The organism is Celeribacter baekdonensis, assembly GCF_900102315.1.
GTDB lineage: Bacteria > Pseudomonadota > Alphaproteobacteria > Rhodobacterales > Rhodobacteraceae > Celeribacter > Celeribacter baekdonensis.
The window spans coordinates 55,554-167,093 of sequence record NZ_FNBL01000007.1 but is presented as its reverse complement, the minus strand read 5'-3'; the positions used below and the strand labels follow the sequence as shown (position 1 = coordinate 167,093).

Annotated in this window: 115 protein-coding genes (1 of these 115 cut by a window edge); 50 read left to right on the top strand and 65 right to left on the bottom strand. The window is 57.6% G+C overall.

The annotated features are described in order from the left end of the window. The 5 genes from BLT54_RS13260 to BLT54_RS13240 all read right to left on the bottom strand — a co-directional run. Position 1, bottom strand: a 1-nt sliver of a protein-coding gene (locus tag BLT54_RS13260) for a MaoC family dehydratase (protein WP_074645770.1). The gene continues 443 nt to the left of window position 1, outside the view; just 1 of its 444 coding nucleotides falls inside the window; only part of the start codon is in view: it crosses the left edge, with 1 base visible at position 1; its stop codon lies beyond the left edge, outside the window. A 230-nt stretch (positions 2–231) separates the two neighbouring features. Beyond that, positions 232–1,107 (bottom strand): TIGR01459 family HAD-type hydrolase, encoded by an 876-nt coding sequence (locus BLT54_RS13255; RefSeq protein WP_074645768.1) that lies wholly within the window; start codon positions 1,105–1,107, stop codon positions 232–234. 96 nt (positions 1,108–1,203) lie between these two features. Beyond that, entirely contained in the window at positions 1,204–1,683 is a 480-nt protein-coding gene (locus BLT54_RS13250) for a GNAT family N-acetyltransferase (RefSeq protein ID WP_074645766.1), read from the bottom strand. Between the two features lie 62 nt (positions 1,684–1,745). Next, positions 1,746–2,666: a manganese-dependent inorganic pyrophosphatase gene (locus tag BLT54_RS13245; protein WP_074645764.1), complete on the bottom strand. Its 921-nt coding sequence runs from the start codon at positions 2,664–2,666 to the stop codon at positions 1,746–1,748. 123 nt (positions 2,667–2,789) lie between these two features. After that, on the bottom strand, positions 2,790–3,689 hold the full coding sequence (locus BLT54_RS13240; RefSeq protein WP_074645762.1) for a hypothetical protein: 900 nt from the start codon (positions 3,687–3,689) through the stop codon (positions 2,790–2,792). A 120-nt stretch (positions 3,690–3,809) separates the two neighbouring features. Here BLT54_RS13240 and BLT54_RS13235 point away from each other — a divergent pair, with 120 nt between their 5' ends. The 4 genes from BLT54_RS13235 (at position 3,810) to BLT54_RS13220 (ending at position 7,490) form a co-directional block, all read left to right on the top strand. Next, on the top strand, positions 3,810–4,472 hold the full coding sequence (locus BLT54_RS13235; RefSeq protein ID WP_074645760.1) for a DUF2161 domain-containing phosphodiesterase: 663 nt from the start codon (positions 3,810–3,812) through the stop codon (positions 4,470–4,472). Between the two features lie 244 nt (positions 4,473–4,716). Next, positions 4,717–5,004 carry a co-chaperone GroES gene (locus BLT54_RS13230; RefSeq protein WP_074645758.1) on the top strand — a complete coding sequence of 96 codons (288 nt, stop codon included), beginning with the start codon at positions 4,717–4,719 and terminating at the stop codon, positions 5,002–5,004. A 42-nt stretch (positions 5,005–5,046) separates the two neighbouring features. Next, positions 5,047–6,690, top strand: coding sequence for a chaperonin GroEL (gene groL, locus BLT54_RS13225; RefSeq protein WP_074645756.1), 1,644 nt, complete (start codon positions 5,047–5,049; stop codon positions 6,688–6,690). A gap of 299 nt (positions 6,691–6,989) precedes the next feature. Further along, positions 6,990–7,490, top strand: coding sequence for a GNAT family N-acetyltransferase (locus BLT54_RS13220; protein ID WP_074645754.1), 501 nt, complete (start codon positions 6,990–6,992; stop codon positions 7,488–7,490). A gap of 6 nt (positions 7,491–7,496) precedes the next feature. Here the strand turns inward: BLT54_RS13220 and BLT54_RS13215 are convergent, their stop codons facing one another. From BLT54_RS13215 to BLT54_RS13205, 3 genes are all read right to left on the bottom strand, one after another. After that, positions 7,497–8,579, bottom strand: a complete 1,083-nt coding sequence (locus tag BLT54_RS13215; RefSeq protein WP_074645752.1) for a 5-(carboxyamino)imidazole ribonucleotide synthase — start codon at positions 8,577–8,579, stop codon at positions 7,497–7,499. After that, positions 8,572–9,057 (bottom strand): 5-(carboxyamino)imidazole ribonucleotide mutase, encoded by a 486-nt coding sequence (gene purE / locus BLT54_RS13210; protein ID WP_074645751.1) that lies wholly within the window; start codon positions 9,055–9,057, stop codon positions 8,572–8,574. Before purE ends, BLT54_RS13215 begins: the two co-directional genes overlap by 8 nt. A 211-nt stretch (positions 9,058–9,268) precedes the next feature. Further along, positions 9,269–9,487 (bottom strand): YdcH family protein, encoded by a 219-nt coding sequence (locus tag BLT54_RS13205; RefSeq protein ID WP_074645749.1) that lies wholly within the window; start codon positions 9,485–9,487, stop codon positions 9,269–9,271. Between the two features lie 210 nt (positions 9,488–9,697). Here BLT54_RS13205 and BLT54_RS13200 point away from each other — a divergent pair, with 210 nt between their 5' ends. The 3 genes from BLT54_RS13200 (at position 9,698) to BLT54_RS13190 (ending at position 11,063) form a co-directional block, all read left to right on the top strand. Then, complete coding sequence (locus tag BLT54_RS13200; protein WP_074645747.1) at positions 9,698–10,111, top strand: Hsp20 family protein; 414 nt, start codon at positions 9,698–9,700, stop codon at positions 10,109–10,111. 4 nt (positions 10,112–10,115) lie between these two features. Then, entirely contained in the window at positions 10,116–10,355 is a 240-nt protein-coding gene (locus tag BLT54_RS13195; RefSeq protein WP_074645745.1) for a DUF1150 family protein, read from the top strand. A gap of 225 nt (positions 10,356–10,580) precedes the next feature. Continuing rightward, positions 10,581–11,063 carry a cytochrome b gene (locus BLT54_RS13190; RefSeq protein ID WP_074645743.1) on the top strand — a complete coding sequence of 161 codons (483 nt, stop codon included), beginning with the start codon at positions 10,581–10,583 and terminating at the stop codon, positions 11,061–11,063. Between the two features lie 76 nt (positions 11,064–11,139). On the opposite strand, the gene BLT54_RS13185 is transcribed toward BLT54_RS13190, so the two are convergent. After that, positions 11,140–12,852, bottom strand: coding sequence for a bifunctional sulfate adenylyltransferase/adenylylsulfate kinase (locus tag BLT54_RS13185; RefSeq protein WP_074645741.1), 1,713 nt, complete (start codon positions 12,850–12,852; stop codon positions 11,140–11,142). A 305-nt stretch (positions 12,853–13,157) separates the two neighbouring features. Further along, complete coding sequence (trxB, locus tag BLT54_RS13180) at positions 13,158–14,102, bottom strand: thioredoxin-disulfide reductase (protein ID WP_074645740.1); 945 nt, start codon at positions 14,100–14,102, stop codon at positions 13,158–13,160. 332 nt (positions 14,103–14,434) lie between these two features. On the opposite strand from trxB, the gene BLT54_RS13175 reads away from it, so the two are divergent. Further along, on the top strand, positions 14,435–14,935 hold the full coding sequence (locus tag BLT54_RS13175; protein ID WP_009573000.1) for an Lrp/AsnC family transcriptional regulator: 501 nt from the start codon (positions 14,435–14,437) through the stop codon (positions 14,933–14,935). Between the two features lie 111 nt (positions 14,936–15,046). Here the strand turns inward: BLT54_RS13175 and BLT54_RS13170 are convergent, their stop codons facing one another. The 5 genes from BLT54_RS13170 to lgt all read right to left on the bottom strand — a co-directional run bounded on the left by BLT54_RS13170 (position 15,047) and on the right by lgt (position 19,275). Further along, positions 15,047–15,889: a Hint domain-containing protein gene (locus tag BLT54_RS13170; RefSeq protein ID WP_083351817.1), complete on the bottom strand. Its 843-nt coding sequence runs from the start codon at positions 15,887–15,889 to the stop codon at positions 15,047–15,049. A gap of 209 nt (positions 15,890–16,098) precedes the next feature. Further along, positions 16,099–16,245, bottom strand: a complete 147-nt coding sequence (locus BLT54_RS22570; protein ID WP_176832885.1) for a hypothetical protein — start codon at positions 16,243–16,245, stop codon at positions 16,099–16,101. Between the two features lie 317 nt (positions 16,246–16,562). After that, positions 16,563–17,321, bottom strand: coding sequence for a peptidoglycan editing factor PgeF (gene pgeF, locus BLT54_RS13165; protein ID WP_074645738.1), 759 nt, complete (start codon positions 17,319–17,321; stop codon positions 16,563–16,565). After that, positions 17,318–18,388 (bottom strand): class I SAM-dependent methyltransferase, encoded by a 1,071-nt coding sequence (locus BLT54_RS13160; protein ID WP_074645840.1) that lies wholly within the window; start codon positions 18,386–18,388, stop codon positions 17,318–17,320. The genes pgeF and BLT54_RS13160 overlap by 4 nt, the downstream gene beginning before the upstream one ends. Positions 18,389–18,393: 5 nt before the next feature. Continuing rightward, positions 18,394–19,275, bottom strand: a complete 882-nt coding sequence (gene lgt / locus BLT54_RS13155) for a prolipoprotein diacylglyceryl transferase (RefSeq protein ID WP_074645839.1) — start codon at positions 19,273–19,275, stop codon at positions 18,394–18,396. A gap of 115 nt (positions 19,276–19,390) precedes the next feature. On the opposite strand from lgt, the gene BLT54_RS13150 reads away from it, so the two are divergent. The 4 genes from BLT54_RS13150 (at position 19,391) to BLT54_RS13135 (ending at position 21,768) form a co-directional block, all read left to right on the top strand. Continuing rightward, positions 19,391–19,639: an accessory factor UbiK family protein gene (locus BLT54_RS13150; protein WP_009573005.1), complete on the top strand. Its 249-nt coding sequence runs from the start codon at positions 19,391–19,393 to the stop codon at positions 19,637–19,639. A gap of 318 nt (positions 19,640–19,957) precedes the next feature. Beyond that, positions 19,958–20,458: a type III secretion system chaperone family protein gene (locus tag BLT54_RS13145; protein ID WP_074645736.1), complete on the top strand. Its 501-nt coding sequence runs from the start codon at positions 19,958–19,960 to the stop codon at positions 20,456–20,458. Between the two features lie 165 nt (positions 20,459–20,623). Next, the gene (gene proC, locus BLT54_RS13140) at positions 20,624–21,427 is read left to right on the top strand and encodes a pyrroline-5-carboxylate reductase (RefSeq protein ID WP_074645838.1); all 804 of its coding nucleotides are present in this window, start codon (positions 20,624–20,626) and stop codon (positions 21,425–21,427) included. Then, positions 21,427–21,768, top strand: coding sequence for a tRNA-binding protein (locus BLT54_RS13135; RefSeq protein WP_074645733.1), 342 nt, complete (start codon positions 21,427–21,429; stop codon positions 21,766–21,768). Before proC ends, BLT54_RS13135 begins: the two co-directional genes overlap by 1 nt. A 44-nt stretch (positions 21,769–21,812) precedes the next feature. Here the strand turns inward: BLT54_RS13135 and BLT54_RS13130 are convergent, their stop codons facing one another. Beyond that, positions 21,813–22,400, bottom strand: a complete 588-nt coding sequence (locus BLT54_RS13130; RefSeq protein ID WP_074645732.1) for a thymidine kinase — start codon at positions 22,398–22,400, stop codon at positions 21,813–21,815. Positions 22,401–22,809: 409 nt separating this feature from the next. Here BLT54_RS13130 and BLT54_RS13125 point away from each other — a divergent pair, with 409 nt between their 5' ends. After that, entirely contained in the window at positions 22,810–23,274 is a 465-nt protein-coding gene (locus BLT54_RS13125) for a hypothetical protein (protein WP_074645730.1), read from the top strand. Positions 23,275–23,390: 116 nt separating this feature from the next. Here BLT54_RS13125 and BLT54_RS13120 read toward each other — a convergent pair whose 3' ends face one another. The 3 genes from BLT54_RS13120 to BLT54_RS13110 all read right to left on the bottom strand — a co-directional run bounded on the left by BLT54_RS13120 (position 23,391) and on the right by BLT54_RS13110 (position 29,845). Then, a complete protein-coding gene (locus tag BLT54_RS13120; RefSeq protein ID WP_074645729.1) occupies positions 23,391–24,725 on the bottom strand; it encodes a DEAD/DEAH box helicase in 1,335 nt (444 codons plus the stop codon). 348 nt (positions 24,726–25,073) lie between these two features. Further along, the gene (gene carB / locus BLT54_RS13115) at positions 25,074–28,433 is read right to left on the bottom strand and encodes a carbamoyl-phosphate synthase large subunit (protein WP_074645727.1); all 3,360 of its coding nucleotides are present in this window, start codon (positions 28,431–28,433) and stop codon (positions 25,074–25,076) included. 98 nt (positions 28,434–28,531) lie between these two features. Then, on the bottom strand, positions 28,532–29,845 hold the full coding sequence (locus tag BLT54_RS13110) for a glycosyltransferase family 87 protein (protein WP_074645725.1): 1,314 nt from the start codon (positions 29,843–29,845) through the stop codon (positions 28,532–28,534). A gap of 204 nt (positions 29,846–30,049) precedes the next feature. Here BLT54_RS13110 and aspS point away from each other — a divergent pair, with 204 nt between their 5' ends. After that, entirely contained in the window at positions 30,050–31,840 is a 1,791-nt protein-coding gene (aspS, locus tag BLT54_RS13105; RefSeq protein WP_074645724.1) for an aspartate--tRNA ligase, read from the top strand. 199 nt (positions 31,841–32,039) lie between these two features. Here aspS and BLT54_RS13100 read toward each other — a convergent pair whose 3' ends face one another. Then, the gene (locus BLT54_RS13100; RefSeq protein WP_074645722.1) at positions 32,040–32,759 is read right to left on the bottom strand and encodes a response regulator; all 720 of its coding nucleotides are present in this window, start codon (positions 32,757–32,759) and stop codon (positions 32,040–32,042) included. Positions 32,760–32,935: 176 nt separating this feature from the next. On the opposite strand from BLT54_RS13100, the gene mce reads away from it, so the two are divergent. Both mce and BLT54_RS13090 read left to right on the top strand, forming a co-directional pair. Then, positions 32,936–33,340 carry a methylmalonyl-CoA epimerase gene (gene mce / locus BLT54_RS13095; protein ID WP_009573016.1) on the top strand — a complete coding sequence of 135 codons (405 nt, stop codon included), beginning with the start codon at positions 32,936–32,938 and terminating at the stop codon, positions 33,338–33,340. Positions 33,341–33,367: 27 nt separating this feature from the next. After that, the gene (locus BLT54_RS13090; RefSeq protein WP_009573017.1) at positions 33,368–33,649 is read left to right on the top strand and encodes a DUF1467 family protein; all 282 of its coding nucleotides are present in this window, start codon (positions 33,368–33,370) and stop codon (positions 33,647–33,649) included. Between the two features lie 44 nt (positions 33,650–33,693). On the opposite strand, the gene BLT54_RS13085 is transcribed toward BLT54_RS13090, so the two are convergent. Further along, positions 33,694–34,389, bottom strand: coding sequence for an EI24 domain-containing protein (locus BLT54_RS13085; protein ID WP_074645720.1), 696 nt, complete (start codon positions 34,387–34,389; stop codon positions 33,694–33,696). Further along, positions 34,389–34,967 (bottom strand): nitroreductase family protein, encoded by a 579-nt coding sequence (locus BLT54_RS13080; RefSeq protein WP_074645718.1) that lies wholly within the window; start codon positions 34,965–34,967, stop codon positions 34,389–34,391. Before BLT54_RS13080 ends, BLT54_RS13085 begins: the two co-directional genes overlap by 1 nt. A gap of 109 nt (positions 34,968–35,076) precedes the next feature. On the opposite strand from BLT54_RS13080, the gene BLT54_RS13075 reads away from it, so the two are divergent. Then, positions 35,077–35,340, top strand: a complete 264-nt coding sequence (locus tag BLT54_RS13075) for a DUF167 domain-containing protein (protein WP_083351815.1) — start codon at positions 35,077–35,079, stop codon at positions 35,338–35,340. 9 nt (positions 35,341–35,349) lie between these two features. On the opposite strand, the gene BLT54_RS13070 is transcribed toward BLT54_RS13075, so the two are convergent. Continuing rightward, positions 35,350–35,589, bottom strand: coding sequence for a hypothetical protein (locus BLT54_RS13070; RefSeq protein WP_074645717.1), 240 nt, complete (start codon positions 35,587–35,589; stop codon positions 35,350–35,352). A 149-nt stretch (positions 35,590–35,738) separates the two neighbouring features. Between BLT54_RS13070 and BLT54_RS13065 the strand changes: the two genes are divergently transcribed. Beyond that, complete coding sequence (locus BLT54_RS13065) at positions 35,739–36,446, top strand: M48 family metallopeptidase (protein WP_074645836.1); 708 nt, start codon at positions 35,739–35,741, stop codon at positions 36,444–36,446. A 159-nt stretch (positions 36,447–36,605) separates the two neighbouring features. On the opposite strand, the gene BLT54_RS13060 is transcribed toward BLT54_RS13065, so the two are convergent. The 7 genes from BLT54_RS13060 to BLT54_RS13030 form a co-directional block, all read right to left on the bottom strand. Next, positions 36,606–38,030 (bottom strand): FAD/NAD(P)-dependent oxidoreductase, encoded by a 1,425-nt coding sequence (locus tag BLT54_RS13060; protein WP_074645714.1) that lies wholly within the window; start codon positions 38,028–38,030, stop codon positions 36,606–36,608. Beyond that, positions 38,030–38,314, bottom strand: a complete 285-nt coding sequence (locus BLT54_RS13055) for a (2Fe-2S)-binding protein (protein ID WP_074645712.1) — start codon at positions 38,312–38,314, stop codon at positions 38,030–38,032. Before BLT54_RS13055 ends, BLT54_RS13060 begins: the two co-directional genes overlap by 1 nt. A 3-nt stretch (positions 38,315–38,317) precedes the next feature. Next, positions 38,318–39,499 (bottom strand): NAD(P)/FAD-dependent oxidoreductase, encoded by a 1,182-nt coding sequence (locus BLT54_RS13050; RefSeq protein WP_074645709.1) that lies wholly within the window; start codon positions 39,497–39,499, stop codon positions 38,318–38,320. Between the two features lie 4 nt (positions 39,500–39,503). Next, positions 39,504–40,436 (bottom strand): dihydrodipicolinate synthase family protein, encoded by a 933-nt coding sequence (locus BLT54_RS13045; RefSeq protein ID WP_074645706.1) that lies wholly within the window; start codon positions 40,434–40,436, stop codon positions 39,504–39,506. Between the two features lie 34 nt (positions 40,437–40,470). Next, on the bottom strand, positions 40,471–41,895 hold the full coding sequence (locus BLT54_RS13040) for a Na+/H+ antiporter NhaC family protein (protein WP_074645704.1): 1,425 nt from the start codon (positions 41,893–41,895) through the stop codon (positions 40,471–40,473). A gap of 93 nt (positions 41,896–41,988) precedes the next feature. Then, entirely contained in the window at positions 41,989–42,456 is a 468-nt protein-coding gene (locus tag BLT54_RS13035) for a VOC family protein (protein ID WP_074645703.1), read from the bottom strand. A gap of 12 nt (positions 42,457–42,468) precedes the next feature. After that, positions 42,469–42,864 carry a RidA family protein gene (locus tag BLT54_RS13030; protein WP_074645701.1) on the bottom strand — a complete coding sequence of 132 codons (396 nt, stop codon included), beginning with the start codon at positions 42,862–42,864 and terminating at the stop codon, positions 42,469–42,471. A gap of 221 nt (positions 42,865–43,085) precedes the next feature. Here BLT54_RS13030 and BLT54_RS13025 point away from each other — a divergent pair, with 221 nt between their 5' ends. Continuing rightward, positions 43,086–44,018, top strand: coding sequence for a LysR family transcriptional regulator (locus BLT54_RS13025; RefSeq protein ID WP_083351814.1), 933 nt, complete (start codon positions 43,086–43,088; stop codon positions 44,016–44,018). Between the two features lie 295 nt (positions 44,019–44,313). Here the strand turns inward: BLT54_RS13025 and BLT54_RS13020 are convergent, their stop codons facing one another. Next, entirely contained in the window at positions 44,314–45,264 is a 951-nt protein-coding gene (locus tag BLT54_RS13020; protein WP_176832884.1) for an alpha/beta hydrolase family protein, read from the bottom strand. A gap of 303 nt (positions 45,265–45,567) precedes the next feature. Between BLT54_RS13020 and BLT54_RS13010 the strand changes: the two genes are divergently transcribed. Together BLT54_RS13010 and BLT54_RS13005 are read left to right on the top strand one after the other, a co-directional pair. After that, entirely contained in the window at positions 45,568–45,837 is a 270-nt protein-coding gene (locus BLT54_RS13010; protein WP_074645835.1) for a DUF6455 family protein, read from the top strand. 34 nt (positions 45,838–45,871) lie between these two features. Continuing rightward, on the top strand, positions 45,872–46,171 hold the full coding sequence (locus BLT54_RS13005; RefSeq protein ID WP_143026813.1) for a DUF6455 family protein: 300 nt from the start codon (positions 45,872–45,874) through the stop codon (positions 46,169–46,171). 92 nt (positions 46,172–46,263) lie between these two features. Here BLT54_RS13005 and BLT54_RS13000 read toward each other — a convergent pair whose 3' ends face one another. Beyond that, the gene (locus BLT54_RS13000; RefSeq protein ID WP_074645693.1) at positions 46,264–46,803 is read right to left on the bottom strand and encodes a DUF4405 domain-containing protein; all 540 of its coding nucleotides are present in this window, start codon (positions 46,801–46,803) and stop codon (positions 46,264–46,266) included. Between the two features lie 165 nt (positions 46,804–46,968). Here BLT54_RS13000 and BLT54_RS12995 point away from each other — a divergent pair, with 165 nt between their 5' ends. Further along, positions 46,969–47,319, top strand: coding sequence for a YigZ family protein (locus BLT54_RS12995; protein WP_074645834.1), 351 nt, complete (start codon positions 46,969–46,971; stop codon positions 47,317–47,319). Positions 47,320–47,325: 6 nt separating this feature from the next. Here the strand turns inward: BLT54_RS12995 and BLT54_RS12990 are convergent, their stop codons facing one another. The 4 genes from BLT54_RS12990 to rimO all read right to left on the bottom strand — a co-directional run bounded on the left by BLT54_RS12990 (position 47,326) and on the right by rimO (position 50,442). Beyond that, positions 47,326–47,694: a thiol-disulfide oxidoreductase DCC family protein gene (locus BLT54_RS12990; RefSeq protein WP_074645690.1), complete on the bottom strand. Its 369-nt coding sequence runs from the start codon at positions 47,692–47,694 to the stop codon at positions 47,326–47,328. A 9-nt stretch (positions 47,695–47,703) separates the two neighbouring features. Then, positions 47,704–48,096: a rhodanese-like domain-containing protein gene (locus tag BLT54_RS12985; protein ID WP_074645688.1), complete on the bottom strand. Its 393-nt coding sequence runs from the start codon at positions 48,094–48,096 to the stop codon at positions 47,704–47,706. A gap of 116 nt (positions 48,097–48,212) precedes the next feature. Further along, entirely contained in the window at positions 48,213–49,016 is an 804-nt protein-coding gene (locus tag BLT54_RS12980; RefSeq protein ID WP_074645686.1) for a trypsin-like peptidase domain-containing protein, read from the bottom strand. A gap of 4 nt (positions 49,017–49,020) precedes the next feature. Continuing rightward, entirely contained in the window at positions 49,021–50,442 is a 1,422-nt protein-coding gene (gene rimO, locus BLT54_RS12975) for a 30S ribosomal protein S12 methylthiotransferase RimO (RefSeq protein ID WP_074645684.1), read from the bottom strand. 249 nt (positions 50,443–50,691) lie between these two features. On the opposite strand from rimO, the gene BLT54_RS12970 reads away from it, so the two are divergent. Continuing rightward, positions 50,692–51,960 carry an OmpP1/FadL family transporter gene (locus BLT54_RS12970; RefSeq protein WP_074645682.1) on the top strand — a complete coding sequence of 423 codons (1,269 nt, stop codon included), beginning with the start codon at positions 50,692–50,694 and terminating at the stop codon, positions 51,958–51,960. A 184-nt stretch (positions 51,961–52,144) separates the two neighbouring features. Next, positions 52,145–53,368, top strand: a complete 1,224-nt coding sequence (locus BLT54_RS12965; RefSeq protein WP_074645680.1) for a cytochrome b/b6 domain-containing protein — start codon at positions 52,145–52,147, stop codon at positions 53,366–53,368. A gap of 83 nt (positions 53,369–53,451) precedes the next feature. On the opposite strand, the gene BLT54_RS12960 is transcribed toward BLT54_RS12965, so the two are convergent. From BLT54_RS12960 to BLT54_RS12945, 4 genes are all read right to left on the bottom strand, one after another. Further along, positions 53,452–54,027: a YceI family protein gene (locus tag BLT54_RS12960; RefSeq protein WP_074645678.1), complete on the bottom strand. Its 576-nt coding sequence runs from the start codon at positions 54,025–54,027 to the stop codon at positions 53,452–53,454. Between the two features lie 167 nt (positions 54,028–54,194). Continuing rightward, positions 54,195–54,956, bottom strand: a complete 762-nt coding sequence (locus tag BLT54_RS12955; protein WP_074645675.1) for an ABC transporter permease — start codon at positions 54,954–54,956, stop codon at positions 54,195–54,197. Continuing rightward, the gene (locus tag BLT54_RS12950) at positions 54,953–55,879 is read right to left on the bottom strand and encodes an ABC transporter ATP-binding protein (RefSeq protein ID WP_074645673.1); all 927 of its coding nucleotides are present in this window, start codon (positions 55,877–55,879) and stop codon (positions 54,953–54,955) included. The genes BLT54_RS12955 and BLT54_RS12950 overlap by 4 nt, the downstream gene beginning before the upstream one ends. A 329-nt stretch (positions 55,880–56,208) precedes the next feature. Further along, positions 56,209–56,799 (bottom strand): GcrA family cell cycle regulator, encoded by a 591-nt coding sequence (locus BLT54_RS12945; protein WP_074645671.1) that lies wholly within the window; start codon positions 56,797–56,799, stop codon positions 56,209–56,211. A gap of 231 nt (positions 56,800–57,030) precedes the next feature. On the opposite strand from BLT54_RS12945, the gene BLT54_RS12940 reads away from it, so the two are divergent. The 4 genes from BLT54_RS12940 (at position 57,031) to argF (ending at position 61,099) form a co-directional block, all read left to right on the top strand. Beyond that, entirely contained in the window at positions 57,031–57,843 is an 813-nt protein-coding gene (locus BLT54_RS12940) for an ABC transporter permease (protein WP_083351812.1), read from the top strand. A gap of 62 nt (positions 57,844–57,905) precedes the next feature. Next, positions 57,906–58,733 carry a trypsin-like serine peptidase gene (locus BLT54_RS12935; RefSeq protein ID WP_074645669.1) on the top strand — a complete coding sequence of 276 codons (828 nt, stop codon included), beginning with the start codon at positions 57,906–57,908 and terminating at the stop codon, positions 58,731–58,733. Between the two features lie 254 nt (positions 58,734–58,987). Next, positions 58,988–60,154, top strand: a complete 1,167-nt coding sequence (locus BLT54_RS12930) for an aspartate aminotransferase family protein (RefSeq protein ID WP_074645666.1) — start codon at positions 58,988–58,990, stop codon at positions 60,152–60,154. An 18-nt stretch (positions 60,155–60,172) separates the two neighbouring features. Then, positions 60,173–61,099 carry an ornithine carbamoyltransferase gene (gene argF, locus BLT54_RS12925; RefSeq protein ID WP_074645664.1) on the top strand — a complete coding sequence of 309 codons (927 nt, stop codon included), beginning with the start codon at positions 60,173–60,175 and terminating at the stop codon, positions 61,097–61,099. An 85-nt stretch (positions 61,100–61,184) separates the two neighbouring features. On the opposite strand, the gene BLT54_RS12920 is transcribed toward argF, so the two are convergent. Both BLT54_RS12920 and BLT54_RS12915 read right to left on the bottom strand, forming a co-directional pair. Beyond that, positions 61,185–62,657 carry an inorganic phosphate transporter gene (locus BLT54_RS12920; RefSeq protein ID WP_074645663.1) on the bottom strand — a complete coding sequence of 491 codons (1,473 nt, stop codon included), beginning with the start codon at positions 62,655–62,657 and terminating at the stop codon, positions 61,185–61,187. Positions 62,658–62,835: 178 nt separating this feature from the next. Beyond that, positions 62,836–63,294 (bottom strand): NUDIX hydrolase, encoded by a 459-nt coding sequence (locus tag BLT54_RS12915; protein ID WP_074645660.1) that lies wholly within the window; start codon positions 63,292–63,294, stop codon positions 62,836–62,838. A gap of 196 nt (positions 63,295–63,490) precedes the next feature. Here BLT54_RS12915 and gndA point away from each other — a divergent pair, with 196 nt between their 5' ends. Next, entirely contained in the window at positions 63,491–64,912 is a 1,422-nt protein-coding gene (gene gndA, locus BLT54_RS12910; protein WP_074645659.1) for an NADP-dependent phosphogluconate dehydrogenase, read from the top strand. Positions 64,913–65,113: 201 nt separating this feature from the next. Further along, on the top strand, positions 65,114–66,541 hold the full coding sequence (locus BLT54_RS12905; protein ID WP_074645657.1) for a TrkH family potassium uptake protein: 1,428 nt from the start codon (positions 65,114–65,116) through the stop codon (positions 66,539–66,541). Positions 66,542–66,563: 22 nt separating this feature from the next. Here BLT54_RS12905 and nirD read toward each other — a convergent pair whose 3' ends face one another. From nirD to BLT54_RS12880, 4 genes are all read right to left on the bottom strand, one after another. Further along, positions 66,564–66,884, bottom strand: a complete 321-nt coding sequence (gene nirD, locus BLT54_RS12900; protein ID WP_074645655.1) for a nitrite reductase small subunit NirD — start codon at positions 66,882–66,884, stop codon at positions 66,564–66,566. After that, a complete protein-coding gene (gene nirB / locus BLT54_RS12895; RefSeq protein ID WP_074645653.1) occupies positions 66,881–69,328 on the bottom strand; it encodes a nitrite reductase large subunit NirB in 2,448 nt (815 codons plus the stop codon). Before nirB ends, nirD begins: the two co-directional genes overlap by 4 nt. 305 nt (positions 69,329–69,633) lie before the next feature. Next, positions 69,634–72,063, bottom strand: coding sequence for an ATP-dependent helicase HrpB (hrpB, locus tag BLT54_RS12885; protein WP_074645649.1), 2,430 nt, complete (start codon positions 72,061–72,063; stop codon positions 69,634–69,636). 60 nt (positions 72,064–72,123) lie between these two features. Further along, on the bottom strand, positions 72,124–72,840 hold the full coding sequence (locus BLT54_RS12880) for a DUF3108 domain-containing protein (RefSeq protein WP_074645647.1): 717 nt from the start codon (positions 72,838–72,840) through the stop codon (positions 72,124–72,126). 111 nt (positions 72,841–72,951) lie between these two features. Here BLT54_RS12880 and meaB point away from each other — a divergent pair, with 111 nt between their 5' ends. The 6 genes from meaB (at position 72,952) to BLT54_RS12850 (ending at position 77,589) form a co-directional block, all read left to right on the top strand. Further along, positions 72,952–73,929, top strand: a complete 978-nt coding sequence (gene meaB, locus BLT54_RS12875; protein WP_074645645.1) for a methylmalonyl Co-A mutase-associated GTPase MeaB — start codon at positions 72,952–72,954, stop codon at positions 73,927–73,929. Positions 73,930–74,189: 260 nt separating this feature from the next. After that, the gene (gene rpmB / locus BLT54_RS12870) at positions 74,190–74,477 is read left to right on the top strand and encodes a 50S ribosomal protein L28 (protein WP_009573053.1); all 288 of its coding nucleotides are present in this window, start codon (positions 74,190–74,192) and stop codon (positions 74,475–74,477) included. 114 nt (positions 74,478–74,591) lie between these two features. Next, complete coding sequence (locus BLT54_RS12865) at positions 74,592–75,899, top strand: hypothetical protein (protein ID WP_143026812.1); 1,308 nt, start codon at positions 74,592–74,594, stop codon at positions 75,897–75,899. 114 nt (positions 75,900–76,013) lie between these two features. Next, positions 76,014–76,361 carry a hypothetical protein gene (locus BLT54_RS12860; RefSeq protein ID WP_074645832.1) on the top strand — a complete coding sequence of 116 codons (348 nt, stop codon included), beginning with the start codon at positions 76,014–76,016 and terminating at the stop codon, positions 76,359–76,361. A 39-nt stretch (positions 76,362–76,400) separates the two neighbouring features. Then, positions 76,401–76,904 (top strand): copper chaperone PCu(A)C, encoded by a 504-nt coding sequence (locus BLT54_RS12855; protein WP_074645642.1) that lies wholly within the window; start codon positions 76,401–76,403, stop codon positions 76,902–76,904. Between the two features lie 67 nt (positions 76,905–76,971). Further along, entirely contained in the window at positions 76,972–77,589 is a 618-nt protein-coding gene (locus BLT54_RS12850) for a 2OG-Fe(II) oxygenase (protein WP_083351808.1), read from the top strand. 34 nt (positions 77,590–77,623) lie between these two features. On the opposite strand, the gene BLT54_RS12845 is transcribed toward BLT54_RS12850, so the two are convergent. Next, positions 77,624–78,322: an NAD-dependent deacylase gene (locus BLT54_RS12845; RefSeq protein ID WP_074645640.1), complete on the bottom strand. Its 699-nt coding sequence runs from the start codon at positions 78,320–78,322 to the stop codon at positions 77,624–77,626. 79 nt (positions 78,323–78,401) lie between these two features. Between BLT54_RS12845 and BLT54_RS12840 the strand changes: the two genes are divergently transcribed. Beyond that, on the top strand, positions 78,402–78,854 hold the full coding sequence (locus BLT54_RS12840) for a low molecular weight protein-tyrosine-phosphatase (protein WP_074645639.1): 453 nt from the start codon (positions 78,402–78,404) through the stop codon (positions 78,852–78,854). Here BLT54_RS12840 and BLT54_RS12835 read toward each other — a convergent pair. Beyond that, entirely contained in the window at positions 78,831–79,574 is a 744-nt protein-coding gene (locus BLT54_RS12835; RefSeq protein ID WP_074645637.1) for a DUF4336 domain-containing protein, read from the bottom strand. The genes BLT54_RS12840 and BLT54_RS12835 overlap by 24 nt on opposite strands. Continuing rightward, a complete protein-coding gene (locus BLT54_RS12830) occupies positions 79,567–79,884 on the bottom strand; it encodes a hypothetical protein (RefSeq protein WP_074645635.1) in 318 nt (105 codons plus the stop codon). Before BLT54_RS12830 ends, BLT54_RS12835 begins: the two co-directional genes overlap by 8 nt. A gap of 308 nt (positions 79,885–80,192) precedes the next feature. Between BLT54_RS12830 and BLT54_RS12825 the strand changes: the two genes are divergently transcribed. Beyond that, positions 80,193–81,038: an HAD family hydrolase gene (locus BLT54_RS12825; protein WP_074645633.1), complete on the top strand. Its 846-nt coding sequence runs from the start codon at positions 80,193–80,195 to the stop codon at positions 81,036–81,038. 118 nt (positions 81,039–81,156) lie between these two features. Further along, a complete protein-coding gene (gene lepA / locus BLT54_RS12820) occupies positions 81,157–82,956 on the top strand; it encodes a translation elongation factor 4 (RefSeq protein WP_009573063.1) in 1,800 nt (599 codons plus the stop codon). A gap of 153 nt (positions 82,957–83,109) precedes the next feature. Here the strand turns inward: lepA and BLT54_RS12815 are convergent, their stop codons facing one another. From BLT54_RS12815 to BLT54_RS12810, 3 genes are all read right to left on the bottom strand, one after another. Next, positions 83,110–83,346: a hypothetical protein gene (locus tag BLT54_RS12815; RefSeq protein WP_143026811.1), complete on the bottom strand. Its 237-nt coding sequence runs from the start codon at positions 83,344–83,346 to the stop codon at positions 83,110–83,112. Beyond that, on the bottom strand, positions 83,343–83,864 hold the full coding sequence (locus tag BLT54_RS22180) for a hypothetical protein (RefSeq protein WP_143026810.1): 522 nt from the start codon (positions 83,862–83,864) through the stop codon (positions 83,343–83,345). Before BLT54_RS22180 ends, BLT54_RS12815 begins: the two co-directional genes overlap by 4 nt. 255 nt (positions 83,865–84,119) lie before the next feature. Beyond that, positions 84,120–84,257: an entericidin A/B family lipoprotein gene (locus tag BLT54_RS12810; protein ID WP_074645630.1), complete on the bottom strand. Its 138-nt coding sequence runs from the start codon at positions 84,255–84,257 to the stop codon at positions 84,120–84,122. 168 nt (positions 84,258–84,425) lie between these two features. Here BLT54_RS12810 and BLT54_RS12805 point away from each other — a divergent pair, with 168 nt between their 5' ends. After that, positions 84,426–84,611 (top strand): hypothetical protein, encoded by a 186-nt coding sequence (locus BLT54_RS12805; protein ID WP_009573065.1) that lies wholly within the window; start codon positions 84,426–84,428, stop codon positions 84,609–84,611. Between the two features lie 49 nt (positions 84,612–84,660). Here the strand turns inward: BLT54_RS12805 and BLT54_RS12800 are convergent, their stop codons facing one another. After that, positions 84,661–85,440, bottom strand: coding sequence for an alpha/beta fold hydrolase (locus BLT54_RS12800; RefSeq protein ID WP_074645628.1), 780 nt, complete (start codon positions 85,438–85,440; stop codon positions 84,661–84,663). 52 nt (positions 85,441–85,492) lie between these two features. On the opposite strand from BLT54_RS12800, the gene BLT54_RS12795 reads away from it, so the two are divergent. Next, on the top strand, positions 85,493–85,864 hold the full coding sequence (locus tag BLT54_RS12795; protein WP_143026809.1) for a hypothetical protein: 372 nt from the start codon (positions 85,493–85,495) through the stop codon (positions 85,862–85,864). On the opposite strand, the gene BLT54_RS12790 is transcribed toward BLT54_RS12795, so the two are convergent. Both BLT54_RS12790 and glyA read right to left on the bottom strand, forming a co-directional pair. Next, the gene (locus BLT54_RS12790) at positions 85,839–86,711 is read right to left on the bottom strand and encodes a DUF817 domain-containing protein (protein ID WP_074645624.1); all 873 of its coding nucleotides are present in this window, start codon (positions 86,709–86,711) and stop codon (positions 85,839–85,841) included. The two genes, BLT54_RS12795 and BLT54_RS12790, sit on opposite strands and share 26 nt — an antisense overlap. A gap of 80 nt (positions 86,712–86,791) precedes the next feature. Next, a complete protein-coding gene (glyA, locus tag BLT54_RS12785; RefSeq protein WP_074645622.1) occupies positions 86,792–88,087 on the bottom strand; it encodes a serine hydroxymethyltransferase in 1,296 nt (431 codons plus the stop codon). Between the two features lie 289 nt (positions 88,088–88,376). Here glyA and BLT54_RS12780 point away from each other — a divergent pair, with 289 nt between their 5' ends. Next, complete coding sequence (locus tag BLT54_RS12780; RefSeq protein WP_009573070.1) at positions 88,377–89,135, top strand: NAD kinase; 759 nt, start codon at positions 88,377–88,379, stop codon at positions 89,133–89,135. A 120-nt stretch (positions 89,136–89,255) separates the two neighbouring features. Here BLT54_RS12780 and BLT54_RS12775 read toward each other — a convergent pair whose 3' ends face one another. From BLT54_RS12775 to BLT54_RS12760, 4 genes are all read right to left on the bottom strand, one after another. After that, positions 89,256–90,641, bottom strand: a complete 1,386-nt coding sequence (locus tag BLT54_RS12775) for a sigma-54-dependent transcriptional regulator (protein ID WP_074645620.1) — start codon at positions 90,639–90,641, stop codon at positions 89,256–89,258. Next, a complete protein-coding gene (locus tag BLT54_RS12770; protein WP_143026808.1) occupies positions 90,613–92,148 on the bottom strand; it encodes a hybrid sensor histidine kinase/response regulator in 1,536 nt (511 codons plus the stop codon). The genes BLT54_RS12775 and BLT54_RS12770 overlap by 29 nt, the downstream gene beginning before the upstream one ends. Before the next feature lie 166 nt (positions 92,149–92,314). Further along, a complete protein-coding gene (locus BLT54_RS12765) occupies positions 92,315–94,207 on the bottom strand; it encodes a propionyl-CoA synthetase (protein ID WP_074645615.1) in 1,893 nt (630 codons plus the stop codon). Between the two features lie 339 nt (positions 94,208–94,546). After that, on the bottom strand, positions 94,547–96,841 hold the full coding sequence (locus BLT54_RS12760; protein WP_074645612.1) for an NADP-dependent malic enzyme: 2,295 nt from the start codon (positions 96,839–96,841) through the stop codon (positions 94,547–94,549). Positions 96,842–97,191: 350 nt separating this feature from the next. On the opposite strand from BLT54_RS12760, the gene cdd reads away from it, so the two are divergent. The 6 genes from cdd (at position 97,192) to BLT54_RS12730 (ending at position 103,362) form a co-directional block, all read left to right on the top strand. Beyond that, positions 97,192–97,578: a cytidine deaminase gene (cdd, locus tag BLT54_RS12755; protein WP_074645610.1), complete on the top strand. Its 387-nt coding sequence runs from the start codon at positions 97,192–97,194 to the stop codon at positions 97,576–97,578. Positions 97,579–97,583: 5 nt separating this feature from the next. Beyond that, a complete protein-coding gene (locus BLT54_RS12750) occupies positions 97,584–98,894 on the top strand; it encodes a thymidine phosphorylase (RefSeq protein ID WP_074645830.1) in 1,311 nt (436 codons plus the stop codon). Then, on the top strand, positions 98,891–100,102 hold the full coding sequence (locus BLT54_RS12745) for a phosphopentomutase (protein WP_074645608.1): 1,212 nt from the start codon (positions 98,891–98,893) through the stop codon (positions 100,100–100,102). Before BLT54_RS12750 ends, BLT54_RS12745 begins: the two co-directional genes overlap by 4 nt. Continuing rightward, on the top strand, positions 100,099–101,091 hold the full coding sequence (locus tag BLT54_RS12740) for an adenosine deaminase (protein WP_074645606.1): 993 nt from the start codon (positions 100,099–100,101) through the stop codon (positions 101,089–101,091). The genes BLT54_RS12745 and BLT54_RS12740 overlap by 4 nt, the downstream gene beginning before the upstream one ends. After that, positions 101,084–101,716, top strand: a complete 633-nt coding sequence (gene upp, locus BLT54_RS12735) for a uracil phosphoribosyltransferase (protein ID WP_074645829.1) — start codon at positions 101,084–101,086, stop codon at positions 101,714–101,716. Before BLT54_RS12740 ends, upp begins: the two co-directional genes overlap by 8 nt. 71 nt (positions 101,717–101,787) lie before the next feature. Further along, positions 101,788–103,362 (top strand): SPOR domain-containing protein, encoded by a 1,575-nt coding sequence (locus BLT54_RS12730; protein ID WP_074645603.1) that lies wholly within the window; start codon positions 101,788–101,790, stop codon positions 103,360–103,362. 145 nt (positions 103,363–103,507) lie between these two features. On the opposite strand, the gene BLT54_RS12725 is transcribed toward BLT54_RS12730, so the two are convergent. Further along, positions 103,508–104,527 carry a hypothetical protein gene (locus BLT54_RS12725; protein ID WP_074645600.1) on the bottom strand — a complete coding sequence of 340 codons (1,020 nt, stop codon included), beginning with the start codon at positions 104,525–104,527 and terminating at the stop codon, positions 103,508–103,510. Positions 104,528–104,699: 172 nt separating this feature from the next. Between BLT54_RS12725 and BLT54_RS12720 the strand changes: the two genes are divergently transcribed. After that, positions 104,700–105,365: a sulfotransferase family 2 domain-containing protein gene (locus tag BLT54_RS12720; protein ID WP_074645598.1), complete on the top strand. Its 666-nt coding sequence runs from the start codon at positions 104,700–104,702 to the stop codon at positions 105,363–105,365. Positions 105,366–105,724: 359 nt separating this feature from the next. Beyond that, entirely contained in the window at positions 105,725–106,423 is a 699-nt protein-coding gene (locus BLT54_RS12715) for a Hint domain-containing protein (RefSeq protein WP_074645596.1), read from the top strand. Between the two features lie 207 nt (positions 106,424–106,630). On the opposite strand, the gene BLT54_RS12710 is transcribed toward BLT54_RS12715, so the two are convergent. The 5 genes from BLT54_RS12710 to BLT54_RS12690 form a co-directional block, all read right to left on the bottom strand. Then, positions 106,631–108,838: a 3-hydroxyacyl-CoA dehydrogenase NAD-binding domain-containing protein gene (locus BLT54_RS12710; protein WP_074645594.1), complete on the bottom strand. Its 2,208-nt coding sequence runs from the start codon at positions 108,836–108,838 to the stop codon at positions 106,631–106,633. A gap of 11 nt (positions 108,839–108,849) precedes the next feature. Continuing rightward, entirely contained in the window at positions 108,850–109,260 is a 411-nt protein-coding gene (locus tag BLT54_RS12705) for a hypothetical protein (RefSeq protein ID WP_074645592.1), read from the bottom strand. Between the two features lie 2 nt (positions 109,261–109,262). Beyond that, a complete protein-coding gene (locus BLT54_RS12700; RefSeq protein WP_074645590.1) occupies positions 109,263–110,474 on the bottom strand; it encodes an acetyl-CoA C-acetyltransferase in 1,212 nt (403 codons plus the stop codon). A 20-nt stretch (positions 110,475–110,494) separates the two neighbouring features. Beyond that, on the bottom strand, positions 110,495–111,136 hold the full coding sequence (locus BLT54_RS12695) for a glutathione S-transferase family protein (RefSeq protein WP_074645588.1): 642 nt from the start codon (positions 111,134–111,136) through the stop codon (positions 110,495–110,497). Positions 111,137–111,290: 154 nt separating this feature from the next. Next, on the bottom strand, positions 111,291–111,503 hold the full coding sequence (locus tag BLT54_RS12690) for a hypothetical protein (protein WP_074645585.1): 213 nt from the start codon (positions 111,501–111,503) through the stop codon (positions 111,291–111,293). Positions 111,504–111,540 lie beyond the last annotated feature (37 nt).

The following is a 111,540-nucleotide window of genomic DNA, read 5'->3' as shown; positions in this document are numbered from 1 at the left end:
TGATCTCCGAATCCTTCGCTGTGTTGCAGTGCAGCATAGACCTAAATCATAAGCGAAACAATATTGCGCGAAAGAAAAAAACTAAAATGTGATGTTGTGCGTAAATATATTTCTCACGACATGTCTCTTATTTGAGGCACTTTGGCAATGGCGCGGCATATCCGCCGTGCCATTGCCGTTTAACGCATCTCGCATTTGATCAGATACAAAGCATCCGCATCATCGAAGGCTTTAGCGTAGAAGGGAAATGGCCGCCGTCGGAGCCAGGTTTTGCTCGGAGAGCCACATTTTAAGTCGCGCTGGATCGGGGTTGACCGGATCGGGGCCGAATTCTTTCGCCGCCAAGCCGCCGGTGATGAACAACACGTCCAAGCCCTCACCAATGCCGCCCATCACGTCGGTGCCAATGCCATCGCCAATGCACAGAATGCGCGCGTCCTCGATGTCGGCGAGGCGCGACAGGCGACGCCGGGCCAGATCATAAATCGGCGGGTGCGGTTTGCCGAAATAGAGGCTCTCACCGCCCATCTCGGTATAAAGCGCGGCCAAAGCCCCGGCGCACCATTCCCGAACCTCGCCACGATCCACAACAATGTCAGGGTTGGCACAGAGCAGTTTCATGCCCTTTTGCTTGGCGTAGAGGAAGGTGCCGCGATACTCTTCGGGATCGGCCAGAGGGTCTTCTGGACCGGAGCAGACAATGCCCTCCGCGTCTTTCAGCGGCACTTCGGTGATCTCAAGCGCTTCTTCCATAATGATGTCCATCGGCTGCATGAAATCGTCTTTGAACATGTCGCCGATGTGGTGCACCTTTTGCCCCACCACGCCCAGATACATTGCCAAACGCGCCGAATCGCCAGAGGTGGCAATGGCGTCATAGGCGTCATCCGGCACACCAAATTCTTTGATTTGGGTCGCAACCGAGCGCCAAGGCCGCGGGGAGTTGGTCACCAACACCACCTTGCCGCCGGTTTTGCGATAGTCTTGCAGGGCGGCACAGGCCTCGGGGTAGGCGGTTACGCCGTTGTGGACACAGCCCCACAGATCGACGAACAGCGCGTCGTAATTGGTGGAAATTTCGGAGAGCGATTGGATCAGGCGGGTCATGGGGGCCTCTGAATTTAGGGTCGCCTTTGATATAGGCTATTTGGGCGAAAAGGGGAGGGGCGGCATCAAGCGCGACTGATCGGGACCCTCAGCATGTTAGACTCCAAAAGCTTTGGGGTAGATCAGCGCGGGAGTTTTCGTCTTTGCCGGGCCTGCGATCAAGGTGTGGTCCAGCGCGTAAGGAGTGGTGAAACCCTCCGGGATCGGGGCAAAGCCACAGCGCGTGTAAAACGCCGGATCGCCCAAAACGACCAAGCTGTTGCCGCTCATCTCCGCCCATTGCGAAATCATGCCAACAAGGCGCCGACCATGACCGTGACGTTGCATGTCGGGGCGGATGGCGACCGGGGCGAGGCAGAGCCAGCCTTTGGGCGAGATCATGGTCGAGAGCGCAGCATAGCCGACAAGTCCCTCGGAGGAGGGCAAGACCATTTCACCGGCAATCGCGCGGGTTTTGCGCAGATCCTCGACCAGTCTGGCCTCGTCTTTTTGACCAAAGGCAGCGGTCAAAAGGGCGGAGACCTCGTCTTCTTCGCCGCGTTTCAGTTCGCGCATGAAATCCGGGCGTGTCGCCATGAACGGCTCCTCAAACGAAAAAGGCCCGCCGGATTGGGCGGGCCTTTGGACTATAGCTTAGATTACAGCTTCAGGTTCGGAATGATCTGTTTTTTGCGGGACATGATGCCCGGCAACACAACGGAGTCGCCGGTGACCGTTGCGCCAAATGATTTCTCAGCCACGGTTTTGACCACATCGTTTTGCACAAACATTGTGGCTTCCTCATTGAGGATGTCGACCACGAACAACAACACATGATCTACGCCGTCTTCCTTGGCGACATCAATCATGGAGGCCAACAGGCTGGCCTTGCGGTCCAGCACGATTTTCGGCGCGGTGGTTTCCAACACGGAGACGCGGAATTTGGTGCCTTCGACGGCATATTCTTTCGAATCCATCCGCAACAATTCGGCGTCAGAAAAGGCGGAGACATCGGATTTGGCTTCGAACATTTCAGAGGCATATTGGCCCAGATTGATGTTCAACTCGGCGGCCAGTTTCACGGCCAGTTCTTTGTCCACATCCGTGGTGGTCGGGGAGCGGAATTCCAACGTGTCGGAGAGGATGCAAGACAGCATCGCGCCTTTGATATTGTCGGGCATTTTGGCGGCGTCATCGCCCATCAGGTCATACATGATGGTCGCGGTGCAGGCGAGCGGGCGGATGGTGATGTCGATCGGACCTTTGGTCTCAAGACCGCCCACAAGTTTGTGGTGGTCAATGATGGCGATGACATTGGCGTCGTTGATTGCGTCCGGCAATTCGGCCGGGTTGTTGGTGTCGACGATGACAACGTCTTGGCCTTCAGCAACTTCAGAAATGATCTCGGGCGTCTCGAACCCCCATTTCTCAACCACAAAAGCGGCTTCTGTGTTCGGCGCGCCCAAAAGCACGGGTTTGGCGTCAACGCCTTTCACTTCGTTGAGGTACCATGCCCAGATGAGCGGGGAACCGGTGGAATCTGTGTCAGGGGATTTGTGGCCGAAAACGAGCGTGGTCATATGTCTGTCCCATAGATAGCGTGAGGATATTGGTATTTCGCGGCCCTTATAGGCGGTGCAGCATGGCTTGTCACCTGTTGAGCGCGGGGCTGTTTCGGTGGGCCGCGTGCAGGGCATGTGGCGCTAAAACGCCCCCATATATCGGGGGGCGAGGCGAATGATATATTCTTCCTCATCGCGCGGTTCGACCCGCCAGCCCTCATAAATCAATTCCAGTCGGTTGTTTAAAAAACTGGCCGCATCGCCGGGAGCTGCTTGGAGGTCAAAGGGGCGATCCATCCCCGTCTCGATCAACGCGCGGACCTGATCGGCGCCGCGACCAAAACCACGGATGCCGCGCGGAATGCGTTCGTCCCTTGTCCGTGCGCGCCGTGTTGCGATGCGCGCGTCATGGGCCAGCGTGTCGTAATGCGATTGCCACAGCGCGCTGTCCAACAGTTTCAAATGCGCCAACATCAACGCGCTATCCACTTTGAATTTTGTGTGCTTGAGGGAATGGCCGCCGGGCATCATTTCGACCGGCGCTGTGATGATGCAGGGTTTACAAAACCGCGCGCGCAAAACGGCATAGGGTGCCTGTTCTGACAGAGGCTTGCTCCAATCCAGTCCCGCAAGATTGTTTTGGTCGCCATTCAGGGGCAGGACGTCATAGCCGACAGGGGCAAAATGGCCCTGATCCGCCAAAGACAGCAAATACTCCTTGCGGTCCGTGCCCACCTCAGGGTCCATGATGATCAGCTCATCGACGTCGTTGACCTGAACAACCTTGTAATATTCCAACAGGCCGGAGGCGTAGTTGGACAGGAACCGCCACCGGATCGCATCGAATTCCGCGTTGAATTCGCGCGGCAGGGTGATGTAATTTGTGCCCTCTGCGACGGCGGCTTGTGCCGGATCATTGCCGTGAGAAATGACAAACAGGTTTTCGCGGCCATAAGCGGCGGCGTTATGCTCGACCCATTTTTTGAGGAGTACGGGAGAATTCCATGCCATCGTGACTGCAGCAACTTTATTCGGTTTCACGTCAATCCCTTCTGTTCTCAAATGCGAGGCGATATCTTTATGAGCGCAGATATAGCAGAAGTTCCCAATGAGGAATTCGTTAGTTGCCGGAATGGGGCGTGAATTGGAGGGGATACCGTCATGACCCTGAAAGAAACCGATCTTTATTCGCCCGTCAAAGCCCATTTCGAAAGGCTTGGCTATGAGGTGAAAGCCGAGGTCAGGGGCGCCGATGTGATGGCGGTGAAACCAGATGAGGCCCCGGTGATCATCGAGTTGAAAACCGGGTTTTCGCTGATTCTGTTGCAACAGGGCATAGCCCGTCAGGCGTTGACCGATCAGGTCTACCTTGCCGTGCCACGGTGGAAGGGCAAGGCGGGTTGGCGGATGTTCAAGGGGAACCTTGGGCTGTGCAAACGCTTGGGGCTTGGGGTGATTTCGGTGAATGTTGCGGAGGGTACGGTGCAAGTGCATCACGATCCCCGGCCCTTTGTACCGCGTAAGAACAAGGTCAAGTCTGCCAAACTGGTCAAAGAATTTGCGACCCGCGAGGGCGATCCGAATCTTGGGGGCACCCCGGCAGGTGGGCGGGTGACGAGTTATCGCCAAAACGCCGTACGCTGTCGGGCGCATCTTTTGGAACATGGGCCGAGCAAAGGTCATGTGGTGGCAAAAGCCACAGGGGTGGTTCAGGCCACTCGGATCATGGCCGACAATCACTATGGCTGGTTTGTGCGTGCCTCTCTCGGCGTTTATACGCTCACAGATGCGGGCTTGAATGCGGAAATACCTTTGAAATCCTAGAGTTTCTTGCAAAATTGCACCTTGGGGGCACCAATGGTTTCGCAATGGTTTTGCCAAGGGCCCCCAAGCAATTTGAGCGCAGGCTTTGGCATAAATTTTTCAAATCACGACTGTTGACAGCTCTCCTTGTCCTCCCTAACTATGCAGCGTTGTCACTCACAGGCAGTGAGTGCTAACGCAAGATTTACGCCCACCCAAAGAGGTGGTGCTGACAACTGAAACTTTGAGCAAGGGAGCCTCGAAGATGGCATTTAAACCGCTGCATGACCGCGTTGTAGTTCGTCGCGTTGAAGGCGATGACAAAACCAAGGGCGGCCTGATCATCCCCGATAGCGCAAAAGAAAAACCGGCCGAAGGCGAAATCGTCTCCGTTGGTGAAGGCGCACGTAAAGACAGTGGCGAATTGATCGCGCCCTCCGTCAAAGCAGGTGACATCGTTCTGTTCGGCAAATGGTCCGGCACCGAAATCACCGTTGAGGGCGAAGAACTGCTCATCATGAAAGAGTCGGACATTCTCGGCATCATCGCCTGAGATCGTCCCCCTTTTCCTTTCACCTGAATTCAGGAGCTTACCATGGCTAAAGAAGTCAAATTCGACGTCGATGCACGCAACCGCATGCTGCGCGGCGTGAACATCCTCGCAGATGCTGTTAAAGTGACCCTCGGCCCGAAAGGCCGCAACGTTGTCATCGAAAAATCCTTCGGGTCCCCGCGTATCACCAAAGACGGTGTGTCGGTTGCCAAAGAGATTGATCTCGAAGACAAGTTCGAAAACATGGGCGCGCAGATGGTCAAAGAAGTGGCCTCGCGTACCAATGACGAAGCTGGCGACGGCACCACCACCGCCACCGTTCTCGCTCAGGCGATCATCAAAGAAGGCCTCAAGCAGGTTGCTGCTGGTCTGAACCCGATGGACCTGAAGCGCGGTATCGACCTTGCGACCCTCAAAGTCGTTCAGGCGATCAAAGACGCGGCACGCCCCGTCAACGACACCGCCGAAGTGGCTCAGGTTGGCACCATCTCCGCCAACGGCGAAGCTGAAATCGGTCGTCAAATCGCCGATGCGATGCAGAAAGTCGGCAACGACGGCGTGATCACCGTCGAAGAGAACAAAGGCATGGAAACCGAGACCACCGTGGTCGAAGGCATGCAGTTCGACCGTGGCTACCTGTCCCCGTATTTTGTCACCAACCCGGACAAAATGATCGCAGAACTCGAAGATTGCATCGTGCTCTTGCACGAGAAAAAACTCTCTTCGCTGCAGCCGATGGTGCCGCTCTTGGAGCAGGTCATCCAGTCGCAAAAACCGCTCCTCATCATCGCTGAAGATGTGGAAGGCGAAGCGCTTGCGACCCTCGTGGTCAACAAACTGCGCGGCGGTTTGAAAATCGCGGCTGTCAAAGCACCGGGTTTCGGCGATCGCCGCAAAGCCATGTTGCAAGACATCGCGATCCTCACCGGCGGTCAGGTGATCTCCGAAGATCTCGGCATGAAACTCGAAAATGTCACCATGGACATGCTCGGTTCCGCCAAGAAAATCACCATCACCAAAGATGAAACCACCATCATCGACGGCGCAGGTGCCAAGGCTGAGATCGAAGCACGCGTGGCTCAGATCCGCACCCAGATCGAAGAAACCACCTCTGACTACGATCGCGAAAAACTCCAGGAGCGTGTTGCGAAACTCGCCGGTGGTGTGGCCGTGATCCGCGTTGGCGGCATGACCGAAGTTGAAGTCAAAGAGCGCAAAGACCGTGTGGACGATGCTCTCAACGCAACCCGCGCCGCTGTCCAGGAAGGCATCGTCGTTGGCGGTGGTGTGGCTCTGGTTCAGGCTGGTAAAGTGCTCGAAGGTCTGACAGGCGAAAACTCTGATCAGAACGCCGGTATCGCCATCGTGCGCCGTGCGCTCGAAGCTCCGCTGCGTCAGATTGCCGAAAACGCTGGCGTCGATGGCGCTGTTGTGGCTGGCAAAGTGCGCGAATCCACCGACCTTACCTTTGGCTTCAATGCTCAAACCGAAGAATATGGCGACATGTTCGCGTTTGGTGTGATCGACCCGGCCAAAGTGACCCGCACCGCTCTGGAAGATGCGTCTTCCATCGCTGGTTTGCTGATCACCACCGAAGCCATGATCGCCGACAAGCCGTCGAAAGACGGCGGCAATGGCGGCATGCCCGACATGGGTGGCATGGGCGGTATGGGCGGCATGATGTAAGGGATTTCCACTCGGAAATCGCTTGGCATCAGCCCAATCGCTAAATCATTTAAGGGTCGCTTTCGGGCGGCCCTTATCTTTTGATCTGGGTGGTTCTTGGGCGAGTGCCAAAGATGTGGGGTGCGTTAAGTGCGGCAGGGCTGAAAAAACTTTTGGAATGCCATATGTCGCGCCCTGCCTGCCCAGAAAAACAACATATTCGCCTCAGTCCTATGATTTTACAAAGATAAGCCAGTTGCCGCTTGCATGCCCCATGCTCGCCCTGCAAAGTTTTAACAGCCCTTTTTAGAGATATAGACATGTTCTTGCGCCCCCTGACCACTGACGATGATCTGCCGCTGTCCATTTTGCTGGATGGCACATTTGGTGGTCCGGAGATGTACCGATTTGCTCTGGCTCTGCGTCAGGAAGAGGCGGTAGCCATGGAACGCGTGGCGGTCGAAGATGGGCGGATCATCGGTTATATTTGTTGTGCGCGCATGATCGTGCCGCAAGATTGGTGGGCGCTGTCGATTTTGGCGGTTTCTCCCAACCGACACAAACGTGGGATGGGGCGTGAATTGGTGACGCGTGGCATGAACCATGCCAAGCGCGAAGGCGCCAAAGCTGTGGTCGTTGTCGGTGATCCGGCCTATTTCCACCGGGTTGGGTTTTCAACGCTGGCGGCATCGCGTTTGGAGACGCCTTTTGCCTCCGAATACACCTCGCTCTATCCGATTGCGCCGGGCACCGGGATGCAATCTGAGCGCTTGATCTACCCCAAGGCCTACACGCGTCTCAATGAGAACCTTGTCACCTAAAGCGGTTTAGCTCGCTGGCCCCAAAACCGTATTCACATGGCCCATTTTACGGCCCGGTTTCGCATCCGCTTTGCCATAAAGATGGATCGCCATGGTGGCGTTCTTGGCAAACTCGGGGATGCGATCCACATCGTCGCCGATGAGGTTGAGCATCTCCACATTGGAGTGGCGCGCGCCATCCCCCAAAGGCCAGCCGACAACAGCACGAATGTGTTGTTCGAACTGATCAATCACACAGCCGTTTTGGGTCCAGTGGCCCGAATTGTGCACGCGCGGCGCGACTTCATTGACCACAAGCCCTTGCGGTGTGACAAAGAGTTCGACCCCCATGACACCGACATAATCCAGCGCATTCAATATTTTAGCGGCCAAAAGAACGGCATCGGTGCGCTGGGCGGGGGAGAGGCGCGCGGGCACGGTGGTGGTGTGCAAAATGCCGTTGATGTGGACGTTTTCACCCGGATCGAAACAGGAAATATCCCCCGCCTGACCGCGTGCGGCAATCACCGACACCTCATGGGTGAAGCTGACAAAGCCTTCCAAAACCGCCGCAGCGCCCGCCATATCGGCCAGCGCTTGTGGGGCATCGTCGGGCGACATGATCCGAGCCTGACCTTTGCCGTCATAGCCAAAGCGGCGGGTTTTCAAGATGGCATGGGTGCCAATTTCGGCCATGGCTTCGGCCAAATCGACAGCGTCATCGACGGCGGCAAAGGGGGCAACCGTCAGGCCCAGACCCGACAAAAACGCCTTTTCCGCCAAGCGGTCTTGCGACACGGCCAAGGCTTTGCGGTTTGGACGGATCGGCACGATGGATTCGATCAGATCAAGCGCAGACGTCGGCACGTTTTCGAACTCATAGGTCACCACATCGACGGAGTGCGCGAATGTTTTCAACGCCTCGACGTCGTCATAGCCAGCCTGGACATGAGCGTTGGCGACATGGGCCGCAGGGCAATCGCCGCCGGGTTCAAACACGCAGGTTTTGAACCCCAGACGGGAGGCCGCGACCGACAACATGCGGCCCAGTTGACCACCGCCAAGAATGCCGATGGTTGCGCCAGAGGGAAGAGGGGTCACATCAGTCATCGGCGGGTTCATCCGGGATGGAGGCAGAGAGGGCTTCGCGCCACGCATCCAGGCGTGCGGCCAGATCGGCATCGGTGATCGCCAAAATGCCAGCCGCCATCAGGCCGGCATTGGCTGCGCCCGCTTCACCAATTGCCATGGTGGCAACCGGGAAACCCTTGGGCATTTGCACGATGGAATAGAGGCTATCAACGCCGGACAAGGCGCGGGTTTGCACCGGCACGCCGACCACGGGGATGCGGGTTTTCGACGCCATCATGCCGGGCAAATGTGCGGCCCCGCCGGCCCCTGCGATGATCACTTTGAGACCCCGCCCCGCGGCCTCTTTGCCATAGCTCCAAAGCCGGTCCGGCGTGCGGTGGGCGGAGACGATTTTTGCCTCATAAGAGATGCCCAATTCGTCCAGAATTTCCGCTGCGCGTTTCATGGTCGGCCAATCGGATTGGCTGCCCATAATGATGCCGACGTCGACGCTCATATGATTGATCCCTCAGAAGATAGGTTCGCGATGTGTTGCACTCGCCCGCCTTATAACGCGCAGCCGATTTTACGCAACGGGACGTTTGGAAAAGCCGCTTTAAAGCGTTCCGCCATAAACCTGTCTCACGGGTTTATGGCGGAACGCCCACACCATTGATATGTCTGGCAGCGTCACGCCTTTCCCTGTCTCAGGTGAAAGGCGTGACGCTTTAGGCGATGATATCCGGAGTGATTTCATCTTCGATGACCGCGATCCGGTCCTTGAGCGACAGCTTTTGCTTTTTCATTCGCTGAAGCCGCAGGGCATCCAAATGGCCGGTTTGCTGCATCGCTTCAATGGCGACATCAAGATCACGATGTTCGCGTTTGAGCACTTCAAGTTTGACCCGAAGCACGTCGTTATGATCCATTCGGTTGGACACGTTCATCGCGTTGTCTCTATCTGTTTTTCTGGTCTGTTGTCGCCGCCAATATTGCGGGCGCGCGGTCTGTTTCAACTCTACTCCTAAACTTTCAAAACTCAAAGCACTCTGCTGGCCTCTCTTGAAGCCCGCGTTGCAACTCCCATATCTTAACCAAAGGGCTGCCGCTTTTGGGGTTCTTGATGGAACACAGTCGCTTCTGGGAGAGGACGTGTAATGACGAAAGTAAGTTTTGGTGCCCATCCGTTTCTGTTGGGATTCGACCAATTGGAACGTTTGGTGGAACGCACCGCAAAATCGGACGCGGGGGCTTACCCGCCTTATAATATCGAGCAATCCTCCGATCACACCTATCGGATCACCCTTGCCGTGGCTGGGTTTTCGGATGCGGACCTGTCGATCACTTTGGAGGACCGGCAGTTGGTTGTGCGCGGACGCCAAGCCGAGGATGCGGAGGCGCGGGTTTTCCTACATCGCGGCATCGCGGGCCGTCAGTTTCAGCGTGCTTTCGTGTTGGCCGATGGGGTCGAAGTCACCGGTGCGTCAACGGAAAACGGGCTATTGCACATAGATCTCAATCGCGCTGTGGCCGAAAGCGTTGTTCAAACCATTCAAATACGGAAGGGATAAGCCCATGAATGCTTCATACCCACATGTCCCGGCGGCAGGCGTCGGATCAGAGGAAAAAATTGTCTATGTACGTCCCGTTGCCGTGTCTGATTTGCCCAAAGAGGTGCAAAGTCAGGCCGAGGGCCTCGACCATATCTATTCGGTGAATGACGCTGACGGCACGCGGCTTGCGCTTGTTGCCAATCTTCCTTTGGCTTTCGCTTTGGCGCGTGAACATGACTACGCGCCGGTGAATGTGCACTAAAGCGTTTTGCTTTTGATCTGATTAAGATCAGGAGCAAAGCGCCCGCAACATCGAAGGCTTTAAAGACCCGTATCCTGCGCCAAACCGGGTAAACTCAAGGTATAGCCCCCTAAAAAGGCCAAATCAGTATTTGCGCTTGGGGGGCTTTCATCCCTATCTCTAGGTCAGGCACCACCGAGCCGGCACGCTCGGTCTTTCCCCAACTGACCTGAGAGTGAGCGTCATATGAAAACCTCCCAATCTTATTCCCTGCTGCAAAAGCTGTTGCACTGGGCCGTCGTTTTGACCTTTGCCTTTAACTATATCGTCTCTGATGGCATGGGGCGCGCGCTTGATGCGTTTTTGAAGACGGGGGTGAATGACACTCTCACCGCCAAATTCCATGTGATCGTTGGTGTTGTCACGCTTGCCTTGATGACCCTGCGCGTCCTTGTTCGTCTGATCCAAGGCGCGCCTGCGATGCCGCCTGCGCCGCACCCTTTGATGGAAAAAGCCGCGCAACTCGTGCATGTCGGTCTGTATGCGACCATGATCCTGACGCCAATGGCGGGGGCGTCTGCTTGGTTCCTTGGGGTCAAGATTGCGGGCGACGCCCATGAGGTTTTGGTCAACCTGACCGTCTTGCTCATCCTCGTTCACGTCGTGGCGGCGCTCTATCATCAGTTTATTTTGAAAGACAATCTGCTCAAACGGATGTCACTGCGCTGAGATCTCTCGCGCTGATTGCGCAAAAAAGCCCCGATCCTAAGGACCGGGGCTTTTTGATGACAAAGGTGTTGGGTCGTTATTGAGCGGCAATCAGACCCATGGCTTCGAGTTTCAAAATCACCTGATGCGCACAGTTGTCGACATCGGCGCCAACCGTATCCACGCGCAGTTCGGGTTTTTCCGGGACATCGTAAGGATCGGAAATCCCGGTGAATTCTTTGATCTTGCCTTCGCGTGCCAGTTTGTAGAGTCCCTTGCGATCACGTTTTTCACATTCTTCGATCGTGGTCGCGACATGGACTTCGACAAAGGCGCCAAAGGCTTCGACATCTTCGCGCACGGCGCGGCGGGTCGTTGCATAAGGTGCGATCGGCGCACAGATGGCGATACCGCCGTTTTTGGTGATCTCAGAGGCAACATAGCCGATGCGGCGGATGTTCAGGTCACGGTGCTCTTTCGAGAAACCCAGTTCGGAGGACAGGTTTTTACGCACGATGTCGCCATCGAGAAGCGTGACCGGGCGACCGCCCATTTCCATCAGTTTAACCATCAAAGCGTTGGCGATGGTGGATTTTCCAGAGCCAGAGAAACCGGTGAAGAACACGGTGAACCCCTGTTTGGAGCGCGGCGGTTTGGTGCGGCGCAGCTCTTTCACAACTTCCGGGAAAGAGAACCATTCCGGGATCTCAAGACCTTCGGCCAAGCGACGACGCAGTTCGGTGCCGGAGATGTTCAGGATGGTGATTTTATCCTTGTCTTCGATCTCGTCGATGGCTTCGTACTGAGCGCGCTCCTGGACCCAAACCATGTGTTTGAAGTCGACCATTTCGATGCCCATTTCCTCTTGATGCTCGCGGAACAGGTCCTGCGCCTCATAGGGGCCATAGAAATCTTCGCCTTTGGAATTGTTGCCGGGGCCTGCGTGGTCGCGACCGACGATGAAATGGGTACAGCCGTAGTTGGCGCGGATCAGGCCGTGCCACACAGCTTCGCGTGGACCCGCCATACGCATGGCCAGCGGCAAAAGAGACATCGCAGTGGTCGAGGCCGGGTATTTGTCCAAAACTGCCTCATAGCAGCGCACACGGGTAAAGTGGTCGACGTCGCCCGGTTTGGTCATGCCAACGACCGGATGAATCAAAAGGTTGGCCTGGGCTTCTTTCGCGGCGCGGAAGGTCAGTTCCTGGTGCGCGCGGTGCAACGGGTTGCGGGTTTGGAAGGCCACAACTTTGCGCCAGCCCATTTTGCGGAAATAGGCGCGCAGTTCGTTCGGCGTGTCGCGACGGCCACGAAAATCGTAATGCACCGGCTGTTGAATGCCGGTGATCGGACCGCCGAGGTACACTTTGCCGGCGGTGTTATGAAGATAATTCACGGCCGGGTGGGCGTCATCATCCGCACCAAAGACACTCGCGGCCTCTTTCGCTTTGTTCGGCACCCAATTGTCGGTGACCGTCATCGTTGCAAGAATCACGCCCTCTTGGTCGCGCAGCGCGATGTCTTGGCCGTCTTCGAGTGCTTCTGCGAAGGCTTCGGACACATCCAGTGTGATCGGCATCGGCCAAAGTGTTCCGTCCGCCAGGCGCAGGTTGTCCACGACACCGTCATAATCGGCCTCGCTCAGAAACCCTTTGAGCGGGTTAAACCCACCGTTCATCAGCAACTCAAGGTCGCAAATCTGGCGCGGGGTCAAGTCCCAGCTTACGAGATTGGCGGCCTCAACTTTCAGCTTTTGTGCGCTCTCATAAGAGACGTAAAGCTCAGGGATCGGTGCAAGGTTTTGGGACATACGGAAGGCCTTTTTTGGCTGGACAGTTCGACAATGTACAATAATCGACTCTGGTCGGGTCAATCTCGTCCGATTAGCCTGAGCTCGGCATGAAAATCAACATGCTGCAGGTGCAGAAAGATGAAATGAGGCCCAAAGGCCTCATTCTTTGGTCTATTCCGACCAATTTTCCGACAAATGTTGATCTTGAGAGATCAATATCCCGGTCTCATCATTTTCATAGGCACCGCATACTGCCCGCCAGAGACCGGGGCACCCGTGGGGGCGACTCAGTTTCGGGCGGGTAGTATGCGGCGTGCCGGATCTTACTCTTGGGCCGCAAGCCAATGTTCGGCGTCAAGGGCGGCCATACAGCCCATGCCTGCGCTCGTCACCGCTTGGCGATATTTGTGGTCGGTCAAATCACCCGCCGCAAACACACCGGGGATTGAGGTTTCGGTCGATCCCGGTTTCACCTTCACATAGCCGCCGTTGTGCAGTTCCAATTTACCTTTGACCAACTCCGTCGCGGGGGCGTGCCCAATGGCGACAAACACGCCTTTGGCCGGAATTTCGGTGATCTCGCCGGTTTTGACATTGCGCGCGCGCACGCCGTTGACGCCTTTGAGCGGGGCTTCGTCGCCAAAGACTTCAACCAATTCGTGATCCCAGAGCGGATGAATTTTCTCATTCTTCATCAACCGATCAATCAGGATTTTTTCCGCCCGCAAGCTGTCGCGGCGATGGATCAGTGTCACTTTCGAGGCGAAATTGGTCAAAAACAGCGCTTCTTCGACGGCCGTATTGCCGCCGCCGATCACAACGATCTCCATGCCGCGGTAAAAGAACCCGTCACAGGTGGCGCAGGCCGAGACGCCAAAGCCTTTGAACGCGTCTTCTGAGGCGAGCCCGAGCCATTTTGCCCGCGCACCCGTTGCCAAAATCACCGCATCCGCCGTGTAGATCGTGCCGCTGTCGCTTTTGGCCACGAAAGGACGTACATCCGTGTCGAGTTCGGTGATCAGGTCGGAAATGATCTCCGTGCCCATGGCTTTCGCGTGCTCTTGCATCTTGACCATCAACTCGGGGCCTTGAATTTCGCTTTCGCCCGGCCAGTTTTCGACCTCGGTCGTGGTGGTCAATTGCCCGCCCGGCTCCATTCCCTGCACAAGGATCGGAGACAACATTGCGCGGGAGGCATAAACGCCCGCCGTGTAACCCGCCGGACCTGACCCGATGATCAGAACTTTGGTGTGTTTCGTGTCCGCCATTTTGGGGCCTCTTTCTTGGTATCTGTCGTGTTGGCTCCGATATAGGCATGACTGCGGTGTAGCGCAAACCCCGTTGGCTGTTCCTTTCTGCGCGGATGGGCGTTCAAAACGGCGCAGCGGATGCGAGAGAACGCGGCTTTAACCCCGCATTTGCGGCTGATACTGGAGATTTTAGCCGAAAACTTGGGCGTGTGCTGTGATCTTGATCGCCGTTGTGGCGAAATCCTCTTGAAATGATCTTGCTGAAATGAGAAAGAAAGTTGCGCGTGGAGCCGCCTGCGCACATGTTTCGAAAAACATGCCCGATTTGGCCAAGAAGACCGGAGAAAAACATGCCCCCTCACAAGCTCGACGACATCGACCGCAAAATCCTTGCTGAACTACAGGCTGACGGTCGGATGACCAACGTTGAGTTGGCCAAACGTGTGGGGATTTCCGCGCCGCCCTGCCTGCGCCGGGTGCGCACATTGGAAGAGAGCGGCTACATCAAAGGCTATCACGCCGTCGTCGACGCGCGGGCGCTGAATTTTGAGGTTCAGGTGTTTGCCATGGTCGGTCTGCAAAGTCAGGCCGAGGTGGACCTGTCGAAATTTGAGGCAAAATGCCGCGAATGGCCCTTGGTCCGTGAATGTCACATGTTGAACGGCGAGGTGGATTTTATCCTCAAATGCGTGGCACCTGATCTGTCGACCTTTCAAAGCTTTCTCACCGGAGAGTTGTTGTCGACCGAGAATGTCGCCAGCGTCAAAACCTCCTTGGTGATCCGCTGTGCCAAGGATGAGCCGGGCGTGCCCTTTGAAGTGCTCGAAGCCCGTTTGGCGCAAAACGCCTAAAGCCGCTATTGGGTGGGAGACGCAGAAAACGGCCCGTGCCATTTGGCCGGGCCGTTTCTGTGATCGCCACCTGGAGGGACTGGGATCAGTGAACGTGGATTTTTGCCGGGATCAGGCGTTGTCTAACATGATCAAATCGGTTGGAGACAGGCGCGGATAGGACATCGCCCCAAAGGCCCCCAGCCCGTCCAAATGCGGAAACAGCGCCATGAACTGTGCCCGCAACGCGTTTGGCAATTGGCCGGACGCCGTGGTGCCCGGATGGTAGCTTTCAAGAGCGACGCCGTTCACGCGGATCAACCGATGTTGGCTTAGGCCAATATGGTAGCTGCGTACGGAGGACATTGGCGTCACTTCGATCACTGAAACGCCATCTACCAGACTGGGCACAGGTGCGAGCGCTTGGGCCGTGCCAAGATAGGATTTGAGCGCATGGGCACGGTACAAATAGCGTGCGCCTGCCCCCAGTATCAAATCCGGTGCGGGGCGGCCAAGACCAAAGGTATCGGCGGTGATCCGGTACAGGCGTTCAGGTTTTGCGTCCTGCGCGCGTGTGCCACCTGTGTCGATCTGCATCGAACCGATCCAATCCACCGTCTGCACATCGCCTTCGACGGTCTCGACCTGATCGCCGGGCAACAGATCCTCGATCGCGACGAGACCCATGGTCGTTGGGATCAGCGCGCCACGGGCGAAGGCATTAAAGGCGGCTTCAAAGACGGGCAGGGCCGGAGCCGACAACGCTGCATCGCGAATGTCGCCGTTTGCGGCCAGCCATTGAATGTCATAGCTGCGCCGCATGACGACGGGCTGATCGGCGGGGCGTTCATAGGGACGGGCGCGGCGCACGGTCCACGCGGGTTGAACGGATCTGTCATGATGAGAGAGGCCCAAGTCGGCAACGGTGTTGGATTGGCGCACCGATGGGAGCGCACCTCTTAGGGGCTGCGACATACGTCACCTCGTCACTGTGTCGGCCCCCACCGGAACAGTGTGTCAACGATCACCCGGTTTTGAGGGGATTGTCAAAAATTTTATCTAATTATGGTTAACGGCGGACCCAGTCCGCTGGTCCGCCGTTTCATTGTTTCTCAAATCTGATGCAATCCTGCGGTGACCCTACCCGCCGCGCCCCTGTCCGAAGGAAAAGGCGGCGAATCGCTTTAGGCCGAAGCGACGAGTTTCATCGGGCGTACGCCGGTCTTTTTGGCAATGAACGCATCGCGGCGCAGGCCGCGGGTCCAGGGCATTTGCACGTCGGTCTTTTTGGCTTCGGCGATCATTGATTTCATCCAGCGGCGGTTTTTCATCTCTGCTCTCACTTTATGTCATCGGGGCGCTCGGCCCGGTTTTCGGTTTTGTTGCTGCCAATATGCAGGGAGGCTTCGGCAAAAATGCGGCGTGTGGGGCAGAAAATTTGGCGAGAGGAGTGGAGGAGAATGTTGAGGGTGCGCAGAGCCGAGATGTCGCGTTAACCATAAGAAATATCACGTTAATCTTTTGTGTTTGGAAACAATAATTGCGAGTTCGATGGATTGTTTCGGGTGGAAATGAGGCACTACTGCGCCGCATTCGTGCCACAATGCCCCCGGTTCTCACGCACCATTGGTCAGAAAGTCCGGTCGGCTTAAAGTCGGATCACCGATATGAGTCGCCCGTAATCCGCCTCTTTGCGATGCACCGAGCGGCGGTAGGAATAAAACCGGGACGGGTCGAAATAGGTGCAATGGCGGGTCCATTCGGCATGGCCAACCCCCGCTTCGCGCAGGCGATATAACCCAAAAGCCGGAAGGTCAAAGAGGTAGCGGTCGCCCGTGCCATTGGTGAAAAACCGCGCGTAGATCGGGTTCTCGGCATAGAAATCTTCAAAGAATTCAGGACCAACCTCATAGGCGCGTTGAGAAATGGACGGGCCGATGACGGCGGTGATCGCCTCCCGTTTTGCCCCCAATGTTTCCATCGCTTCAATCGTGGCCTCCAACACTCCGGCCGCCGCGCCCTTCCACCCGGCATGGGCCGCGCCAATGACGCCAGTGTCACGATCCGCAAACAGCACCGGCTGACAATCGGCGGTCAGGATCACCAAGGCGAGGCCCGGTTGATCGGTGACCAAAGCATCGGCTTTTGGGGCATCGCCACTTTGTGGCCCGGTGACAATCGCCACATCGGCGGAGTGGATTTGATGCGCGGCGCAGAGCTGATCCGGGGTCAGATCCATGGCCTTGGCCACCCGCGCGCGGTTGATTTTAACGATGTCGGATTGATCGGTGGAGCCAAGCCCGCAGTTCAGCCCCTCAAACACCCCCGAAGAGGCCCCGCCTTTGCGGGTGAAAAACCCGTGTGTCACGCCATTGAGCGCGTCGGAGGTGATGATTTCAAGGCTCATGCGTCAAATCCTGGAGGCAGTAATTTGGCTGTGGGGGCGAGGGCGAGTGCTTTGAAAAGCGTTCCCATTTCTGCGGGTGAGGTCAACCTGTCAAATGCGGCGATGTGAGATTTAAGGGCGTCACCGCTCAACTTTGTGGCAAGCGCTTCGGCGCGGGCAGAGATCCCGAGCCGTCCCAAGAGCATCCCTTGCGGGATCATCTGAGACGCCACGGCTCCCGCGCTCTGTGCGGCGCGCGCCAAGGCGTCGAAATCCACATGGGCGGTGAGATCGGCGCAACCGGGGCGCGCGAGGGGATCGACCATCTGATGCGCCTCAAGCGCCTGAAACGTATCGCCCAGCGAGCGCCAATCGCCATAATCGACAAAAAGGGCCGCGCCGCCATGCTGTGCAATGCGCGTGGCGATCTCGGTCACAATCGGCGTGCTTGCGGGACAGATCTCGACAATGTCGCCGTCTTTGGTGTCTGTCAGCCGATGCGCCAGTTCCGGCATGGGGGTGGCGGCGGAGAGGCCAAGGGTCAAAGCCCCATTGAGCAACCCCACCTGCGCCTCGCGCCATCCCGCGCCATCGCGGGTGAATTGGCGGATCGGCAGGGCGTCGAAGAACTCGTTGGCGACCAGCCATAAAGGCGCTTGAGGCAGGTCCGCCACACTCTCAAGCCATGTGATCTCATAGGCGGCCAGCGTCTTGGCCTGTGTGGCCTGCAAGGTCGGAGAGGCCTCGATCAAATGCACTTTCATTGCGGCGTGCAACTCCGGAACGGCTTTGGTCACGCGCAAGATATCGGCCATCAAGGTGCCGCGTCCGGGGCCAATCTCGGCGAGGGTAAAGGGCGAGGGCGCGCCTTGGTCCAACCAGTTTTGCGCCAGACACAGCCCGATCATCTCGCCAAACATCTGGCTGATTTCCGGTGCGGTGGTGAAATCGCCGCCTGCGCCCAAAGGGTCGCGTGTGGTGTAATAGCCATGCTCGGGATGCAGCAGGCAATCGCTCATGAATTCCGCCAAAGACATCGGACCCGCATGCCGGATGCGGCGGGTCAGAAGGTCAGCGAGCGGCGTCATCTGGGTCATGCGGGGCGCGGTCCACGCAGGGCTCGGGCGGCAAAAAACACGCCGATCAGGATCATCGGCAGAGACAGAAGTTGCCCCATTTGCATCCCGGCAAACACGGCACCGTTGGGGTTGATTGCGGTGATGAATTGGTCGTCCGCTTGGCGGAAAAACTCAACGATAAAGCGCGATAGGCCATAGCCCGCAAAAAACACGCCCGCGACAAGGCCCGGACGTTTGAAGGCGCGAAATCCCCAAACCATCACCAACAACACGCTGCCCAGAATCAGCCCCTCCATCCCCGCCTCATAGAGTTGCGAGGGGTGGCGGGCGCAGGGGGCGCTCAGCGTGGCACAGGCCTGTGCCGCATCGCCCGGAAAAATCACCGCCCAAGGGCCGTCCCACGGTTTGCCCCACAATTCCGCATTCACGAAATTGGCGATCCGTCCCAACATCAGGCCCGGAGGCGTGGCCATCGCCAACATATCGGCGAGCGAGCCAAGCGGCACTTTGTGTGTGCGACCCCAAAGGGCTGCGGCAATCACCACGCCGATAAAACCGCCATGAAAGGCCATGCCGCCCTGCCACACCATCGGGATTTCAATCGGATGGGCGAAGTAATAGCCCGGTTTGTAAAACAACACATATCCCAGCCGCCCCCCAACGATGACGCCCAAAATCAGCCATGTCAGCAGGTCTTCAAACGCGGTGCGTCCCATCGGTGGCGTGTCTGAGGGCCAAAGTCGCGGCGTTTTGAGCGCGCGCATGATCAGCAGCCAGCCGATCAGAAATCCACCGATATAAGCCAGCGCATACCAATGCAGCGCAAAGTGAATCGGTCCAAGGTCCAGCTCAAACAAGATGGGCGACAGGTCGGGGAATTGTATCACGGCGGGGATCATTTGAAACATGGCGCAACTGTCTCAAGAGCGGCGGGGAAGTCAACCTTGTGATTTGCCCTTTTGCCCCCCATATAGGGGAGAGATATTCACGAATGCGTTTCGGAGACAGCCCATGCAAACCCGCAACAAGATCCTTGATGACATCTCCCAATTGATGACCAACGCCATGGGCGTGGCTCAGGGAGCAAAAGAAGAGGCGGACACCGCGCTCAAAGGCTTGGTGGACCGCTGGTTGGCCGACCGCGATTTCGTCACCCGCGATGAATTCGACGCGGTGCGCGCCATGGCGCAAAAAGCCCGCGAAGAGAATGAAGAGCTGAAAAAACGGCTCGATATGATGGAACGCAAGAAAAAGGTCTGATGGTCCAGGGTCAAACCGACCGTCGTTTCTGAGATCATGTCCGGCCCTGTGTCTGGCGATCAGGCTCCCGTTTCGGGGGCCTTTTTTCTTGTCCACAGGCGGGTTTATGGCCCTGTGGAAAAAATGGGCAAGCTGTGGATGAGCGTCGATTGCTGGGGATAACATAAATATTTCGCTTTACAGGCCCGATGCTTTGCGCACACCATATCTGGTAAGGGAACGTGGTAAACCCGCCGCCCCTAGAGCAGGCACCAAGTCTTAGTGGTCGCTACGGGGATGTCGCGCAGGCCACAGGACGCAAAACAGACGAGGCCGCGTATGTCGTTTATTGAGCAAAACTTTTCCACCGAGATCCATCCCATCGACCTGTGCGAGCATTTGGCCGAACACAATGATTGGGAATTTGACCGCGTCACCGAGGATCAGATCGCTATGGCGGTCGAGGGGCAATGGCGCACCTATTCGCTCACGCTCGCATGGTCCGATTTCGACGAGACCCTGCGCCTGATCTGCACCTTTGAAATGGAGCCGCCCGAAGACAAGCTGCCGCAGATTTATGAGGTGCTCAATCGTGCCAATGATCAGATTTGGACCGGCGCTTTCACCTATTGGCCTGAACAACATCTGATGGTCTATCGCTATGGTTTGGTGCTTTCGGGCGGTCAAATCGCCGGGCCGGAACAGGTCGACCGTCTGATCGGTTCTGCCGTGGGTGCGTCTGAGCGGTTTTACCCGGCGTTTCAATTGGCCGCTTGGTCGGATCGGACGCCCGCCGAAGCGATGGAAGTCGCCATTTGCGAGGCCTATGGTCGGGCGTAAGCTGCGTGCAGAAAGCCCGCGCAGAAATGCAAGGCTCCTGAGAGCGTCGGGCAAGGTGCCCGCGCAGAACCAACGCGTCAGTGCGTTGCACTCGCAATGAGGATTGATAAAGTGCCCCCTGACCCCTCAGGGGGTCTTTTTTTGGCCAAAGCGAAGGATGCGATCATGGATGATTTGAAAACACGAGGGCTCGTGCTTTTGGGCTGCGGGAAAATGGGCTCGGCTATGCTCAAGGGCTGGCTCGCGGGTGGTCTGCCGCCCAGCTCGGTCACCGTGCTCGATCCGCATCCCTCTGAGTGGCTGCAATCGACCGGCGTGGCACTCAACACCGATTTACCAGACAATCCCGCCATCGTTTTGGTCGCGGTCAAACCACAAATGATGGGCGATGCCTTGCCCGCGCTGCAAAAGCTTGGCAATGGCGACACTGTGTTCCTCACTGTGGCCGCCGGGATTTCGATCGCGACCTATGAGGCCATGTTGGGCGCGGACACGCCGATCATTCGCGCCATGCCAAACACCCCCGCCGCCATCGGGCGCGGCATCACCGGGATCGTTGGCAATGCCAAGGTCTCGGGCGCAGCCCTTGATATGGCCGAAGGCTTGCTCAAAGCTGTAGGGCAGGTGGTGCGGCTCGACACAGAGGCGCAAATCCGGCCTTTGACCGCCATTTCCGGCTGTGGTCCGGCCTATGTGTTCCACCTCATCGAAGCCATGGCTTTGGCCGGTGAAAAGGCGGGGCTTTCCGCAGAGATGGCGATGCAATTGGCCAAAGCGACCGTGGGCGGCGCTGGGCAATTGGCCGAAGACTCCGACGAGGACCCGGCGCAATTGCGCATCAACGTGACCTCTCCGGGCGGGGTGACTGCCGAGGCGCTGCGGGTCTTGATGAGTGAGCAGGACGGGTTTGTCCCCTTGATGGAGCGCGCCGTTGCCGCCGCGATCACACGCGACGAGGAACTGGCCTGATGAGCGACCCCATCAGTTTTGACGATTTTCTCGCCGTCGACATCCGCGTCGGCACCGTCTTGCGCGCCGAACCCTTCCCCGAGGCGCGCAAGCCCGCGATCAAGCTGTGGATCGACTTCGGGCCTGAGGTGGGCGAGAAGAAAACATCGGCCCAGATCACGGTGCATTACACACCCGAAGCGCTGATCGGCCAACAGGTCATGGCGGTGGTGAATTTTCCACCCCGCCAAATCGGCCCCTTCATGTCGGAAGTCTTGGTGCTGGGCTTTCCCGATGAAAACGGCGCGGTTGTTTTGGCCCAACCCAACCTTCCCGTGCCCAATGGCGGTCGAATGCACTAGCCTTTGCCGCTGTCTTTACCGTGACCTAAATACTCAGATCGGGCTCAATCGGCCCGGTCGCCCACGGCTTCGCGCCAATGGCGGCGGCACAGCGATACATAGCGCTCGTTGCCGCCAATCTCGACCTGTGCACCTTTGGTCAACACCATGCCATTTTCCGACATGCGCACCACCATCGTCGCTTTTTTCCCACAATGACAAATCGTGCGCACTTCGCGCATCTCATCGGCCAAGGCCAAAAGGGCGGCAGAGCCGGGAAACAAATTGCCCTGAAAATCAACGCGCAACCCGTAGGCCATGACTGGCACGTTCAAATCATCAACGACGCGGGCCAATTGCCAGACCTGATCTTTGGTTAAAAACTGTGCTTCGTCGATAAAGACACAGGCGACGGAGCCGTGCGCCAGACGATCGTTGATCTTGGCAAACAGATCATCACCCTCGTCAAACGTATCCGCCTCTTCGCCAATACCGATCCGGCTGGCGATATGTCCCTCTCCGGCGCGATGGTCGAACCGTGCTGTGATCAAATAGGTCTCCATACCACGTTCGCGGTAATTGTAAGACGCCTGAAGCAGCAGGGTCGATTTGCCTGCGTTCATCGTTGAGTATTGAAAATAGAGCTTTGCCATGGCCGGGGGTGTGCCAGAAATGCCGCGTTGGGATCAAGATGCCTCAGGCGGCAAACCTAAAAAATATGTCAGTCTTCACGGTCAGGGAAAGGTGGACAGGCCAAGTCGGAACACGAACGGGTGGAAGCCGGAATAAGGGGGACACATCCAAGTAAGAACCGGCGATTGCCCAGGCGGGCAGGGGATGAGGGTGCCGAGATCTGACAGTGTTGACGTAACGTCCTTCCCAAACTGGCTTCCACCCGACCCGATGTTTTAAGGCATCGGATACTGATGAATTCCCTGCAACGGCAGGTAGACACTTGTATGTCATGTGATATTTAGGAATTTAATGGGAAAGGGTGGGGTGAATTCCCCATCGGGGGAATGTCCCGAAGAATGGGTCGTGGTTCGTGTTAGGACGGTGTTTATGGACGCAGCAGGAAATTATCTGAAAAAGCACACCGAGGCTTTGGTCAAAGACGTTGGGCTTGAGGCCGCATGTGCTTTGACTGGAAAATCCAAGGCCACTTTAGGTCGGTATTATTCAACGTCTGAGGAACATGCTGATCGTTTTATGCCCGTGGACGCCGTGGCCCAGCTTGAATCGGCGGCCAGCTACCCACATGTCACGTCCGCCTTGGCAGAACTGAAAGGTGTGGCCCTCTCCTATGATGCGGCGCGCAACGAGGGCGCGCGCGCGGGCAGCGGTGGAGTCAACACCGATGTCGTGGCCCTGTCGCAGCGTTTTGCCATGTTGATGGCCGAATATTCCGGTGCCATCGAGGATGGGATCATCACCATCAACGAAGCAAAACGGCTTTTGCGCGAGACGCTTGAACTGCAACATGTGCTGATTTCGATGAAATTGCATTTGGAGCATGAGGTGACCTAAAGGGTCGCTTTGCCTTGTTCGCGAGGCCATCTAAGAGATCAGGCCTCTGATCCAAACGCAAAAGAAGCGGCCAAAGCCGCTTCTTTTTTCAATTCTATCAGGTTCTTAATGCCGATTTACGCCTCAGCGCTACGACCACGGTTGCGCTGGGGGCGTCCGCCATTGGCCGCTTTCGGCGCGCCGCCGGGCTTGCCAAAACCGCCGCCGCCGCGACGCTGACCGCCACCATTGCCGCCGCCAAAGCCGCCACCGCCACCGGGGCCACCCCGACGACGACCGCCGCCCTGTTTGGCCTTTGCCGGGGCTTTCGCGTCGGCATGGGCCCAAGAGGCCGCCGTTGCAATCGGGATCGACAGTTTCATCACTTTTTCAATCGCGCGGAAATCGCCAAGCTCGTCAGGCGCACAAAACGCAATCGCTTTGCCGGCACGGCCCGCCCGCGCGGTCCGACCAATCCGGTGCACAAAATTCTCCGGCACGTTCGGCAGCTCGTAGTTGTAGACGTGGCGCACTTCGGGGATGTCGATGCCACGCGCGGCCACATCGGTCGCGACCAACACTTGGATCTTGCCGGTGCGTGCCTCTTTCAAAGTGCGCTCGCGTTGACCTTGGGATTTGTTGCCGTGGATTGACCCGGCGACAAAGCCAGCGGCGGTCAATTGTTTGCTCATCCGTTCCGCGCCATGTTTGGTGCGCGAAAACACCAAGGCCAGTTCGTCTTTATGCTCGCCCAGAAGTTTCTTGAGCAGGTCAAGTTTTTCGGGCTGCGGGATAAAGTGAACCTCTTGGTCGATCTTGTCGGCCACTTTGCCCGCGGGCGAAACTTCGATGCGGATCGGGGAGGTGAGGTAGCTTTGGGCGATCTCGTTCATCTGTTTCGACATGGTCGCCGAAAACAGCATGGTCTGGCGTTCTTTGGCCAACATCGGCACCAGTTTGCGCAACGCATGGATAAAGCCCATGTCGAGCATCTGGTCGGCCTCATCGAGCACCAAGAAATTGGTCTCATTCAGGCGCACCGCTTTGCGGTCGATCAGGTCCATCAAACGACCGGGGGTGGCGATCAAAATGTCCGTGCCACGTTGCAAACGGTTGATTTGGGTGTTGATCGACACGCCACCGACAACGCGGTTGAGCTTGAGGTGGGTGCCCTTCATAAAGGGGAACAGGCTGTCGGCGATTTGGTTCACCAACTCACGCGTCGGCGCCAAAACCAGAGCGCGCACGGTGCGGTCCGCAGGCTTGTCGCCCGAACTCAGCGCCATATCCAAAAGTGGCAGGCCAAAGGCCAATGTTTTGCCGGTCCCGGTCTGGGCCAGACCCATCACGTCGCGGCCATTCATCACTTCGGGGATGGCGCGGGATTGGATCGGGGTGGCTTCAGTCAGGCCCATTTCGGCCAAGGTCGTCAGAAGGCGCGGCTTGAGGCCGAGCGTGGAAAAATCAGTCATGTATATCCTTTGGGTGGGCGGTAACCCACACGCGAAACGCGCCCCAGAATGGGACGGCTTGAATGGTCGCGGAAAAGGTCTCCGGTGAGGGCCACATGCCCGCCCCGTCTTTCCGCCGGACCCCTGCGTGATTTGGGAACCTTGTGGGCGTGTTCCGCCCGTCATCGACCACCTGAGGCGTTTCACATGAACGCGGCTGCTCACGCGGCAGCATTGGGTGTCGATGGACGACAGATGCGGTAGATTGGGGGATAAGTCAAGGTTTATCGCTGCACTGCAAAAATCACCCTAAAAAAACGCCCCGCGCAAAGCAGGGCGTTTTGAGATGTGTTCGAGCGTTTGAGTCGCTTACATATTCTGCAAGCTACAGACTTCGATCTCCCCTTCGGTGCGCGATTTGATCGCCATGGCGGCGGCGTGGCTTGCGGCGGCCGTGGTGAAGTAGGGGATTTTGTCGTAGAGCGCGACTTTGCGAATTTCGCGAGAGTCATCAACGGCTTGTGTGCCTTCGGTCGTGTTGAGGACCAAAGCGATCTCGCCGTTTTTCATCATGTCGACGATGTTCGGGCGGCCCTCATAGACCTTGTTCACCACGGTGGAGGTCACGCCGTTTTCTTGCAAAAACTTCGCCGTGCCGCGGGTTGCGATGATCTCGAAACCAAGCTCGACCAAGGTCTGAGCGGCTTCCACCATCTTCGGTTTCTTGTCGTAGTTTTTCACCGACATGAACACTTTGCCCTCAGATGGTAAATCGGTGCCCGCGCCCATTTGCGCCTTGAGGAAGGCGCGTGCAAAGGTCGCGTCGCTGCCCATGACTTCGCCGGTGGAGCGCATTTCTGGCCCCAAGATCGTGTCGACGCCGGGGAAGCGGGCAAAGGGCAGCACGGCTTCTTTCACTGCAAAACGCCCGGTTTTGCTTGGATCAACCAGAGTGAAATCGCTTAGTTTCTCACCCGCCATAAGGCGCGCGGCGATAGAGGCGATGGGGCTGTTCACGGCCTTGGCCACGAAAGGCACGGTACGTGAGGCGCGCGGGTTGACCTCGATGAGGAAAATCTCATCGTCTTTGACCGCAAACTGAATGTTCATCAGGCCAACCACGTTGAGCGCCAGCGCCAGAGCCTTGGTCTGGACCTTCAACTCCTCGATGATCTCGGGTTTGAGCGAGTAGGGCGGCAGCGAACAGGCGGAGTCACCGGAGTGAACACCGGCTTCTTCGATGTGCTGCATGATGCCCGCAACATGCACCTCTTTGCCGTCGCACAGCGCATCAACGTCAATCTCGGTGGCACCCGACAGGTAGTGATCCAACAACACCGGGCTGTCGCCTGACACCACCACGGCGGAGGAGATGTAGCGGTTCAATTGGTCCATATCGCGCACGATTTCCATCGCGCGACCGCCCAAAACGTAAGACGGGCGAATGACCAGCGGAAAGCCAATATCTTCTGCAATCGCAAGGGCTTGCGCGTCGGTTGAGGCGATCCCATTGTGCGGCTGTTTCAGGCCCAGACGGGTCACGAGGTCCTGGAACCGCTCGCGGTCCTCGGCCAGATCAATCGCGTCCGGCGAGGTGCCGAGGATCGGAATGCCCTCCGCCTCAAGCGCTTTCGCGAGTTTCAAAGGCGTCTGACCGCCGAACTGAACAATCACACCATGCAATGTGCCGTTGTCTTGCTCGACGCGCAGGATTTCCATCACATGCTCAAAGGTCAGCGGTTCAAAATACAACCGATCCGAAGTGTCGTAATCGGTCGACACGGTCTCGGGGTTGCAGTTGATCATGATCGTCTCATAGCCCTGCTCGGTGAGCGAATAACAGGCGTGACAGCAGCAATAATCGAACTCGATGCCTTGGCCGATCCGGTTCGGACCACCGCCCAAAATGACCACTTTCTTGCGATCAGAGGGCCGCGCTTCGCATTCGACTTCGCCCATCATCGGGGATTCGTAGGTCGAATACATATAGGGGGTCTGCGCTTCGAATTCGGCGGCACAGGTGTCGATGCGTTTGAACACGGCGTTGACACCCAGATTGCGGCGGGCGCGGCGCACATTGCCCTCATCTCGCCCGGTCAATGTCGCCAATCGCGCGTCGGTGAAACCCAACATCTTGAGTTTGCGCAGGCCCGCTTCGGTCACCGGAAGACCCTCTTTGCGCACACCAGCTTCGGCCTCAAGGATTTCACGAATCCGAGCCAGGAACCAAGGATCAAAACTGTTGATCTCTTTGATTTCTTCATCAGTAAAGCCAAAGCGCATGGCTTGGGCGATCACGCGCAGGCGGTCCGGCGTGGCGCGGGCCAGTTCGCGGGTGATGGTTTTGTCGATCATCTGTTGCGCTGCGGCATCCACGCCCAAGAAAATCCGCGACAGCGTGTCGTCTTCGCCATCCGCCTCAATGATTTGCGCAGGCGTCGGCATGTCCGGCAGGTCGATTTCATCAAAGCCGGTGAGGCCCGTTTCCATCGAAGCCAGTGCTTTTTGCATTGATTCGTGGAAGGTCCGGCCAATCGCCATCACCTCGCCCACGGATTTCATTGCGGTGGTGAGTTCGGGCTTTGCGCCGGGGAATTTTTCAAAGGCGAAGCGCGGGATTTTGGTGACGACATAGTCGATGGTCGGCTCAAAGGAGGCGGGCGTGACCTTGGTGATGTCGTTGTCCAGCTCGTCGAGCGTATAGCCCACGGCCAGCTTCGCGGCGATTTTGGCAATCGGGAAACCGGTGGCTTTCGAGGCCAAAGCCGAGGAGCGCGACACGCGCGGGTTCATTTCAATCACGACCATGCGGCCATCGACCGGATTGATCGCCCATTGCACGTTGGAACCGCCGGTTTCGACGCCGATTTCACGCAGCACATTGATCGAATGGGTGCGCATCAGTTGGTATTCTTTGTCGGTCAGCGTCAGCGCCGGGGCCACGGTGACGGAATCGCCGGTGTGCACGCCCATCGGGTCGACGTTCTCAATCGAACAGACGATGATGGCGTTGTCGGCGGTGTCGCGCACCACCTCCATCTCATATTCCTTCCAGCCCAAAAGCGACTCATCGACGAGGATTTGCGCCATCGGCGAGGCTTCAAGGCCAGAGCGGCAGATCAATTCGTAATCGTCGCGGTTATAGGCCACGCCACCGCCGGTGCCGCCCAAGGTGAAGGCGGGACGGATGATCGCCGGAAGGCCGATGTCTTCGAGCGCGCCCATCGCCTCGGCCAGACCCGCCGCGATGTCATATTTGCCATTGTCTTTTTTCGGCGCGGCAATAATCGTGGCTTTCGGGTTCTCGATGCCAAGACGATCCATCGCCTCACGGAACAGTTTGCGATCTTCTGCCATTTCAATGGCTTCGCGTTTCGCACCGATCAATTCGACGTTGAACTTGTCCAACACGCCCAGATCCGCCAGCGCCAGCGCGGTGTTCAAACCGGTCTGGCCGCCCATGGTGGGCAAAAGCGCATCAGGACGCTCTTTCTCGATGATCTTGGCCACCACTTCGGGGGTGATCGGTTCGATATAGGTTGCGTCTGCCATGTCCGGATCGGTCATGATGGTCGCGGGGTTGGAGTTCACCAGAATGACCCGGTAGCCCTCTTCTTTAAGCGCCTTACACGCCTGCGCCCCGGAGTAATCAAATTCACAGGCCTGCCCGATGATGATCGGCCCCGCACCAATGATCATGATGGAGGAAATATCGGTTCTCTTCGGCATGGCGGACCCCGGATGTTTGAGCAGCTTTTGCGTACCCTCTAACAGGGTGCGCGCAAATTGTCGTGGGTTATAGCTATGGAGTCCGTGGGTGCAAGGCTTTAGGTGGCGGATATTGCCGAAATTTCACCGTTGGCGGTTTTGCACCGCGGCATGACCGCGGCATGGATGAGCAATGTCACGAACAAGGCGAGGTAATACCCGGTTCCGGGCATGGGCGACCACATCACATCTTGGTTCAGGTCACTGAGCCTGACGGTCAGTGTAACGGATGTCAAAAATCCCCCCGCGATGACCCAGCGCCAACTGGTGCGGGGTGTGAACACGGTGAACAGTACCGGGGTCAGGGCCAGTGGTAGGACGAAATAATGCATCCAGGACAGCGGTCCAAACAAAGCGACCGCCAGCGACAGCACCAGCGCTTCAAGACCCACGGTGGTGTGATGGCGCAAATGAACTATCACAATCCAGATGAGCGCACCGAGGAAACACAGTTTCGGGAGGATTTGAATCCAGGCCGGCGCATCAAATACCGCGCTCGTCCCCATGCGCGTGACATTGGGCGGGATGCTCAAAACCACACGGCGTAACTCATAGAGCACCATTTCCGGCGAAAGATTGGCTCTTGAGAGGATCGTGGCCGCGTTGATGTCCTGAAGACGTTCAAGCATCGTCAGGTGCAGCGGCAGCCCGCCAAACATCAGGCTGATGGCCAAGAGACCCAGCCCCGTCACGGCCATTGCCGCAAGCGCGCGCCAATCGCGTCGGATCAGCAACAAAAGCCCAAAGACGGCAGGTGCGATTTTGAGCGCTGCAGCAACTCCGATGAGCACGCCTGCGGTTTTGCTTTTGCCTCGGGTCAGGGCCAAGAGGCCGAGCATGGTGATAAAGGTGACTGTGATCTGTAACTGGTTTTGGGCAACGGCTGTGAGATTGGTCGTTGAAACAAACAACAGAAAGAAGCCGCAGAGCAGCCAGATCGGGGCCTTGAGCGCGCGGGGGCGGGCGATTCGATAGCCGATCCAGGGCATCATCGCCAGCATGAAGGACTGGACCCCCATCATCACATCAAAAAACGTATGTATCGACAAAACGCGGGTGAGAGGCGCCAGAAGATAGGCCCAAATCGGCGGGTAGAGATAGGGCGGGGTTTGGTCGATCGGCAAGCCGGCGTCGGCCATCAGGGATTGGATACGTTCCGGGGTTCCAATCACCAACCCCGTTGGCACCGTGTCATACATGATGTCCGGTGTGCCATTGGCAATGGCAAGTCCCGCCGCGTAGAAGGCGCTCAGATCGGTGGCAAAATACCCTTTCAAAAGCAGGGTGATGTAGCACATGTGGGCAAAGGCACCGATCAAGGCCAAGCCAAGCCAGTCGTTGCCGGTCAGAACCCTGCGCCAAAATTCAGTCATCTGCCTACCTCTTGAACGCGTCACCTAGTAACGTAAATTCGGTATAATTTGTTTTGTTTTATAATGAGTGGTCGCGTTTGCTTAACCTTTTAGACCTGCGCCCGACAAGGGGGCAGGGCTTTTCACGTGTGCCCGCCCTTGACTTTCCGGCCTCGGACGGGTGTATCGGCAGGAACCATCCGTATACCCGAAGGGCCAAAGTCAATGCATGTCTATCGCAGCCATACCTGCGCCGATTTGAACACATCCAATGTTGGCGACACTGTCCGCCTGTCTGGTTGGGTGCATCGCATCCGTGACCATGGGGGTATCCTCTTTGTCGATTTGCGTGATCACTATGGTGTCACTCAGGTGCTTTGCGACCCCGACAGCCCGGCGTTTGCCGCCATGGAAAAGGTCCGCGCTGAATGGTGTATCCGCATTGATGGCACCGTGAAGGCCCGCGATGAGAGCCTTGTAAACACCAAACTCCCCACCGGCGAGATTGAAGTGTTTGTCCGCGATCTCGAAGTGCTGGGCGCATCGGCAGAATTGCCGCTCATGGTCTTTGGTGATCAGGAATACCCGGAAGAGACCCGCCTGAAATACCGCTACCTCGACCTGCGTCGTGAGGCGATGCAGCAAAACATGATCCTGCGCTCCAACGTGGTCAAAGATCTGCGTCAGCGCATGTGGGGCAACGGGTTCAACGAATTCCAAACTCCGATCATCACCGCGTCCTCCCCCGAAGGTGCGCGCGACTTCTTGGTGCCATCGCGGTTGCATCCGGGCAAATTCTACGCCCTGCCACAGGCGCCGCAGCAGTTCAAACAGTTGCTCATGGTCTCGGGCTTTGACAAATATTTCCAGATCGCGCCGTGTTTCCGCGACGAAGACCCGCGTGCCGACCGCTCGCCGACCGATTTCTACCAGCTCGACGTGGAAATGTCCTTTGTCACCCAACAGGATATTTTTGACACGATGGAGCCGGTGATCGCCGGGATGTTCGACACATTCGGCAAAGGCCGTTTGTCGAACCGCGATTGGCCGCAAATCTCCTATCGCGATTCCGCACTGTGGTACGGCACCGACAAGCCCGACCTGCGCAACCCGATCAAGATGCAGGACGTGTCCGAGCATTTCCGTGGCTCTGGATTTGCCATTTTTGCCTCGCTTCTGGAGCAAGAGGGCAACGAAGTCCGCGCGATTCCGGCCCCCAAAGGCGGCTCGCGCAAATTCTGCGACCGGATGAACAAATTCGCCCAACAAGAGGGCCTGCCGGGGATGGGGTATATCTTTTGGCGTGAAACCGACGGGCAGATGGAAGCCGCCGGTCCCTTGGCCAAAAACATCGGCCCGGAACGCACCGAAGCGATCCGTCAACAGCTTGGGCTTGGGGTTGGCGATGCGGCCTTTTTCTTGGGCGGCAAGCCGAAATCCTTCCAACGTGTCGCTGGCAAAGCCCGCACCGTGATCTGGGAAGAGACGCCGAAAGCCCCCGAGGACGAGAACTGGCGCGATGCGTTCAAATTTGCCTGGATCGTTGATTTCCCGATCTACGAGCAGGATGAGGACAGCGGCAAGATCGACTTTGAACACAACCCGTTCTCGATGCCGCAAGGTGGAATGGACGCGCTTTTGGGCGATCCTTTGAAGGTTCTGGGCTATCAATATGATCTGGCCTGTAACGGCTACGAACTGGTGTCCGGGGCGATCCGCAACCACAAGCCGGAAATCATGTTCAAGGCGTTTGAACTTGCCGGTTATGGTAAGGATGAGGTCGAAAAACGCTTTGGCGGTATGGTCAACGCCTTCCAATACGGCGCGCCGCCGCACGGCGGTTGTGCCCTTGGGATTGACCGGGCCGTGATGCTTTTGGCCGATGAGGACAACATCCGCGAAGTCATTCTCTTCCCGATGAACCAGCGCGCCGAAGACCTGATGATGGGCGCTCCGAACGAGCCGACCAACGAACAGCTGCGCGAATTGAACATCCGGGTCATTCCACAAGAGTGAGGCGTGCCGGAAAACAGTCCAGTGGGCTGTTGTCAGCGCCGAACGAGCGGAGCCCCCGCGCGCCGCGAAACAGTGCTGCGGCTGTGGAATTTGAAACATAGAAAAGGCGCGAGGGCATCCTTCGCGCCTTTTTCATATTGGGCGAACGCAACGGCGCAACTGGATGTGGGCGACCGTCACATTATGCACCCCAAGGGCATTACACCACTTTGCGCGGTTCGATCCGGGCCTGAACCAGCCCGGCAATCCGCGCCAGATCAGAGCCATAGGGCAGCCCCTGTTCGCGGTGATCGGCCAAGCTATGCGCCGCCGTTTCCATTTCCGCATCCCCTGCCGTGCGCGCCAGGCCAGACAGGAATTGTGCAATATAATCAAGCATGTTTTCGCCCCCATCCGTGGTCAGAAGATCAGCGATATGGACAAAATCATCCTGCAATGCGATCATATCCGGCCAAATCTCTTCGTTGGTGACCGCATGCAGCCCGGACGGGCGGGCGCCCTCTGGTAAGCAAGAGAGAACCTTTTCTTGGAACGCACCGAGCGCAGAAATCGGTTTTTCGATAAACCCGTTGGCCCCGGCCGCCGAAGCCAGTGCCTCAGCACCACTGTCGCCCGACATGCCCAGAATAACGTCAACGCCGGGGCGGGCATGGCTTAGCTCGTCAATCAATTCGGCGCCCGATCCGTCCGGCAGACCAAGATCCACGATCACCACATTCGGGCGGTAGACCCGCAAATGTTTGCGCGCGGAATGAAGGCTGTCGGCGCGACGAATGCGCGCGCCCGAACGCAAACACAAAAGACGCATCGCCTCAGAGGCAAACCGGCTGTCCTCGACGACAAGGACGGTCAGCCCCAAAAGCGGGCGTTCCGGGGTTGGGCTTTGGGGCGCCAACAGGCTTTCAAGATCATCGGTCATTGTTCACAGCTCCATCCAGTGCGACTCAGAGTTAACCGCAGAACTGGTGAATGAGCGGTTAACCGAGAGATATGTTGAACAATGGTAGCGCAAAACGTTGCCGCTTTGCCCTTGCGAGACGCCCCACTGCGGGCGATAAGCTCAGGCCAAAGAGCTGCCTTTTGGAGGAATACACCATGATTGGACGTCTCAATCACGTTGCCATCGCTGTGCCTGACCTAGACGCCGCTGCGGCGCAATATGCCAACACTCTGGGCGCCAAGGTCAACCCGCCGCAAGACGAGCCGGATCATGGCGTGACTGTGGTGTTTATCGAACTGCCCAACACCAAGATCGAGCTTTTGTATCCGCTTGGCGAAAACTCCCCGATCAACGGTTTTTTGGAAAAGAACCCGGCGGGCGGCATTCATCACATTTGCTACGAGGTCGATGACATTTTGGCCGCGCGCGATAAGTTGAAAGAGGCGGGCGCACGGGTTTTGGGGACGGGCGAGCCGAAAATCGGTGCGCATGGCAAGCCGGTGTTGTTTTTGCACCCGAAAGATTTCAACGGCTGTCTGGTCGAGTTGGAACAAGTTTAAGTCGGTTGAACCGAAAAGGAGCGCGTCATGGCGATCACCTCTGCAATCGTGCTGTATGCCGTGACATGGTTCATGACCATGTTCATCGCTCTGCCCATCGGGTTGAAAACCCAAGGCGACATGGGGGAAAAAGTGGCCGGAACTCATGATGGAGCCCCGGCCAATTATAATCCCAAACGCAAAGCGATCTGGGTGACGGTGTTTGCCACGGCGATCTGGATCGTGCTTGTCGGGCTGATCAGCTACAGCGGCATCACCTGGCATGATATGGATTGGACGGCAAACCTGCCGTCCGTGGCAGACAGTTAAACCAAAGCGTTTCGAGAAAACTTTTTTCAGTTTTTCGAAACGCTTTAACCGATCTGTTTGCCCTCAAGCCGCATGAACATATGGGTGAATGTGGCCGCGCCCAGCACCGGGATCAACAGGTTTACGATGGGGATCGACAGCGGCACCGCCATCAAAGCCCCCGCCAGCCAAATCTCCGGCATATGGCGTTTGCGCGCCGCTTTTGCGCCCTCGCGGCCAAGGCGACGCATGGCCACCATTTGAAAATACTCCCGTCCCAACAGAAAGCCGTTCAACGCCCAAAAGATCACCGGGGCAGCGATGTTGAGCATAAGATACAGCACCAGCGCCACAAGGTTGGCCGCGATGATCACACCGAGAAAGCCCAAACTGTCGATCACCAAATCAGAAATCGTTTGACGCGGCACGGGCGGCAGGCTGGGGAAATGGCGGTCCTCGACGGCCTCTGACACCTCTTCGAGGAAAATCCCGGTAAAGGCCGAGGCCACCGGCACCATCAAGAACATCGACAACAGGATCATAAAGAAAAACGAGCCGATTGAGAGCGCGTTGTCGATCCAATGCACTTCGCCAATGAAGGGCAGGGAGAATGTGTCCGGCACAAACACCCCGATGACCCAGACAAAGGCCAGATAGACCGCGACCAAAAGCGCCACGGTCAGGCCCAAGCCTTTGAGCAATACCGCCTGAAAGCGTTTGTCGCCCAGTTGCCCTAAGGCCTTGGAAAAATCGCCAAACATCACTGATCCACCCAGCTCACGATCTGATCCAACTCGGGGCGTGGGCGTTCGGGCGGGGCAGAGGATTCTGTGCCGATGTGGATGATGCCTGCGATGCTTTCCTGCGGCAAAAGGCCAAGACCGTTTTCCACAAAAGACCGATCATGGGAGGCCCAGCCAGACAGCCAATTGGCCCCCCAACCCGCCGCCAAAGCCGCGTTTAAAAGCGACAGGCAGACAGCGCCTGCGGAATAAAGCTGTTCAATATGGGGGACTTTTTCGCTGTCTTTCGGAGAAAACACCACCGCCACGGCCAGATCGGCATCGGCATATTGGTGGCGGGCTTTTTCGATCTTTTCCGGGTCGATCCCGAGGCTGTGCCCCAAAGGCGCGATCATCTCGGCCAGCCGCGTCAGCGCCGCTTTTTCCAGCACAATCAACCGCCAAGGCTCCAGTTTCCCATGATCCGGTGTGCGCAGGGCTGCCGTCAGAATTGGTTTGAGCGCGTATTTGTCCGGCACAGGTGCGACCAATGTCTTGGCCGGGCGGGAGCGACGGGTGAGCAAAAAATCGAGGGCGGCAGAATTGGGGTTGGGCATGTCTGGCCTTTTGGTTGCGCGTTTGATGTTTCATGTCGGAGGTTTTACAATCAGATTCAACCGGGCAAATGAATTTAAGCGACCAAGCCCACAGATGCAGGTTGGAAGAATGGGCAAAGAGGCATTGAAATCGGCGATTGAGGCGGCGTTTGACGGCGATATGTTATCCGTGCGCGTCACGCCGAAAGCCTCACGCAATGTTGTGACAGTGGAGGACGGGCAGGTCCGGGTCTATGTCACCACGGTGCCAGAGGGCGGCAAGGCGACGAAAGACGTGGTGAAACTCTTGGCCAAATCTTTGGGCATTGCCAAATCCACGCTCGAACTGGTGCGTGGCGAAACCTCGCGCGACAAGGTGTTTCGCCGGGGCTGATTTCGACCTCTAGTCTTTGACGGGCGTCAACCGATAGGCCCCCTCGGGGAGGTCCAATGCCGCACCCAAATCATGCAATTGCCGCATCGACAGGGTGATTTTCTGAACCCGATCCGTGCGCGGGTCGAGCTGTTCGAGCGTTACACATTCGGAAAAGGCATTGATGATGACATCCTCTTGCAGGACGAATTCACCTTCGTCCATAAGGGTCACAACGGTGGCGTCGAAGTCGTGTTCAATGGTAAACATACTCCGATGCTACTCCGCCCGTGGCCGAATGCAAGTGTGCACATTTGTGTGATTGGTCAGTGGCGCAATATGCGCCTATTTCTGAGGCGCATATACGGTGTTATGTCTTTAGGGCGTCGTGGAAAAGGACCGTCTTTAACGTGAAAAAAATGTTCGCAACTGTGATGATCGCGGGGCTTTTGTCCGGCTGTGTCGACATGACCACGACGCCGCCTGTGGACAGCCGCCCGCAATCCCAACCTGTGTCCGCGCCGGTGTCGCGGTCTGGCTCCGTAACGGTTAGTGATTTTGCCAATGTCGTCGCTCGGGTTGAACCCGTGGCCGAACGCGAATGTCGCGCCCGCACCTCTGGGGCGAATTGCGATTTCAAAATTGTGGTCGAAACCGATCCCAAAGCTCCCTCGAACGCGTGGCAATCTCTGGACGCAAGCGGTCGGCCGGTCCTGACCTTTACCGTCGCTTTGATCGCCGATGTCCAAAACACCGATGAATTGGCCTTTGTGATGGGGCATGAGGCCTCGCATCACATCGCGGGTCACTTGGCACGCACGGAGCAGACGGCCATCACGGGCGCGCTTTTGGGCGGCGTGTTGATTGCGGCGATTGGTGGCGATGCCTCAACCATCGAGACTGCGCAAAACATCGGTGCCACTGTGGGCGCACGGAGCTATTCGAAATCCTATGAGTTGGAGGCCGATCAATTGGGCACGGTGATCGCCTATCACGCCGGGTATAACCCGGTGCGCGGGGCTGCATATTTCACCCGTATTCCCGATCCGGGCGATCGCTTCCTTGGCTCGCACCCGCCCAATGCGCAAAGGATCGAAACCGTGCGCCGGACCATGGCGACGCTGTAAAGATGGCGACGCCATAGAGACGCCATAGGTCTGTGTCGAACGCTGGGCATTTCTGACGCAGACCGGATCTTAGACGCGCGATGCGCTGAGGTCGGGTGTGTGGGAAAAGCCGGCCTTCGCCATTCGGAACGTTGTCTGAATCTGAGCTCGCGCAGTCACTCAGTCCTTGCTGATATCGCGATATACCTGAAGCGCTACGGGTTTTACGGGCAGATGCGCATTGTAGTAGCCTGAGGCCTCTATCGACGCCTCGCGTGCGTTTCCAATCCGCGCAGCGACTGTCCCTTCGCAGTAGCGTCCTTGGCAAACCCCCATACCGCTGCGGCATTCTAGCTTCACGGCGTTCACGGACTGAATGAATGGATTATTTTGCAACGCGTCTTCGATCTGTCTGTTCCGCACCTCCTCACAGCGACAAATCACGGTCTCGTCCTGACGAGAGAGTTCAGCCAGTGCTTTCCGCTTTGGTTCAAACATCGTCTGCATCACATCAGAAAACCGGCCCGCGCGGATCAGGCGTCGGGTTGAGTGTGACAGTGCCCGGTCGTCAAGTTTCGCCCCAAGCGATGCTGCAATGAACAAGCCCGCGATATGCCCTTCGGCCCAAGCACGTTCTGCTCCAGCCACCCCGGTCGGCTCGCCTGCGACGAAAATATCGGGGGCCGTACTTTGAAAGCGGGCGTCATGCAAAACCGTCCAGCCGCCGCCTGCCGAATCCCATTTCATCTCGCACCCCGCTTGACGCGCCAGTTCCGTTGATGGGGTGAAGCCGTATCCAAGAACTAAAATATCGGCCTCATGCAGATGGCTTTCGCCAGTGCCTAGCCAAGAGGGATCAACCGTTTCCAGCCGGACCCGCAAACCTGTATCTTCCGGTGTTGCCTCGCTCACCACAGTTCGCCAGCGTATAGGTACGCCATGCCGCATGATCTTGGACAGTGCACGCACCGCCTCGGTGAAAATAGAAACATGACCAGGCACGGCCGGCAATCCGCGTGCCATTTCCTTTAGCCCAGGCAAATCTCGCGCCAAGGCAATCTCAACAATATCTGCCCCTGCATCCAGCAATTGCCCTGCAAGGATCAGTTGGATCGGGTGCGACCCCGCCAGGACAACACGTTTGCCACTCAATAGCTTTTGACTTTTTATAAGCGATTGGATGGCTCCTGCAGTCATTACGCCAGGCAAGGTCCAGCCCGGAAAGGCCACGGGCATATCATAAGCACCCGTTGCAAGTAACAAACGCCGGGCAGAAACACGTTGTCCGCCGTCAGGCGAGCTGACAGCCAGTTCAAGAGACGCGCGGTCATCCTTGTCATTCCCCCGCAACACCCCAAAGGCCGTGGCGCGAAAGGCCGCCGTGATTTTAGGGTGATCTTCGAAACGTTCGATCAGATCGCGCGCCCAAGCATAGGGGCGATAGACGCCATGCCGTTCGCCCCAAGCCTCTGGTGGTCGGCGGAAAATTTGGCCGCCTGCGCGCGCCTGCTCATCAACCACGATAACGGAAAAGCCCATATCGGCCACCGCAAGAGCGGCTGCCATCCCAGCAGGACCAGCGCCGACAATTCCCAGATCGTGCATCACTTTCCCTCCTGACGGTTGACTTGCATGCCCGAACTCACATCGGTCAAACAGGCCCGCACCAGAGAGTGCCCGTTCACGCAGACCGCACAGTCGAAACAGGTGCCCATATTGCAAAATGGCATGCGCGGCTCACCGCCACGGGTCACATTAAAAGCCGTCACACCAGCGGCCAGCAACGCAGTTGCCACCGTTTCGCCGTCATAGGCGGTCACTGTCGTCCCTTCGAAGGTGAACTGAAGTGCGCGGCCACGGTTGGCCTTGAGGCGCTGTGCTTTGAACATGGGTTAGGCCCTTTCGTATCTGTCAGGGGCAAAGGCCGTCAAATCCGTATCTGGCATACGGCCGGCGATCAAATCGGCAAGCACCTGCGCAAAGCTGGGTCCAAGGGTGAATGCCGAACCTCCCGTTGCGACGAAGGCTCCCGGTTGCTTGGGAATGGGTCCGACAAGCGGCAATTGATCAGAGGTCACGGTGGTTGTGCCGACCCAACTGCGGATGACGGGTATGCGCGATAATTCGGGTAAAACGCGGATCGCCATATCTGCATTGCCAGACAGGGAACTGGCCAGGAGTTCTGGCTTTGCCTCAAAATTCGGCTCTCCGTCTGCGTTACGGATTAAACGCGCAGGCCAGCCACCGCCAATCAAAATATTGCCGTCCAGTGCTTGTTTCAGGGACAATCTTCCTCCGGCATGCTGGACGAGATGCGGGATCAGTTTTGGCACGCGCTGGGTGACCGTCATCATAAGTGCCAGCGGAATGGTTGGCAGGTGCGCCCCCATCATCTGTCCCAGTCGTGTCGTCCAAACCCCTGCGGCAATCACAATACTCTCGGCAGACAGCTCCATCGTTCCTTCAGCGGATGTGACGACCACATGCCAACGCCCCCCATGGCGTTCAAGCCTTGTGACTTCTGTGCGGGTTTGTATCTGAGCGCCTGCCTGTAAAGCCGCGCGCGCCAAAGCTGGTCCTGCGGTGCGTGCATCTGCTTTGCCCTCGGTCGGGCAATGCGCTGCAGCGATCACACGTTCCGAAAGATACGGGGCAATCCGGTCGATCTCCGTTCGGTCGATCATGCGGTTGTCGAGTCCCCAGCTGCGTTCTATTTCTGTCTTTTTTTCTAACAGTTCGACCTGATGGGTATTCTCAGCAATCATGAGGCCGCCGGTTTGCTTGACCTCAATGGCTTGCCCGCACAAATCGGGCAAGTCAGACCACAGCTTGGCAGCTTCCAAATGCAAAGGCATGGCTTCTGCCGCTTTGCGCGCCGCTTCTACACCACGTTCGATCATCCGGTATTCAAGCTGAAAATGTAGGCTTCCGGCATTGCTGCCGGACGCATGTTGATTGATCTGGTCGCGTTCAACCAACAGAACCCGCCCGCCTTCGCGGGCAATCATCCAAGTGGTGGCGCATCCAAGCAATCCACCGCCAATGACGATCGTGTCGAACGTGCGGGGTTTCACGGGATCAGCCCAAAGGTTGGGTGTCTAAACCCAACTTGTGCAAAGTGGCCTCAATCCGGGCGACCTCTTCAGACGTTAGTTCTAACAATGGTTCGCGTACGAAGCCTGCGGGAACACCACGTAAACGCAAAGCAGTTTTCATGATCGCCTGCTGATTGCCGAATTGCACCCCGTAATCTGGGCGAAACCATTCTGTCATGATCACACGATCCCTTTCGCCCAACTCGATTGCAAGGGGTCTGTTTCCATCTGCAATTGCGCGCCAGTAATCAGGGTGATCGGCACCGAGCACCCCGCCGGACCCCATAAGCCCATCACCATGCCCCAGCAGCGCAAGGTCAGTCCCCAACGCATTGGTCGGCAGGCCGAAATAGCGCACGCGGTCTTCAAGGCGATACATGCCGTTCAAGAATTCTGCGAAATTCCCGGTGGAATTCTTAATCGCGACAACATTGTCAATATCCGCCAATTCGTCCAGCAGTTCTACATCCATGTCAACGATACATCCGCGAGGCCAGTTGTAGACGGTCATCGGGATTTCGGTTGCATCCGAAACGGCACGAAAGAAGGTCACGATCTCACGTCGGTTTGGAACCATATAAGGCGGCGGTGTGAGTAAGATCCCGTTTAACCCGGCCTCTTGCGCGGCGTCGGCATGAACGATGGCCTCGGCTGCGGTAAAGGCATTGCAGGCACCGATGACCCAGAGCCCCGCTTTGCAGAATTTCGCACCAGCCGTAAACAGATCTGCGCGTTCTGCGGTGCTCATGCTGAACCACTCGCCACTGGTGCCAGCAAGGATGACGCCGTGCATACGTTCGGCGACCAGCCATTCCATTTGTCCCTCAAAGGCATCAATATCTAGGCGTCCTTTGCGATCAAAAGGCGTGGTGATGGCCGGAATATATCCGGTCCAGTCAACAGAATTGCGGTCCATAGAAAGTCCTTTCGGTGTCTGCTTTTTCACGGAGTCATCGGGTCTTGGTCGCTGATCCATCGGAGCCTTCAAAACGACGGCCCCATCCGGTCAGCACAGCGACGAGCATCACCACGGTTAAGACGAGCGGGTAGACGGTCATCGGGAAGAGCGCAAAGGTGGATTGTGTCGGCGTGCCTTCATAACCAGAGGTGAGCAGCGTACCAATAAACAGGTATGCGCTGAGAATTGGCACCACAGATGCCAGCCCAAGGGCGAAACAATCCATCACGTTGGCGCGACGGTAAGGGTGTAGGCCCACACGCGCACCCAGCTCATCTGCAATCGGACCAAAGGTGAGCATCGCCGCAGAGTTCACCCCGCCGAAAAGTACTGTGGTGGCAGAGACTCCAAGACCGATTGCCAGTTCAACACCGCGTGGAGTTGAGGCCAAGGTGCCGGTGGTCAGTTTGGTCACGATCGTGTCCATGACGCCCGCGCCCCGCAAAACTCCCATGATCCCGAATACCGAGATCACCAGCGCTACGGTGCCCAGCATGCCCGATACCCCGTCATACAGGTAGCCAGTCGGCGCTCCATCTGAGACACCGGCGATGTCATTCAGGTTGAGCAAGCCCACGGCCAGACCAGTCAAAGACCCAAGGATCAAGCCGACAGTGACCGCCAAGAAAATGTTGCGGGACACCATTGCGACGATCAGCATGATTGCGACAGGGATCAACATCAGCAGCGGCAGTGGCGAAGCTGTGGCAGAGAAGACTGCTACATCTGTATTGTGTGCCGCCGACATGCCGACAACCAAAAAGAACACAGCTGAGATCGCAGCCGACAACAAGGCATAGCGTGCGCGGTGTCTGACCACGCCCCCAACATCGGCGACATCATCTTTCGACCGAAAGCGCTGGCTGGATGACGAAATGATGGTGGTATCAGAAATTGGGGCAATGTTGTCACCCAGAATGGCCGCCGACAGGATTGCACCCGCAAGCGGGCCTGGGGCAGCACCAATAGCCAAACCCGCAGCATAAAAGATCGGGAAGGCTGTAAACATCGTACCGATAGACGAACCCGTTGCCATAGCAATCAGGCTAACCGCCATAAAAACGAAGACCGTGTAATATCCAGTGTTCAGGCCGACTTCCTGTGCCAGCCAAACAAATCCTGAGGCGACGCTCGTTGCCTTGATCAGGGCTGAAATCATGCCCACCATGAACAGGATCACGACAATGGCAACCGCGCTTTCGCTGCTGATGCCTTTCATAACCTGCGTCCAGAACTCTTTATAGTTCGTTGCAAAAAGTGCGCCGATCAGCAGCGACACAAAGCCGCCCATGGCCAAGGCTGTCATGTCAAAAGCTTTGAAGACGACGAAATAGAGAAAACAAGAGATGAGAAATAAGACGGGTGGCAAAAATGCCATGCCCAGTCCGCCACGGAACTGAAGATTTGGTTGGTTCATCGCGAACCTCCTTGTTGGGTGCGCCTTCACACTCCGGCCTGGCTGTCTTTGCAGAATTCACCGAAGAGAAGGGGTTATTGTGGTTGAAATGTCTTAAGCCGACAGGCCCATTCCGCTGCTTGGATCGGTGATTTCTTGCAACTCCACGAAGTTTCCATCGGGGTCCTGACAGTAGCACAGGCGCATTGGCCCCACATCAATCGGGTCTGACGTGAACGTGACTCCTGCTGCGCTCAGGAGGGCATGGTCTGTTCTCACATCGTCGCTGTCCAAACAGATATGAGCGATGCCTTTCGTGGTGAGCGAAGGCGCATCGCTGCGCACGGACAGCGGTTGGGTGTATTCGAAGATTTCCAGGAAAGCATTGCCCGCTTTCAACAAAGCCGAACGGGCAGTGGAATTCGGCACAGCGGTGATTTTTCCGGCCAAATCGGATAACGCGTCCCCGGCGTCCCAGCCGAAGGTGGAAATCACTTCAAAGCCAAGCAGGCCCTGATAGAACGGAAGCAATGTATCGAGGTTTGGGGTTGCGAGACTGGGGTGGTGGATGCCGCGGATCATAGTGGTCTCTCCCTATGCGCAAGCTGTAGCTTCGATCTCGACCAGCAAATCTGGCGAGAACAAACGTGTCGTGCCGACAAGAGTGCTGGCGGGGCGGTGTCCTGCTGCGGCGAATGGACCAATCAAAGATTCCCAGTTTTGCAGCGTGGCGTCCATGTCCGTGGTATATATGCGGATGCCTTGCACATTGGCAAAGGTCATGCCCGCCTGCGTGAGCACTTCGCCCAGATTGGCAACGGCAAGCGCCATCTGTGCACCCATGTCGCCGGGGTGTTGCGGCGCGCCCGACGCATCGGTGGAACATTGGCCGGACAGGGTGAGAAAGCGGGTCGCATCGCTTACCTTGCGGGCATGCGCAAAGCCGAAGCCATCTTGCCAGCTCCATGGGTTGATTTCGCAGGTTTTCATTTGAAGTCCTCTGTGTTGGTAAGGTGTGGTTGTGTCCACCGATCTGACGTCGGCTTGCACAGCACTCAGTTCGGTTTCTCCGAGGCTGTGTTGTCCCGTCCAATTTCAAAGAAAAACAAGATTGCAATCAATGCCCAATATCTGAATATTAGGTTGCATAAAACGCAACGTATTTTTAATTATATCAGGTGAATACGTCTTTCCATCTAGGCCACCACAACATGAGGATTCAGATGCACATGCATGATCGTCGGATACGTTTCCTTTACGAAGCATGGCGCAATGGCTCGATGCGCGCCGCTGCCGATGTTCTGAATGTTGCTCCTTCCTCGGTCAGCCGACAGATCGCCCAGTTGGAGGAGGAAACCGGTACAGATTTGATCGAACACGGTCGCAGGGAAATTCGCCTGACCGATGCTGGTCACGCGGTCCTGGATTACTATCGGTCTCAACAGGCTAGTCTGGAGTTTCTGGAAGGACAGCTCCTTGACATCACGTCGGCCCGAGCCGGTCATGTCGAATTCGCCATTGGCGAGGGGTTCCTCGGTCAGGCGCTGTATGACACTCTGGACAGCTTTATGAAGGATTATCCTCGGATCACATTGAATGTGAGTGTCACTGACACCACCCAGATGATGCGGATGATTTTGGACGACGAAGTGCATTTTGGCGTTGGATTTCACCCGATTTCTCATCCGCAAATTCTGTCACGCTATCGGGCGACAGTGCCTTTGATGGCGATCATGCATGTGGGGCATCCGTTGGCTCAGCGCCAAAGCCTGTCGATGGCAGAGTTATGTGCCGAGGCATTGGCCTTGATGGGGCCGACTTTTCGTATTCGGCAAATGATTGATGAGGCAGCGACCAACAACGGGCTCATGGTTGCCCCAATCGTCACCAGCAATTCAATTGGCCTTCTGTCTCGTATGGCGATTGAGCGGCGCGCGATGACGGTTCTGCCCGCGTTCAGCGTTGCTGCAGAACTGGCCAGAGGTGAGTTGACGGCTGTATCCGTGGATGCGCCCCAGCTTCAGTCCGTCTACGTTCACCTTCTGGCCCGTCGCAACCGGCGTTTTCCTCCGCACCTGGATGCGCTGTCGGATCATATCCGCAAACGTTTGCTGCCTTCGACCTTGTCATCGCCTCGCGAATAAGGTGCGAAAGCCTTAGGCGGCTGCGCATATTTGCTCAAATTGCGCTCTGTTCAGCGCTATCTGCGCAGGGCTTTCAGCGGCCAAACAAAGAGTGTGGTCGCCACTGCGGCACAGACGACAATGACCTCCTGCGAAAGATCAATGCGTCAGTGAACGCCAAAACGATACCCGCCCAAAATGATACCCACTTGGTGCCAATATGAGGGTGTTGTTCTTGTGACCAATCGGGGGGAGAAAGGGGGGGTGAGAAAGGCGCAGGACGCAGCCCCCGCCATCATCACGCAGGCGTTGATCGTTACTGTTGATCTTGCCGCTGAGTGCGCTCGAATAGCTCTCGTGGCAAACCACCAGCTTGTCCTATAGCTCTACGAAGTTTCCATGGCCTTGCCGCGATTGCATGACGAATGATGCGGTTCAGCTTTCTTTTCTTGTGCAGACGAAAGGCGAGCCTGTGATCCATATCTGGAAAAACGAAGTGCATGGCCTTCGCATCTTTCGGGAAGCGGTCAAGATGGATTCTCTCGTCCGGACTGACGCCATGAATGATCATAATAGAGGTTTTTTCGCTATGCAGGCGTGTGATCGTTTCGAAGGGCCAGTCCGTTATCTGGTTGCGGAAGGCCCGCCAGCGCTGCTCTTCGGGGACACGCTCTGGATGAACAGAGAATTGCGGCACGATGGCAATCGCGGCGTCGATCTGCGTTAATCCTGCCAGCATTAAAGCCATTGTTCCACCCATCGAATTGCCAAGCGCAACAATCCGAGTGGCATTTACCTGATCAGCAAGCTTTTCGATTGCCGCAACGATTTGTTGTGCAATTCCCGAACCGTTCATCCAACTGCGCGAGGCATCCGACACAAAGAGAACGTGGTTCGCCCCTTCTTGGGAAGCCATTTTGTGGAATTCACGTGGCGGCGATTGCGACCGCTTGGTGCCAACGCCTGCAAGACAGATGACCAATGTGCCGCTTTGACCTGGCAGATAAGAGAGTGCGACTGGCGGTTTGGCCACGATCTCTTGCAGGACCGGCAAAGTAGGGTTGATGTTGCTTTCGTTCATTTTGGAATAACCTAGGTTGATCCGAGCCTTTGTTGACGCGATGCTATTGGGTGCTCGGACAGGCTGTTCATGGCGGGATCTGCCTTGGATTTTCGCCAATGGAATTCGGTGTTCAAGCAGTTTCTCAGATGGGTGAAGGTCGTTGCATTCGCACACTCTCGCACTGGCCGCAGCAATAAGGTTCATGCCTATAGACCCTCCCGGCTGTTCGAGCTCACCGGCGACCAAACCCATGACAGAAAGGCGTTTGGAGCCTTTTGGGGCAGGGTTTCAGATTCGCAACAGGCGCTCCTTTGCGTTCAGATCATGTCCACAACAGCTTTAAAAATCGTCAATGAGTGCCTTAATTTTATGCGCGTGGTGGGCAATTGGGGCGATAGCGGCCCTCAAACCCCGTTTTTGATACGGATCAAAGAGCCTGTGGGCCGCCTCGTGGTTGGTTTGCTGCGGATCTTTAAATGCATCTCAAACCGAGGATCGGAGGCCGCTATGACCAAATTTGGACACTATGACACCCATGCCCTTTTGGTGGATCGGATGGCGGACACGTTAGGCGCGGACCTGACCGAGGCCGCACAACGCGGTGAAGGCCCGACAGAGGCGGAAAGCCGCGATCGGGTGTACCGTTGCCTGAGCTGCACCAGCCCCGATCTTTGCGTCAAATTTCTCGACGCCCATGCTGAGATGGAAACGACCGCACGTCAGGCTCCGGGGTATTGCCGCAACAAAGCCGATCTTGAACGCCTCGCGCTACGGTAACCCAAGCCCTATGCCCAAGCCCTATGGAGGACGAATGATGTCACAGACAGTGCCCTTTCCACAGGCGTCCCCACGTCCGGGCAACGCCTGCCTGATGCATGGGATGGCCGAGCGCCTTGGTGCCGATGTCGAACGCGCGGCGGTCTCGGGCGACATTTCACCGCAAGAACTGTCTGATATGGTCACCCGATGCGGTGAGTGCACCCAACATGATGCCTGTATCATTTGGCTTTTGGAACATCAGGGGCCGCAAGATTTACCGCCGGAGTATTGCCTGAACACGCAAGAACTCCATTATGTGCGTGCGGTGCAGGACCAAATCATCCCCGATTGATCCCAACTTTATGGGCAAACAAAAGGGGCCGCATCGGCCCCTTTCTCATGTCTGGCCTGAGGTCTGGCCTGAGGTCAGGACAGTGGTCGACATCAATTGCGTGCGGCCGCGCCTTGACCATTTCCGCCCAGTCCCGAACCGTCTGCCGCCAGCGCCGAAAACGCGGTCATCTGCGCGCGCACGTTGTCGCCCGCCACATCCGCGATGGTGGAGGTGGGGGAGACGCCGCTATAGCCAGCATCGGTCAAGCGCGTGACCAAAATCTCGCCTGTGGTGTCAAAGATTGGACCCAGCGTGATGAGGCTTTCGTCCGAAAACGCCGAAAACGCGGCAAAGTTCGGCGGCCCACCGTTGCCTTGGGTCTCATCCACGCCGACAAAGGCATATCCCGTCAGGGCCACGCTGGCCAAAATCAAAACCAAGGCAATCGGGCGTTTGAAATAGAGTTTAAACGGTCGCCAGTTCAGCACCACATGAAAGACCACCACGGCCATCATTGCCAAGCCGATGATCTCATGTAGCCAACGGCCCAGATCGGTGACGATATGGAAATACCAAAACGTGCCGGTGATCCCGACGATCAAAAATGTACCGATGGTCAGCGGCGTGGCGAATTTACGGAGGGTGGACATGGTCTTTCCTTTGCGGTGCTTTCACGTTTTACGCGACAGGCGCGCCAATCCGTCGCGAAACGCCGCCATAATATCATGAATTTTCACGCTGTCGTTGATATGGCCCCGGCTTGGCGGGGCCGGATTGCTGTGGTGCCCGGCGCGCGGGGGATTTATACCGGGCCTATGCAGGTTTTCGATGGCATCATCTCGGATCGCGGCTCCAAATACGCCGTCTCAGGCGCGCCCTGTGCGGGGCCTGAGGAGGCGAAGGTCCTGATCAAAACGCTCTGTAAACAAAAGAAATTCGCCAAGGCCACCCATAACACATGGGGGCTTTTGCTCGCGGATGGCACGCCGATCAAAAACGATGACGGCGAAAGCGGGGCCGGTATGGTAATCCTGCGGATGTTGGAGCGGGAGGGGCTTTATGACCACCTCATCATCGTCACCCGTTGGTATGGCGGCAAACATTTGGGCGGCGATCGGTTTCGCCATGTCCAAGACGCGGTGCGCTATTATTTGGATCGGCTTTGAGGCGAGCTACGCGCGGCTTTTACGGCGCAAATGCCAGCGGTAAATCAGCGGCGCCAAGACGCGGTCATAGGCCAAGACGGTGAATGGCCGCACAATCGGCCAGCCCGTCACCCGCGCCAAAAAGCGATAGCGCGGCATCTGTGCCCAAAGCACCCGAAACGCGGGCATCCCGGATAAAACCTCACCCTGGTGCGCGACATAAAGCCTGCGCGCGGCTTGATCGGCGTCGATGCCCCAACCGTCCCGCGCCGCCGTGTTCAGGTCGTCAAACCGGATCGGCAGGCCGTTTTTGCCCGCATAGCGCGCATAATGGCCGATCTCTTTTGAACAGACCGGGCACTCACCGTTGAAAAGGACTTTGGTTGGCTCATCCATGCCCAAGAGTTAGTGCTTTTCGACCGTCTCGACAGGCCCGCCGTGCAATTTCCACGCGGTAAACCCGCCGCCGACATGGGCCACATTCGTGAACCCCATCTCGACACAGGTTTTCGTCGCCAAAGCCGACCGCCACGCCGAGGCGCAGTAAAACACGTATTTCTTGCCCTCTGCGAAAATCGGTTTGTGATAGGGGCTTTCCGGGTCGATCCAAAATTCCAACATGCCACGCGGGCAATGAAACGCGCCGGGAATGCGCCCCTCGCGCTCCAACTCGCGGCGGTCCCTGAGATCGACAAACACGATAGAGTCGTCTTTGACGAGCTTGATCGCGTCCTCCGTTGGGATCGTCTCGATCACCGCCAGCGCCGCGCCGAGCAGGTCTTTGTAGTTTTTGAGCATGGTGTCCTCCGTTTGGGGGGATTTAACCCTGTGGAGGTGGGGAGCGCAACGCTGACCTCATACCGCGCGATGAAAGCATCGCGAGCGCCTAGGTCTTATTTTACGAAGGCATGTTCTTATATGAGTTTTGGTCTGGCGCACTGGCAACCTGATATTATGTCGATGATAAGAGCAGTCCGCCAAACTCGACCCAGTTGCGTATCGAGAGCATCTTTGGCCGTTAGTCGACCAGAGTATACTCCCAAGAGCTTCCAGCAAATGGGCTTATGGATCAATTCCATTTTGGGTCCCCCGTCGACCTTTCGATAATATGAGTCATTACAGATAGCTAGGCATGGAGAGCCTGACATTCCTTCCCGAGAAGCGGTATCAACAATTAATGGGTTGATCGGTAAAGGATCAAATTCGGGAGAAGTTGCGAGGGTAGCTTTTTTCCAAATCGGAAAGCTGCCTTGTTCGCTGTAACCTTGGGGGTATCCGGGTATGAAAAGGTCTCCTCCAAGGTCGACAAACATATCCTCTTGGTGGCCATCAACGCTGAGAATGTTCCTCGCTATACCAACGGTATTTTGATTTACTTTTAAAGCCGCAATATCAACGTTCTGGCCATGTTCCGGATGATCAAGCCACAGTGGGTTTTCGTTTTCATCAAGCAGTTTCAATTTGTGTTTGATTACGACAAGGCGATGGTCGCGCATCTCCCGTTTTACCGCAATACATTCGTCAGGTATCGCGCATGAACTGTGACGAGGTTGACCAGTTCTTGGATTTCTTCCGGAAAACACATGCCAATTAGATACTATAAACCACTGGGTACCATGCTTGACAAAAAAACCAGTTCCAGAACCAATCTCCTGTTCCTTCGCCAGTAGTGTCAATTGGGTAAGTGATGGTGTTAAAAAGTGAGCAGTTGCAGCCACTAGTCTACCTTTTCAGCAAGTTTCCCCACAAATCATACTCCCCAGCCTCATCCACCTCAACAGTCACCAAATCCCCAACACTCACCCCCTCAGTCCCCGCGTCAATAAACAGGTTGCCATCAATCTCCGGCGCGTCCGCTTTGGTGCGGCAGGTGGCGATGCCGTCTTCGTCGATGTCGTCCACGATGACCTGCATCCGCTGCCCGACTTTGGCCGCCAATTTGGCCTCGGAAATCGCTTGGGCGCGTTCCATGAACCGGTCCCAACGCTCTTGTTTGACCTCGGGGGCCACATGATCGGGCAGGGCGTTCGAGCGTGCGCCCGAGACGTTTTCGTATTGAAAACACCCGACCCGGTCCAATTGCGCCTCGTCCAACCAGTCGAGCAGATACTCAAATTCCGCCTCGGTCTCGCCGGGGTAGCCGACGATAAATGTGGACCGCAACGTGATGTCCGGGCACATGCCGCGCCAGGCGGCGATTTCGTCCAGAACCTTGGCCGAGGCCGCAGGGCGCGCCATGCGTTTCAAAACATCCGGGTGGCCGTGTTGGAACGGGATGTCGAGGTAGGGCAGCACCGCATTGCCCGCATCGGCCATCAAAGGGATCAACTCGCGCACATGCGGGTAGGGGTAGACGTAATGCAGCCGGACCCAAAGCTCATCGGCGGAGGCCAATTGGCCAAGCTCGCGCGCCAGATCGGTGATGTGGCTGCGCACCTCGCGGTCTTTCCATGGGTGGGTCGAATAGCGACGATCCAAACCGTAAGCCGAGGTATCCTGTGAGATCACCAAGAGTTCTTTGACGCCCGCCTCGACCAATTTCTCCGCCTCACGCAACACCGCATGGACCGGACGCGAGGCCAATTTGCCGCGCATGTCCGGGATGATGCAGAATTTACAGGCGTGGTTGCAGCCTTCGGAAATTTTCAAATAGCTGTAGTGGCGCGGGGTCAGGCTCACGCCAGAAGCAGGCAGAAGGTCGATGAACGGATCGGGGGAGGGCGGCACGGCGCCGTGGACGGCATCCAAAACCTGTTCATATTGATGCGGACCGGTGACGGCCAAAACTTTCGGATGGACCCCGGTGATATAGTCAGGCTCGGCGCCCAGACAGCCGGTGACGATGACCTTGCCGTTTTCCTGCAAGGCCTCACCGATGGCTTCCAAACTCTCGGCTTTGGCCGAATCCAAGAACCCGCAGGTGTTCACAATCACCGCATCGGCCCCGGCGTAATCGGCGCTGATTTGATAGCCTTCGGCGCGCAGGCGCGTCAGGATGCGTTCGCTGTCGACCAAGGCTTTGGGACAGCCCAAGGAGACCATCCCAATCGTGGGCTGGCCATTGCGGTCCTCGGGGCGAGCGACAGTGTCAAATTGCGCTTTGGGCGCAAGATCGGGGCGGAGGTTTGGCGGGTTCTGACTCATCCTCGCGATATACTCCGAACGGGATGATCGGAAAAGCCCTGTTGCGTTGCGGCGTGCCTTGCGCTGCTACGCGGCGGAAAATTTTGTCGCATGGTTATAAATATTCGCATAAGTTTATGGAGATCACAGCACTGTGATCCCATAAATAATATGCACAGCGTCGCGAGATGTTCGCGTGACGCGAATTCGGGCGCGATCACGCCGCAAGGAGGAGTGCGGTCGCATCCCCGAAAACAATGGAGGGAAAGAATGTTCGTCAAAGACCAAACCCGTTTTGCGGGACCCGTCGTGCTGTGCCTGATGGCCAGTGCTTTGCCCCAAACCGCCAGCGCCACCGAAGGTTATTTTGCACTGGGCTATGGCCCCGCCCAACGCGGTGTTGCGGGCGCAGGTGTGGGCTATTCTCAAGACGCCATGTCCGGCGCGATCAACCCGGCGAGTGTCGCCACTGTGGGCCGGGAAATGAGCCTTGGCCTTCAGGCGTTTTCGCCAAGCCGTGGATTTACAGGAGACAGCACGGGCTTTGTCCCCTCCGGCACCATCGACAGCGGCAAATCGTTTTTCCCCGTCCCCAATGCCGCCTATAACCTGCCGCTGTCCAACGGCGCGGTGGTCAACTTTGCCGCCTATGGCAATGGCGGAATGAACACAAGCTATGATGCCGTGCCCAATGCCAATTGTGGCGGCGGCACGGGGGTGTTTTGCGGCGGGGCTTCGGGCGTGGATTTGACCCAGCTTTTCGTTTCGGTCACCTATGCGCAAAAGCTCGGGCGGCTGTCTTATGGCATCGCGCCGACTTTGGCGGTACAGGCATTTGAGGCCAAGGGGCTTGCGGCGTTTTCCGGCATTTCCGTCGATCCAACCGCGCTCACCGACAATGGTTATGACTATTCCACCGGCCTCGGCCTGCGCGTTGGTTTGCAATATGAGGTGAGCGATCAATTGACCCTCGGCCTTTCGGCGCAAACGAAATTCAACATGTCCGAGTTTGACAAATACGCCGGGCTGTTTGAGGGTGGTGGTGATTTTGACATTCCGCCCACGGTCGCTATTGGCTTGGCGTATCAACCGACCTCTGATCTGGCCTTGCTGCTGGATTACCAGAAAATCTTTTACTCCGATGTGCCCGCCGTGGCCAATCCCATGTCCGCAGGCGCGCTTGGTGCCGATGGTGGCGCGGGCTTTGGTTGGGAGGATGTCGAGGTGATCCGTTTGGGAGCGGAATGGAAGGCCTCGCCGGATATGACATGGCGTGTGGGCTATGCCCATGCGGCGAACCCGGTGGGCGCGGATGATGTGACCTTTGGCATCCTGGCTCCCGGTGTGGTCGAGGATCATTTTACGGTCGGTGGATCGCGTCAGATAAACGCACGCGACCGGATTGATTTTTCGGTCTCCTATGTGCCGAAAAACACCGTCTCAGGCCCGGAAATGACCCCATTGGGACCAACGGGTGGCACGGTTGATTTGAACATGAGCCAACTCTCCGCTTCGATCGGCTGGACCCGCAGCTTTTGATCATGCTCGAAACCTGAGAGAAGGGCGTCCGTTGCGGCGCCCTTTTTGTCGCGCCATGTTGCTGCGTCACCCAGGCCCCACTCGCGCGTCCTCGCACAAATTCTGTGCGGCCAAATTGGGTGCCTTGACGTGCCGCTTGACGTAGACTGGGCCAAATGCCTCCTCTCCAATACAAGGTTTCACAATGCTGGCCAACACCGACACCCGCTACGGGCTGATCGCCCGTTTGTTTCACTGGGTCATCGCGCTTTTGATCCTGACCGATCTGGCGCTGGGCCTGATCGGCGAAAACATCCCACGTACGGCGGACACGGCCGAGACCCTTAAAACCCTCTATTCCGTACATAAAACCATCGGCGTCAGTGTTTTGTTTCTCGCCATCTTGCGCATCCTTTGGGCCGTGATCCAGCCGCGCCCGGTGCCGGTGCATCCTGCGCGCCGGGCTGAGACGCTTTTGGCCGAGGTCATCCATTGGGCGCTTTATGGTGCGATCATCGTCATGCCCCTGTCCGGCTGGGTGATCCATTCTTCTGAGATCGGCTTTGCTCCGATCCTTTGGCCTTTTGGGCAAAACCTGCCTTTCGTCGTTAAATCCGAAGCCCTCGCCCATACGGCGGGCGCGGTGCATGGGCTGTCGGCTTTGGTGATCTACCTGACCGTCGGCCTGCATATCGCGGGGGCGCTCAAACATGCGGTGATCGAACGCGATGGTGTTTTGGCGCGGATGCTCCGGGGCCGCGATGCCGGAACGCCGGGTGAGCGGGCCACCACATCCCATGCCGTGCCGCCGTTGGTTGCACTTGTGCTTTGGGCCGGGGTGATTGGCTTTGCGGTCTTTGGGCCGAAGCCGCCGATGCCGGAGGCCGAAGCGGCACAAATGCCCGCCAGCGCACCCGTCGAAACCGCCGCAGTTCCCACCTCTGACTTGCCGATTTGGACGGTGCAAGACGGCAGTCTGGGGATCGCCGTCATGCAAATGGGGGCGGGTGTCGAGGGCCGCTTTGCCACTTGGTCCGCCGCCATTGCCTATGACCCGGACGCGGGCACGGGGGAGGTGTCTGTGACCATCGACACGACCTCGCTCACTCTTGGGTCGGTCACCGCACAGGCGCAGGGGCCGGAGTTTTTCAACACCGCGACCTATGCCTCCGCCACCTTTGCCGGACCGATCACCCGCACTGGGGCCGGGCCAGACCATCAGGTGGCGGGCACGCTGACATTGGTCGGGCAAACTGTGCCTGTGGCGCTCGATTTCACCTTGGATCTTGCGGGGGATACGGCGACAATGACGGGACAAACCACCTTGGATCGTCGTGATTTCGGCATGGGCGCGGGGTATGCGGACGAATCAACCGTGGGATATACTGTCACCGTGGATGTCAGTCTGACCGCGACCCGCGCGCCCTAAGCGGGGCGTTTCGGCGCAATAGAAAAGGCCGCTGGAGATCGTTCCAGCGGCCTTCTTTATGTCTGTGGCGTTGGGAGAGCGGCTTATTCGGCCTGCATCGCCTCGATGGAAATTTCGATCTGAACTTCGTCAGAGATATAGGGCGTGTACATGCCCATGTCGAAGTCGGAGCGCAGCACGGAGGTCTCGGCCTCAAAGCCAACCCAAGGCTTGCCGGCCATCGGGTGATCGCCCATTTGAGTCACTTCCGCGTCCAAAACCACCGATTTGGTGATGCCGTTGATGGTCAGATCGCCGGTGATTTTGCCTTCGGTTTCGCCGGTCACTTCGATCCCGGTGGAGGTGAAGGAAATCGTCGGGTTGGCTTCTGCGCCAAAGAAATCGTCGGTCAGGAAGTGTGCAGTGCGTTCGGCCCAGCCGGTGTAAAGGCTGTCGGTCGGGAAGGCGACGGTGACAGAGGAGGCGGCGGCGTCTTCGGCGTCAAACATGATTTCGCCGTCAAAGCCCGAAAACACGCCCGTGGTGGTCGAAAAACCCAAGTGCTCATAGGTGAACACGATTTGGCTGTGCGAGGCGTCGAGCACGTATTTCACCGGCTCTGCGGAAGCCGCAGCGCCAAGGCCAAGGATCAGGGCGGAGGACAACAGGATAGATTTCATACGAAACTCTCTTTGATAAGGGTTGTTTGTGTTGCGATGCAGCAAATCTAAGCGCCCGTGGAGTTTACACAATTCCACAGGGTCAAACAGAATTTGTGCACAGACGAACGATCATCGGCGGGTATTTGCGGATAGCTGTGCAAATACCAACCAACTGTCCGCTGAATTTAGGATTTAAGCCGCCATCCGGTTTTGAAAATCCACCCGATCACCGCAAGGCAGAGTGCCAAAAACACCGTGATCGCCGCCAAGGAGAGGGTCACAGGTACATCCGCGACGTCGAAAAACGCCCAGCGAAAGCCTGAGATCAGGTACAGAACCGGGTTGAATTTCACCACGACCTGCCAAATCCCCGGCAACATCGCGGCGGAATAAAACGCGCCGCCGAGGAAGACCAAAGGCGTGACCACCAACATTGGCACGATGTTGAGCTGTTCAAAACTTTTCGCCCAGATGCCCAAGATAAAGCCCAAAAGCGAGAAACTCAGCGCCGTCAGAATCAAAAACACCATGGCCCAAATCGGATGGATGATGTGGAGATCGACAAAGACAAAGGAGGTGGCAATGATCAGCACCGCGACAAACAAGCTCTTGGTCGCCGCCGCGCCGACAAAGCCCATGACGATTTCGAAAAATGACACAGGGGCGGAGAAAAGTTCAAAGATCGTGCCGGTGAATTTCGGGAAATAAATGCCGAAAGAGGCGTTGGAAATGGACTGTTGTAGCACCGACAACATCACCAGACCGGGGACAATGAAGGCACCGTAGGCGATGCCTTCGACCGTGTCGATCCGCCCGCCGATGGCCGCGCCAAAGACCACGAAATAGAGCACGGTGGACAGAACCGGGCTGAGAATGGATTGATAGATGGTGCGGAAAAACCGCGTCATTTCAAAGCGGTAAATTGCACCAATCGCGCGCCAGTTCATGCCTTTTCCTCCACCAGATCAAGGAACACATCCTCAAGGCTGCTTTTTGTGCTGTCGAGATCGCGCACATGAATGCCCTCGGCGGCCAGATCGGTGATCAGCCGGGTGATCCCGGTGCGCGCCTCGCGGGTGTCATAGGCATAGGACAGCTGTTTTCCGTCCTCGGAGCGGGTCAAATCATAATCGGCGAGGCTTTCGGGCAGGGTTACGAGCGGTGCGCCTAAATCCAGTGTCAAAACCTTGCGACCAAAGCTTTGCATCAACTGGGTTTTGTCCTCGACCAAAAGGATCGACCCTTTGTTGATCACCGCCACGCGGTCGGCCATTTCTTCGGCCTCTTCGATATAATGTGTGGTCAAAATCACGGTCACGCCAGTGTTGCGCAGATCGCCGACCACTTTCCACATGTCGCGGCGCAGATTGACATCAACGCCTGCCGTCGGTTCGTCCAAAAACAACACTTCGGGATTGTGACTGAGCGCCTTGGCGATCATCACCCGGCGTTTCATACCACCAGACAACTCTTTGCATTGATTGTCTTTTTTATCCCAAAGCGACAGGGATTTGAGGACATTTTCGATATGGGAATCATCGCGGGGCAGGCCAAACAACCCGCGTGTAAACCGCACCGAATTCCACACAGTCTCAAACAGATCGAGCGCCAGTTCTTGCGGCACCAATCCAATCAAACGGCGGGCGCGGCGCGGCTCTTTGGCCACGTCAAACCCACCGACCAAGGCCTGTCCCGAAGAGATCGTGACCAGCCCACAGACCGCGCCGATCAACGTGGTTTTGCCCGCGCCATTGGGGCCAAGAAGAGCAATAATTTCGCCTTTTTCAATGTCTAAAGACACGCCTTTGAGCGCTTCAAAGCCGTTGTCATAGGATTTCTTCAGATCGCGAATGGAGATGATGGCTGCCATGTCGGTCCTCTTTATTGGGGTGCTCTCTAAATAGGGGGTGTTCTCAGTGAAGCAAGCGCGCAGAGTGGCAGGGTGCGGTGGTCTAAAACGCACAGCCATGATCGTTGTGCCATGCATGTGGGCCAAAAAACTGGGCGGCCTTTGTCACATAAATACATAAAGAGCCGTCTGTTTGAAACGGCTCTTTAAAGCGTTCCGCCATAAACCTGTTTCACGGGTTTATGGCGGAACGCCCACAACATTGATATGTCTGGCAGCGTCACGCCTTTCCCCTATCTCAGGTTATAGTCGTGACGCTTTAATAACGTGTTTCAAGAGGTTGCACCGCGTTAGCGGCGGCGGTCGCGACGCGATGACATCGGCTGAAACGCCACGCCCACATGTGCCTCACAATAGGGTTTGCCCGCCTGAGAGGGCAGGCCGCAGAACCAAAAATCCTCGGTTGCCGGATCGCCGATCGGCCATTTGCAGGTCTTCTCGGTCAATTCCATCACGGAAATCCGCTTGGCCTTTTTCTCGACTTCGCTGACTTTCGCCAATGCCTCGGCAGGGATTTCATTGGCCGAGGGTTGTGGCGGCAAGGGCTGCCCCGCCGGAATGATCTGACGACGCGCCGCACTCATCGGTTTGGGCGCGGGCTCTGCTGCGGGCTCGATCTCTTTGTCCTCGGGCGCGTCCGCCTTGGTTTTGAGTTCGGGCTTGGGCTTGGGCGCGGGTTTGGGTTTGGGGGCCGGGCTTGCCGCCGCCGGTTTGGCCGCAGCACCCGTCGTGCCCGCACGGTTCGAGAGGCCCAAACGGTGGACCTTGCCGATCACCGCGTTGCGCGTCACACCGCCAAGCTCCTTGGCGATTTGTGAGGCGGATTGACCCTCCCCCCACATTTTTTTCAAAGTTTCGACGCGCTCATCGGTCCAGGACATGATGCTTCCTTCGGTTGTCTTGCGGCATATGGTGGCCTTTCGGCACAGCCAAACCGCGAAAAGCGCCCCTGCACAACCCGTTTGCAGGCAGGACCGCTTGAGAATTCGTGTTGACCCCTATTTTAAACACACCGCTTGCGGTTACAAGCGGGCGCGGGCGGAAATCGTAATACGGGTTTCCACACGCGGCGTCCTTTGGGGCAAAACGGGTTATAGCAAGGGAGAGCGGCAATGGAAATGGCACATAATGAGGTGCAAATGGGTGTGCGGCGGTTTGGGCGGGTCAATTGGCTTGGCCTGTACACACTGGCGATGCGCGAAGTGCGCCGTTTCACCACCGTCTGGACCCAAACGCTTTTGGCGCCACTGATGACGGCTGCGCTGTTCTTGACGATTTTCTCCCTCGCCATCGGCCCATCGCGCGGGGACGTCATGGGGGTGCCCTTCGTGCATTTCCTCGCTCCTGGCATCTTGACCATGACCGTGATCCAAAACGCCTTTGCCAACACCTCTTCCTCGATTGTGATCTCAAAGGTTCAGGGCAATATTGTCGACACCTTGATGCCACCGCTTTCGCCGATTGAATTGGTCTTGGGCTATCTGGCCGGGGGATTGGCGCGCGGGCTGTTCGTCGCTCTGGCGATCTGGTTGGGCATGGCGCTTGTCGTCGGGCTTGGTCTGGCGCATCCGTTTTTTACCCTCGCATTCATCACGCTGGGGGCGCTGTTTCTGGGGGCTTTGGGCATTTTGGCCGGGGTCGTATCGCAGAAATTCGACCAAATGGCCGCGATCACCAATTTCATCATCACGCCGCTGTCCTTCCTCTCCGGCACCTTCTATTCGGTCGAAAGCTTGCCGCAGTGGTTTCGCGTCATCACCCATCTCAACCCGGTATTTTACCTGATTGATGGGGTGCGGTTTGGTATCATTGGCCGTTCGGACAGCTCACCATGGCTTGGCCTTGTGGTGATGAGCATCGTGACGGCGGCACTGATTTTCACCTGCTGGGTCTTGTTCAAACGCGGCACGAAACTGAAATCCTAAGCGCCAAATTTTGGCCTAATTCACCATTTATATACCATGGCACTGTCTTCTTAAGGTGTGCCATGGTCCGTTTCCTTTCTACCGTTATCCTGTCCCTGCTTTCGTTTGGCGCATTTGCCGCCGATAGCCTGCCCAGCGAATTGGACAGCGCGGATCGTCGCGCCGAATTGATCGGTTGGGAGGGCGTTGGACGGCTGGATGTGGCGCGTCGCTCGACCTGTTCGGGCGCGTTGATTGCGCCGGATCTGGTTCTGACGGCGGCGCATTGTGTGGTGGATGGCAAAAACCAACCCTATGCGGCGGATCAAATCACCTTTCGCGCCGGGCTGCGCAATGGCGATTATGTTGCCGCCTCGCGCGGGATCGCCGTGGCCGTGACGCCCGGCTATGACATCACCGACAATGTGACGGCGGGCAATATTCGCCGCGATGTGGCGCTGATCCAACTGGCCTCGCCGATTGCCCGCGCCCAAGCCGCGCCTTTCCCCATTCACCGGACGTCTAAGCCGCGCGGCGAATTGATGGTCGCCTCTTACGGGCAGGGCCGCAATGATGCGCTTTCGATTCAGCGCGAATGCCATGTGATTGATTTCTCGCAAGATATTTACAGTTTCGATTGTGACATCACCTTTGGCTCCTCCGGCGCGCCGGTGTTTGCCTATGACGGGGTACGGCCCGCGATTGTCTCTGTCGTCTCCTCCATGGGGGTGCGGGACGGGCGCAGGGTCGGGTTTGGTATGGCGCTGAGTGATCGGGTTGCGGCGCTCAAACGCCAAATCGCCTTGGGCGCGGCGCAAGTTGCGGCCAAACCCGTGGTGGTTAAACGCATTTCTGTGGGCGGTGGCAGCACGCAAAGCGTTGGCAATGCCAAATTTCTGCCCGCGAAATAAACCCGCGACCTAAGATTTGCTTTGACTTGGCGGGCGATTTGCCGGAAAACCCGGCGCATGAACACCGTGACCACATATATCTCCACGCCCCGACGTCGACGCTAACGCGTCTTTGACGTCCGTTCATCCGTGCCCAATCCGGCACATTTCCGCGCCAAACTGGCGCATCTGCCTCATAAATCACTCCGAAACCGTTGACAGCCCCAAGGCATAGCGCCACCCATGGGGCCTGTTCATTCAAAAGGGTAAACCCTATGATTTCTTCCGTTTTGCCGACCTATAACCGGGCTCCGTTGTCTTTCGTCAAAGGCGAAGGCTCTTGGCTGATTGAGGCGGATGGGCGACGCTTTTTGGACCTTGGCGCGGGCATCGCGGTCAACACGCTGGGCCATGCCAACCCGGAACTGGCGCAGACCCTCAAGGATCAGGCCGACACGCTGTGGCATGTCTCCAACCTCTATAAAATCCCGGCGCAAGAAAAACTGGCGGATATGCTGGTCGATCTGACCTTTGCCGACACCTGTTTTTTCACCAATTCGGGCACTGAGGCTGCCGAACTGGCGATCAAAATGGCGCGCAAATATTGGTACACCAAGGGCCAGCCGGAAAAGATCGAGATCATCACCTTTGACGGCTGTTTCCATGGCCGCTCGACCGGGGCCATTGCGGCCTCGGGCGCTGAGAAAATGGTCAAAGGTTTTGGGCCACTGATGCCCGGATTTGTCCATCTGCCCTTTGGCGATCACGAGGCGCTGACCGCGGCCGTCTCTGACAAGACCGCAGCGATCATGATCGAACCGATTCAGGGCGAGGGCGGCATTCGCGTGGTCCCGGATCAGTGCCTCAAAGGCCTGCGCGATCTGTGCGATGAAAAGGGTATCCTGTTGATTTTCGACGAGGTCCAATGCGGTGTGGCCCGGACGGGCAAATTGTTCGCCCATGAATATGCCGGCGTGACGCCGGACATCATGATGATTGCCAAAGGCATCGGCGGCGGTTTCCCTCTGGGCGCGGTTTTGGCCACCGAAGAGGCGGCCTCAGGTATGACCGCGGGCACCCACGGCTCGACCTATGGCGGCAACCCTTTGGGCTGTGCCATTGGGGCCAAAGTGCTTGAAATCGTGTCCGATCCGGCGTTCTTGGCCGAGGTGAACCGCAAGGCGAGCCTGATGCGCCAAAAGCTTGAAGGGCTTGTTGCGGCGCACCCGGACGTCTTTGAAAGCGTACGCGGGCAAGGGCTTATGCTTGGCCTCAAATGCAAAGTCGCGCCGGGTGATCTGGTTGCGAAGGGCTATGAGGCGGGCGTTTTGACCGTACCCGCCGCCGACAATGTGGTGCGGCTGTTGCCCGCGCTGAACATTTCTGACGAAGACATTTCCGACGCCGTGGCGCGGATTGATGCCGCCGCCAAGGCGCTCTGATATAAGAAAAGATAACACATGAACCACTTTCTAGATATTCACACGACGAGTGCCGACGATCTTCATCAGATCATCGAAAGCGCGAAAGCCACCAAACAGGCGCGTTTGGGCCAACCCAAAGGCGCGCTTGATGCCGAGCTGCCGCTCAAAGACAAAATGGTCGCGCTGATTTTTGAAAAGCCTTCGACCCGGACCCGCGTGTCTTTTGACGTGGGTGTGCGCCAAATGGGTGGGCAGACCATGGTGCTTTCGGGCGCGGATATGCAACTGGGCCATGGCGAAACCATTGCCGACACCGCCCGCGTTTTGTCGCGCTATGTCGACATGATCATGATCCGCACCTTTGAGGAACAGACCCTGTTGGAGATGGCCGAATACGCCACTGTTCCGGTGATCAACGGGCTGACCAACCGCACCCACCCCTGTCAAATCATGGCCGACATCCTCACATTCGAGGAACATAACGGCCCGATCAAAGGCAAAAAGGTGGTGTGGTGTGGCGATGGCAACAATGTTTGCGCCTCGTTCATTCATGCCGCCGGTCAGTTTGGGTTTGATTTCACCTTTGCCGGGCCAGAGCCGCTTGATCCCGAAATGGGCTTTATCAAAGAGGCGCGCGCCAAAGGGTCAAAGATCGAGATCGTGCGTGACGCGGAAGAGGCTGTCAAAGGTGCCGATCTTGTGGTCACCGACACCTGGGTGTCGATGCATGATCCGCAATCGGCGCGGGAGCGGCGGCACAATCAACTGCGCCCTTACCGGGTCGATCGCAAGCTGATGTCACATGCCAACCCCGATGCGCTGTTCATGCACTGCCTGCCCGCGCACCGCGGTGATGAGGTGAGCAATAACGTGATGGACGGGCCGCAATCGGTGATTTTCGACGAGGCGGAAAACCGGCTTCACGCGCAAAAGGCGATCATGCGCTGGTGTGTCGGGTTCTAACCGACGTCAGGCTTTGCCAAAGAAAACGCGCCCGAGGACACTCTGGGCGCGTTTTGGGTCTGGTCCGGCTCAGTTTGTGGCCGGCTCAGTTTGTGAAATGCGACAGGACAAAAAACACCGCCGCAGAGAGGATCGCCGAGGCCGGGACGGTGATGATCCAAGCCGCGACAATGGTCATGAAATGGCTGCGACGCACCAGTTTGCGCCGTCTCCGCTCTTCATCTGCCACGCGCACCGCCTCTTTGACCACAGTCTCGCGCAGACGTTTATCATGATACCATTCACGAAAGAACCCAACGCCAAACACCGCGCCCACGGCGATATGGGTGGAGGACACGGGCAGGCCCAGCCAACTGGCGACAATCACCGTGATCGCGGCAGAGAGCGCGACGCAAAAGGCGCGCATCGGGTTGAGCTTGGTGATCTGCGAGCCGACCATTTTGATCAGCTTCGGCCCAAACAGCACCAGACCAAAAGAAATCCCAAGCGCCCCGATCACCATCACCCAATGGGGGATATTGACCTTGCCGGCGAACTCGCCAAAGGCGTTGGCATGCACGATGGCCGCCAGCGGGCCGACCGCATTGGCCACATCATTGGCGCCATGGGCAAAGGACAAAAGTGCTGCCGAGATCACCAAAGGCAGGGCAAACATCGCCTTCAATGATTTGTTGCGGTTTTCAAGCCCCTCGGATTGACGGCGCACCAAAGGCGCGGAAATCACATAGGACAATCCGCCAATCGCCGCACCAATCAAGAGCGCGGTTGTCAGGTCAATACTGATCAGTTTCTTAAGGCCTTTGATCGCCAAATAGGTCGCAAACGCGCCCATCATGATGCCGATCAGAACCGGAACCCAACGGCGCGCCGCTGCGATTTTGTCATCTTGGTACATGATCTGCGCCTTGATGAACCACAAGAATCCGGCGGCAATCACCCCGCCCAACAGTGGTGAAACCACCCAAGAGGCGGCGATCAGCCCCATCGAGGCCCAGTTGACCGAGGCAAAGCCCGCCGCCGTGATGCCCGCGCCCATGACACCGCCGACAACGGCATGGGTGGTGGAGACCGGCGCGCCGATCCATGTGGCCAAATTGACCCAAAGCGCAGAGGACAAAAGCGCCGCGAGCATGGCCCAGATGAACACTTGGGTGTTTGCCATGGCGGATGGGTCGATGATCCCCTTTGAGATCGTCGAGACGACATCGCCCCCCGCCAGCAACGCCCCCGCACTTTCACAAAGTGCGGCAATCACAATCGCGCCGCCCATGGTCAATGCGTTCGCACCCACCGCAGGGCCCATATTGTTGGCCACGTCATTGGCGCCAATATTGATCGCCATATAAGCGCCCAAAGCCGCCGCAGCGATCACCAAGGCCGATCCCGGTTGCCCGCCAAACACCACAGCCGCGCCAAGCCCCGCCACGATGATAAAGGCCAGCGCCACGCCCAAGCCCACCATTGGTCGCCCGATGTAGAGCGTGGCATGTTCAAGTTGGCTGATGCGGTTGAGATCTTTGTCCAGTGTGGTCCACTGTTTGCCGTCTTGGTCACTCATGCTGATCCCTCATGGCTTTCCCTCCCTGAGGGCTGTCATAAAATTGTTACAAGCGGCGCAGCGCTACCGCGCCCGCCGCCCTATTTCAAGGGTTTCGTGACAAAGTGAGGGATGCAAACGGGAACCTGTGGCCACAGGCCTGTCTTGGCCTTGAGGTACAAGCCTGCGCCGGGCTGCCTTAAAACGCGCGCAGCAAGTCCTGAAGTTCGGGTTCGTCCACCAGCATGGCCGCCTGTTCAGGCGACATCCAACTGCGTTTGCGCTCATGGCATTCAGGGAATTTATTCGCCAAACGCGCCACTTCGATCGGGTAGACCGAGGCCTCGATCGGGGCGGGGACACCGTTGGAAAGGCGTTTGACATAGTGGTAGAGACCAAGTGGCTGACGCTTGATCTTGCCGGGTTTGACCCCGGCCTCTTCCCAGGCCTCCTGCGCCGCCGTGTCCGCGCCGTCCAATCCCTCAATCGGCCAACCCTTGGGGATGATCCAACGGCCAGTGTCGCGCGAGGTGATCAAAAGCACCTCTTTGCCTTTCTTACCCTTACGCCAACACAATGCCGCCGCCTGAACCCGGTCCGGGCGGCGCAAAAGGGGGTCCAAGACCCCTATCAGAGCGGATTTGAAGAGCATAACCATCGGTGAGAAACGTGCCTGTGTTTTTGTTTGTTGTATATACATAGAGGAAGGCGCACAGGATTTCAAGTTTTCTTGAAAAATGTCTTGTTCCTGAATGATAGCGCTATATCTGAAAGGGGAGCCGGGCGGCTTGAGGTTCTGAAACCCCACGCATCTGTGCCCTTGCCACATTCTCGAACGTCAAAAGGACCTTATCATGTCACACGCGCGCATCGGCCTCGTTGGCCTTGGCGTCATGGGTGCAAACCTGTCGCTCAACATTGCCGATCACGGCTTTCCCATCGCTGTTTACAATCGCACCGGCTCGGTCACCGATGCGTTTGTGGCCTCTGCGGGCGATTTGGCCGAGCGGCTTGTGCCGGCGCAGACCTATGAGGACTTCGTGGCCTCTCTGTCCAAGCCGCGTGCGATCATCATCATGGTCAAGGCGGGCGGGCCCGTGGATGCAGTGATCGCAGATCTGGTGCCGCTGCTCGATGAGGGCGATATGATCATTGATGCAGGCAACGCCAATTTTCACGACACGCGCCGTCGCGAGGCGGCGCTGCGCGAAAAGGGTTTGAACTTTATCGGCATGGGCGTGTCGGGCGGCGAAGAAGGGGCGCGTCATGGGCCGTCGATCATGGTCGGCGGCAACAAAGCCTCCTATGAGGTCATCCGCGACATCATCGAAGCGATTTCTGCCAAACATGACGGCCAACCCTGTGCGGCACATTTTGGCCCTGATGGGGCCGGGCATTTCGTCAAAACCGTCCACAACGGGATTGAATACGCCGATATGCAAATGATTGCCGAGGTCTACGGGGTGTTGCGCGATGGGGCAGGGCGCACCCCATCCGAGATCGGCGCACTGTTTGAAGCCTGGGACAAAGGCCCGCTCAAATCCTATCTGGTCGAAATTTCCGGTAAGGTGCTTCAGACCTCTGACCCCAAAACCGGCCAGCCAATGGTTGATGTGATCGTCGATATGGCGGGCCAAAAAGGCACCGGGCGTTGGACCGCGATTGAGGCAATCACTCTGGGCCAATCGCCCTCCACCATCGAGGCTGCGGTGGCCGCGCGGTCGTGGTCTTCGGAAAAAGCCACGCGCGAGGCGGGGCAGGCGCTGTTTGGCGATGATGCGGTTGAAACTATGCCGATGCCCTCCGATGCCACGCTTGAAAAAGCGCTCTTGGCGGCAAAACTCATTGCTTATGATCAGGGCTTCAAAATCCTCATTGCCGCCTCCGCGACCTATGATTGGGGCATTGACCTTGCCGCCTCCGCCGAAGTGTGGCGCGAAGGCTGTATCATCCGCTCGGCCTTGCTTGATGATATGGCGCAAGCGATCCGCGAGGGTCTGCCCCATGATCAACTGATCTTTGCCCCGACCTTTGCCGATATGATCCGCGAGGGCGCGCCCGCGCTGCGCCGTGTGGTCGCCTATGCTGCGCTCAAAGGGCTGCCGATCCCGGCCTTTGCCAATGCCTTGGCCTATTTCGACACCATGCGTCAGGGCCGTGGCACCACCGATTTGGTCCAGGCACAGCGGGATTTCTTTGGCGCGCACGGGTTTGAGCGGGTCGATGGTGGCACAGGGCAACACGGGCCATGGGCCGGAACCGTGTCCCACAGTTGAGAACCGTGTCCCACAGTTGAGGCGCACGGGGGGGCGGTAAATTTAAGCATCCAAAGCGGCCTGTCCGACACAGCGCCCGCGCTAAATCCGCCTCTCTTCATGCCAGCTCTTGCAAGGGACTGGGATTTCGTGATTTTCAGGGTCTGATCCCGTCAAGGCCTCTGATCAAGCCACGGCGGCCCACAACAAGGCAAGTGGCACATGAGTTTCGTCGTCTTCATCAATGGGCTGGTGATGGTGTTTTTCGCCGCTCTCATGGGCGTCGTGGCGCTGCTCTTTCCTGATACCTCAAATCTGTTTGTAGTACCCGCCCTGTTGTTTGGCTTTCTCGGCGGGGCGCTTGCCCTGGCCTCTTCGCCGGACGTCACCGAGCTGCGGCCGCTGCACACGTTTTTGATGACGTCATCGGTCTGGATGGTCGCCGCTTTGTGTGGCGCAGGCCCGCTTTACCTGTTCGATCTGTCCTTTGTGGATGCGTTTTTCGAGGCCATGTCGGGCATCACCACCACCGGCTCCACCGTCATGTCGGGTCTCGATGACACGCCGAGGGGCATCATCTTGTGGCGCGCCATGCTTCAGGCCGTTGGCGGTGTCGGCTTTATCGTCACCGGCATCGCGCTTTTGCCGATCCTGAAAGTTGGCGGGATGCAATTGTTTCGCTCTGAAAGCTCGGAACAAGGCGGCAAAGAACTGCGCAATGCGACGATGTTTGCCTCTGCGACGCTGCAAATCTATTTCGCTTTGATTTTCCTTTGCGGCTTGCTCTACATGATCGGCGGCATGTCTCCCTTTGACGCGGCCACCCATGCGATGACCACGCTCTCCACCGGCGGCTATTCCGGCTATGATGCGTCTTTCGGCCATTTCGACAGCGCCTTCCTGCAATGGGTGTGCACCGCGTTCATGCTCGCGGGGGCTTTGCCTTTTGCTTGGTATATCAGAGGGGTTCGACGCGGCGTTTGGCAGTCCGAACAGGTTTCTGCCATGTTGACGACCCTTGCGTTGACCATATCCTGCCTCGCGCTTTGGCTCATGATGGTGCGGGGCGAAACCTTGTTTGATGCACTCCGTCTTGTCGCTTTTAATGTCGTCTCCATCGTCACCACCACCGGCTACGCCACCACGGATTATACGCTTTGGGGGCCTTTTGCCGTTGCCGCCTTTTTCGTTTTGACCGCCGTGGGCGGGGCCACAGGGTCCACCGCAGGCGGGGCCAAGGCGATGCGCTGGTTGGTGGCGGGGCGGGCGTTGATTGCGCAGATCCGCAAAAGCTACGCGCCGCATCGGGTCACTTTTGTCAAATACGAAGGCCGCCCTGTGGCGCCCGATGCGCTTTCTGGTGTGATTGCGTTTTTCGTGCTTTATTCTGCCACGTTTGGCGTGATGGCGAGCCTGTTGGGCTTTTTCGGCCAAGACATGACCACCGCCATTTCAGGCTCGCTGACGGCCTTGGCCAATGTTGGTCCGGGGGTGGGCGATGTCATTGGCCCGGCGGGCAATTTCGCCTCGCTCAACGCGCCCTCGAAATTGGTTTTGACCTTTGGCATGTATTTGGGACGGCTGGAATTGGCCACGGTCTACGCCCTGTTCGCGCCGTTGTTTTGGCGCGAACTGGTGTCATCCCGGTAAGGATCAACCGACCCTGAAAGGGTCACAGCGCCAACAGCACGATTCCATCCTTGATTTTGATCTCGAATGTGGCTGTCTGACCAACATCCGCGCCTTGGGCCGCGCCTGTCTCAAGCGAGATCACCCAGTTGTGAAGAGGGCAGGTGACACAGCCGTCATGTACGATCCCTTGGCTCAGGGGGCCGTTTTTGTGCGGGCATTTGTCTTCGAGGGCAAAGACCTGATCCTGCGAGGTGCGAAACACCGCGATGCTCATATCGCCGTTTTTGACACAGCGCGCGCCTTGGCGCGGAATCTCGGTGAGCGGGCCGATGCTGACCCAGGTTTTGGCCTGCACGTTCATTCCGCCGCCTCCAGTTTTCTGATGTTGATCGGGTTGAATTCATGCGCATCTTTGCCGCTGACAAATTCGGCCCATGGGTCCACTTGCGCGAAACTTTGGGCATAGGCAAAGCGTGCATTGTAGGCTTTGCGTTGGTCCAGATCGTCCAAAATCACCTCGCGGATGTGGTCATAGCCCAGCCGATCCGCCCATTTGTAAATCCGTTCCAAATAGAATCCGGTTTCACGGTAATATTGCGTCAATGCGCCGACGACTTCGATCACATCCTCTTCACTCGGCACAGTGCCGAGTTTGGTCGTGCCTTGGATGTGAAGCCCGGCGGCCCCGCCATAAAGCACCTCATAGCCGCTATCGACACAGACGATGCCGATGTCCTTACAGGTGCTTTCCGCACAGTTGCGCGGGCATCCTGACACGGCGAGTTTGAGTTTTGCCGGCGTCCATGCGCCCCAGAGATAGTGCTCAAGTTTGATGCCCAAACCCGTCGAATCTTGGGTGCCAAAGCGACACCAATCGGAACCGACACAGGTTTTCACCGTGCGCAGGCCCTTGGCATAAGCCGCCCCGGAGATCATTCCCGCAGCGTTGAGATCGGCCCAGACCGGGATCAAATCCTCTTTTTTGACGCCCAAAAGGTCGATCCTTTGCCCGCCTGTGACTTTGACGGTCGGGATCTCATATTTGTCCGCCACATCGGCAATCGCGCGCAGCTCGTCCGGCGTGGTGATGCCGCCAAACATCCGGGGCACGACCGAATAGGTGCCGTCCTTTTGGATGTTGGCGTGGACGCGTTCGTTGATGAACCGCGACTGTTGATCGTCAACATAGACGCCCGGCCAATCGGCCACGAGGTAATAATTCAACGCCGGGCGGCATTTGGCACAGCCCTCCGGTGTGGTCCATTCCAGCGCCTGCATCACCGCCGGGATGGATTTGAGGCCCTTGGCTTTGATCAAGCGGCGGACATGGCCGTGGCTGTGGGGGGTGCAGGGGCACATGCCCTCGGAGGCAGGCAATTGAAACGCATCGCCCAAGGTGAGCGCCATGACATTTTCAACCAATCCGGTGCAGGTGCCGCAAGACGCCGAGGCTTTGGTATGGGCGCGCACATCCGCGAGGGTGGTCAAGCCTTTGGCTTGGATCGCGGCCATGATTGTGCCTTTGGTGATGCCATTACAGCCGCAAATTTCCGCATCATCCGCGAGGTTCGCCACCGCCGCCAAAGGGTCAGCCCCCGCGCCGCCCTGATAGGCCTGGCCAAAGATCAAAGTCTCGCGCATCTCGGAGATGTCTTCGCCGGATTTCAGCAACTCGTTGTACCAACCACCATCCGCGACATCGCCATAAAGCACGGCGCCGATGATCTTATTGTCCTTGAGGATCACACGCTTATACGTCCCGCGCATCGCGTCCCGCAGCACAATGTCTTCGCGCCCGTCGCCCTCGGCAAAATCGCCAACTGAGTAGAGATCACAGCCCGTGACTTTCAGTTTCGTCGGCGTTTCGGCATGGGCAAAGGCCATCTCTGAAGCGCCCGCCAAATGATCCGCCGCCACTTTCGCCATGCGGTAAAGCGGTGCGACCAGGCCATAGACCAAGCCACCGACCTCAACACATTCCCCGACCGAATAGATGTTTGGGTCGGATGTTTTCATCGTTGCATCGGTGACAATGCCGCGGTTGATCTCAAGCCCGGCCTCCTGTGCCAATTGCACATTCGGGCGGATGCCGACAGCCATGACCACGAGCGAGGCGTCAATCACCCGGCCATCGGCCAGTTCCACGCCCTCGACCCGGTCTTTGCCCAAAATCTGTTTGGTGTTGGCCTCGCACAGCACCTCGATCCCACGGCCCTCAAGTTCGCGTTGCAACAGGTAGCCCGCCGCCGTGTCGAGTTGGCGTTCCATCAGCGTTGGCATCAGGTGGATGACCGTCACTTCCATGCCGCGCTGTTTCAAACCCGCCGCCGCTTCCAGCCCCAAAAGCCCGCCGCCGATCACCACGGCGCGACCGCCTTTGTCGGAGGCGTCGATCATCGCGCCGGTGTCGTCCAAGTCGCGATAGGCCAAAACGCCGGGCAGATCATGACCCGGCAAAGGGATGATAAACGGGTTCGACCCGGTGGCGATCACCAGCTTGTCATAGGCCACCTCGCGCCCGGCCTCAGAGAGGACCTTGCGCTCGTTGCGGTGAATTTCGGTGATCTTTTCGCCCTGATGAAGCGTGATCCCGTGTTCCTCATACCAGCCTTCGCCATGGATGATGATATCGGCATAGGTCTTTTCGCCCGACAGAACCGGCGAGAGCATGATCCGGTCATAATTCACGCGCGGCTCGGCGTTGAAAATCGTCACGTCATAGGCGTCTGTCACCTCAAACAGATGTTCCAACATCCGTCCGGGGGCCATCCCATTTCCAACGATCACAAGGTGTTTCTTTGACATAATGGCACTCCATCTCAGAACGCGGGTCGCATCATGCGAGCCCAGTTTCGTTTCGGTGAGAATGCAGCGCCATTGCCGCGCGTCCCGGTCTTTGGGACAAAAGGTCGGATCGCCACTCTGCGATCGCCTGTGAATCAGCTTCACGTCTTGCTTTTGAGCGGGGCTGTTGAATTAGGCAATTCAGAACCCAAAGATTTGCCAGAGTTTTGGGTTAAAATTATAGAGTGCCCGGATTTTCAGCACCAAATCCGGGCGCATGTGCTGTCTCGCTTAGAAATGATGCAGTGCAGCAAAGGCGGGGGCGCCTAAGTTCCGCGCCGTTTTGCCCGCAGAGTCGGATCGGCTTCGGTCGGGTCTTCGGGCCAGGGGTGGCGCGGATATTGCCCGCGCATATCCTTGCGCACATCGGCGTAGGAGCTTTTCCAAAACCCCGGCAAATCCATTGTGACCTGCACCGGACGATGCGCCGGCGAGGTTAAAACCACCTTGAGCGGCACGCGGTTTGGCCCGACCGTGGGATGGGTGGTGGTGCCAAAAAACTCCTGAATACGGCCCGTCACCTCGGGGTGTTCGCCGGAATAATCAATCGGCAATTTGCGTCCGACCGGGCTGACAAACTGTCCGGGCACCTCGGCATCCAGCCGCTGCATCTGGCCCCAATCCAACATCGCGCGGAGCGCCTCGGTGATGTCGAGCGCGCGCAATTGAGCTTCCGTGCGGGCACCTTTCAGATGTGGCAAAAGCCATGTCTCAAGGCTTTGCATCAACGCCGCCTCAGAGAGGTCGGGGAACGTATCGCCCATCAACCGCACCCGCGCGGCAAAGCGTTTGGCGGCGTCACTCCATGGCAATCCGATCTGGCGCAACCCGTCGAGCGCACCGCGGGCCATCGCCTCAGGCGGGGCCTCTTTCCACTGACGATCCTCCAAAAGGAGCGCGCCAAAACACTCCTGTTTGCGCGCCACCACCCGTTTTTCGCGCTTGTCCCATTGGCATATCTCGCGCCACATGATTTGATCGCCGTACAGCGCGCGCAGCTCCGCCTCGGTGATCTCCACCGCTTGCCGGATTTTCGCCTCACGCGGCGCGCCGTCTGTGTCGGTGACGACGATCAACCGGACGCCGGCCATCTGATCGCCATCGTCCATCACAGCGCCCTTGCCGCCCGACAGGATATAGCGGGCCTGATCGCCCTTGCGGCGCAGACCGATCCGGTCTGGGTAGGCGGTAGCGGCCATTTCGCCCAAGCTCATTTTCGGGCCTTCACTCGCGCCCGTACGCAGCCGCTTGGCCTCTTGTTTCACCCGTTCGATCACACCCCGATCCACTGTGCCAGACGTCGCCTGTCCCGGCGCATGAAGCGCGCGGATGCGCAATGCCAAATCGACGCCTGCCCCACGCAGGGGATCGCGTTCGTTCAACAAAGCCGCCAAATCCGCCGCCTGTGCTCCGGATAATTGCAGCATATGTGCAAGTCTTGGGTGCAGCGGTTTGGTGGCCAAGGCCTTGCCATGGGCGGTGATCCGGCCTGTCGCGTCTAAAGCGCCAAGCCCGTGCAACAGCGCGCGCGCCTCTGTCAAAGGTCCGGGTGGGGGCGGCGTCAAAAAGGATAACTCAGACTCGGACGCGCCCCAAAGGGCCAATTCCAAAGCCAGTCCGGTGAGGTCCGCCGTTTCAATTTCGGCGGGGGCAAAGGCGGGCATCGCGCCCTCTTCGCCCTTGGTCCAAAGCCGGAAACACACGCCTTCGGCAACCCGACCGGCGCGGCCCCGACGTTGTTCGGCCTCGGCTTTGGAGGCGCGTTCGGTGATCAGCCGCGACATGCCCGAGGCCGGGTCAAACCGCGCCCGCCGTGCCCGGCCTGCGTCCACGACAATGCGCACATCCTCGATGGTCAAAGAGGTCTCGGCGATGGAGGTGGCCAGCACGATCTTGCGCCCCGTCGCGCAGGGCGCAATTGCCGCGCGCTGATCCGCGAATTTCATCGCGCCAAACAGCGGCCGGACTGCGCAATCGGCGGGCACACGACCGGTGAGCCGCGCTTCAACCCGGCGGATTTCGCTTTCGCCCGGCAAAAACACCAAGGCCGATCCGGCCTCTTGGGTGACCGCCTCGATCACCAAATCCGCCATCGCCTCTTCAAACCGACGGGCTTTGGGTGTTGGGGTCGCAAGCCAGCGGGTGTCGACCGGAAAGGCCCGGCCTTCGGAGCGGATCACCGGGGCATTGTCCAAAAGCGCCGCCACCGGGTCGGCGTCCAACGTGGCCGACATCACGATCACCACAAGATCGTCGCGCAACACCTGACGTAGCTCCCAAGTCAGCGCCAAGCCCAGATCGGCATTGAGCGAGCGTTCGTGATATTCATCAAAAATCACCGCACCAACGCCAGTCAACTCCGGGTCGCTTTGCAACATCCGGGTGAGAATGCCTTCGGTGACGACTTCGATCCGGGTGGATTTCGACAGTTTGGTGTCACCGCGCATCCGGTAACCAACCGTTTGGCCCACGACTTCGCCCAGTGTTTGTGCCATGCGTTCGGCGGCAGAGCGCGCCGCCAATCGACGCGGTTCCAACATCACGATCCGCCCCGTGACATGTGGCAAAAGCGCCAAGGGCACGCGGGTGGTTTTGCCGGCACCGGGCGGGGCCATCAACACCGCGCGGCCTGTGTCGCGAATGGCACAGATCAGTGCCTCAAGCACATCATCAATCGGGAGTTTCTGTTCAAACATGGTCCCGTTATGAGCCAAAGCAGGGCGGGCGAAAAGAGGGGCTGCGCCTGAGGGAGGGCCTTATTGACGGGTGAGCGTCGCCGGACCCCAAAGCGTGTCGACTTTGGCCTCGACCAAATGCGACCTTCCCTCTACCCCTGTAAAGCGCAGCGTGAGTGGAAAGCTTGCGCGTTCGCGCATTTCGGCGTCAGAATAGCCCGCGACACGGCGGTAGTTGCCCGAACACTGGCCTTCGCGCATCGGCCCAAGGGTCAAAAGGCTGCGCCGTCGTCCGTCAAAGACGGGAATGTTCTTATTGCATGGCGCGGGGCCTGAGCGCAGCACGGTATAAAGCGCGGTGAGGGGGTCGACGGTGCCACGTTGATCTTCGAGCGCGATCAAAAGTGGTGAGGTTGACGTGTCGCCAAGCACCTGCGGCAGACCGGCGTCATACTGTAAACGGGTGAGGCTTTGGCGGCGGCCTGTGTCGACGTTCTCTTCATATTTGCGCGGAATGAGGGATGTTCCAAGGCGGGTGCCTTGGGCGTGGGCATCAAAACGGATACCCACCAAAATGCCGACCAGCCCTGTGTCCTGAAACTGTGCACGCACCGCATAGGTTTGATCCGTTTCACTGGCGGCCACGCCCAAATGGCCCACTTTGAGGGCGCCGAGGCGGATGTCAAACCGCATTTGCGTGTCCTCGGCCATCAGCGGCAGGGATGTGAGCGCAAACACCAAAGACACCTTGGCAAGGGCGCGTGAACAGTGGCGAAAAATCGGGAAAATCTGGAACATATGGGGCACTCTTACAGACCGGACAGGTACAGGCCGGACAGGGGTGGACATCGCCCCGATGGACGGGGCAAAACGAAAGGCGACACGCGCTTAATCTGCCGGAAGACTGTAATGGATATAAAACAACTTGCTGACGGGGTGGTTTCGGGCAACCGCCGGGCTTTGGCCCGTGCCATCACTTTGGTTGAATCTGCCCGTGCCGATCACCGCGCGCAGGCGATTTTACTGATGGAAGAGGTCGGTAAATCCGGGCGTCAGGCGCTTCGGCTTGGATTGTCGGGGACACCGGGGGTGGGCAAATCCACCTTTATCGAAAGTTTTGGTATGATGATGATCCGGGAAGGCAAAAAGGTTGCCGTCCTGGCCGTGGACCCGTCTTCGGCGCGCTCAGGCGGGTCGATTTTGGGCGACAAAACCCGGATGGAGGAATTGTCGCGCGAACCAAACGCCTTTATCCGACCCTCGCCGTCGCAAACCGAATTGGGCGGTGTGGCGCGGCGCACCCGCGAGGCGGTCACTTTGTGCGAGGCGGCGGGCTATGATTTGATCCTGATCGAAACCGTGGGGGTCGGGCAGTCCGAGACCGTTGTCTCCGAGATGTCTGATCTGTTCTTGCTCTTGCTCGCGCCCGGAGGCGGCGATGAGCTTCAGGGCGTCAAGCGCGGCATTATGGAAATGGCCGATCTTATTTTGGTGAACAAGGCCGATGGTGATCTCAAACCTGCGGCCAACCGCACCTGTGCCGATTACGCAGGCGCATTGCGCCTGTTGCGCAAGCGGCCGCAAGATCCGGAAGGCTTCCCCAAGGCGATGACCGTCTCAGCGCTTCAGGTTGATGGTCTGAAAGAGGCGTGGGACGAAATCCAAAACCTCACCGAGTGGCGGCGCGAGACCGGGCATTTTGACCGGCGACGTGCCGAGCAGGCCGAATATTGGTTTGGTCAGGAAATCCGTCAGGGGCTTTTGGCGCAGTTGCAAAAAGAGCCGCTCAAATCCATGATCTCCGATCTGGCCAAACAGGTCGCTGCGGGGCAGTTGACGCCGGGCCATGCGGCGGCGGATGTTTTGAACGCGCTTCAGCACGGCTAAGGTGCATTCCCCACGGCCCATCTCCGTTGTGGGGCTTGACGATTCCCTGATGATCGCCTATGCACCGCGAACTGAATTTCGGGCGCTTCCCTCGGGCGGTGCCTTTTTCTGTCTAGAAACGGATATCTGTGACAGTTTCATGTGATTTCGGGGTTGCACCTTGGACACTTGAGCGTCAAAGAGAGCGCGAACAAGACAGAACTGAGTCTTAAGAAGTGCGGGGCGGGTGACGCTTTCGCCAGTGAAACGAGGATAAACCCATGTCGCGTCGTTGCGAACTGACCGGTAAAGGCCCGATGTCTGGCAACAATGTCAGCCACGCCAAAAACAGAACCCGCCGCCGTTTTCTTCCGAATCTCAACGAAATGTCGCTGATTTCGGAAACGCTCGGCCGCTCGTTCAAGCTGCGGATTTCTGCGGCGGCTCTGCGCACCGTTGACCACCGTGGTGGTCTGGACGCTTTCCTGGCGAAAGCCAAGGACGAAGAGCTGTCCGATAGCGCGCTGAAAATCAAAAAAGAAATCAAAAAAGCTCAAGCCACCGCTTAAGATTTTTTGATTGAGATGGTGAAACCCTCGAATGGCCTGGCGCTTTCGGGGGTTTTTCTATGAGCGATTGACAAGGGGTCGCAGGCTCTGGCCTGATGCCCTATGGCTTGGGTTTTGAGACAAACGATCCGGTGGTGGGCCATACCCCGCTGGGCTGGGCGGTTTATGTGCGTCGCGGCCACTGTTGTGCTGGCGGTCACTTTGGGGATCGCGCGCGCTGCGCCATTGGATGATCCGTTTTGTGCCTTGGCCCCCGGCGACGCGGATGACGTCCGCCTCTGCGCCAATTACCCCTTTGATTTGACATCTTTTTCCTCAAGTCTGGAATATATGGTGGTGAACAAGGCGGTGCAGACACCGTTTGATATGTTCGCTTGGCGCGCCTTCACGGCCTTGAATTGGCGTGATGTTGCGCCTTCGGAACCCGCTCCCGATGCCTGGCAATCCATGCCACGAAAAGACGCGGTGATCGGTCAAGATATGGCCGCAGCCTGTCGTGGTTCAGGCGACACGTCCGGCCCGTTGGTTTTGAGCGATCTGGTACAAGCGGATGGGGCCGCCGTGATTGACCAAAACGGCAATCCGTTGGTGTATGAAACGCGGATCAATGCCCCTGCCGCCGCCTATGTTGCGGGGTTGACCTCGCAGGATGCCAATTTCCCGAGGGGGCAGAGCGCCGAGGCCCCGCCCAGCGTTCATGTCAAAACCGCGTGGATGTGGCTGGATCACGACGATCCCCGATTTGTCACCGAACGCGGGGTTGTGCGGGTTCCGGCGGAGCAGAGCCTTTCGGGTCAACCTCTGTGCCTTGAGGGGCTGTTTGGCATGGTCGGGATGCATATTGTCACCAAGGTCGGGTCCGGCAATGGCGACGAGTGGCTCTGGGCCACGTTTGAGCATCAAGACACGGCACCGCTCTCTCCGGTCGCGCGCCGGATCAATTCGATTTATTCCAATGACCTGTTTCCAAATGGCTGTCCCGCCCCGGAGACGGCGCAATCGTATCTTTTGTTTGATCCGTCTTGCCCGAGCTGCGCCACCAATGCGCCGCCGCCCACGCCGCTTTGGTCACAGGCCCCGCCCTTTGCCCGTGCCAGGGATGGGAGCCCCCTTGCGCCCAGTCGGATCACGCGATGTTGGCAAATCTTTGACCCGACCCAAGACACCAATGTCCGCTGGCAAGCGCGTCTGGCCGACACGCCGTTGGCGCAGTACCGTTTGATCACCAATCAATGGCGCGGCGCCAATAAAAGTCCGCTGTTTGAACATGGCGAGGTGCCGCGTTTCGTGTCCAATGTGACGATGGAAAGTTACCTGCAAGATGCGTCTGAGGGGAGTTGTCTGGGCTGTCATGCCGAAGCGCGCACACGCACGGGTGGCTTTGCCGATTTTGCCTTTTATCTCTCCGAGCTTGGCCGGTGATGGGCCGTGATGGGCGGAGGCGCGTTGCGGCAAAGCGTGTGGCGGCACGTCGCAGTGCCGCTGTCGCGCAGTGTTGCACTTGCCTTCCGGTGCGGTCCGGCTAAAGTGCCGTTCATGCGTTTGACCCGTCCCATCGCGGCCTTTGTGCTTGCCTTTTTACTGCTCGTCACGTCCCAATCCATGGCCGTGGCGCGGGGCACCATGGTTGACGCGACCGGGACGATGGTGCTGTGCACCGGCACCGGGCCGATCACCGTTTTGATGGACGAGAATGGCGAACCCATTGGGCCGCGCCACATCTGTCCCGATTGCGCGCTCAGTGTCATCGCCGGGCTGGCCGAACCTTTCGTGCTGTCTGCGCCGGACCATGCCGTGTTGCGCTTTGCGCCTGCACCTGTGGCGCACCACATGACCGCGATCTCCCTGCCCAACCGCAAGGCTCGCGATCCGCCTTTGGTCTGATCTGTTTCTCTTTCAAACACTCAGACCAAGGATAAAATCATGTTTTTCAAAACCACCCTTCTCGCGGGCGTCGCTGCCCTGTCTTTCGCTCTTCCGGCCATGGCTGACATCACCATCGAGGATGCCTACGCGCGCTCGTCCGGCATGACGGCCAAATCCGGTGCGGCGTTTTTCGTCATCCACAACACGGGTGACACCGATGATCGTCTGATCGCTGCGACCTCTGACATCGCCAAGCTCACCGAGTTGCACACCCACAAAGCCATGGGCGATGGCGTGATGAAAATGATGCGCGTGGACGAGGGCTTTGCGGTCCCGGCGCAAGGCACCCATGCTTTGGCGCGTGGAGGCGATCACGTCATGATGATGGGTCTGCTCAAACCGATGGGGCAGGGCGATGTGGTCACCGTGACCCTGACCTTTGAACAGGCGGGCGACATCACCGTCGAGATCCCCGTCGATCTGGAGCGCCAAGACGCCCCTGCCGCCATGACCATGCCGATGGATGGCACCGGGATGCAGAACGGTAAAATGGGCAATTGATCCCCCACAGGGCCTCCGTTTCGGCGGGGGCTCTGATCCCTCTTGATCTGGGTTCAAAAGAGGTTAAATGGCGGCTATGGACGTGGCAAATTTCGGGCCGCGCCTTCCCCCTTTTGAAAGTGAACCCCGGATCATGCTGAGCGCTTATGCGGTCCCGGAGGCCTTCTCGCCTGCCGAATGTGATGCGATCATTGCCTTGTCTCATGAAAAAGACCTTGCGGATGCGGGGTTGGTCGGCAATCGCTCTGACCATAACCTGCGCCGTGCTGAACTCGCATGGCTCGATGACCGCGATGGCGGTGGTTGGGTGATGGATCGGATCATGGCGCTTGTGGCTGAGGCCAACCGGACGCATTTCGATTTTGCCCTCACCGAGTTTGGCGAAAGCCCGCAGGTCGCCCGTTATGGTGCCGAGCGAGAGGGGCATTTTGTCTGGCATTCCGACATTGGCGAAGGCCCGCTTGCGTCCCGGCGCAAACTGACGCTTGTGGTGCAACTGTCTGAGGGGGCGGATTATTTGGGCGGCGTGCTTGAACTGCAAGCCGACGCCAACCTGCGCCCCTCGGATCGCGCGCGTGGTTCGGCCGTGCTGTTCCCGTCCTTCGTGCTGCATCGGGTCACTCCGGTCACCAAAGGCGAACGCTATTCCCTCACCACATGGGTGCATGGCCCGGCGTTTCGGTAACTAAGCTGCGCAGTTTTCTTATTTGGCAAAACACTCACATCCCGTTGCCAGCGAGCACATCAGCCACCCAATCGGGCACCACTTGGGTGGCTGGCCCCTCGATCACCGCATCAAACATCGCGCCGGAGGCCTCAAGGTTCAGCTCCAGCGTTTGCATTCTCAAGTGTCGGGCCATCTGCGAAAATCCCGCCGCCGGGTAGACCATGCCGGAGGTGCCGATGGAGACGAAGAGATCGCTGTTTTCCAAGGCGTCCTGGATCGCGTCCATGTGATAGGGAATTTCTCCAAACCACACGATGTCGGGTCGGGTGTGGGGTGCACCGCAGGCCGGGCAGGGATCAGAGACATGCATCTCCATCGGGGCGGGCCAACGATGGTCGCAGGACGCACAGAGCGCGCCCATGACCGAGCCATGCATGTGGATCACGTCGCGCGCTCCGCTGCGTTCCAACAGGTCATCGACATTTTGCGTCACCAAGGTCACCGGGCCGTCATAGTCGGCCTGCAACTTTGCTAGCGCCTCGTGGGCTGCGTTCGGCATTGCGGCGGCGGCTTGCGTTCGGCGCATGTTGTAGAACCGTTGCACCACTTCGGGATCGCGCTCAAAGGCCTCAAACGTGGCCACGTCCTCCACCCGATGATCTTCCCACAACCCATCCGCCGCGCGAAAGGTCCGTAATCCGCTTTCCGCCGACAGACCTGCGCCTGAGAGTATGAAAATTCCGCCCGCCATTCGAAGCCTCTCCTTTTTCCAAACCCTGCCTTGCTCCGCCCGGCCTGACAAGGGTAGCCTGAACGCATAGGAGGCCCATATGCAGAAAATCGTCTTTGTCTGTCTTGGCAATATCTGCCGCTCTCCCACGGCTGAGGCGGTTGTGGCCACCAAGGCGCGGGCGCAGGCGCAGGCGATTCTGGTCGACAGCGCCGGCACCGGCGATTGGCATATGGGCGAGGCACCTTATGGCCCGATGCAAACCGCCGCCGCCCGGCGCGGCTATGACCTTTCCGGCTTGCGGGCGCGTCAGGTGTCCGCCGGGGATTTTGTTGCTTTCGATGTGATTGTGGTGATGGATGAGGCCAACCAGCGCGATGTCGAGGCGCTTCGGCCCCAGGGCAACACGACGCCCGTGCGTTTGATGATGTCCTATGCGCCCGATGCCGGGGTTACCGCCGTGCCAGACCCCTATTACACCCGCAATTTTGACGAGGCGCTCGACCTGATCGAGGCCGCCGCCGAAGGGCTACTTGCCGTTCTCGATCCGTAACCAGCGAAAGGCGCGTTTCAACTCCGCCGTGCCGTTGTGATCATACCAACGCCCGTGGCTTAGGATCACCTTTTCGGGCGCCCAGCTGATCACTTCGCGGATGGTTTTGCGGGCTTTGGCCTTGGATTTGAATGTGCCGCGCATGTCCGCCGGGGCCTTGCCATCCGGGTCCAAAATCCCCGCCAAACGCATCAAAATGGCCTTGAACCGCCCGACTTTCGCGGCCTCGAAATTCTCGATCAGATCGGTGAGGATCAGGGTCTTGGACGGGATGTGATAAAACACCACCTCGTGCAAAAATCGATGCCCTTTCACAAGCCTCTGGCGCAGCACGGCTTCGGTTCCCACGGGCACGTCATCTCCCATAACCACATGTTTTGGAAAAGGAATATTGTATTTCGCCGCGCGTTCTTTCACGCCGGGGGCGGCCAGAACCTGCGCGTGTGGAAACCGGTCGTGCCACAGATGCACCGAAACATAATGGATCGGATTGGGCGCGATCAGCCAGCTGATCGGCCCCAAATCCGCTATCTCATTCAACAGCTCTTCATCAAGTGCAATCGGCGAATGCACCCAAAGCCGCCCGTTGATGCGCACCACCGTCATCCGGGTCGGAAATCCGATGCCGTAAAACGGCACAGGCGGCCCGTCCGCGATCCAAATCTCGGGGCCGACAGGTTTGAGTGTGTTCAACGGTTCGTAGAGTGCTTGCTCAGCCACAGTATTGTTCTGCCGCCGCGCCAAAGGCTTTGTAGCGTTGCCAGAAACTTTCGTGCGAGCTGTTGTCCGACTGGCGCACGTCCTGCGCCTTTTGCGGGTTCTTAAAGAACTTCGCGGCTTGGCGCTGATCCCCGTTTGTCAGGGTCATATCGGCCACCTGTTGAATACAGCCGCAGAGATTGCGGTTGTTGGCCGCCCGATCCGAGGACATGCACGCCCGCTCGATCGCGCCCGCGTGCGCCGGGATCGGCGTAAGGGTTGCACTGGCCACTGTCGCGAAAGTCGCCACGGCGATTACGGTTTTTTTCATCTTACTGCCTCTCAATCCAAACCACGAGGCCCCGTCTTTTTGCGCTTTCGTGGCATTGTCACACGCCCGCAGGGTCCGCCGTCTTGGTGAATAATGTGCAAAGAGTAGCCTGAGTCTGCCATTTGGCGCAATTGCAGAGTTTGTCGCGGGGGAGAAGGGAGGCGGAGGGTTGCTGAGTGGGAGTCCTTTCCCCGTCGATATCTTGGCATCGACACGCGCCCGCCCGCGCTAAGGTGGGTGCGTGAGGCTTGTCATTCGCGTGAAAGTCGGAACAATACAGATGTAATTCGGGATCGGGAGCTAATTGGATGGGTGATTTTGAGCAGAAAAAGATTGCACTTGTGTATGATTTTGATGGGACTCTCAGCCCCGAACCGATGCAGCATTATGGCGTATTGTCGGAGCTTGGTGTCGAGGCAAGCGACTTTTGGAATGATGTGAAAGAGAAAAAGTCGAAAGAACGAGCGGAAGAACTGCTTGTTTATATGAAGGAAATGATTGATCTCGCAGAAGAAAGAAATGTGTCTTTAGACAAGAAAGCTTTCGCGAACCATGGAGCGAAAATTAAGTTGTTTGAGGGCGTGGAAACTTGGTTCCCGAGAATTAATAAATACATTAGAGATCGCGCTCCTGACATTGAGGTCGAGCACTACATTATTTCAGCTGGCCTAAAGGAGATGATAGTTGGCTGCTCAATTGCCAAATATTTCAAAGAAATATACGCATGTGAATTTCGCTATAATGAGCAAGATAAGCCTGTTTGGCCTGCAAGGATAATTTCGGACACATCGAAAACTCAGTATCTATTTCGTATCAACAAAGGCGTATTGGACGTAAATGACAGTATTAACTCACACATGCCCCGAGAAGAGAGACGAATTCCATTTGATGATATGCTCTATTTTGGAGATGGGGACACCGACGTTCCAAGCATGGCTGTGATGATGCAATCTGAAGGTCATTCAATTGCGGTTCATAAACCTGGCGGCTGTCCTCGAAAGTGCATCGCGTTGAAGAAAGCAAAGCGAATAGATTTTTTCGCTGCCGCCGATTACCGGGACGGTTCAGAACTGGATGTTTTGGTGAAAGCGACGCTAGATGTCATTGTAGATAGAATTCTATTGCGAGACCGCATTTCTCAACTACGAGTTTGACAAGGGAAAGTGTTAAAGGAAAAAACTTAGCCACTGTTTCACTGCTTTCAGCCCCCTTGCCATTCCCCCCATTTCCCCCCATAGAAACAGGCTCATTCTCAACCTGCGCAGGCCTTCCATGACCGAGCTGAAAAACATCCGTAACTTCTCCATCGTCGCTCATATCGACCACGGGAAATCGACCCTTGCTGACCGGCTGATCCAGTCCACGCACACGGTGGCGGACCGGGATATGAAGGCGCAGATGTTGGACAGTATGGACATCGAACGCGAGCGCGGGATCACGATCAAGGCCAACTCGGTGCGGATCGAATACACCGCCAAGGATGGTGAGCTTTATATCCTCAACCTCATCGACACCCCCGGCCACGTTGACTTTGCCTATGAGGTGTCGCGCTCGATGCAGGCCGTTGAGGGGTCTTTGCTGGTCGTTGACGCCACTCAGGGTGTTGAGGCGCAAACCTTGGCCAACGTGTACCAAGCCATTGATGCGGATCATGAAATCGTCCCGGTGTTGAATAAAATCGACCTGCCGGCCGCCGAGCCGGAGCGCGTCTGTGAGCAGATCGAGGATGTGATCGGCATTGACGCCTCTGAGGCGATTGAGATTTCCGCCAAGACCGGCATCGGCATCCCGGATGTTTTGGAGGCCATCGTAACCCGTCTGCCCGCCCCCAAAGGCACCCGCGATGCGCCGCTCAAAGCGATGCTGGTGGACAGTTGGTATGACAGCTACCTTGGCGTTGTCGTTCTGATCCGCGTCATCGACGGCGTGATCAAAAAGGGCGACAAGATCAAGATGATGAAAACCGGTGCCGCTTACGGTGTCGACAAACTCTCGGTGCTCAAACCGCAGATGGTCGATATTGCCGAACTGGGGCCGGGCGAGATCGGCATTTTCACCGCCTCGATCAAACAGGTCCGCGACACCAAAGTTGGTGACACCATTACGCATGAGAAAAAGCCCTGTGCCACCGCACTTCCGGGCTTTAAACCCTCGATCCCAGTGGTGTTCTGTGGCCTCTTCCCGGTCGATGCCAATGACTTTGACGACCTGCGCAATGCCATCGAAAAACTGCAACTCAACGATGCCTCCTTCTCGTCTGAAATGGAAACATCCGCCGCTTTGGGCTTTGGTTTTCGCTGCGGCTTCTTGGGGCTGTTGCACCTCGAAGTGATCCGCGACCGGCTTGAGCGCGAATATGACATCAACCTGATCACCACCGCGCCTTCGGTGATCTACAAACTCCACATGCGCGATGGCTCGATCCAAGAGCTGCACAACCCCGCCGACATGCCCGATCTGACCTTCCTCGATCACATCGAAGAGCCGCGCATCAAGGCGACGATCATGGTGCCGGACGAGTATCTGGGCGATGTGTTGAAACTCTGCCAAGACCGCCGGGGCATCCAGATGGACCTGACCTATGCGGGCTCGCGCGCCATGGTCGTCTATGACCTGCCGCTCAACGAGGTGGTGTTTGATTTCTACGATCGGCTCAAATCCATCACCAAAGGCTATGCGTCCTTTGATTATCAAATGATGGGCTACCGCGAGGACAACCTTGTCAAAATGTCGATCCTTGTGAACGACGAACCGGTGGATGCGCTGTCCACCATGGTCCACCGCGACCGCGCCGACGCCCGTGGCCGTGCGATGTGTGAAAAACTCAAAGACCTGATCCCGCGCCACATGTTCAAAATCCCGATCCAAGCGGCCATCGGCGGCAAAGTCATCGCCCGCGAGACCCTCTCTGCGATGCGCAAAGACGTGACCGCGAAATGTTACGGTGGCGATGCGACCCGGAAGAAGAAACTTCTGGAGAAGCAGAAGGCCGGCAAGAAGAAGATGCGCCAGTTCGGGAAGGTCGAGATACCTCAGGAAGCGTTTATTAACGCGCTGAAGATGGATGACTAACTTTTTGAGGTCGTGTGTAAGCCTAATAGAGGCGCTGGCGGTGCCGCACCTCTATTAGGCCAAGCTGAAAGTTTGGAGTGTTCAATTTTATTTTATAAAAACAAAGGCCAGCACTGGGGCTGGCCTTTAAATCGATCATTTTCGATACGATGCTTATGCTACATGCATAATTTCCTTATCGCATTCATCAAGTTCATCTGCGGTTTCGATCTCGGAACCAGCAGAAAAATTCCATTCTGCAACGCTTTTGTCGCACCAATCTTCATCGGAAATCTCATCGATAAGCGTTTTTCCGGCAGGAACGGACTCGATGCGCGCGATCGCAGCCAAGATGCTAGCTTTGGCGTCAGAAGACTCCATTAGCGCGTTCTTTGCGACTTCGTGTGTCATTTCAGTTCCTTTCCTAGGTAATTTCCACCATGTGCGACGTGCTCATGATGGTAATCGCTGTACCCGTATCGTCGGTATTTTCCCGAGTCAACGGCATCTTTAATTAAAACTCGCTCACATCCAAGAAGTTTCGCGTATTCTTCTGCGCAAGTTAGAATGGGCCAAAGAGCCCTTCCTTGTAGATAGTGTTCGCCAAAATACCTTTCAATCCACTTAACTGTGAGGTGGGTTCTAGCATGTGAGGGATTTCCGAGTGCCAGTGCCACTAAAACTTGGGTTCCATTAACTTCCTGCCATATTGCTAAATCAAAATGGTCTTTTCGTGGCAAATATCGATAAACTAGGCTTTCCCATTTTTCTGAAAGCCCTGAAAAATTATCCGGATAATGTTTAGGCCACTCAGTCGTAGCATATTCTATGGCATTGCCTTTATCTTGACCAATAATCGAACAAAGCGTAGTTTTATCCCAATTCTTGATATCACCTGTCTTTAGCAGCCGTTTGTTAACAGCTTCCATGGTACGCCTGCGCGCTTCGTCTTTAAGTATGTAAAAGTATTCGAAGTCACCCAAAATACAATTTCCCGATCAACTAAATTTTATTGTTTAAATAATCGGTTGTTATCTAAACACGCGCAAGACAAAAATGCCGCGCTTCAAGCTATTTATTGTCTCGCCCAATACAAGTTCTGTATGGTCCAATCTCAATTTTAACATGTCACAAAAAAACGCCCACCAAACGGCGGGCGCTGTCTACTCACATCACGTCAGAGATCACATCCCCGACTGCACCTCACGGCTTTCCTGAGAAATCGCGGAGCCGGCTTGGGACAGGTCTTGGCCTGCGCCTTCGATGGTTTCGCAGGCGGCGAGGGCCAAAAGGCACAATCCGATCATGAGGGTGCGTGTCATGGGTCACTCCATTTTAAATGTCTGTCCCCACATATTTAGGGCGATGCAGAGGGATGTCGAACCCGTGGGCAAACTCCCGCGCAGGGGGGCGTTTGTCTCAGATCAAAGCAGTATTGCAAAAATGCCTTATTTTCCAACATGCGCGATCGACTTTAAGGGAGAGACCCCATGACCCGCCTTGCTGGCATCCTGTTTTCGCTGATTTCCACAACCTTGATGGGCGTCGCCATTGTCGTGGCTTTGACCATCGGCAAGGACACGTTGCAACCGATCCTGATCGCCGCAGCCATCGGGTTTGTTGTTGCGATTCCAGTGACTTGGATCATTTCGAAAAAACTCACCGAAGAGTTTTGACCGAAGAATTTTGACCGAAAAATTTTGATCGGCGCGTTTTGATCCGCGATCAACGCGCGTCGATGGCCTCCATCCATGCGCGCAAAGCCGCCTCAAATTCACGTGGTTTCTCGGCATGAAGCCAATGGCCCGTGCCGGGAATGGAGGCGAATTTTGCGTGCGGGAACAGGGCTTTGGTGGCGTCCCTGTGGTCGCGAGAGACATAGGTGCTTTCGCCGCCGGAGAGGAAAAACGCAGGCCCGTCATAGGTGCCTGGCACCTCTGGAAATCCGACGATCTTGCCCATTTCGGCCTCAAGAACATCCAGATTCAAAAGCCATTTTTTCTCTTTGACGACAAGGCTTTGTAGCAAAAATGCGCGCACGCCAGCGTCCAAAATATCATGCGCCAACATCCGGTCCGCGTCCGAGCGTTTCTCCACCTGTGAGAGGTCCAGCCCGCGTATCGCATGGATCAAAGGCGTGTTGTCATGGCTGTAAGAGACGGGTGAAATATCCGCAACAATCAAGGATTTAAGCAGCTCAGGCCGGGTCAGGGCCAGCACCATCGCCGCCTTGCCGCCCATCGAATGGCCCATCACATGACAGGGGCCATAGGCGTCGATATGCGCCTCCAAGACTTCGGCCAAATCCGCGGCCATGTCCGGGTAGCTTTGGGTCGCAAACCGCGCGCTTTCGCCGTGGTTGCGCATGTCAACCGAGAGGACAAGCCGTTGATCGGAAAGACGTTTCGCGATGACGCCCCAGTTGCGGGCGGACCCGAACAAGCCGTGGACGATCAAAAGGGGCGGGCGGTCCGTTTGGGGGCCGGAGAGAACGGTGTTGAGCATGTCCCACAGATAGCTGCTTGGCGGCCCCTGTCAAACCCCTTAAAACAACGATATGAGTACATCCATCGCCCATAGAGCCGAAGAGTTGAGCACGCTTTTGCGTGACCGGATGGGCGTGCATCTGGGCGATGGGTTTGAGGCCAAGTTCGCAAAGGCCGGGCGGCGTTTGCCGCGTTGGGCGCGTCGGAAAGGGGAGGTGATCCTTGAGGCTATGGCCTTGGAAACACATCCGAAATTGGCACAACAGATCAACCATGCCAAGGTGAACCGAGCCTTTAAGGAGCTGCGTTATTTCCTCAGGCGGCAAGATTCAAAAGCCCGCGTCAAAAACCGCATCCTCGATTGGATCACCACCGTGGCCTTTATCCTCTTTGTCACGGGCGGATTGATCCTTGGCGTTATGATGTGGCGCGGTCTGATTTAGGGTCTGATTTAGGATCTGGTCTAAACGGCACGGGCGAAAGCGCGTCACGTTGGACCAAGGTGACGGTGACAAAGCTCACATAGAGCAAAAGATACCACGATCCCATTTTCGAGAAATGCACAAGCTCGCCGGGCACTTGGCCGGAGTAGAGCCAGATTTTCGTGGCGGTTCCGACGTTTTCCGCGACCCAAAGGAAAAAGGCTGACAACACCCCGGCGAGAGGCATCGGCATCCAGTACCAACCGCCAATGCGATACCACACACGGGTGCGGGCATAGAGCAGCAGGGAGGCCACGAAGAGGCCGAGGCGGATGTCCGGCCCAAAGTGATGTGTGAAGAAATTCAGATAGATGGCTCCCGCAAACAGCAGAGAGGCCCAATAGGGCGGGTAGGGCGCGAACCGCATGTCAAAGAGGCGAATGGCGCGGGCCATGAAGCTACCAACAGAGGCATACATAAAGCCGGAAAATAGGGGCACGCCACCGATTTTGATCAGGCCTGCGCCGGGGTAATCCCAACTGCCCATGTGGAGTTTGAAAATCTCCATGACCGTGCCGGTGAGATGAAACAGCAGGATGACCTTGGCCTCGCCCACGGTCTCCAGCCGAAACACCAAAAACAGGATTTGCAGGCTCAAAGCATAGGCCAAAAGCGCGTCATAGCGGGCAATGGGCCAGTCGTCTTGCCAGAGCTTATGAGTGATCATCATCGCGATCAAAAGCAGCCCGCCAAACAGCGCGGCCCAGCCCATTTTGACCACGAACATGATGAGTTCGCTTACACTATGCGGCAAACGCGCGCGCAGCCTATCGCCTAAGGCGCGCTCGATTTGGGTCGGTTGAGCCATTTTACATCACTGATTATTCATACTTAAATGTCAAAAAGGGGCCCAGTGGGGGCCCCTTTGAAATTATGCTCCGACCGCTCTTACAGGTTCGGATAGAGCGGGAATTTTTCGCACAGCGCTTCCACCTTGGCTTTCACCTCGGCTTCGACTTCGGCATTGCCCTCTTCGCCATTGGTGGCCAGACCATCGACCACTTCGACGATCCAATCGGCAATCTGGCGGAACTCGGCCTCGCCAAACCCGCGTGTGGTGCCCGCAGGCGTCCCAAGACGTACACCAGAGGTGATCATCGGCGGTTCCGGGTCAAACGGGATGCCGTTTTTGTTGCAGGTGATGTGCGCACGCTCCAAAGCGGCCTCAGTGATTTTGCCGTTCACGCCTTTGGGGCGCAGATCGACCAGCAACACATGGGTGTCGGTGCCGCCGGTGACGATATCAAGACCCCCTTTCATCAACTGATCGGCCAGCGCTTGCGCGTTCACGATCACTTGCTTGGCGTATTCTTTGAACTCGGGGCGCAGGGCCTCGCCAAAGGCCACGGCTTTCGCCGCGATCACATGCATCAAGGGGCCGCCCTGGATACCGGGGAAGATCGCGGAGTTTACCTTTTTGGCGATTTCGACATCGTTGGTCAGGATCATGCCGCCGCGCGGACCGCGCAGGGTTTTGTGGGTCGTGGTGGTCGCGACATCGGCATAGGGGAAGGGCGAGGGGTGCTGACCACCCGCGACGAGACCGGCGAAATGGGCCATATCGACCATCAGATAGGCACCGACAGAATCAGCGATCTCACGCATTTTCTTGAAATCCACCTGACGTGGAATGGCGGAGCCGCCAGCGATGATCATCTTGGGTTTGTGTTCGTTGGCCAGTTCTTGCACCTGATCATAGTCGATGCGCTGGTCCTGTTTGCGTACGCCGTATTGGATGGCGTTGAACCATTTGCCGGATTGGTTCGGCTTGGCACCATGGGTCAGGTGACCACCAGCATCCAGGGACATGCCAAGGATGGTGTCACCGGGTTCGAGCAGCGCCTGAAACACGCCTTGGTTGGCTTGTGAGCCGGAATTTGGCTGTACGTTCACATACTTAACGTCAAACAACTCTTTCGCGCGATCCCGCGCAAGGTTCTCGGCGATGTCCACATATTGGCACCCGCCATAGTAGCGACGACCCGGATAGCCTTCGGCATATTTGTTGGTCAGGACCGAGCCTTGGGCCTCCATCACCGCAGCGGAGACGATGTTTTCAGAGGCGATCAATTCGATCTCATGGCGCTGACGGCCAAGCTCTTGGGTGATCGAACCGAACAGTTCGGGGTCACGGGTGGACAGGCTTTCGGTAAAGAAACCGGAATCGCGGACATTGGACGTCATGCACATGCTCCTTGGCAGCGTGGGAGTGTCGCGGGCTTCTTAGCCATTCTGTCACATTTGGAAAACCCTCATCCGTTGCATAATGATGATGAAATGAGCGATCCGGGTGATCAGAGAGGGCAGGGGTTTCCGATCCGCGCCACGCGTCTCGGGATCGGGACGTTTGGGGGGCGGCTTTCGAGGGGGCGCATCGTGCGAAAAAGCGTGAATTCCGGCTAAGGCTTTGGTAACCAAGGGCACGGACCGCACCGGTTCGCCCCTCTTCGCCAGACAAAGAGAAGTCCCACAGATGGTCAAAATTGCCTTTGCGGCCAGCGATGCCCAAATCGCGCAGCGTGCTCTTGAACGGTTGCAGGCGCGTTATGCGTCTGTTCCGTTGGAGGAGGCGGATGTGATCGTGGCACTTGGCGGTGATGGGTTCATGCTTCAGACGCTGCATGGGACCATGCATCTCGACACGCCGGTCTATGGCATGAATTGCGGCACGGTCGGATTTTTGATGAACGAGTTCCAGGATGACAATTTGGTCGAACGTTTGCTGGCGGCCGAGGAAGAGGTGATCAACCCGCTCTCGATGGTGGCCGCAGATGCCGATGGGGTGGAACATACCGCACTTGCGATCAACGAGGTCTCATTGTTGCGCGCCGGACCGCAGGCGGCGAAACTGCGGGTGTCCATTGACGGCAAGGTGCGGATGGATGAACTGGTCTGTGACGGTGTCCTTGTCTCGACGCCTGCCGGGTCGACCGCCTATAACTATTCCGCACGCGGGCCGATTTTACCGATTGGATCGGATGTTTTGGCACTGACCGCGATGGCGGCGTTTCGCCCCCGTCGGTGGCGCGGGGCCTTGCTGCCCAAAAGCGCAAAGGTCCGCTTTGACGTGTTGGAGCCGCAAAAACGTCCGGTTATGGCCGATGCCGACAGCCGCCATTCCGCCAATGTGGTCTGGGTCGAAATTGCCTCTGAACCAAACGTGCGTCACCGGATTCAGTTTGATCCGGGGCACGGGTTGGAAGAGCGGCTTTTGCGCGAACAATTCGTGTAAACGGCCACTGCGCCATGTTGGATTACGCCCTCCGTACACGGGTTAATGTTTGTGCCCTCCGCGCAGGTTTAATGTTTGTGCCCTCCGCGCAGGTTTAATGTTTGTGCGCTCCGCGCAGGTCTAATGTTTGTGCGCTCCGCGCACGGGGCGGCCCCATCCCTCCAGCTTTCGATAGAGTGTCGAGGGCGATACGCCAAGCGCACGCGCGGCTGAGGGAATGGACCCACCCGCATAGGTAATCGCCGCTTCGATCGCGCGGCGTTCGATTTCCGCCAGTGTCAGCCCGGCAAACGAATCTTGCAGCATGTGGCTTGGGACGCGGGCACTGGGCGCGCCTTGGGTCTTTCGTACCCCGCGCAGATAGGGGGGCAGATCGGACACATGAACCATCGGGCCGTCGTGCAACACGATGACATTCCACAACACGTTCATCAATTCGCGGATGTTTCCCGGCCAGGCATGATCCAGAAAAATCGCTTTGACTTCGGTCGATAGGGTTCGAAAGTCTCGCCCCTCGCGGGCACAGAGCCGATCCAGTTCGGTTTCGGCAATTTCCACCACATCCAGACCACGCGCCCGCAAAGGCGGCAGGTGGATCGGCACGACGTTCAGCCGATAAAACAGATCGGCCCGAAAGCGGCCGGCCTGCACTTCGGTGCGCGGATCGACGGTGCTGGTGCAAATCAGGCGAAACTCGGCGGGGCGTCCAGAGGTTGTACCGATTGGGGTGATCACGCCACTTTGCAACATGTTCAAAAGCCGGGCTTGCATAGGTAAGGACAGGGTACAGATTTCATCCAACAACAAGGTGCCGCCATTGGCCAACTCTGCCACGCCGATCTTTTCCGGCATGCCCGGCATAGCAATATGGCCCAGCAATTCGGCTTCGATCGTGTCCGGGGCGGCGGTGGAACAATCCAGTTTGACGAAGGCACCGTCTTTGAAACCAGACTGGTCATGGATTGCGGCGGCGGCTTTGACTTTGCCCGTGCCATTTTCTCCGGTGATAAACACGCTGGCCGCTGATCCGGCCACGGCACGGATTGTGCTATAAATGTCCTTCATGAGATCCGAAGACCCGATCAGCCCGTCCGTTTCGACCCCATCGACGGCATAGGGCTGCACGTATTGTCCAAGGCTGCGCCCGGTCAGCGTGTTGGCGATGGTGGCCTTGAGGTGTTCAGGTTCGATGGGTTTGACGAGAAAATCCATCGCCCCGTTGCGCATGGCCGAGACGGCGCGATCAACAGAGGCAAAGGCTGTGATTGCGATCAGCTTGATGGACGGGTCGCGGTCTTTCAGGGTTTTGATAAGTTCAATCCCGTCTCCGTCCGGCAAGACCAGATCAACAAGAGCGATCCCCGGGGCCGCTGTTGCCGACAAGGCGAGCGCTTCGGCGCGGCTGCGCGCAGGCAGGACGGTGTAACCCGCAGCCTCAAGAGTGGCCGTGAACAGGGTCAGGTGCGTGTCGACATCATCAACGATTAAAATTGGTTTTTGGGACATTTGTGTCCGTCTCGCTATGTATGAGTAGGTGAATGGATTTTTGAATATTTGAGGCAGTTTGGCGGAGCGTTGCCAAGATCGCAATGATTTCCGTATCTGACATCAAATCGGAGTGTTCTGACAGGTGGCGTGCTCGGTCTTGGGCCGTGGTGGAATAAGAGGTTGCAAAGAGGCCAGATAGGGCGTGGGTCGCCAGTCTCAAGGCCGTTTGAGATTGAGGGGACCGCCCTTCCTCTATGGCTGTGAGAGCGAGGCTTAGGTAGTGGTCCAGATCGGCGGATAAGTGAGTCAGCATATTTTCGGCAACGGCTCTGGGCAGCCGTGTGACCAGTTCTTGTAGGCTGGGTGGCGTATGGTGCGCCGGATGCGCGGCGGGTTTGAGTTCTGTGTCGGGCAGGGGCACATTGAGCGCGCGACAGGTGATGTGAAGGATTTCCGTTTGCGAGGGAAAGGGCTTTGGCAGGATGCCCTTTACGCCCATGCCCCGGATGGCCTGCATATTCACGTCAAACACATGCGACGTCACGGCGATGACCGGTGGCGGTGTCAAACCGCGATTTTTCAAGGTTTCAAGCACCTGTGGACCCGACACAAGCGGCAGTTCGATATCGAGGAAAACAATGTCGATTGTCACGTCCGGGGCCGAGAGAAGGTCAAGCGCTTCGGCCCCGTCCTCGGCGTCAAGCACGGTGAGGCCGAGCGTCGCAAGAGCGTGATGCATTGCCAGGCGCAGACTGGCACTGTCTTCGACCAAAAGCGCTGTGTAGGGACGCAGCATGGGGGGCAGCGGCCTTGGCGGTACGTGATCGGCCTCTGGCCTGTGATCCGTGCGGATCGGCAACACCAAACAGGCCTCCGCCCCCGCCTCTGGCAGATTGCGAAGCGTCAAGTTTCCGCCAAGGCGGTGCGCCGCATCACGGGCCACATATAACCCATAGCCGGAACCCGGTGCGCCGGACCCGATCGGCATGTGCGCGTGGCCTTCATGGTCGGTGAGAATATGCGGTGGAAAGCCGGGGCCGGTGTCGCAAATCCGCACAATGATGTCATCGCGGCCCTCTGAGACCTGTCGCGACACGTGCAGAAAAATCTGCCCCGGACCCGCATGGTGCAGCGCGTTGGACACAAGGTTGGACAGGACGCGTTCGAGCGACAACATGTCCCAATCCGCGCGGGTGGGCATGCTCTCCAGCCCTTCAAGGCACAGCGCGCTGCCAAACCGTGTGGTGATCCGCTGCCATCTCTGCGTAAGTTTTGTCAGGATAGCACGCGGGTTGACCATGAGGCGCGTGGCGGGGCGCTGTTTGTGGTCGTGAAACACGAGGTCTGCCACCTCATCCAGCAACCGCCCCAAATGCGCCCCTGTGGCCACCAGATGCTCGACGTCGCCTGTGAGATGCGGAGGGAGTTCGATGTGATCCAGGGTCGAGAGCCCGCTTTGCAATTCGGCAAAGGTTGACCGAATGTCATGGGACAAAAGGGAAATGCGACCCGCATCTTTGATCAACAGGTTTTGACTCTTTTGGCCGCTTTTTGTCACACTCACCCCCGATTACACTCTCACGACAGACAAAACGCGGCCCGGTTGAGGCCGCGTTTCTACGAGTCTCATCCGTCGATTAGTAATTTGTTAACCAACGGACGGGATTGGGACAGCCCTTTTTGCTTAAAATTTACCCTTTTGCGTATCCAAGGCCCTGAAGCGCCACTTTGATTTCGTCCAAAATGGCCGGATCGTCGATGGTCGCAGGCATTTTATAGGGTTGGTTGTCCGCAATCTTGACCATCGTCCCGCGTAGGATTTTGCCCGACCGGGTTTTTGGCAGGCGATCAACGACACAGGCCAATTTGAATGCGGCCACCGGGCCGATTTCATTGCGCACGGCCGTGACAACCTCTTTGACGATGGTGGCGTGATCCTTGGTGCACCCGGAGTTCAGGCACAAAAAGCCCAGCGGCGATTGCCCCTTAAGCTGATCCGCCACGCCAATAACCGCACATTCGGCCACATCCGGGTGGTTCGACAGCACTTCCTCCATCGCCCCGGTGGAGAGGCGGTGCCCGGCGACGTTGATCACGTCATCGGTGCGCGCCATGATGTAGACATAGCCGTCCGCATCCTTGATCCCGGCATCGCCCGTTTCGTAATAGCCGGGGAAGGTGGTGAGATAGGATTTTTTGTATCGCTCTTCGGCATTCCACAGGGTTTGCAAAGTGCCCGGCGGAAGCGGGAGCTTGATCGCAATGGCCCCAAGGTCGCCGTCTTTGACAGGGTGTCCGGCCTCGTCGAGAATCTCGATCTCATAGCCCGGCATGGCCACGGAGGGCGACCCGATTTTGATCGGAAGCTCTTCGATCCCAAGCGGGTTGGCGGCAATCGCCCAGCCGGTTTCGGTCTGCCACCAGTGGTCGATCACCGGCACACCAAATTTTTCCTGCGCCCATTTGATCGTGTCCGGGTCGGCCCGTTCGCCCGCCAGAAAGATCGCCTGAAGATCATGCAACTTGTAGCGTTTGATCCATTCGCCTGTCGGGTCTTCGCGTTTGATCGCGCGCAGGGCCGTTGGGGCAGTGAAGAACGATTTGACCCGTTGGTTTTGAATGATCCGCCAGAACACGCCCGCATGCGGGGTGCCGATGGGTTTGCCCTCAAACACAATGGTTTGCGCGCCTTTGATCAGCGGGCCGTAGCAAATATAGCTGTGCCCGACGACCCAGCCCACGTCAGACGCCGCCCAAAAGCGATCGCCCACGTCGATGTTGTAGATGTTCTTCATCGTCCAGTTGAGCGCCACAAGATGCCCGCCCGTGGCGCGTACAACGCCTTTGGGTTGGCCCGTGGTGCCGGAGGTGTAAAGGATATAGGCCGGGTGGTTGCCCTCAACGGGCACACAGTCTGCGGGTTTGACACCGTATTGGAAGCCATGCCACGAAAAATCGCGACCCTCGTTGAGTTTGGCCACCTCTTGTTCGCGTTGGAAGATCACGCAGAACTCGGGTTTATGCTCGGCCATATCAATGGCTTTGTCCAAAAGCGGCTTGTAATGGACCACGCGGTTCGGCTCCAAACCACAGGAGGCGGCAATGATCGCCTTGGGCGTACAGTCATCAATCCGCACCGCCAATTCATGCGCCGCAAAGCCGCCAAACACCACCGAATGCACCGCACCAATGCGGGCACAGGCCAACATCGCCTCAAGCGCTTCGGGGATCATCGGCATGTAAATGATGACGCGATCACCCTTTTCCACACCGCGCATTTTAAGCGCCCCGGCAAGTGAGGAGACGCGCGCCTGAAGCTCTTTATAGGTGATGCCTTTGGTGGCGTGGGTGATCGGGCTTTCGTGCATGATCGCGATCTCATCGCCGCGACCAGCCTCCACATGACGGTCCACCGCGTTGTAGCAGGTGTTGGTCAGCCCATCCGAGAACCATTCATAAATCGGTGCGTTTTCGTCAAAGAGGGCTTTGGACGGTTTTTTGTACCAATGAATCTCTTCGGCCGCCTGCATCCAAAAGGCCTCTGGGTCTGCTTTCCAGCCGTCATAAATATCTTTGTATGCCACTTTGCGTCCTCCTCGCTGACATGGCGTGAATGGCGCTGTGTGCGATTCCTTACAAGGCAGTTAGGCTGCGATGGAATGTCACTGGCGCCACGCACATGGGCAATGCCCGCTCCGGGCAGATGGGCAATGCCCGCTTCGGGCAGATGAGCAATGCCCGCTCCGGGGCTGTTGTTAGCAGACCCTGTTGAAAAAGTTTACATAAATTTCGCAAACTCCTATAGAAAAGTAGTTTGCAAAGTCTTGGCTGGAGGTGCTGTATTGCAAACGAAAACCGCCCCGAACGTGTCGAGGCGGTTCGCAAAAGTAACAGTGGATGTCAAAGGTGCCGCCTGCGGCAGCTTACCCGTAATGTGCCACCGGCGTGCCGGCCATGGCCGACATGTTCAAAAGCCCGCGCGGGGTGATCGAGGGGGTCACGATATGGGCGCGGTTGGCCATGCCCATCAGGATCGGACCCACTTCCAACCCGCCGCCCTTGGTTTTCAAAATGTTGCGCACGCCAGAGGCCGCATCCGCAATCGCAAAGATCAGCGCGTTGGCCGGGCCCTCAAGGCGCGAATGCGGGAAGTTGCGCGCGCGCAGATCCGGGGTCAGGGCGCTGTCGATGTGCATTTCGCCTTCGTAAATAAAGTCGCGTGGTTCGCTGTCGAGAATCTCAAGCGCCTCGCGCATATGTCGCCCGGTCGTGCATTGCAGGTTGCCAAATTCTGAATGCGAACACAGCGCAATGTTGGGTTCAATGCCAAAGCGGCGGACGTGGCGCGCGGTGGCGATGACCGTTTTGGCGATCTGTTCCGGCGTCGGTTCCGTGTGCACATGGGTGTCGGCGATGAACAGCGGCCCGTCTTCGAGGATCATCAGAGAGAGCGCCCCGACAGGTTGGTGTTCCTTGGTGCCGAGAATCTGCGTGACGTAGTTCAGGTGCCACAGGTATTGACCAAAGGTGCCACAAATCATGCTGTCTGCGTGGTCCTGATGCACCATGATGGCACCAATCGCGGTGGTGTTGGTGCGCATGATCGCCTTGGCCAGATCGGGGGTCACACCCTTGCGCTCCATCAGCTTGTGATAGGCCTGCCAATATTGTTTGTAGCGGCTGTCGTTTTCCGGGTTCACGATCTCGAAATCCACGCCGGGGCGGATTTTCAAACCGGCCCGCTCGGCGCGCACCGCGATCACGTCTGGGCGGCCGATCAGGATCGGCTTGTCGGTGGTTTCCTCGATCATCGCTTGGGCGGCGCGCAGCACGCGGTCGTCTTCGCCCTCGGCAAAGGCGATGCGGCGTTCGGCCTGCGAGGCGGCGGCAAAGACCGGGCGCATGATCAGCGCCGATTTGAACACCGAATGATCCAGCGCGTCCTTGTAGGCCTTCATGTCCGGCACGGGTTTGGTTGCCACCCCGCTTTCCATCGCGGCCTTCGCCACGGCGGAGGCGACAACGCCCATCAGGCGCGGGTCAAACGGCTTTGGGATCAAATATTCCGGGCCAAACTCCATCCGCTCGTCTTGATAGGCGGCAGCGGCTTCGGCGCTGGTTGTGGCGCGCGCGAGGGCGGCGATGCCTTCGATACAGGCAATTTGCATCGCGTCGTTGATCTCGGTCGCAGCCACATCAAGTGCGCCGCGGAAGATGAAGGGGAAACACAGCACGTTGTTGACTTGGTTGGGATAATCCGAACGCCCGGTGGCGATGATCGCGTCGGGAGCAACCTTTTTGACCTCCTCGGGATGGATTTCCGGGGTCGGGTTGGCCAGCGCAAACACAATCGGCTGACGCGCCATTTTGGCGACCATTTCGGGTTTCAATACGCCGGGGCCGGAGAGGCCAAGGAACAGGTCCGCGCCCTCGATCACGTCATCCAATGTGCGCAGATCGGTGTTTTGCGCGAAGGCGGCCTTTTGCGGCGTCATCTCTTCGGTCCGGCCCTCATAGACAAGGCCCGCAATGTCGCACAGCCAAACGTTTTCGCGCTTAAGTCCCAGTTTCAAAAGCATATTCAGGCAAGCAATCCCCGCCGCACCGCCGCCGGTTGAGACCACTTTGATGTCTTCGAATTTTTTGTTGGTGACCCGCAAGGCATTGGTCGCGGCGGCGCCCACAACGATGGCCGTGCCATGTTGGTCATCGTGAAACACCGGGATGTTCATCTTTTCGCGGCACAATTGTTCAACGATAAAGCAATCTGGCGCTTTGATGTCTTCAAGGTTGATCGCACCAAAGGTCGGTTCCAGCGCGCAGACGATTTCGGCCAGTTTCACCGGGTCTGATTCCGCCAATTCAATGTCGAAACAGTCGATGTTGGCGAATTTTTTGAACAGGACCGCTTTGCCCTCCATCACCGGCTTGGCGGCGGCGGGGCCGATGTTGCCAAGGCCCAGAACGGCGGTGCCATTGGTGACCACGGCGACAAGATTGCCACGCGCTGTGTAGCGCGATGAGGTGGAGGGATCGGCCTTGATTTCCAAGCAGGCTTCGGCCACGCCGGGGCTATAGGCGCGCGCCAGATCGCGGCCATTGGCCATCGGTTTGGTTGCTCGGATCTCCAATTTCCCCGGCTTTGGAAACTCGTGATAGTCCAAGGCCGCCTGTCTCAGGCTGTTGTTGCGGGTCTCCGTGCGGGGGTCCGAGGTCATTGGCGTTTCCCTTCCTGCGTCTTGATCGTCTGGTTTGGCGTTTTGGGTTTTGATGTAGTTTAGTATTAAACTAAATACTGTGACCCAACGTCACATCGTGCTGTTTCTCAGCGTCTACGCCCGGCACAGGGTTTCACGCAAGAGGTGTTTGATCGACGAAGTGCAAAGATTGGTGACGTTAGCGCAAACATCACACCTCTTTGCGGCGCTTTTCCGCAGACCGGGGCAAATTGCACGATGCGCACAGGTCTCAGGCGCATCCCACTTGCATCTTGTGGTACAGGCGCGCAATCTTGACCAAGCTTTAAAAAATGTCGCCAGATATCGCCAAAATAAGGTCCCGTTTTGCAATGACCCTGCTCGAAGATGCCACCAAAATCCGCGAAATGGCCTATGCGCCCTATTCAAATTTTAAAGTCGGCGCGGCGATCCGTACGCCTTCGGGTGCGGTGTTCACCGGCGTGAACGTCGAAAACGCCGCCTACCCGGAGGGCACCTGTGCCGAAGCCGGAGCCATTGCCGCGATGGTCGCAGGGGGCGAAACGGTGATCACAGAGGTGGCCGTGATCGGATCAAGCCAAGAGCCCACGCCGCCCTGCGGTGGCTGTCGCCAAAAGCTGCGTGAATTTGCTGACCCGTCGGTGAAGGTGACCATGGGGTCCATGTCCGGCAAAGTGTTGACCATGACCATCGAGCAGCTTTTGCCCGGTGCCTTCACCCCCGATTATATGGAATGAAACTGATGGATGCGCGTCAGGTGATCGAAAAACTGCGGGACAAACGGGTCCTGACCCAAGAGGAACTGGCTTGGTTTGCCCAAGGCTTGGCCTCAGGCGCGGTCACCGATGCACAGGCCGGGGCCTTTGCCATGGCCGCGTTGCTGAACGGCATGTCCGATCCCGAACGGGTGGCTTTGACACTTGCGATGCGTGACAGTGGTGCGGTGATGCGGTGGGATTTGCCTGCGCCTGCGATTGACAAACATTCGACTGGCGGGGTCGGCGATTGCGTCTCCTTGTTGCTCGCCCCCGCCTTGGCCGCTTTGGGGGCCTATGTGCCGATGGTGTCGGGCCGGGGCCTTGGCCACACGGGCGGCACATTGGACAAGCTCGAAGCCATTCCGGGCCTTAAAACCGAGGTCTCAGAGGCGCGGTTTCATCAGATCGTCGAACGGGTCGGCTGTGCTGTTGTCTCTGCCACCGGGTCGATCGCCCCTGCTGACAAACGGCTTTACGCCATTCGCGATGTCACCGGCACGGTTGAGAGCATTGATTTGATCACCGCTTCGATCCTGTCAAAGAAACTCGCCGCTGGGTTGGACGCTTTGGTGTTGGACGTCAAATGCGGCTCCGGCGCGTTTATGAAGACGCCAAAAGAGGCCCGTGCCTTGGCGCAAAGTCTTGTGACCACGGCCAATGGGGCAGGGTGCAAGACGTCCGCCCTGATCACCGATATGAATCAACCGCTTTGCCCGGAGATGGGCAATGCTTTGGAACTTATGGCGGTGATGGAGGCGCTGACCACAGGCGAGGTTGACAATATCCTGTGTGATGTGACCTGCGCGCTGGGCGGGGAGTTGTTGGTGTTGGCAGGATTGTCCGATGACGTGGACCAAGCCACCTGGGCGGTGCGTGGCACGCTCACCGATGGCTCCGCCGCCGAACGGTTTGGCCGGATGGTTGCCGAGTTGGGCGGGCCTGCCGATTTTGTTGATCATTGGCGCGACCGCCTGCCGTCGGCACCGATTGTGCGTGATGTTGTGGCTCTGAAGCCCGGCTTTGTCGGCACAATGGACGGTCATGCGTTGGGCATGGCGGTGGTGCATTTGGGCGGTGGGCGGCTTCAGGGCGGCGAAAAAATCGACCCGGCTGTGGGCATTTCCAATTGCTGTTTGATCGGCGATGAGATGGTCGAGGATGCTTTGATCGCGACGATTCACGCCCGGACCCCTGCGGACGCCGACCGGGCCGAAGCCGCCATCCGCGCCGCGATCCCGATTGTGGACGAGGCGCCCGATGAGCCGCCATTGGTTTATGAAAAGGTAACAGCATGACGCGTGCATTTTTGATTGTGATGGATTCCGTTGGCCTTGGCGGCGCGCCGGATGCGGATGCGTTTTTCAACGGCGATTTGCCCGATGAAGGTGCCAATACCATCGCCCATATTGCAGCCGCCTGCGCCGCGGGTCGCGCCGAAGAGGGGCGTTCCGGTCTGCTCCATATTCCGCATCTCGATGCGCTTGGGCTTGGGGCCGCAATGGGTCACGCCACCTCTGATCCCGCCCCCGGTCTGACCGCGCTGCCGGAGGGGCTTTACGGCGTTGCCGCGGAGGTCTCGCCGGGCAAAGACACGCCCTCCGGCCATTGGGAATTGGCCGGGGTTCCGGTGCCGTGGGACTGGCATTATTTCCCGCCGACCCTGCCGTCTTTTCCACAGGATCTGATGGATCAGGTGGCCGAGCTTTGCGGCGCGGGCGGCACATTGGCCAATTGTCATGCCTCGGGCACCGAGGTGATCAAAGAGTGGGGCGCACAGCACATCGAGACCGGATGGCCGATTTGCTACACCTCCGCCGATAGCGTGTTTCAAATTGCCGCCCACGAAGCGCATTTTGGTCTCGAACGGCTCTTGAAACTGTGCCAGGACATCGCCCCGATCCTGCATAAAATGAAGGTGGGCCGGGTCATCGCGCGGCCTTTCGTGGGCACGGTTGCAGACGGGTTTTCACGCACCGGAAACCGCCATGATTACGCGATAGCTCCGCCCGCTCCGACGATTTGCGATTGGGCGAAAGCGGCGGGTCGGTCCGTTTATGCGATTGGAAAGATTGGAGATATTTTCTCGATGCAGGGCATTGATGAGGTTCGTAAAGGCACGGATGCGGTGCTGTTTGACCATCTTTGCGACGTGATGGAGGAGGCCCCCGACGGCTCGCTTACCTTTGCCAATTTCGTCGAATTCGACAGTCTTTATGGTCATCGTCGCGATGTCTCCGGCTATGCCCGCCATCTTGAATGGTTCGACGCCCAAATGGCGCGGCTCTATGAGCGCGCGCGTCCGGGCGATCTTTTGATTTTCACCGCCGATCACGGCAATGACCCGACCTGGCCCGGCACAGATCACACCCGTGAACAGGTGCCGGTACTGGGCTATGGTTTGGGGGTGAAACCTATTGGCCCGGTGGCCTTTACCGATGTGGCGGCCTCTCTCGCCGAGCATCTGGGCATTGCCGCCCAAGGCCCCGGAAGGAGTTTTCTATGAGCGTCTCGGATCTGCCTAAAATTGAGCTGCATATGCATCTTGAAGGCGCGGCTCCACCCGCGTTTATTCGCGGTTTGGCCGCCGAAAAAAAGACCGATCTTTCGGGGATTTTTGATGAAAAAGGTGCCTATAAATACAAAGACTTCTGGGATTTTCTCAAAGTCTATGAGGCGGCGACATCGGTGTTGAAGACGCCGCAGGATTACTACCGCCTGACCCGCGCCGTGCTTGAGGAAAGTGCGGCCTCCAATGTGATCTACACCGAAAGCTTTCTGGCCCCGGATTTTTGCGGTGGTGGTGATGTGGTCGCGTGGCGGGATTATGTGGCCGCGATCGGGCAGGCCGCCGATGAAATGGAGCGAGAGGCGGGGATCGTGATGCGCGCGATCCCGACCTGTGTGCGCCATTTCGGCCCGGATCAGGCCAAGAAAACCGCACTCTGTGCGGCGGAAACCGTCGGCGGTTTTGTCACCGGCTTTGGCATGGGCGGCGACGAGGCGATGGGCACACAGGGTGATTTTACCTATGCCTTTGACATGGCGCGCGAGGCGGGGCTGCGGCTCACATCCCATGCCGGCGAATGGGGCGGGCCGGACAGCGTGCGCGACGCCATTCGTGATTTGAAAGTCGAACGCATCGGCCATGGTGTGCGCGCCATCGAAGATTTGGCGCTGGTCGATGAGATTGCCGAAGCAGGCATTGTTTTGGAGGTCTGTCCAGGGTCCAACGTGGTGCTTGGTGTCTATCCGACATGGTCGGATCATCCCATTTCTGAGCTGCGCAAACGCGGTGTGAAAGTCACCATTTCCACCGACGATCCGCCGTTTTTCCACACCACGATGCGCCGTGAATTTGACCGTTTGTCTGAGACCTTTGGCTGGGAGGCCGAGGATTTCATGGAGTTGAACAAGGTTGCCCTTGAGGCGGCCTTTTGTGATGACGCGACCCGAGAGGCCGTTGCTAAAAAACTGGAGCAAAATGATGCTTGATCATCTGACCGTTGTGACCCACCCGCTTGTGCAACACAAACTCACCATCATGCGCGACAGGGACACGTCGACGGCGGGGTTTCGGCAGTTGTTGCGCGAGATTTCGTTGCTTTTGGCCTATGAGGTCACGCGCGAATTGGAGATGACGACCAAGACGATCCAGACCCCGGTGATGGAGATGGACGCGCCGACGCTGGATGGCAAAAAGCTGGCACTGATTTCGATCCTGCGGGCGGGCAATGGGTTGATGGATGGCATCCTGGAACTGATCCCCTCGGCGCGTGTGGGCTTTGTGGGCCTCTACCGTGATGAGAAGACGCTTCAGCCAGTCGAATATTATTTCAAAGTGCCCGAAGACTTGGGCGATCGTTTGGTGATTGCGGTCGATCCGATGTTGGCGACGGGCAATTCCTCGGTGGCCGCGATTGATAAATTGAAAGCGGCCGGGGCGACGAATATCCGGTTTCTGTGCCTTTTGGCAGCGCCTGAGGGCATCAAACGCATGAAAGAGGCGCATCCAGACGTGCCTATCGTGACAGCGGCTGTGGATGAATGCCTCAATGACCATGGATATATTGTTCCTGGGCTAGGGGATGCGGGCGATCGCATGTTTGGCACAAAATAAGCCATTTCCCCTCTTAACAGCGAATCACTTCTAGGGTAGGCTGTGCACAATATCTTGTGTGGGGCCAGATAATGCAGGCTTTGAGAACGATTTCCGGCGCGGCGCTGATCGCGATGTTGGGTGGGGCAAGCCTTGGCGTTTGGGATGCCGAGGCAAAGGCGCTCTATACTGCGGATGAGCCTGCGGAGTTTCCGCCGGCCTCCTTTAAGGGTACGCAGTATGTCGACAGTCGCGGTTGTGTCTACGTGCGTGCCGGATATGGTGATGGGGTGCAATGGGTGCCCCGCGTCAGCCGGGATCGCCGCGTGCTTTGCGGGTTCAAGCCGACATTTGAGTCAGTCACACACAAGCTGCCCGTGATCCCTGATCCGGTTGACGCACCGGCACAGACCCAGGTTGCCGCAGCGGCCCCCATAAAACCTGCCGCCCCCAAGATGTCGGTGAAACCCACAACGTCTGTGCCCACGACGCCTATGCCCACGGCGACGACCGCAGTCCTGTCCAAAGCGACCCCTCCCAAAGCGACCCCGCCCAAAACGATCCCGAAAGCGGCTGTTCCGGCGCCCTTACCCGTGGCGCAAACTGTGCAAGCACCATCTTTGCCGTCTCTGGATCGGTTGGTTGGCAAAGCCGTTGGGGACCGTGGCTGTGTGGCGACCATGTCCGGCGGCGAGTTGCGCTGTGACACGGGCGAGGTTGAATATATTCTCAAACGTCTGCCTGCGGGCGTGACGGTGCGGACCGCAGATGGCAATCGCAGGACCCTGACCGAGCCGACATTGGTGCGCATCCCGGTCAAGAAAGCCCCGGTCATGGTGGCCCCGGTGCCGACCTATGCCGCAGTCGCGCCAGCGCCGATGATGATGGCCAGTGCCGCACCCGATATGATGACCACGCACTGCGCGGGTCTAAGCGGGAATGCGGCGCAATATATGAACACGGGCGGGCGTTATGCCGTGCGTTGTGGTCCGCAAGCTCAGCATCCGTCAGCCTATATTCAGAACCGGACTGCAACCCGCCTGTCGACCCAAAATTCCAATACGGTGCAAGTGGCGCGCGCGGCCGGGATTGACCCCTATGCTTTGCCGCAGCCCGTGCCAATGGCATTGCCTGCCGGTTATACGCAGGCATGGACTGACGGGCGTTTAAACCCCTATCGCGGGCCGATCACCGCGCGGGGCGATCTTCAGATGGCGCAGATCTGGACCCAAACCACTCCAGCTTATGATCTTTATGCGCCGCGCAAAAAGACATTCTGGGAATGGCTGTTCGGATCGCCATTCAAATCCAAAACCACGGCACAAGTGGCGCGCGCTCCAGCGGCGCAGACTTATGTCGCTCCGACCCGCGTGTCGACAAAATCTATGGCACCAAACCGGACACCTACGGCTACGGCGCAACCGCAAGCCGCACAATCCGGTTTGCGTTACGTTCAAGTTGGTACATTTGGTGTGCCTGAAAATGCCGAACGCTCAATCGCGCGTTTGTCGTCCATGGGTTTTCCCGTTTCGTCGCAAGTTTTAACGCGCAACGGCAAGCCCCTTAAGATTGTTTTGGCCGGTCCATTTGCCCGGCCTGAACAAACCATGTCCGCTTTAGCGTCGGTCCGCGGGGCTGGCTATGGGGACGCATTCGCACGCAAATAGCGTTGAGTTAACGAGGCAGAATAATAAAAATAAAAAAAGAATCCCCCGCATTTGGCGGGGGTTTTCTTTTATGACAGGATGTTAACGGGATTTGTGACACTGCGTTAACCCCATGTGACAGTGTGTTAACCCATGTGACAACGCGTTAACCGCCACAAACCCCTTGCAAGGCAACCCAGTCGCCATCGGACAAGACGGGGCGGGTCTTGGTGATCTGAACACCGTCCGCTTCGATCAGCGGTAAAACGGTTTCGCCGGTGATGTCGAGCGCATAGGCGTAGGGCGCGCTATGTACCTCGGTGCGGGCGAATTGGGCGATAAGCGACCCCATGTCGGGGACCGTCAAGGGCGTGGTCAACAGGCTTTCGGCATGGGCGTCAAGCACCTCTTCTGACAGATGCCCGGTGGTCAAAAGTCGGATCGAGGCCATCAATCCCGCCTCATGCAACAGCCGATCCAGCGGATCATGTTCGGCGGCGCGTTCCAATTCTGCAAGCACATATCCGGCCACAACATCCGGGTCTTCGTAATCCTCAACCAAGGCGCGGTTCAAAAGCAGGATGCCGCCGGGCAGATGTTGAGACACGGCCACACCGCTGGTCACCACCACGATTTGCCCGCCCCCCTTGGGAAACAGCCGGGTTTTCAGGCGTTCAAGGGCGCGCGTGCCATGGACCGTATCACAGGGCGCGCCGGAAAGGCGGCGGATGCGGTCCAAAAGTCCGGTGCCAATTTCGGCGCGGGTCACAGTTGGCACGATGGACACGGTTTGGCGGATGAGCGCGCCGGGAAGCCAAAACAGCACCAGCCCCGCGGCGGCCACTGCGACGCCGGCATAGATCGCGCCGCGCAGCCGACCGGGATGCGGCCGCGCGCGATCAATGGCGCGGTGGATGCGCCCGATGGCCTCGATCATCAGCTCATCGTCGATCTCGACCTGTTCGTCCGTGTCAGGGGCAGGGGCAAAGGCGGCGGGGCGTTCGCCGGGGGGAGACATCCGAATGACCGCAGGTAAAGACCAATGCGTCAGCGCACGGCCCTTGATATCGGACAGGGTCAGCGTCGCCTCGCCGACGGACACAATCACCTCGACCCGCTGGCTGTCTCCCTCGGGTCGCCACAGGGCGCTGGCTTCGAGCCGGTCGAATTCGGTGAGCGCGATCATGCGCGAGCTGCTCTTTCATTATATCTATTGTCTTCAATCTAACGTGGATTGTCAGGGGCGACAATCACTGCGGCCCAGGTGGGATGTAAAACCACCATAGCTTTGTCGGGGATTCGGGGGTGTTTTCGCATTTCGGGATTCAGAAACCGAAAAAACCGTATAAAGTGACCCTATGATTATCTCATCCGGGCGCTCTTATATCTTTGTCCATATTCCCAAAACTGGGGGCACGGCGCTGTCGCTGGCGTTGGAGGCGCGTGCCATGGCCGGTGATATTCTGATCGGGGACACGCCGAAGGCGGTCAAGCGGCGACCGCGGGTCAAATCGCTGTCGGCTCAGGGGCGGTTGTGGAAACATTCCCAGCTTGCGGACATCGAGGGCGTCGTGGCGCGTGAGGCGTTTGACGACTATTTCATCTTTACCCTTGTGCGCAATCCCTGGGACCGGATCGTGTCCTATTACCATTGGCTACAGGCGCAACCGTGGGATCACCCGGCGGTGCGTTTGGCCAAGGCGTCCGACTTCACGACGTTTCTGAATGCGCCAGAAACCCTGCGTGCCCTGTCCGTGCCGTATCGGTCCTATGTGACGGATGGCGCGGGCGTTGAGCGGGCGGTGCTTTATGCCCGGCTTGAGGCGTTGGAGGCGGATCTTGCGCCGCTTTGGACGCATCTTGGGTTTGATCTGTCGCCGATTGAGCGGGTGAATGCCTCAACGCGGGCGCGTGATTTTCGCGGCTTTTATTCGGATCGGGACGCACAGATCGTGGCCCGGATCGCCGCCGAAGACATTGCCCGATTTGACTATGAATTCGCGCCCTCTGCATCGCAAATGTGACCGGATTTGGACGGTCTGCTGCGCGGGCTTGTGGTCCTGTGACCGAACAGGCTGTGCGCCGCGATCGAATTGGTTTCGATTTTAAATGATTCTTGCGGGGAGGGCGTCAGAAGGGCCAAGAATACTTGGTTAATACTTGGTTCATCGCACGGGCCGGATAAAAAACTTAAGAAACTGTTATCAAACTCGTGAACAATTGACGTAAATCGCGCAGATTTGCACTCGTGTCGGGATTATGCCCCATTTGTGTCCCAAACGGGCCGAACTGTGACCGCACGCCAAAGGCTTTCTATCTTCACCGTCAATGCAGACCTCGGGCTGCCACCCAAAAAGAGGCTCCAAGATAAGGGGATGATGCTATGAAGATGCTGGAACAGATGTTTCAAAAGACCTTTGTTCGCGATGCCCACGGGCGTTCGGCGGCGTGGGACGGTGCGCTTGGTGGGATGGATATTTTGTCCACTGGTCTTGTGGCAGGCACGCAAGTGGCCACAGAGCATGGATGGCGCAATGTCGAAGCGTTGCAGCAAGGCGATCAAGTTCTGACCTTTGATGCCGGATTGCAAACCCTGCGCAGCATGTCGCGTTCCTGGAGCTTTGCCAACCATGGCTCCACGCCGATGCGCCATTGGCCGCTGTTCGTGCCTGCGGGGGTCTTGGGTAATGATGCGGCGATGACGCTTTTGCCGGAGCAATCGGTGATGGTTGAATCCGATCTTGGCGAAGCCATGTTTGACGATCCGTTTGTTTTGATCCCGGCGTTGGCCTTGGACGGATATAGGGGCATCGAGCGCAGAAACCCGCACCGGCCTATTGAAGTGGTTGTGCTGCATTTTGAAACGGAGCAGTTGGTTTTTGCCAATGTCGGAGTGCTGTTTCATTGCCCGGCGGACTGTCACACCACGATTTTGGGGATGTTGGACGCGGCTGCCGCACCGGGATATGAGGTTTTGTCCTTTGATGTGGCGCGGATGGTGGTGAATGCAATGATCGACGAAGACAATTTGGACGCCGCATGGATGCGGGCGCAACAGCAAGAGGTCCGTTACGCGATCTAAAGCGTTCCGCCATAAACCTGTTTCACGGGTTTATGGCGGAACGCCCACACCATTGATATGTCTGGCAGCGTCACACCTTTCCCCTGTCTCAGGTTAAAGGCGTGACGCTTTAAATTGGCCCAGTCCATGATGGAACCACTGCGCCGAGGTGCATGAAAAGGCCCTCCCCGAGAGGGAAGGGCCAAGCATGATTTTGATGATCTTTGCTTAGGCGGCTTTGCTGTCCACACCGGCACCAAAGCGGCCATAGAAAGACTGACCTTTGTCAGCCATTTCGCGCAACAGAGCCGGGGTTTCAAAGCGCGGGCCGTGGGTGGCTGTGAGGTTGTCACAGATTTCAACGGCCTTTGCCGCCCCGATGATGTCGAGCCAGGCAAACGGACCACCCGACCACGGCGCAAAGCCCCAGCCCAGGATCGCACCCACATCGCCTTCGCGAATGTCGGTCAACACGCCGTCCTCAAGCGCGCGCACCGCTTCCAACACCTGTGCCATCATCAACCGGTGTTGCACTTCGTCAAGCTCGGGTTGGACGTCCGCTGTCGGGTACTCGGCGGTGAACCCGTCCCAAAGCATCCCGCGTTTGCCTTTGTCGTCGTAGTCATAAAAGCCCGCGTTGGCTTTTTTGCCCAAACGGCCCTGATCGAACATCCAAAACACCACCTCGTCCACCGCCTCGTCCGGGTAATCGTCACCCATGGCGGCTTTGGTCGCTTTGGCGATTTTCACGCCGAGGTCGATGGAGGTTTCGTCAATCAACTGAAGCGGCCCAAGCGGGAAGCCCAGAAGTTTTGCGGCATTCTCGATCAGCGGCAATTCAACGCCCTCGGCGGCCATCCGCACCCCTTCGTTGATGTAGGGGATGATGCAACGGTTGGCGTAGAAAAAGCGCGCGTCATTGACGACGATCGGGGTTTTGCGGATCTGGCGGACGAAATCGAGCGCCTTGGCCACGGCCACATCGCCGGTCTCTTTGCCTTTGATGATCTCGACCAAAAGCATCTTGTCGACCGGGCTAAAGAAATGGATGCCGATGAACTGATCCGGGCGCACGGAGGCCTTGGCCAGTTCAGTAATTGGCAGGGTCGAGGTGTTGGAGGCGAAAACACAGTCCGGGCCAACGATGGCCTCAACCTTTTTGGTCATTTCCGCCTTGACGCCGATGTCCTCAAACACCGCTTCGACGATCAAATCACAGCCCTTGAGCGCGTCCAGATCGGTGGTGGCGGTGATGTTGGCGAGCACGGATTCTTTCTTTTCCGAGGTCACCTTTTTACGGGCGATGCCTTTGTCGAGGATGCTTTCCGACAGCGCTTTGCCCTTGTCCGCGGCCTCTTGTTTCTGGTCGATCAACACGACCTCAATGCCCGCATTGGCCGAGACATAGGCAATGCCTGCGCCCATCATGCCCGCGCCCAAAACGCCGAGTTTCCTGACCTTTTGATCGGCCACATCCGGGCGGTTCGCGCCTTTTTCCAAGGCCTCTTTGTTGATGAACAGCGATCGGATCATGTTGGAGGACGATGGGTTCAACAACACGTTGGTGAACCAACGCGCCTCGATTTTGATCGCGGTGTCAAAGGGCACCATGGCGCCTTCATAGACCGCCGAGAGCAAGGCCTTGGCCGCAGGGTAAACGCCCATCGTGTTGCCATTGACCATGGCGGACGCACCGACAAAGGTCATGAAACCCGCCGGGTGATAGGGCGCGCCGCCGGGCATTTTCCACCCCTTCGCGTCCCATGGTTTCAGGATGTCGGCGTCTGTCGCATTCAAAACCCACTCTTTGGCTTTGGCCAGCAATTCGGCGGGTTCAACCACCTCATGCACAAGGCCTGTGGATTTGGCTTTGATCGGGTCCAACATCCGACCTTCCAACAGGATCGGAGCCGCCGCCATCGCCCCCAAGAGGCGCGATACACGCGTGGTGCCGCCCATGCCGGGGAAGATGCCGACCTTGATTTCCGGCAGGCCGATTTTGGCCTTTGGGTTGTTGGCCACAAAAATGCGGTGCGTCGCCAAGGGCAATTCCAACCCGATCCCAAGCGCCGTGCCGGGCAGGGCGGAGGCAATCGGTTTGCCGCCTTTGTTGGTTTTCGGGTCCATGCCCGCGCGTTCGATTTTGCGCAGGATGGCATGCATCGACATGATGCCGTCAAACAGGCCCTTGGCTGGCTCGGCCCCTGCGTCATCGCGCATTTTGGCGATGATGTTCAAATCCATGCCGCCGGCGAAATCCGCCTTGCCGGAGGTGATCACGATGCCTTTGACGGCCTCGTCCGCCAGCGCCTGATCGACACAGTCGTTCAATTCGCTGATGCCCTCGATGGACAGCACATTCATGCTTTTGTTGGCAATGTCCCAGGTGATGACGGCCACGCCGTCGCTGTCTACGCTATAGTGAAAATCAGTCATTCTCTTCCCTCTCATGCGGGGCTGGTTCCGGTCCAGGTTTGGTGTCCAAGCGCGTTGAGGATCGACGACATTTTGTAGCCGTCCTCTGTGGCATGGATCAGTGCGGAGGCGGTATAAGGTGCCGTCGCACGCTGGCCGTGGCTCAACAGTTGTGTCTCATAGGTTGCGATAAAGGTCCCGTCGTGGCAGTCCTCAAGCGAGATCGGGCGGCGGTAGATTTCGTCCAGCTTCATGATTTCACAAGCCTGAAGATAAAGGTCGAAATCCGCTTTCAACTCGTGGCGGGTCTGAAACATCACGGGGCCTCGTTTTTGCACCATGGAAAAAGGCAGGAGGATACGGTTGGCCCAAGTGTCGAAATCACCCGTGATAAAACAGGTTGAAATGTCGTCAAGGAACGCCCGGAACTCCGCCTCATTCACATTTAGATCCTTTCGATAATCGTCGCCGCCCCCATGCCCGAGGCAATACACAGCGTGGCAAGGCCTGTGCCTTTGCCAGTGCGTTCCAATTCATCAAGAAGTGTACCAATGATGATCGCGCCTGTCGCGCCCAACGGGTGGCCCATGGCGATGGAGCCGCCGTTGACGTTGACTTTGCTGTCATCGACGTCAAATGCCTGCATAAAGCGCATCACCACGGCGGCGAAGGCCTCGTTGACCTCAAACAGGTCGATGTCCGAAATCGACATGCCGCTGTCGCGCAGGATTTTTTCGGTCACGGGCACAGGTCCGGTCAACATGATCGTCGGATCGGTGCCGATTTTCGCCGTCGCACGGATGCGCGCGCGGGGCTTGAGGCCCCATTTTTCACCAAACTCTTTGTTGCCGATCAAAACGGCTGCGGACCCGTCCACAATACCCGAGGAGTTGCCCGCATGGTGGATGTGGTTGATCGCCTCAAGATGCGGATATTTCATCATCGCGATCTTATCAAAGCCGGGCATCACTTCGCCCATGTCTTTGAACGAGGCTTTCAAATTGCCAAGCGCCTCCACCGTGGTGCCGGGGCGCATGTATTCGTCGTGATCAAGGATGGTCAGGCCATTGATGTCTTTGATCGGAACAATGGATTTGGCGAAACGGTTGTCCTTCCACGCCGCCTCTGCGCGGTCTTGCGACAGCACGGCCAGAGTGTCGGCCTGTTCGCGGGTAAAGCCGTATTCGGTGGCGATGATGTCGGCGGAGATGCCTTGCGGGACGAAATAAGTTTTCATCGCCAAGGCCGGATCGACGGCGATTGCTGCGCCATCCGAGCCCATCGCAACCCGGCCCATCATTTCGACACCACCGGCGATGTATCCCATGCCTGCGCCGCCTTTGATCTGGTTGGCGGCGATGTTCACCGCCTCCATGCCAGAGGCGCAAAAGCGGTTGATCGCCAGGCCCGGAATGGATTGATCCAGATCGGAGGCCAAAACGGCGGTCCGTGCCAAACAGCCGCCCTGTTCGCCGACCTGGGTCACGTTCCCCCAGATCACGTCCTCTACGGCATGACCGTCCAAACCGTTGCGCTCTTTCACAGCGTTCAGGATTTGCGCGGACAGGCGCGCGGATGTCACCTCGTGCAGGGAACCGTCCTTGCGCCCCTTGCCGCGCGGGCTTCGCACGGCGTCATAAATATATGCGTCAGTCATTCAGATCCTCCAACTCGTCGTCACTGGGCCCGGTCCATGGGGGAGCCGGGCATCATATCGTATGGGTGTTTCCAGCCGGGCAGGGTTTCGATCCGCCGCAGCCAAGCGTCAATATTGGGCCAATCGGCCCGCACGAACCCAAAGGGTTCGGGGTAAAACAGGTAAGAACAACAGGAAAAATCCGCGATGGTCGGGCCTGTCGTGCCCGCAACCCAATCGCGATCCGCCAAAGCACCGTTCAAGGTGGCATAGGCGGCTTTCAATCGGCCTTGCATAAAGGCGATGACCTCTTGTGGCCGTTTGTCCTCCGGCACAAAGTTCATCAAAAACCGGGTCATGCCGGTTTGTGAGGACATTTTGTGGTTGTCCCAAAGCACCCAGCGCAACACTTCGCGTTGCTCGGCCTCATCCGCGCCGCCAAACGTTCCGGTCATTTTGACCAACTCAGTCAGGATCACGCCCGATTGCGTCAGGGTCAGATCCACATCGACATAGACCGGGCATTCGCCCATCGGATTGAGCGCGCGAAACGCATCGCTGCGCGATTCACCGTTGAAAAAGTCAACATAGACCGGCTCCCACGGCAGCTCTGCCAAGGTCAGGGTCAAGGCCACTTTGTAGGAATGCCCGCTTTCGCCAAAGCAATAGAGCTGTGCCGTCATCTGTTCGATCCTTGTGCTGCAACGTTGACCCAAACATGGGGGCAGAACAGGCGCATTGCAAAGGTTCGATGTGCCTCAGCTTCATCGTTGGAAAAATACTCACCGCGCAGCACGGGCGTCAAAACGCAGGCTCTGACAAGGTGCGCGGTTTGGGTCATTTTTTCCTTTTCTCCAAATCTGCATTGAACAGTCGCATCCGGTGTTCAAGCGTGTCTTCGTTTATGACGGAGGTGAAATTTTCGAATAGAAAAGACAAAGCCTCTCCCTCATCCAGTCCCGCCTCCCTCGCGAACCGTTTGAGACGACGATAGCCATCTTCGGTCATAGAAACAGGAAAACGCCGCGTCATTCTAAAGCGCTTGGGCATGGTTACGCTCCGTCATTTGGCCCATTTGGACCGACAC

Bases quoted from the DNA above. Each gene is read 5' to 3' on its own strand.
- BLT54_RS12850 (WP_083351808.1), top strand. From the start codon at position 76,972: ATGGCGGCTATGGACGTGGCAAATTTCGGGCCGCGCCTTCCCCCTTTT.
- BLT54_RS13190 (WP_074645743.1), top strand. From the start codon at position 10,581: ATGAAAACCTCCCAATCTTATTCCCTGCTGCAAAAGCTGTTGCACTGG.
- BLT54_RS12840 (WP_074645639.1), top strand. From the start codon at position 78,402: ATGCAGAAAATCGTCTTTGTCTGTCTTGGCAATATCTGCCGCTCTCCC.
- nirB (WP_074645653.1), bottom strand. From the start codon at position 69,328: ATGTCAAAGAAACACCTTGTGATCGTTGGAAATGGGATGGCCCCCGGA.
- nirD (WP_074645655.1), bottom strand. From the start codon at position 66,884: ATGAACGTGCAGGCCAAAACCTGGGTCAGCATCGGCCCGCTCACCGAG.
- BLT54_RS13145 (WP_074645736.1), top strand. From the start codon at position 19,958: ATGTCGTTTATTGAGCAAAACTTTTCCACCGAGATCCATCCCATCGAC.
- BLT54_RS12715 (WP_074645596.1), top strand. From the start codon at position 105,725: ATGAAGATGCTGGAACAGATGTTTCAAAAGACCTTTGTTCGCGATGCC.
- aspS (WP_074645724.1), top strand. From the start codon at position 30,050: ATGCATGTCTATCGCAGCCATACCTGCGCCGATTTGAACACATCCAAT.
- BLT54_RS12800 (WP_074645628.1), bottom strand. From the start codon at position 85,440: ATGCTCAACACCGTTCTCTCCGGCCCCCAAACGGACCGCCCGCCCCTT.
- BLT54_RS13040 (WP_074645704.1), bottom strand. From the start codon at position 41,895: ATGAACCAACCAAATCTTCAGTTCCGTGGCGGACTGGGCATGGCATTT.
- BLT54_RS13215 (WP_074645752.1), bottom strand. From the start codon at position 8,579: ATGACTGATGTGACCCCTCTTCCCTCTGGCGCAACCATCGGCATTCTT.
- BLT54_RS12920 (WP_074645663.1), bottom strand. From the start codon at position 62,657: ATGAGTGACCAAGACGGCAAACAGTGGACCACACTGGACAAAGATCTC.
- BLT54_RS13030 (WP_074645701.1), bottom strand. From the start codon at position 42,864: ATGAAAACCTGCGAAATCAACCCATGGAGCTGGCAAGATGGCTTCGGC.
- BLT54_RS12760 (WP_074645612.1), bottom strand. From the start codon at position 96,841: ATGACCTCGGACCCCCGCACGGAGACCCGCAACAACAGCCTGAGACAG.
- BLT54_RS12940 (WP_083351812.1), top strand. From the start codon at position 57,031: ATGGAAATGGCACATAATGAGGTGCAAATGGGTGTGCGGCGGTTTGGG.
- pgeF (WP_074645738.1), bottom strand. From the start codon at position 17,321: ATGAGCCTTGAAATCATCACCTCCGACGCGCTCAATGGCGTGACACAC.
- BLT54_RS13025 (WP_083351814.1), top strand. From the start codon at position 43,086: ATGAGGATTCAGATGCACATGCATGATCGTCGGATACGTTTCCTTTAC.
- trxB (WP_074645740.1), bottom strand. From the start codon at position 14,102: ATGGCGGACACGAAACACACCAAAGTTCTGATCATCGGGTCAGGTCCG.
- groL (WP_074645756.1), top strand. From the start codon at position 5,047: ATGGCTAAAGAAGTCAAATTCGACGTCGATGCACGCAACCGCATGCTG.
- BLT54_RS12955 (WP_074645675.1), bottom strand. From the start codon at position 54,956: ATGAACTGGCGCGCGATTGGTGCAATTTACCGCTTTGAAATGACGCGG.
- BLT54_RS12805 (WP_009573065.1), top strand. From the start codon at position 84,426: ATGACCCGCCTTGCTGGCATCCTGTTTTCGCTGATTTCCACAACCTTG.
- BLT54_RS13130 (WP_074645732.1), bottom strand. From the start codon at position 22,400: ATGGCAAAGCTCTATTTTCAATACTCAACGATGAACGCAGGCAAATCG.
- BLT54_RS13010 (WP_074645835.1), top strand. From the start codon at position 45,568: ATGACCAAATTTGGACACTATGACACCCATGCCCTTTTGGTGGATCGG.
- BLT54_RS13135 (WP_074645733.1), top strand. From the start codon at position 21,427: ATGAGCGACCCCATCAGTTTTGACGATTTTCTCGCCGTCGACATCCGC.
- rimO (WP_074645684.1), bottom strand. From the start codon at position 50,442: ATGAGTCAGAACCCGCCAAACCTCCGCCCCGATCTTGCGCCCAAAGCG.
- BLT54_RS13085 (WP_074645720.1), bottom strand. From the start codon at position 34,389: ATGTTTGGCGATTTTTCCAAGGCCTTAGGGCAACTGGGCGACAAACGC.
- lepA (WP_009573063.1), top strand. From the start codon at position 81,157: ATGACCGAGCTGAAAAACATCCGTAACTTCTCCATCGTCGCTCATATC.
- BLT54_RS13005 (WP_143026813.1), top strand. From the start codon at position 45,872: ATGATGTCACAGACAGTGCCCTTTCCACAGGCGTCCCCACGTCCGGGC.
- purE (WP_074645751.1), bottom strand. From the start codon at position 9,057: ATGAGCGTCGACGTCGGCATCATTATGGGCAGCCAATCCGATTGGCCG.
- BLT54_RS12795 (WP_143026809.1), top strand. From the start codon at position 85,493: ATGAGTACATCCATCGCCCATAGAGCCGAAGAGTTGAGCACGCTTTTG.
- BLT54_RS13205 (WP_074645749.1), bottom strand. From the start codon at position 9,487: ATGAACGTGTCCAACCGAATGGATCATAACGACGTGCTTCGGGTCAAA.
- hrpB (WP_074645649.1), bottom strand. From the start codon at position 72,063: ATGTTTGAACAGAAACTCCCGATTGATGATGTGCTTGAGGCACTGATC.
- BLT54_RS13065 (WP_074645836.1), top strand. From the start codon at position 35,739: ATGTTCGCAACTGTGATGATCGCGGGGCTTTTGTCCGGCTGTGTCGAC.
- BLT54_RS12725 (WP_074645600.1), bottom strand. From the start codon at position 104,527: ATGATCGCGCTCACCGAATTCGACCGGCTCGAAGCCAGCGCCCTGTGG.
- proC (WP_074645838.1), top strand. From the start codon at position 20,624: ATGGATGATTTGAAAACACGAGGGCTCGTGCTTTTGGGCTGCGGGAAA.
- BLT54_RS13080 (WP_074645718.1), bottom strand. From the start codon at position 34,967: ATGCCCAACCCCAATTCTGCCGCCCTCGATTTTTTGCTCACCCGTCGC.
- BLT54_RS13075 (WP_083351815.1), top strand. From the start codon at position 35,077: ATGGGCAAAGAGGCATTGAAATCGGCGATTGAGGCGGCGTTTGACGGC.
- BLT54_RS13055 (WP_074645712.1), bottom strand. From the start codon at position 38,314: ATGTTCAAAGCACAGCGCCTCAAGGCCAACCGTGGCCGCGCACTTCAG.
- BLT54_RS13150 (WP_009573005.1), top strand. From the start codon at position 19,391: ATGCAAACCCGCAACAAGATCCTTGATGACATCTCCCAATTGATGACC.
- BLT54_RS12710 (WP_074645594.1), bottom strand. From the start codon at position 108,838: ATGACTGATTTTCACTATAGCGTAGACAGCGACGGCGTGGCCGTCATC.
- BLT54_RS12965 (WP_074645680.1), top strand. From the start codon at position 52,145: ATGCTGGCCAACACCGACACCCGCTACGGGCTGATCGCCCGTTTGTTT.
- BLT54_RS12945 (WP_074645671.1), bottom strand. From the start codon at position 56,799: ATGTCCTGGACCGATGAGCGCGTCGAAACTTTGAAAAAAATGTGGGGG.
- glyA (WP_074645622.1), bottom strand. From the start codon at position 88,087: ATGACGTCCAATGTCCGCGATTCCGGTTTCTTTACCGAAAGCCTGTCC.
- BLT54_RS12750 (WP_074645830.1), top strand. From the start codon at position 97,584: ATGGATGCGCGTCAGGTGATCGAAAAACTGCGGGACAAACGGGTCCTG.
- BLT54_RS12915 (WP_074645660.1), bottom strand. From the start codon at position 63,294: ATGGTTATGCTCTTCAAATCCGCTCTGATAGGGGTCTTGGACCCCCTT.
- BLT54_RS12930 (WP_074645666.1), top strand. From the start codon at position 58,988: ATGATTTCTTCCGTTTTGCCGACCTATAACCGGGCTCCGTTGTCTTTC.
- mce (WP_009573016.1), top strand. From the start codon at position 32,936: ATGATTGGACGTCTCAATCACGTTGCCATCGCTGTGCCTGACCTAGAC.
- BLT54_RS13185 (WP_074645741.1), bottom strand. From the start codon at position 12,852: ATGTCCCAAAACCTTGCACCGATCCCTGAGCTTTACGTCTCTTATGAG.
- BLT54_RS12855 (WP_074645642.1), top strand. From the start codon at position 76,401: ATGTTTTTCAAAACCACCCTTCTCGCGGGCGTCGCTGCCCTGTCTTTC.
- BLT54_RS12880 (WP_074645647.1), bottom strand. From the start codon at position 72,840: ATGTTCCAGATTTTCCCGATTTTTCGCCACTGTTCACGCGCCCTTGCC.
- BLT54_RS13245 (WP_074645764.1), bottom strand. From the start codon at position 2,666: ATGACCACGCTCGTTTTCGGCCACAAATCCCCTGACACAGATTCCACC.
- BLT54_RS12690 (WP_074645585.1), bottom strand. From the start codon at position 111,503: ATGCCCAAGCGCTTTAGAATGACGCGGCGTTTTCCTGTTTCTATGACC.
- argF (WP_074645664.1), top strand. From the start codon at position 60,173: ATGAACCACTTTCTAGATATTCACACGACGAGTGCCGACGATCTTCAT.
- BLT54_RS12815 (WP_143026811.1), bottom strand. From the start codon at position 83,346: ATGACACACGAAGTCGCAAAGAACGCGCTAATGGAGTCTTCTGACGCC.
- BLT54_RS13110 (WP_074645725.1), bottom strand. From the start codon at position 29,845: ATGACTGAATTTTGGCGCAGGGTTCTGACCGGCAACGACTGGCTTGGC.
- BLT54_RS12970 (WP_074645682.1), top strand. From the start codon at position 50,692: ATGTTCGTCAAAGACCAAACCCGTTTTGCGGGACCCGTCGTGCTGTGC.
- gndA (WP_074645659.1), top strand. From the start codon at position 63,491: ATGTCACACGCGCGCATCGGCCTCGTTGGCCTTGGCGTCATGGGTGCA.
- BLT54_RS13170 (WP_083351817.1), bottom strand. From the start codon at position 15,889: ATGTCGCAGCCCCTAAGAGGTGCGCTCCCATCGGTGCGCCAATCCAAC.
- BLT54_RS13220 (WP_074645754.1), top strand. From the start codon at position 6,990: ATGTTCTTGCGCCCCCTGACCACTGACGATGATCTGCCGCTGTCCATT.
- BLT54_RS13035 (WP_074645703.1), bottom strand. From the start codon at position 42,456: ATGATCCGCGGCATCCACCACCCCAGTCTCGCAACCCCAAACCTCGAT.
- BLT54_RS12985 (WP_074645688.1), bottom strand. From the start codon at position 48,096: ATGCTCAAAAACTACAAAGACCTGCTCGGCGCGGCGCTGGCGGTGATC.
- BLT54_RS12720 (WP_074645598.1), top strand. From the start codon at position 104,700: ATGATTATCTCATCCGGGCGCTCTTATATCTTTGTCCATATTCCCAAA.
- BLT54_RS12905 (WP_074645657.1), top strand. From the start codon at position 65,114: ATGAGTTTCGTCGTCTTCATCAATGGGCTGGTGATGGTGTTTTTCGCC.
- rpmB (WP_009573053.1), top strand. From the start codon at position 74,190: ATGTCGCGTCGTTGCGAACTGACCGGTAAAGGCCCGATGTCTGGCAAC.
- BLT54_RS22180 (WP_143026810.1), bottom strand. From the start codon at position 83,864: ATGGAAGCTGTTAACAAACGGCTGCTAAAGACAGGTGATATCAAGAAT.
- BLT54_RS13070 (WP_074645717.1), bottom strand. From the start codon at position 35,589: ATGTTTACCATTGAACACGACTTCGACGCCACCGTTGTGACCCTTATG.
- BLT54_RS12825 (WP_074645633.1), top strand. From the start codon at position 80,193: ATGGGTGATTTTGAGCAGAAAAAGATTGCACTTGTGTATGATTTTGAT.
- BLT54_RS13120 (WP_074645729.1), bottom strand. From the start codon at position 24,725: ATGACTGATTTTTCCACGCTCGGCCTCAAGCCGCGCCTTCTGACGACC.
- BLT54_RS13090 (WP_009573017.1), top strand. From the start codon at position 33,368: ATGGCGATCACCTCTGCAATCGTGCTGTATGCCGTGACATGGTTCATG.
- BLT54_RS12990 (WP_074645690.1), bottom strand. From the start codon at position 47,694: ATGGATGAGCCAACCAAAGTCCTTTTCAACGGTGAGTGCCCGGTCTGT.
- BLT54_RS12935 (WP_074645669.1), top strand. From the start codon at position 57,906: ATGGTCCGTTTCCTTTCTACCGTTATCCTGTCCCTGCTTTCGTTTGGC.
- BLT54_RS13020 (WP_176832884.1), bottom strand. From the start codon at position 45,264: ATGAACCTTATTGCTGCGGCCAGTGCGAGAGTGTGCGAATGCAACGAC.
- BLT54_RS13230 (WP_074645758.1), top strand. From the start codon at position 4,717: ATGGCATTTAAACCGCTGCATGACCGCGTTGTAGTTCGTCGCGTTGAA.
- BLT54_RS12780 (WP_009573070.1), top strand. From the start codon at position 88,377: ATGGTCAAAATTGCCTTTGCGGCCAGCGATGCCCAAATCGCGCAGCGT.
- BLT54_RS13060 (WP_074645714.1), bottom strand. From the start codon at position 38,030: ATGCACGATCTGGGAATTGTCGGCGCTGGTCCTGCTGGGATGGCAGCC.
- meaB (WP_074645645.1), top strand. From the start codon at position 72,952: ATGGATATAAAACAACTTGCTGACGGGGTGGTTTCGGGCAACCGCCGG.
- BLT54_RS13045 (WP_074645706.1), bottom strand. From the start codon at position 40,436: ATGGACCGCAATTCTGTTGACTGGACCGGATATATTCCGGCCATCACC.
- BLT54_RS13100 (WP_074645722.1), bottom strand. From the start codon at position 32,759: ATGACCGATGATCTTGAAAGCCTGTTGGCGCCCCAAAGCCCAACCCCG.
- BLT54_RS12740 (WP_074645606.1), top strand. From the start codon at position 100,099: ATGAGCGTCTCGGATCTGCCTAAAATTGAGCTGCATATGCATCTTGAA.
- BLT54_RS13125 (WP_074645730.1), top strand. From the start codon at position 22,810: ATGGACGCAGCAGGAAATTATCTGAAAAAGCACACCGAGGCTTTGGTC.
- BLT54_RS12730 (WP_074645603.1), top strand. From the start codon at position 101,788: ATGCAGGCTTTGAGAACGATTTCCGGCGCGGCGCTGATCGCGATGTTG.
- BLT54_RS13195 (WP_074645745.1), top strand. From the start codon at position 10,116: ATGAATGCTTCATACCCACATGTCCCGGCGGCAGGCGTCGGATCAGAG.
- BLT54_RS12700 (WP_074645590.1), bottom strand. From the start codon at position 110,474: ATGACTGACGCATATATTTATGACGCCGTGCGAAGCCCGCGCGGCAAG.
- BLT54_RS12810 (WP_074645630.1), bottom strand. From the start codon at position 84,257: ATGACACGCACCCTCATGATCGGATTGTGCCTTTTGGCCCTCGCCGCC.
- BLT54_RS12775 (WP_074645620.1), bottom strand. From the start codon at position 90,641: ATGTCCCAAAAACCAATTTTAATCGTTGATGATGTCGACACGCACCTG.
- upp (WP_074645829.1), top strand. From the start codon at position 101,084: ATGCTTGATCATCTGACCGTTGTGACCCACCCGCTTGTGCAACACAAA.
- BLT54_RS13000 (WP_074645693.1), bottom strand. From the start codon at position 46,803: ATGTCCACCCTCCGTAAATTCGCCACGCCGCTGACCATCGGTACATTT.
- BLT54_RS12695 (WP_074645588.1), bottom strand. From the start codon at position 111,136: ATGACGGCACAGCTCTATTGCTTTGGCGAAAGCGGGCATTCCTACAAA.
- BLT54_RS12845 (WP_074645640.1), bottom strand. From the start codon at position 78,322: ATGGCGGGCGGAATTTTCATACTCTCAGGCGCAGGTCTGTCGGCGGAA.
- BLT54_RS13175 (WP_009573000.1), top strand. From the start codon at position 14,435: ATGCCCCCTCACAAGCTCGACGACATCGACCGCAAAATCCTTGCTGAA.
- BLT54_RS13200 (WP_074645747.1), top strand. From the start codon at position 9,698: ATGACGAAAGTAAGTTTTGGTGCCCATCCGTTTCTGTTGGGATTCGAC.
- BLT54_RS12830 (WP_074645635.1), bottom strand. From the start codon at position 79,884: ATGAAAAAAACCGTAATCGCCGTGGCGACTTTCGCGACAGTGGCCAGT.
- BLT54_RS13160 (WP_074645840.1), bottom strand. From the start codon at position 18,388: ATGACGCCGCTCGCTGACCTTCTGACCCGCCGCATCCGGCATGCGGGT.
- BLT54_RS12995 (WP_074645834.1), top strand. From the start codon at position 46,969: ATGCAGGTTTTCGATGGCATCATCTCGGATCGCGGCTCCAAATACGCC.
- BLT54_RS22570 (WP_176832885.1), bottom strand. From the start codon at position 16,245: ATGAAAAACCGCCGCTGGATGAAATCAATGATCGCCGAAGCCAAAAAG.
- BLT54_RS13235 (WP_074645760.1), top strand. From the start codon at position 3,810: ATGACCCTGAAAGAAACCGATCTTTATTCGCCCGTCAAAGCCCATTTC.
- BLT54_RS12745 (WP_074645608.1), top strand. From the start codon at position 98,891: ATGACGCGTGCATTTTTGATTGTGATGGATTCCGTTGGCCTTGGCGGC.
- BLT54_RS13255 (WP_074645768.1), bottom strand. From the start codon at position 1,107: ATGACCCGCCTGATCCAATCGCTCTCCGAAATTTCCACCAATTACGAC.
- BLT54_RS13250 (WP_074645766.1), bottom strand. From the start codon at position 1,683: ATGGCGACACGCCCGGATTTCATGCGCGAACTGAAACGCGGCGAAGAA.
- cdd (WP_074645610.1), top strand. From the start codon at position 97,192: ATGACCCTGCTCGAAGATGCCACCAAAATCCGCGAAATGGCCTATGCG.
- BLT54_RS12950 (WP_074645673.1), bottom strand. From the start codon at position 55,879: ATGGCAGCCATCATCTCCATTCGCGATCTGAAGAAATCCTATGACAAC.
- BLT54_RS12860 (WP_074645832.1), top strand. From the start codon at position 76,014: ATGCGTTTGACCCGTCCCATCGCGGCCTTTGTGCTTGCCTTTTTACTG.
- BLT54_RS12960 (WP_074645678.1), bottom strand. From the start codon at position 54,027: ATGAAATCTATCCTGTTGTCCTCCGCCCTGATCCTTGGCCTTGGCGCT.
- BLT54_RS12790 (WP_074645624.1), bottom strand. From the start codon at position 86,711: ATGGCTCAACCGACCCAAATCGAGCGCGCCTTAGGCGATAGGCTGCGC.
- carB (WP_074645727.1), bottom strand. From the start codon at position 28,433: ATGCCGAAGAGAACCGATATTTCCTCCATCATGATCATTGGTGCGGGG.